Annotated in this window: 92 protein-coding genes, 1 tRNA gene and 1 other annotated feature (2 of these 94 running past the window's edge); of the genes, 74 read left to right on the top strand and 19 right to left on the bottom strand. The window is 45.6% G+C overall.

What is annotated here, in order from left to right; translation table 11 throughout:
• From ACQQ6X_RS16230 to ACQQ6X_RS16200, 7 genes are all read left to right on the top strand, one after another.
• A protein-coding gene (locus tag ACQQ6X_RS16230; protein WP_305166191.1) for a transporter substrate-binding domain-containing protein crosses the window boundary here: on the top strand, window positions 1-820 show its 3' portion. It extends 32 nt beyond the left edge of the window; the window shows 820 of its 852 coding nt (coding positions 33-852); its start codon lies beyond the left edge, outside the window; its stop codon occupies window positions 818-820.
• A 76-nt stretch (window positions 821-896) separates the two neighbouring features.
• On the top strand, window positions 897-1,676 hold the full coding sequence (locus ACQQ6X_RS16225; protein WP_305166190.1) for an amino acid ABC transporter permease: 780 nt from the start codon (window positions 897-899) through the stop codon (window positions 1,674-1,676).
• Entirely contained in the window at window positions 1,673-2,383 is a 711-nt protein-coding gene (locus ACQQ6X_RS16220; protein WP_305166189.1) for an amino acid ABC transporter permease, read from the top strand. The genes ACQQ6X_RS16225 and ACQQ6X_RS16220 overlap by 4 nt, the downstream gene beginning before the upstream one ends.
• Window positions 2,380-3,132, top strand: a complete 753-nt coding sequence (locus ACQQ6X_RS16215) for an amino acid ABC transporter ATP-binding protein (protein ID WP_025364725.1) — start codon at window positions 2,380-2,382, stop codon at window positions 3,130-3,132. The genes ACQQ6X_RS16220 and ACQQ6X_RS16215 overlap by 4 nt, the downstream gene beginning before the upstream one ends.
• Before the next feature lie 15 nt (window positions 3,133-3,147).
• A complete protein-coding gene (locus ACQQ6X_RS16210) occupies window positions 3,148-4,164 on the top strand; it encodes an LLM class flavin-dependent oxidoreductase (RefSeq protein ID WP_305166187.1) in 1,017 nt (338 codons plus the stop codon).
• Between the two features lie 59 nt (window positions 4,165-4,223).
• Window positions 4,224-5,381 (top strand): amidohydrolase, encoded by a 1,158-nt coding sequence (locus ACQQ6X_RS16205; RefSeq protein ID WP_305166186.1) that lies wholly within the window; start codon window positions 4,224-4,226, stop codon window positions 5,379-5,381.
• A gap of 191 nt (window positions 5,382-5,572) precedes the next feature.
• Window positions 5,573-6,508, top strand: coding sequence for a dockerin (locus ACQQ6X_RS16200; RefSeq protein WP_305166185.1), 936 nt, complete (start codon window positions 5,573-5,575; stop codon window positions 6,506-6,508).
• A gap of 103 nt (window positions 6,509-6,611) precedes the next feature.
• On the opposite strand, the gene ACQQ6X_RS16195 is transcribed toward ACQQ6X_RS16200, so the two are convergent.
• The 3 genes from ACQQ6X_RS16195 to ACQQ6X_RS16185 all read right to left on the bottom strand — a co-directional run bounded on the left by ACQQ6X_RS16195 (window position 6,612) and on the right by ACQQ6X_RS16185 (window position 9,510).
• Window positions 6,612-7,946, bottom strand: coding sequence for an ISL3 family transposase (locus tag ACQQ6X_RS16195; protein WP_305166184.1), 1,335 nt, complete (start codon window positions 7,944-7,946; stop codon window positions 6,612-6,614).
• A gap of 19 nt (window positions 7,947-7,965) precedes the next feature.
• A complete protein-coding gene (locus tag ACQQ6X_RS16190) occupies window positions 7,966-9,147 on the bottom strand; it encodes an MFS transporter (RefSeq protein WP_305166183.1) in 1,182 nt (393 codons plus the stop codon).
• 72 nt (window positions 9,148-9,219) lie between these two features.
• Complete coding sequence (locus ACQQ6X_RS16185) at window positions 9,220-9,510, bottom strand: ArsR/SmtB family transcription factor (RefSeq protein ID WP_058710457.1); 291 nt, start codon at window positions 9,508-9,510, stop codon at window positions 9,220-9,222.
• A gap of 219 nt (window positions 9,511-9,729) precedes the next feature.
• On the opposite strand from ACQQ6X_RS16185, the gene ACQQ6X_RS16180 reads away from it, so the two are divergent.
• The 9 genes from ACQQ6X_RS16180 to ACQQ6X_RS16140 all read left to right on the top strand — a co-directional run bounded on the left by ACQQ6X_RS16180 (window position 9,730) and on the right by ACQQ6X_RS16140 (window position 19,635).
• Window positions 9,730-10,665: an ArsR family transcriptional regulator gene (locus ACQQ6X_RS16180; RefSeq protein ID WP_305166182.1), complete on the top strand. Its 936-nt coding sequence runs from the start codon at window positions 9,730-9,732 to the stop codon at window positions 10,663-10,665.
• Window positions 10,666-10,769: 104 nt separating this feature from the next.
• On the top strand, window positions 10,770-11,684 hold the full coding sequence (locus ACQQ6X_RS16175; RefSeq protein WP_305166181.1) for a class I SAM-dependent methyltransferase: 915 nt from the start codon (window positions 10,770-10,772) through the stop codon (window positions 11,682-11,684).
• A gap of 221 nt (window positions 11,685-11,905) precedes the next feature.
• Window positions 11,906-13,630, top strand: a complete 1,725-nt coding sequence (locus ACQQ6X_RS16170) for an ABC transporter substrate-binding protein (RefSeq protein WP_305166180.1) — start codon at window positions 11,906-11,908, stop codon at window positions 13,628-13,630.
• Window positions 13,631-13,737: 107 nt separating this feature from the next.
• The gene (locus ACQQ6X_RS16165; RefSeq protein WP_305166179.1) at window positions 13,738-14,691 is read left to right on the top strand and encodes an ABC transporter permease; all 954 of its coding nucleotides are present in this window, start codon (window positions 13,738-13,740) and stop codon (window positions 14,689-14,691) included.
• Window positions 14,692-14,706: 15 nt separating this feature from the next.
• Window positions 14,707-15,633 carry an oligopeptide ABC transporter permease gene (opp4C, locus tag ACQQ6X_RS16160; protein WP_305166178.1) on the top strand — a complete coding sequence of 309 codons (927 nt, stop codon included), beginning with the start codon at window positions 14,707-14,709 and terminating at the stop codon, window positions 15,631-15,633.
• A 13-nt stretch (window positions 15,634-15,646) separates the two neighbouring features.
• The gene (locus ACQQ6X_RS16155; protein ID WP_305166177.1) at window positions 15,647-16,630 is read left to right on the top strand and encodes an ABC transporter ATP-binding protein; all 984 of its coding nucleotides are present in this window, start codon (window positions 15,647-15,649) and stop codon (window positions 16,628-16,630) included.
• A complete protein-coding gene (locus ACQQ6X_RS16150) occupies window positions 16,623-17,591 on the top strand; it encodes an ABC transporter ATP-binding protein (protein WP_305166176.1) in 969 nt (322 codons plus the stop codon). Before ACQQ6X_RS16155 ends, ACQQ6X_RS16150 begins: the two co-directional genes overlap by 8 nt.
• Window positions 17,592-17,824: 233 nt before the next feature.
• Complete coding sequence (locus ACQQ6X_RS16145) at window positions 17,825-18,262, top strand: hypothetical protein (protein ID WP_305166175.1); 438 nt, start codon at window positions 17,825-17,827, stop codon at window positions 18,260-18,262.
• Window positions 18,229-19,635 (top strand): 4Fe-4S binding protein, encoded by a 1,407-nt coding sequence (locus ACQQ6X_RS16140; protein ID WP_305166174.1) that lies wholly within the window; start codon window positions 18,229-18,231, stop codon window positions 19,633-19,635. Before ACQQ6X_RS16145 ends, ACQQ6X_RS16140 begins: the two co-directional genes overlap by 34 nt.
• A gap of 81 nt (window positions 19,636-19,716) precedes the next feature.
• On the opposite strand, the gene ACQQ6X_RS16135 is transcribed toward ACQQ6X_RS16140, so the two are convergent.
• The gene (locus ACQQ6X_RS16135; protein WP_305166173.1) at window positions 19,717-20,190 is read right to left on the bottom strand and encodes a hypothetical protein; all 474 of its coding nucleotides are present in this window, start codon (window positions 20,188-20,190) and stop codon (window positions 19,717-19,719) included.
• Between the two features lie 114 nt (window positions 20,191-20,304).
• Here ACQQ6X_RS16135 and ACQQ6X_RS16130 point away from each other — a divergent pair, with 114 nt between their 5' ends.
• Window positions 20,305-21,675 (top strand): HAMP domain-containing sensor histidine kinase, encoded by a 1,371-nt coding sequence (locus ACQQ6X_RS16130; RefSeq protein ID WP_305166172.1) that lies wholly within the window; start codon window positions 20,305-20,307, stop codon window positions 21,673-21,675.
• A gap of 101 nt (window positions 21,676-21,776) precedes the next feature.
• Here ACQQ6X_RS16130 and ACQQ6X_RS16125 read toward each other — a convergent pair whose 3' ends face one another.
• Window positions 21,777-23,357: a multicopper oxidase family protein gene (locus ACQQ6X_RS16125; RefSeq protein WP_305166171.1), complete on the bottom strand. Its 1,581-nt coding sequence runs from the start codon at window positions 23,355-23,357 to the stop codon at window positions 21,777-21,779.
• A gap of 155 nt (window positions 23,358-23,512) precedes the next feature.
• Here ACQQ6X_RS16125 and ACQQ6X_RS16120 point away from each other — a divergent pair, with 155 nt between their 5' ends.
• The 10 genes from ACQQ6X_RS16120 (at window position 23,513) to ACQQ6X_RS16075 (ending at window position 35,004) form a co-directional block, all read left to right on the top strand.
• Complete coding sequence (locus ACQQ6X_RS16120) at window positions 23,513-23,719, top strand: DUF2933 domain-containing protein (protein WP_305166170.1); 207 nt, start codon at window positions 23,513-23,515, stop codon at window positions 23,717-23,719.
• Between the two features lie 48 nt (window positions 23,720-23,767).
• Window positions 23,768-24,106 carry a hypothetical protein gene (locus ACQQ6X_RS16115; protein ID WP_305166169.1) on the top strand — a complete coding sequence of 113 codons (339 nt, stop codon included), beginning with the start codon at window positions 23,768-23,770 and terminating at the stop codon, window positions 24,104-24,106.
• A 76-nt stretch (window positions 24,107-24,182) separates the two neighbouring features.
• Window positions 24,183-24,884 (top strand): response regulator transcription factor, encoded by a 702-nt coding sequence (locus tag ACQQ6X_RS16110; protein ID WP_305166168.1) that lies wholly within the window; start codon window positions 24,183-24,185, stop codon window positions 24,882-24,884.
• Window positions 24,885-25,302: 418 nt separating this feature from the next.
• Window positions 25,303-26,295, top strand: a complete 993-nt coding sequence (locus tag ACQQ6X_RS16105) for a cation diffusion facilitator family transporter (protein ID WP_305166167.1) — start codon at window positions 25,303-25,305, stop codon at window positions 26,293-26,295.
• Between the two features lie 199 nt (window positions 26,296-26,494).
• Complete coding sequence (locus tag ACQQ6X_RS16100) at window positions 26,495-28,435, top strand: heparinase II/III family protein (RefSeq protein WP_305166166.1); 1,941 nt, start codon at window positions 26,495-26,497, stop codon at window positions 28,433-28,435.
• A complete protein-coding gene (locus ACQQ6X_RS16095; RefSeq protein ID WP_305166165.1) occupies window positions 28,428-30,338 on the top strand; it encodes a glycosyl hydrolase in 1,911 nt (636 codons plus the stop codon). Before ACQQ6X_RS16100 ends, ACQQ6X_RS16095 begins: the two co-directional genes overlap by 8 nt.
• A gap of 55 nt (window positions 30,339-30,393) precedes the next feature.
• The gene (locus ACQQ6X_RS16090) at window positions 30,394-31,530 is read left to right on the top strand and encodes a glycoside hydrolase family 88 protein (protein ID WP_305166164.1); all 1,137 of its coding nucleotides are present in this window, start codon (window positions 30,394-30,396) and stop codon (window positions 31,528-31,530) included.
• Between the two features lie 395 nt (window positions 31,531-31,925).
• Window positions 31,926-32,438, top strand: a complete 513-nt coding sequence (locus ACQQ6X_RS16085; RefSeq protein WP_305166163.1) for an RDD family protein — start codon at window positions 31,926-31,928, stop codon at window positions 32,436-32,438.
• A 305-nt stretch (window positions 32,439-32,743) separates the two neighbouring features.
• A complete protein-coding gene (locus ACQQ6X_RS16080) occupies window positions 32,744-34,711 on the top strand; it encodes an ATP-dependent DNA helicase (protein WP_305166162.1) in 1,968 nt (655 codons plus the stop codon).
• A complete protein-coding gene (locus ACQQ6X_RS16075; protein ID WP_305166161.1) occupies window positions 34,705-35,004 on the top strand; it encodes a DUF6509 family protein in 300 nt (99 codons plus the stop codon). The genes ACQQ6X_RS16080 and ACQQ6X_RS16075 overlap by 7 nt, the downstream gene beginning before the upstream one ends.
• Window positions 35,005-35,118: 114 nt before the next feature.
• On the opposite strand, the gene ACQQ6X_RS16070 is transcribed toward ACQQ6X_RS16075, so the two are convergent.
• Window positions 35,119-35,481, bottom strand: coding sequence for a hypothetical protein (locus ACQQ6X_RS16070; RefSeq protein WP_305166160.1), 363 nt, complete (start codon window positions 35,479-35,481; stop codon window positions 35,119-35,121).
• Window positions 35,482-35,735: 254 nt separating this feature from the next.
• On the opposite strand from ACQQ6X_RS16070, the gene ACQQ6X_RS16065 reads away from it, so the two are divergent.
• The 3 genes from ACQQ6X_RS16065 to ACQQ6X_RS16055 all read left to right on the top strand — a co-directional run bounded on the left by ACQQ6X_RS16065 (window position 35,736) and on the right by ACQQ6X_RS16055 (window position 40,744).
• On the top strand, window positions 35,736-36,659 hold the full coding sequence (locus ACQQ6X_RS16065) for a PLP-dependent cysteine synthase family protein (RefSeq protein ID WP_305166159.1): 924 nt from the start codon (window positions 35,736-35,738) through the stop codon (window positions 36,657-36,659).
• 2 nt (window positions 36,660-36,661) lie between these two features.
• A complete protein-coding gene (locus ACQQ6X_RS16060; RefSeq protein WP_064797905.1) occupies window positions 36,662-37,792 on the top strand; it encodes a bifunctional cystathionine gamma-lyase/homocysteine desulfhydrase in 1,131 nt (376 codons plus the stop codon).
• 195 nt (window positions 37,793-37,987) lie between these two features.
• Window positions 37,988-40,744, top strand: coding sequence for a PHB depolymerase family esterase (locus tag ACQQ6X_RS16055; protein ID WP_305166158.1), 2,757 nt, complete (start codon window positions 37,988-37,990; stop codon window positions 40,742-40,744).
• A 140-nt stretch (window positions 40,745-40,884) separates the two neighbouring features.
• Here ACQQ6X_RS16055 and ACQQ6X_RS16050 read toward each other — a convergent pair whose 3' ends face one another.
• Together ACQQ6X_RS16050 and ACQQ6X_RS16045 are read right to left on the bottom strand one after the other, a co-directional pair.
• The gene (locus ACQQ6X_RS16050) at window positions 40,885-41,802 is read right to left on the bottom strand and encodes a hypothetical protein (protein ID WP_305166157.1); all 918 of its coding nucleotides are present in this window, start codon (window positions 41,800-41,802) and stop codon (window positions 40,885-40,887) included.
• Entirely contained in the window at window positions 41,795-41,947 is a 153-nt protein-coding gene (locus tag ACQQ6X_RS16045; RefSeq protein WP_165147246.1) for a hypothetical protein, read from the bottom strand. The genes ACQQ6X_RS16050 and ACQQ6X_RS16045 overlap by 8 nt, the downstream gene beginning before the upstream one ends.
• A gap of 301 nt (window positions 41,948-42,248) precedes the next feature.
• Here ACQQ6X_RS16045 and ACQQ6X_RS16040 point away from each other — a divergent pair, with 301 nt between their 5' ends.
• From ACQQ6X_RS16040 to ACQQ6X_RS15960, 17 genes are all read left to right on the top strand, one after another.
• Window positions 42,249-44,051 carry a vWA domain-containing protein gene (locus ACQQ6X_RS16040; RefSeq protein ID WP_305166156.1) on the top strand — a complete coding sequence of 601 codons (1,803 nt, stop codon included), beginning with the start codon at window positions 42,249-42,251 and terminating at the stop codon, window positions 44,049-44,051.
• A 24-nt stretch (window positions 44,052-44,075) separates the two neighbouring features.
• Complete coding sequence (locus ACQQ6X_RS16035; RefSeq protein WP_305166155.1) at window positions 44,076-47,465, top strand: tubulin-like doman-containing protein; 3,390 nt, start codon at window positions 44,076-44,078, stop codon at window positions 47,463-47,465.
• Between the two features lie 3 nt (window positions 47,466-47,468).
• A complete protein-coding gene (locus tag ACQQ6X_RS16030; RefSeq protein WP_305166154.1) occupies window positions 47,469-49,835 on the top strand; it encodes a transcription initiation factor TFIID in 2,367 nt (788 codons plus the stop codon).
• A gap of 48 nt (window positions 49,836-49,883) precedes the next feature.
• Complete coding sequence (locus ACQQ6X_RS16025) at window positions 49,884-51,173, top strand: vWA domain-containing protein (protein WP_305166153.1); 1,290 nt, start codon at window positions 49,884-49,886, stop codon at window positions 51,171-51,173.
• 18 nt (window positions 51,174-51,191) lie between these two features.
• The gene (locus ACQQ6X_RS16020; protein WP_305166152.1) at window positions 51,192-51,833 is read left to right on the top strand and encodes a beta-mannanase; all 642 of its coding nucleotides are present in this window, start codon (window positions 51,192-51,194) and stop codon (window positions 51,831-51,833) included.
• 16 nt (window positions 51,834-51,849) lie between these two features.
• Entirely contained in the window at window positions 51,850-53,115 is a 1,266-nt protein-coding gene (locus ACQQ6X_RS16015; protein WP_305166151.1) for a TRAFAC clade GTPase domain-containing protein, read from the top strand.
• Window positions 53,112-56,060, top strand: a complete 2,949-nt coding sequence (locus tag ACQQ6X_RS16010; RefSeq protein WP_305166150.1) for a hypothetical protein — start codon at window positions 53,112-53,114, stop codon at window positions 56,058-56,060. The genes ACQQ6X_RS16015 and ACQQ6X_RS16010 overlap by 4 nt, the downstream gene beginning before the upstream one ends.
• 211 nt (window positions 56,061-56,271) lie before the next feature.
• Complete coding sequence (locus ACQQ6X_RS16005; protein WP_305166149.1) at window positions 56,272-56,751, top strand: MarR family winged helix-turn-helix transcriptional regulator; 480 nt, start codon at window positions 56,272-56,274, stop codon at window positions 56,749-56,751.
• A 79-nt stretch (window positions 56,752-56,830) separates the two neighbouring features.
• Window positions 56,831-58,207 carry an MFS transporter gene (locus ACQQ6X_RS16000; protein ID WP_305166148.1) on the top strand — a complete coding sequence of 459 codons (1,377 nt, stop codon included), beginning with the start codon at window positions 56,831-56,833 and terminating at the stop codon, window positions 58,205-58,207.
• Window positions 58,208-58,292: 85 nt separating this feature from the next.
• Complete coding sequence (locus ACQQ6X_RS15995; protein WP_305166147.1) at window positions 58,293-58,862, top strand: hypothetical protein; 570 nt, start codon at window positions 58,293-58,295, stop codon at window positions 58,860-58,862.
• Window positions 58,863-58,930: 68 nt separating this feature from the next.
• Window positions 58,931-59,080 (top strand): 50S ribosomal protein L33, encoded by a 150-nt coding sequence (rpmG, locus tag ACQQ6X_RS15990; RefSeq protein WP_007430271.1) that lies wholly within the window; start codon window positions 58,931-58,933, stop codon window positions 59,078-59,080.
• Window positions 59,081-59,286: 206 nt separating this feature from the next.
• The gene (locus ACQQ6X_RS15985; RefSeq protein ID WP_326401812.1) at window positions 59,287-59,574 is read left to right on the top strand and encodes a hypothetical protein; all 288 of its coding nucleotides are present in this window, start codon (window positions 59,287-59,289) and stop codon (window positions 59,572-59,574) included.
• 17 nt (window positions 59,575-59,591) lie between these two features.
• On the top strand, window positions 59,592-59,837 hold the full coding sequence (locus tag ACQQ6X_RS15980) for a type B 50S ribosomal protein L31 (RefSeq protein WP_063212697.1): 246 nt from the start codon (window positions 59,592-59,594) through the stop codon (window positions 59,835-59,837).
• 648 nt (window positions 59,838-60,485) lie between these two features.
• On the top strand, window positions 60,486-63,956 hold the full coding sequence (locus ACQQ6X_RS15975) for an Ig-like domain-containing protein (RefSeq protein WP_305166145.1): 3,471 nt from the start codon (window positions 60,486-60,488) through the stop codon (window positions 63,954-63,956).
• A 26-nt stretch (window positions 63,957-63,982) separates the two neighbouring features.
• Window positions 63,983-68,560 (top strand): S-layer homology domain-containing protein, encoded by a 4,578-nt coding sequence (locus tag ACQQ6X_RS15970; RefSeq protein ID WP_305166144.1) that lies wholly within the window; start codon window positions 63,983-63,985, stop codon window positions 68,558-68,560.
• A 618-nt stretch (window positions 68,561-69,178) separates the two neighbouring features.
• Window positions 69,179-70,102: a sequence feature (23S ribosomal RNA rRNA prediction is too short), on the top strand.
• A 54-nt stretch (window positions 70,103-70,156) separates the two neighbouring features.
• A complete protein-coding gene (locus tag ACQQ6X_RS15965; protein WP_430493468.1) occupies window positions 70,157-76,498 on the top strand; it encodes a condensation domain-containing protein in 6,342 nt (2,113 codons plus the stop codon).
• A 38-nt stretch (window positions 76,499-76,536) separates the two neighbouring features.
• Window positions 76,537-77,888, top strand: a protein-coding gene (locus ACQQ6X_RS15960; RefSeq protein ID WP_305168279.1) for an IS3 family transposase whose coding sequence is annotated in 2 segments (ribosomal slippage) — window positions 76,537-76,993 and window positions 76,993-77,888 — 1,353 coding nt in all. Because the reading frame shifts where the segments join, the coding sequence is not laid out codon by codon here.
• 388 nt (window positions 77,889-78,276) lie between these two features.
• Here ACQQ6X_RS15960 and ACQQ6X_RS15955 read toward each other — a convergent pair.
• Window positions 78,277-79,365 (bottom strand): HD-GYP domain-containing protein, encoded by a 1,089-nt coding sequence (locus ACQQ6X_RS15955; protein ID WP_305166143.1) that lies wholly within the window; start codon window positions 79,363-79,365, stop codon window positions 78,277-78,279.
• Window positions 79,366-79,572: 207 nt separating this feature from the next.
• A complete protein-coding gene (gene gyrA, locus ACQQ6X_RS15950) occupies window positions 79,573-82,137 on the bottom strand; it encodes a DNA gyrase subunit A (RefSeq protein ID WP_305166124.1) in 2,565 nt (854 codons plus the stop codon).
• Window positions 82,138-82,605: 468 nt separating this feature from the next.
• Here gyrA and ACQQ6X_RS15945 point away from each other — a divergent pair, with 468 nt between their 5' ends.
• A complete protein-coding gene (locus tag ACQQ6X_RS15945) occupies window positions 82,606-83,433 on the top strand; it encodes a YheC/YheD family protein (protein WP_305166123.1) in 828 nt (275 codons plus the stop codon).
• Window positions 83,434-83,542: 109 nt separating this feature from the next.
• Here ACQQ6X_RS15945 and gyrB read toward each other — a convergent pair whose 3' ends face one another.
• The 6 genes from gyrB to dnaA form a co-directional block, all read right to left on the bottom strand.
• Window positions 83,543-85,453 carry a DNA topoisomerase (ATP-hydrolyzing) subunit B gene (gyrB, locus tag ACQQ6X_RS15940; RefSeq protein WP_063211657.1) on the bottom strand — a complete coding sequence of 637 codons (1,911 nt, stop codon included), beginning with the start codon at window positions 85,451-85,453 and terminating at the stop codon, window positions 83,543-83,545.
• A gap of 31 nt (window positions 85,454-85,484) precedes the next feature.
• A complete protein-coding gene (gene remB, locus ACQQ6X_RS15935; RefSeq protein ID WP_063211658.1) occupies window positions 85,485-85,736 on the bottom strand; it encodes an extracellular matrix regulator RemB in 252 nt (83 codons plus the stop codon).
• Window positions 85,737-85,752: 16 nt separating this feature from the next.
• Window positions 85,753-86,868, bottom strand: a complete 1,116-nt coding sequence (gene recF, locus ACQQ6X_RS15930) for a DNA replication/repair protein RecF (protein ID WP_063211660.1) — start codon at window positions 86,866-86,868, stop codon at window positions 85,753-85,755.
• Window positions 86,869-86,922: 54 nt separating this feature from the next.
• Window positions 86,923-87,141 (bottom strand): S4 domain-containing protein YaaA, encoded by a 219-nt coding sequence (gene yaaA / locus ACQQ6X_RS15925; RefSeq protein WP_016822440.1) that lies wholly within the window; start codon window positions 87,139-87,141, stop codon window positions 86,923-86,925.
• A 39-nt stretch (window positions 87,142-87,180) separates the two neighbouring features.
• Entirely contained in the window at window positions 87,181-88,323 is a 1,143-nt protein-coding gene (dnaN, locus tag ACQQ6X_RS15920; RefSeq protein WP_063211662.1) for a DNA polymerase III subunit beta, read from the bottom strand.
• A 186-nt stretch (window positions 88,324-88,509) separates the two neighbouring features.
• A complete protein-coding gene (gene dnaA / locus ACQQ6X_RS15915) occupies window positions 88,510-89,856 on the bottom strand; it encodes a chromosomal replication initiator protein DnaA (RefSeq protein ID WP_019689098.1) in 1,347 nt (448 codons plus the stop codon).
• A 1,087-nt stretch (window positions 89,857-90,943) separates the two neighbouring features.
• Between dnaA and rpmH the strand changes: the two genes are divergently transcribed.
• The 11 genes from rpmH to ACQQ6X_RS15860 all read left to right on the top strand — a co-directional run bounded on the left by rpmH (window position 90,944) and on the right by ACQQ6X_RS15860 (window position 101,315).
• Window positions 90,944-91,078, top strand: coding sequence for a 50S ribosomal protein L34 (gene rpmH / locus ACQQ6X_RS15910; protein ID WP_007433250.1), 135 nt, complete (start codon window positions 90,944-90,946; stop codon window positions 91,076-91,078).
• Window positions 91,079-91,339: 261 nt separating this feature from the next.
• On the top strand, window positions 91,340-91,690 hold the full coding sequence (rnpA, locus tag ACQQ6X_RS15905) for a ribonuclease P protein component (RefSeq protein WP_305166122.1): 351 nt from the start codon (window positions 91,340-91,342) through the stop codon (window positions 91,688-91,690).
• 71 nt (window positions 91,691-91,761) lie between these two features.
• Window positions 91,762-92,628 carry a YidC/Oxa1 family membrane protein insertase gene (locus ACQQ6X_RS15900; RefSeq protein ID WP_305166121.1) on the top strand — a complete coding sequence of 289 codons (867 nt, stop codon included), beginning with the start codon at window positions 91,762-91,764 and terminating at the stop codon, window positions 92,626-92,628.
• Window positions 92,625-93,383 (top strand): RNA-binding cell elongation regulator Jag/EloR, encoded by a 759-nt coding sequence (gene jag, locus ACQQ6X_RS15895; RefSeq protein WP_305166119.1) that lies wholly within the window; start codon window positions 92,625-92,627, stop codon window positions 93,381-93,383. Before ACQQ6X_RS15900 ends, jag begins: the two co-directional genes overlap by 4 nt.
• Window positions 93,384-93,510: 127 nt before the next feature.
• Complete coding sequence (mnmE, locus tag ACQQ6X_RS15890; protein ID WP_305166118.1) at window positions 93,511-94,887, top strand: tRNA uridine-5-carboxymethylaminomethyl(34) synthesis GTPase MnmE; 1,377 nt, start codon at window positions 93,511-93,513, stop codon at window positions 94,885-94,887.
• Between the two features lie 105 nt (window positions 94,888-94,992).
• Window positions 94,993-96,882, top strand: coding sequence for a tRNA uridine-5-carboxymethylaminomethyl(34) synthesis enzyme MnmG (gene mnmG / locus ACQQ6X_RS15885; RefSeq protein ID WP_149034904.1), 1,890 nt, complete (start codon window positions 94,993-94,995; stop codon window positions 96,880-96,882).
• The gene (gene rsmG / locus ACQQ6X_RS15880; protein ID WP_305166117.1) at window positions 96,882-97,604 is read left to right on the top strand and encodes a 16S rRNA (guanine(527)-N(7))-methyltransferase RsmG; all 723 of its coding nucleotides are present in this window, start codon (window positions 96,882-96,884) and stop codon (window positions 97,602-97,604) included. Before mnmG ends, rsmG begins: the two co-directional genes overlap by 1 nt.
• Before the next feature lie 385 nt (window positions 97,605-97,989).
• Window positions 97,990-98,808: a nucleoid occlusion protein gene (noc, locus tag ACQQ6X_RS15875; RefSeq protein WP_013373916.1), complete on the top strand. Its 819-nt coding sequence runs from the start codon at window positions 97,990-97,992 to the stop codon at window positions 98,806-98,808.
• Window positions 98,809-98,992: 184 nt separating this feature from the next.
• Window positions 98,993-99,754: a ParA family protein gene (locus tag ACQQ6X_RS15870; RefSeq protein WP_023991152.1), complete on the top strand. Its 762-nt coding sequence runs from the start codon at window positions 98,993-98,995 to the stop codon at window positions 99,752-99,754.
• The gene (locus tag ACQQ6X_RS15865; RefSeq protein WP_305166116.1) at window positions 99,747-100,589 is read left to right on the top strand and encodes a ParB/RepB/Spo0J family partition protein; all 843 of its coding nucleotides are present in this window, start codon (window positions 99,747-99,749) and stop codon (window positions 100,587-100,589) included. The genes ACQQ6X_RS15870 and ACQQ6X_RS15865 overlap by 8 nt, the downstream gene beginning before the upstream one ends.
• Before the next feature lie 204 nt (window positions 100,590-100,793).
• Window positions 100,794-101,315 carry a DUF4446 family protein gene (locus ACQQ6X_RS15860; RefSeq protein WP_064797499.1) on the top strand — a complete coding sequence of 174 codons (522 nt, stop codon included), beginning with the start codon at window positions 100,794-100,796 and terminating at the stop codon, window positions 101,313-101,315.
• Here ACQQ6X_RS15860 and yyaC read toward each other — a convergent pair.
• Complete coding sequence (yyaC, locus tag ACQQ6X_RS15855; RefSeq protein ID WP_305166115.1) at window positions 101,269-101,874, bottom strand: spore protease YyaC; 606 nt, start codon at window positions 101,872-101,874, stop codon at window positions 101,269-101,271. The two genes, ACQQ6X_RS15860 and yyaC, sit on opposite strands and share 47 nt — an antisense overlap.
• Window positions 101,875-102,126: 252 nt before the next feature.
• Here yyaC and ACQQ6X_RS15850 point away from each other — a divergent pair, with 252 nt between their 5' ends.
• From ACQQ6X_RS15850 to ACQQ6X_RS15840, 3 genes are all read left to right on the top strand, one after another.
• Window positions 102,127-103,077: a mechanosensitive ion channel family protein gene (locus ACQQ6X_RS15850; RefSeq protein WP_305166114.1), complete on the top strand. Its 951-nt coding sequence runs from the start codon at window positions 102,127-102,129 to the stop codon at window positions 103,075-103,077.
• Window positions 103,067-103,291, top strand: a complete 225-nt coding sequence (locus ACQQ6X_RS15845; RefSeq protein WP_064797501.1) for a DUF951 domain-containing protein — start codon at window positions 103,067-103,069, stop codon at window positions 103,289-103,291. The genes ACQQ6X_RS15850 and ACQQ6X_RS15845 overlap by 11 nt, the downstream gene beginning before the upstream one ends.
• Before the next feature lie 76 nt (window positions 103,292-103,367).
• A tRNA-Ser gene (locus tag ACQQ6X_RS15840) sits at window positions 103,368-103,458 on the top strand.
• A 222-nt stretch (window positions 103,459-103,680) separates the two neighbouring features.
• On the opposite strand, the gene ACQQ6X_RS15835 is transcribed toward ACQQ6X_RS15840, so the two are convergent.
• Window positions 103,681-103,998 carry a hypothetical protein gene (locus ACQQ6X_RS15835; RefSeq protein WP_029518959.1) on the bottom strand — a complete coding sequence of 106 codons (318 nt, stop codon included), beginning with the start codon at window positions 103,996-103,998 and terminating at the stop codon, window positions 103,681-103,683.
• A gap of 366 nt (window positions 103,999-104,364) precedes the next feature.
• Complete coding sequence (locus ACQQ6X_RS15830; RefSeq protein ID WP_305166113.1) at window positions 104,365-104,559, bottom strand: YjzC family protein; 195 nt, start codon at window positions 104,557-104,559, stop codon at window positions 104,365-104,367.
• 318 nt (window positions 104,560-104,877) lie between these two features.
• Here ACQQ6X_RS15830 and rpsF point away from each other — a divergent pair, with 318 nt between their 5' ends.
• From rpsF to ACQQ6X_RS15770, 12 genes are all read left to right on the top strand, one after another.
• Window positions 104,878-105,162, top strand: a complete 285-nt coding sequence (rpsF, locus tag ACQQ6X_RS15825) for a 30S ribosomal protein S6 (protein WP_063211685.1) — start codon at window positions 104,878-104,880, stop codon at window positions 105,160-105,162.
• Window positions 105,163-105,211: 49 nt separating this feature from the next.
• A complete protein-coding gene (gene ssb, locus ACQQ6X_RS15820; protein ID WP_305166112.1) occupies window positions 105,212-105,703 on the top strand; it encodes a single-stranded DNA-binding protein in 492 nt (163 codons plus the stop codon).
• 21 nt (window positions 105,704-105,724) lie between these two features.
• Window positions 105,725-105,997, top strand: coding sequence for a 30S ribosomal protein S18 (gene rpsR, locus ACQQ6X_RS15815; protein WP_007433228.1), 273 nt, complete (start codon window positions 105,725-105,727; stop codon window positions 105,995-105,997).
• A gap of 527 nt (window positions 105,998-106,524) precedes the next feature.
• Window positions 106,525-108,264: an ABC transporter substrate-binding protein gene (locus tag ACQQ6X_RS15810; RefSeq protein ID WP_305166111.1), complete on the top strand. Its 1,740-nt coding sequence runs from the start codon at window positions 106,525-106,527 to the stop codon at window positions 108,262-108,264.
• A 68-nt stretch (window positions 108,265-108,332) separates the two neighbouring features.
• Window positions 108,333-109,295 carry an ABC transporter permease gene (locus ACQQ6X_RS15805; protein WP_064797504.1) on the top strand — a complete coding sequence of 321 codons (963 nt, stop codon included), beginning with the start codon at window positions 108,333-108,335 and terminating at the stop codon, window positions 109,293-109,295.
• Between the two features lie 11 nt (window positions 109,296-109,306).
• Entirely contained in the window at window positions 109,307-110,230 is a 924-nt protein-coding gene (gene opp4C, locus ACQQ6X_RS15800) for an oligopeptide ABC transporter permease (RefSeq protein ID WP_305166110.1), read from the top strand.
• Between the two features lie 13 nt (window positions 110,231-110,243).
• Window positions 110,244-111,227: an ABC transporter ATP-binding protein gene (locus ACQQ6X_RS15795; protein WP_040102459.1), complete on the top strand. Its 984-nt coding sequence runs from the start codon at window positions 110,244-110,246 to the stop codon at window positions 111,225-111,227.
• Window positions 111,224-112,189 carry an ABC transporter ATP-binding protein gene (locus ACQQ6X_RS15790; RefSeq protein ID WP_305166109.1) on the top strand — a complete coding sequence of 322 codons (966 nt, stop codon included), beginning with the start codon at window positions 111,224-111,226 and terminating at the stop codon, window positions 112,187-112,189. Before ACQQ6X_RS15795 ends, ACQQ6X_RS15790 begins: the two co-directional genes overlap by 4 nt.
• Window positions 112,190-112,348: 159 nt before the next feature.
• Window positions 112,349-113,290 carry a D-alanyl-D-alanine carboxypeptidase family protein gene (locus tag ACQQ6X_RS15785; protein ID WP_149034874.1) on the top strand — a complete coding sequence of 314 codons (942 nt, stop codon included), beginning with the start codon at window positions 112,349-112,351 and terminating at the stop codon, window positions 113,288-113,290.
• A 234-nt stretch (window positions 113,291-113,524) separates the two neighbouring features.
• Window positions 113,525-114,586 carry an LCP family protein gene (locus tag ACQQ6X_RS15780; RefSeq protein ID WP_305166108.1) on the top strand — a complete coding sequence of 354 codons (1,062 nt, stop codon included), beginning with the start codon at window positions 113,525-113,527 and terminating at the stop codon, window positions 114,584-114,586.
• Between the two features lie 45 nt (window positions 114,587-114,631).
• Complete coding sequence (locus ACQQ6X_RS15775) at window positions 114,632-115,060, top strand: CBS domain-containing protein (RefSeq protein ID WP_013373897.1); 429 nt, start codon at window positions 114,632-114,634, stop codon at window positions 115,058-115,060.
• 231 nt (window positions 115,061-115,291) lie between these two features.
• A protein-coding gene (locus ACQQ6X_RS15770) for a MazG-like family protein (protein ID WP_013373896.1) crosses the window boundary here: on the top strand, window positions 115,292-115,343 show its start. Its footprint extends 251 nt past the window's final position; 52 of the gene's 303 nt are visible here — the first part of the coding sequence; the start codon lies at window positions 115,292-115,294; its stop codon lies beyond the right edge, outside the window.

Here is a 115,343-nt window from a genome sequence, read left to right as displayed (position 1 = left end):
GGCAATCATTCTGGTGTTGGCAGGCTGCGGTTCCTCAGATGACACGTCTAGTGCGTCAGGTTCAAGCAGAGATGTGAAGAAAATTATTGTAGGCACAGGCACTCAATTTAAAAATGTATGCTTTATTGACGAAAACGGAAATTTAACAGGCTTTGATGTGGAGCTGATTAAGGAGCTGGACAAGCGCCTACCTCAATATGAGTTTGAATTCAAAACGATGGATTTTGGAAATTTGCTGCTCAGTCTCGATGCCGGCAAGATTGATATGGTATCGCATCAAATGGAAAAAAACCCGGAACGCGAAGCCAAGTATCTGTTCAACAAAAATCCATACAGTATTTTTCTGAACAGAGTGGCTGTAGCGAAGGATAATAATAGCATTCATTCCATTGATGATTTGAAAGGGAAAAAGGTACTCACCAGTCCAACCAGTAACGCGGCGTATGTGCTGAAAGAGTATAACAAAACCCACGGAAATGCTCTGAATATCGTATACACGAGTGGTGCAGCCAATGATACGGTGCAACAAATTACGAGCGGCCGTATAGATGCGACTATTACAACAGACTTTGCGAACCGTTTTAACACCGATGAAAAAGGAGAAGTAGCTCTGAAAACCGTGGGTGATCCTTTGACTCAATCGGATGTACTGTATGTACTGAACAAAAATGAGCAAGGATTGGCGGATGATCTGGACAAAGCCATTCAGGAAGTGAAGGACGACGGTACACTGTCAAAACTGAGCATCAAATGGCTTGGAGAGGATTTCACAAAGTCCCTGGAGGATGTGAAAAAAGAGGGCTCCAGCAGTAAGAAGTAAGGATAGACTTGGACATTTCAGCGGTCAGGGTACTTCATGTATTCTGACCGCTGATGTATAGAAAGGAGGCAGGCATATGAGCAGAGAGTTCAATATTGACTATGTTTTTAGCTTTATCCCGAAAATGCTGTCCTATTTGCACATCACTTTGTTTATTGTGGCAAGCTCGCTTGTGTTGGGACTGATCATTGGTCTGTTGGTTGCGCTGCCTCGCATGTATAACATTCCATTTCTCAAACGTGTTTCTCAGGTGTATGTCTCCTTTTTCCGTGGAACCCCTATTTTAATTCAATTGTTTCTGGTGTATTACGGCCTGCCAGAGCTACTAAAGCTGGTAAATATCAATTCCTCCAGATGGGATGTGCTGTGGTTTGCTATAGCGACCTATGCGCTCAATAGTGGAGCCTTTATTTCTGAAATCATTAGGTCTGGCGTAGGAGCTGTAGATCGGGGGCAAATCGAGGCTGCACAGTCCGTCGGCATGTCAGGCTATCAGACTTTTACACGTATCATCTTGCCGCAAGGGTTGGCTGTGGTGGTTCCGGTATTTTCCAACCTGGTCATTGGCAATCTGAAGGATACTTCGCTGGCGTTTACAATCGGTGCGATGGAGATGACAGGAAAATCGCAAACTTTAGGTTCGGCTACCCAGCATTTTGTGGAAACGTATATCGCGTTGTCTTTTATCTACCTGGTGATCAGTCTGATTGTACAAAGATTATTCAAGGTGCTGGAAAATGCACTTCTCCGGCATGAGCATAGAGATTCAGTACAGAAGGAACCCGCAAAACGAAAAGGTTTTGTGGTGCGTTACCTGAGAAGCCCTCGTCTGAGCAAAGGAGGTAAAGGCATATGAGTCTGGACTTTGGATTTGTATACACCGCCTTTTTAGGATTATTCTCTGCGTTGCCCAACACTTTAATCATTACTGTGGTTTCCGTACTGGCAGGGCTGGTCATCGGGGTTATAACGGCGTTGGCACGAATATACAACGTTCCTGTGTTGGCGCAGATTTCTCACGGTTACGTTACGTTCATCCGAGGTACACCGATGCTGATGCATCTGCTGCTTATTTATTTCAGCTTGCCTTTGTTGATTGATGCAGGAGCAAAGCATTTCGGCTGGTCGCTGCATTCCAAAGATATACCTTACATGGTATTTGCACTCATTTCATTTTCTATTACCAGTGGCGCGTATATGTCTGAGGTGGTTCGTTCCGGAATTCTGTCGGTCAATAAGGGGCAGATTGAGGCGGCTTATGCGGTTGGTATGACGACATGGCAAGTATTGAGACGCATCGTATTTCCGCAGGCATTCGTGGTGTGTTTGCCGAACCTGACCAATTCTGTTATTGGGATGCTGCATGGTTCCACCTTGGCCTTCACAGTTTCGGTCACAGAAATCCAGGCACAGGCTGAAATTCTAGCATCCACTAACTGGAAATATTTAGAGGTCTATATTGCAGCAGCACTGTTGTTTTGGGGCTTGACGGTATTGATTGAGCGAATATCCGGCTTGGTGGAGAAAAAAATCAATGTGTTTAATGGAGGTCGAGCATCATGATCCGTCTGCAAAATATTACAAAGTCGTTTGGTAAACATGAAGTGCTCAAAGGCATTGATTTGACCGTAAACAAAGGCGAGGTCGTCGTTATTTTAGGGCCAAGCGGTTCAGGAAAAACGACTTTGCTACGCTGCATTAATTATCTGGAAAAGCCAAATGACGGAGAAGTCAGCATCGGAGATTTTACAGTGAACTGCAAGCGGCCTGCGAAAAAGGATGTTTTGGCCTTGCGTAAAAAGACGGCGATGGTGTTCCAGCAATATCATTTGTTCAAGCATAAAACCGCGCTGGAAAATGTCATGGAGGGGCTTGTCGTTGTCCGCAAGGTTAAGCAGGAGGAAGCCAAAAAAATCAGTATTGAAGTACTGGAAAAGGTTGGCCTCGGCGAAAAACTGAATCATTATCCGAGCCAGCTATCCGGTGGGCAGCAGCAGCGTGTCGGGATCGCGCGCGCTTTGGCACTGAACCCGGAGGTCATTTTATTCGATGAGCCGACTTCGGCACTGGACCCTGAACTGGTGGGTGAGGTGCTGTCGGTGATCCGCAAGATAGCGAAGGAAGGCATAACTATGATTGTCGTGACACATGAGATGGGCTTTGCGCGCGATGTTTCTAATCATGTGGTATTCATGGATGGCGGTCATATTATCGAGGAAGGCACACCGGACGCCATTTTTAACCACCCCAAAGAAGAGCGTACCCAGCAATTCCTGAAACGAATTACACCAGAATATAACTATTCAATTTAGATGGGAGAGGGAGACATGAGCATTAAAATCGGAGTATTGGATCAAAGCCCTATACACGAGGGTGAAACGGCGGCACAGGCCCTTCGCAACACGATTAAGCTGGCGCAGCGTGTAGAAGAACTGGGATTCACACGTTTTTGGGTATCAGAGCATCATGATTCCGAGCAGGTTGCAGGCTCCTCGCCAGAGGTGCTCATTTCCCATCTATTGGCACGCACCGAGCGAATTACTATCGGGTCTGGCGGGGTTATGCTTCAGCATTACAGCCCGTATAAAGTGGCTGAAAACTTCAATGTGCTAGCTTCTCTTGCACCAGGTCGTGTAGATTTGGGCATCGGACGTGCGCCGGGCGGGTTGCCGAAATCCACACAGGCGTTACAACGCAACGTGCATGATGCGCCTTCTCTTGAAGAGAAAATTGATGAAGTAAGCCGCTATATTCATAATATCCCACCTGAAGAAGGGCCGCTCGCCGGATTACAGGCGAATCCGATTCCAGAAACACCAGCCGAGATTTATGTTTTGGGTACAAGTATTGACAGTGCTGGGATTGCCGCACGTTTGGGTTTACCCTACGTTTTCTCGCAATTTATAAATAGTAGTGAGCAGGTTGCCCTGGATTCATTCCGTACGTATCGGGAGTCTTTTGATTACAGTTATGGACGTGAGCCGAAGGCATTTTTTGCACTATCGGTCATTGTGGCAGACACTTCCGAGGAAGCAGCGGAGTTGGCAGGTGAGCAGAAGCTATACAAGATTCACCTGGCCAGTGGCAAAACGGCTACGGTGGGCACGCTGGAAAGTGCAGAGGAATTCGGTAAGCAATCGGGTGAAGAATATACAATTGAAGTTACACAAGCACAAATCAACAAAGGGAATAAAGATGAAATCTATGCTGCGCTAACGGAAATTCAAACGAAGTATCAGGCAGATGAGCTGATCGTAACGACAGGGATACGGGATATTGGAAAGCGCGTGCGTTCGTTCGAATTGTTGCACGAAGCTTTTGCCGAGTTGCCTGTGCAGTCCTAGATACTATGGATATAAGAGAAAGTTGTAACCAAAATGGGGTTCGCGAAGGAGGAATAGGGATGAGTGGATCAACCGGGACGAAGGAACAGGTTTTGGAGCAGAAGTTGGTGGAGATTCGCCGTCATCTGCACCGTTATCCCGAGCTGTCTAACGAGGAGGTTGAAACGACCGCCTATATTCGTCGCCTGCTCGAAGAACAGAATATAACGATTTTGGATGTGCCGCTGCGTACTGGATTAGTAGCGGAAATCGGCGGACAGCAGGAAGGTCCGACTATCGCGCTTCGTGCAGACATTGATGCACTTCCCATCCAGGAGGAAACGGGACTCCCTTATGCCTCGGTACATCCTGGCAAGATGCATGCCTGTGGGCATGATTTTCATACAGCATCCCTGCTAGGTGCAGCTGTATTGCTGAAGCAGCGGGAGCAGAAGCTGAAGGGGACGGTTCGGCTGGTGTTCCAGCCAGCCGAGGAGAAAGCCAAGGGCGCTGCTCAAGTACTGGACAGCGGTGCATTGGCAGGGGTGCAGGCCATTTTCGGCCTGCACAACAAGCCAGACCTGCCCGTAGGCACAGTCGGTATCAAAGAAGGTCCGCTAATGGCAGCGGCAGACGGATTTTATATCGAGGTGGAGGGCCTGAGCACGCATGCGGCCGTTCCGCATGCAGGGATTGACCCCATCGTGGTATCGTCACATATCATTACAGCGCTGCAAACGATTGTGAGTCGGAGCGTTAACCCGCTCGATAGTGCAGTCATCAGTGTCACGAAGCTGCACAGCGGCAATGCCTGGAACATCATTCCAGATCGCGCTCATTTGGACGGAACCATTCGTACCTTTGACGGGAACGTCCGAGCCCAGGTGGCAGAACGCTTCGAGCAAGTCGTCAAGGGCGTAGCTGATGCTTTCGGCACGAAAGCGAATATTCGCTGGATCGAGGGTCCGCCACCTGTGCTAAACGATGGTAAGCTGGCTGCCGTCGCGGAGCAGGCGGCCGAAGCGGTCGGTCTGGAGGTCGTTCGCCCTATACCTTCCTCGGCAAGCGAAGACTTTGGGTTTTATCAGAAGAACATCCCCGGTGTGTTTATCTTTGTCGGTACTGCGGGAAGCCAGGAATGGCATCATCCTGCCTTTGATCTGGACGAACGCGCACTGCCGGGAACAGCGAAGCTGCTGGCTACACTGGCCGAATCGGCATTGGAATCCATAGAGTAGGAATGGTGTTCCTACTCTATGATGCTGATCCTCTCTTGATCAAGAGGGGATCTTTTTGTTTGACGGTATATTATTCCAATGATAATATAAAATTGTTATTTAATTCAAAAATGAAAGTAGGTGTAGGTGAGGGGATAAACGTTGTCATTTTAAATGTGCTCTTAAAAATAACAGGTATGGAGGTTGAAAAAATGCCGAAGAAAAAAAGAATGCTGATGGCTTCTTTTTCATTGATAGTGGCTACTTCTTTATGGGTTGGCGGGGCTAATGTCAGTTTGGCAGCTTCGGATTTGGAAAGCAATTCGAATATAGAATCAGCGAGTAATAGCTTGGCTGCTGCTGAGATACCTGCCAAATTTAAGCCTTCGATAGAATGGGTTTGGAAGAATAGGATGGTCAAAGAAGGCTCAACCAACCGTAAAAATTTGATTTTTGATCAAATTTTTGCGGGCAAAGGAACGATCAATTATGTTGTGCGTTGGCAATCCTCTAAAAATATCACGCTTCAGCAGCGTAAAGATATGGCTTCTATGCTGAGTCGCCAAATGAATAACTGGAATAAGCAGTTAAAAGGGTATGACGGCTGGCCATATGATTATATTACCGTAAAAATAGTAGGCTGGGCCGTTGCAAACCCGTCGCAAATTCTTAACAAACAATCTAATGAAATCGTTTACACGGATACAATTATTGATGACTTAAGTAAAACAGACCCGAATATTCCAGCTAAGCTTCCAGTTGCTCCTAATGCATTGTCGAGATTTGAACATTTTATGGACCCTAACTATACTTATCCGGGCGGACTGGACAAGCGGTTTGATATGTACTTATGGGGAACGTCTAATTTTCAAGGGGGAGCCGGTGGTGACTGGGGACAACGTATGCCTGATGATTATATCCTGAGCACCTTGAATTCGGATGAAGTTCAGATAATAGAGCATGAGATGGGACATGGATTTGGTTTGCCTGATTTCTATGAAGAGTACGAGCGTCCACCTGGCGGGTTCCCTGTGCCTACGATTATGTGGGCCGGAAATTCTCCTAAGATAACAGAGTGGGATACCTGGATGTTGCGTTATACCTGGAGCCAGGTCAAGAAGGACAGCTCTCGTTTTCCTACCCGATGAAAGAGACGTAGAATAGAAATATATGTATTCAAAGGTTGTTTCCTGCGATTTTGGTGGGTAATAACCTTTTTTAGGATATTCGGATTTTATAATGGAGAAGGGCTTATAGCTGATCCTTCTCCAATTTCTCGATTAAGGAGTCAAGATCGATTCCCAGCAAGATTATTTCTTCTGGCTGACGAACAAATCCAACAGGTGGCATGTTAAACATCGGGAAGTTTTTCTCCCGTAGATCGTAGCTATCAAACTGCCTCTGGTACTTAGGCATACACTGCTTTTTAAGTCCCTCTGTAAAGAGTATCTTGGCTCGTAGGGCTTCAAAAGAGTATCCCCTGCCTAAACGGTTAATGACTCGAACAAGGCTGTTTAGAGATTCCGTATAAGCGTTTGTAATGCGATGGTCGAAGTAGGCGAATATTTCCTCTTCCCAGTTCTTCATAGCCTTTGTAAGTTCTTCAAAAGCGGATTGCAGTTCAGTTGGTATTTTAACTTTCCATTCGTTGTATTTAAGGAGTGCCGTTTGTCTGCTATCACATTCCCAAATATCGAAATATGATTCCTTTAAGTCATAAGCAGTACGGAGAGAAGAATGATTCTTTGTCCAAAGGTCAAGCGTAATTTTATCCATCTCTGTAAGCTCTATACGGCGTTTTAGGAAGATATCACGGTCATGCACCAGCCCGCGGCGTTCTTTTGGCGATAATCCTTCTCGGAGCTGCTTACGAATGGTTTCTAACGCTTGGTTTGCCATACGGAGAACATGAAACTTATCGACGATGATAAGAGCTTTTGGCAAGATAGCCCTCACGGCGTCCTTATATGGTTGCCACATATCCATTGTGACGTATCGTATTTGTCCTCTATTTGGAAGACGTGAGAGGTAGTCTATAACGGTTTCCTTGTTACGATTGGGCAAAACGTCTACCAAAGTATGTTCCTCAATATTGGTTAAAACGCATCTTGGCTTAATAATGTGTATTTCGTCAATCCCAAGCCAATTCGGAGTTTCAAAACGAAGCGTTTCTTTAAGACGATTGAGGTAATCACGAAAGATGTTACGTATCGTTTTTTCATGCAATCCAACATCCTCGGATATGCTGACAAACGTGCGTTTAAGGCTTTGCTTCTCTATATAAGACAATAATCGTTTGGTACAGTTTCGCTTTTCGTCTATGGTGTGATCTAAGTGTTCCCAAAAGGTTCGATTGCAATCTCTACAGCGATACCTCTGACGCTTTATAAGAAGGCCTGCACGCTTGCCATGAATGGGCAAGTCCATATAAACTTGTTCCCTGCTGTCGTGTTTGTAAAGATTGGCTATGCATCCGCAATGAGGGCAAACCAAAGGTGGAGAGTTCGTCACCACTTGTATTAGAAAATCAAATTCATTTTCACTAATACTTAATATGTTGAAGTTTGGAAGATTTAAAATATCCATATGAATTTCTTCTATGCATTTATGATGCAAGTTCCTTTTTTGTTTTTGCGTGACTGGTCAAAATACCGCTGAATATAAAAGATAACAACGAACCGGCAAAGCATATTGCCGCAAACATGCCTACGGCGGAAAAACCGTTAAAAGTCGCGTAAATCAGGCCTGCGATCCAAGAACCGAGCGTTGTCGCAGCGTACATGATTGAATTGGCCAAGCTGGAGATCGTGCCGCGGATGGTTGGATTTAGTGAATTCAGCATTCCCAATATTAGGGGAAAAGCGATCCCCATGTTAACGAATATGAAAAAGTAAACACTTTCGAAGGCCGCAACCGACGTCAAGAGAGGCAACACAATAAAACATATGATAGAGACAAGAAAACCAACCACCAGCGTATTGAAACGGTTTAACGTTTTAATCACATAGGCACCGCCAAAGCTCCCGACTATATTCCCAAGACCTAGAAAAAACATTACGTATCCCGCTTGATCAATTGAAAGGTGAAAGCGATCCGTCACCCATTTTCCAATGAAAGAAAAGGCAGCAAAGAATCCACATTGAAATAAGAAATGAGCGAGGAAAGCCCTTCTTGCCATTCGGCTATTCAATAGTGGGATGTATCTACTGAAAATCGGAGTCTTGGTTTTTTGACCTTGATTTGGTTTCATTTCGGGCAAAGCATAGAAGATGAATACCGCTACTAATAATGCACATGCACCGATTGTAAAAAAAGGATAATACCAATGGGTTGAGGCAAGCAGACTTCCAATAGGGATGCCGAACGCTTGGGAAGCAGCCAAGCCTGCCATGACGATTCCGGATACTTTGGCAATTTTTGACGTTGGAAAAAGAGCAGGGATCGAGGCCCAGACTTGAGGCGCCGTAAATGCTGCGCTGACCCCGGCTAAAAAACGGAATAAGAACATCGACCAAAAACCTGTGGCAAAGCCGCATAGCATGGTTGAAACCGAGAAGCAGACCATGCCGGTAAGCATTACTTTTTTGCGATCCCATCCATCGGAAAGCGGTCCAGCAATCAATGCAAAAATGGCATAACCTAAAGCATAAGACCCCACCATCCAACCGGAATATTCAGTCGGGATATGAAACAAGCTCTGAAGAGTGGGGATGAGCGGAGATATCAAAAACGTATCCGTACCGATAACAAACATGATGAGGAAAAATAAAGCAGTTAATTTGATCATTCTATTCACCCTTTTTAGTTAGTTCTATAGTTCAAAGATTATTGAACTAGTGAATAAAAAAAGAATTTCTTTCTACAACGTATCCAGAAATCCAGGTAAGTAAGTTTGAAATGTCTCCAAATCGATGCTCATATACTTCGTTTGAGCTTCTTTTCGTACCTTGATCAATTTCGCCTCCTTTAAAGCACGCAAGTGATACGAAGTATTCGATTTCGTAGTATCGCGAATGTGTCCTACTTCTCCACAATTCATTTCCTTCTTGCTGGCGTATAGAGCTCGTATGATGTCCAATCTTGTTTCATCGGCTAACGCCTTAAATATTTTGACTCTGAGCTCGTCATTTATTATTTTTTGAGTAGTCATAAAACCATTGTACTAAGATATCGTTACAAATCAAGTCTTTAGAAAAATACCACCATATTTTCCGATTTTCAAGGCAAATGTTTTGATGATGAGATCCTGCTTTGGCTTGGCATCAGTATTGTACGTTCATTTTCGCATGAATGAATCACCAAGAATGAACGGATGTACGATAGTATGTATAATGGACATCAGATATGAAGGAAAAGAGGACAGAAAGCGATGAGCCACGACGTGAATGCTCCTTATGATGTACATGTTGCATATGGACCGGTGTTTGAACTGCTCAGCAGCTTACACACTTTTATTTGCCGCAAGGCTTACAAAAAAACTGATTTATCATCCGGGTGGGCGAACCAAGTGCGTGGAACACTATCTCCGAGCCTGTCTTCGTTACTGGAGTCCATGGAAATCAATGCAGACTGGAAGGTTATTTATGGACTTGTCTGTATGCTTTCTGATCAGGGGGGCGTTGAAGAGGTTGCAGACTGCTTGGAAAGCCAGAATTTACAGGAATTAAAACAACAGGCATCAGCCTATGGGATTCCGCTACCTGACGACATGGAGAACCTCCGTAAACTTGCTTTGCGATTGCTATCCGGCTGGAACGAGGAGTATTTTCGTCACGTGGATACAAGGATTCTCAGCGGCCTGAAACTGGAAGCTGAACGCAGAAAACGGGAAAAGAACGTATATAGCTCCATGGAGTGGGTGGATCGTATAACTAATGGCTTCCGATTCGAGCCTTCCGCTGGACTAACGCAGGTGTTGCTGGTACCGCAATATCATTTTCAGCCGATAAATATTATTTATCGATTTGGGTCACTTCTGTTATGTCATTATTCCGCAGGTGTATATGTTCAGGAGGACGATTTTTTATCACCACAGGAATACCGAATGATTCGAAGCTTGGGGGAGAAGAGCAGGCTCAAGATATTAAAATATTTGTACCAAAGCCAGTCTCCGCGAACTTTTATTGAGATTGTCCGCCATCTCAAATTATCTAAAGGAATCACGCATGATCATATATTTAAGCTCCGTGCCGCTGGCTTCATTCATGCACATTTTGATGGCGAAACATTGCTTGGCTATAGTGCACGGCTTGCGGCTGTGGATGAGATGCATGGGAGTATCCTTGGCTATATGGAGCGAAGGTAAATCATAAAATCAAACATTGACAAAATTATTTATTTGTGCTATAATTTACATTTAATGTCCTGGCCAGGGGAATCTTATTTTTGTTTTTATAGGAGGATAAATGTATGAAGCCAAATGAGTCCAGTTTAACTTCCTTAGTAGCTGCTTTTGGCCGAGCATATCATAGTCAACATGACACACCCAAAATTTTTGATGATTTTATGGTTAAAGAGTTAATTTCCCAAAAAGAATTTTCAGATATTAGAAAGAATATGATTGAAGGGATAACGTTTTTCAATGCAGAGATTGCGCAAAGGTTCAGAGATGATCCAGATGAAATTTTAAAATGGATCACGCAAGTTCAACTTTCTCCAACACCCCTAGCACGTGCTGCGTATTGTGAAAAAGTATTACTTAATGAACTTAGGTTAGGATTACAGCAGTATGTCATACTTGGAGCCGGGTTAGATACTTTTTGTTTTCGACATCCAGAATTAAAAAACAGCTTAGAAATATTTGAAATAGATCATCCAGCAACACAGGAATCTAAGAAGAAAAGGTTAGCTCATGCAAATTTAAAAATACCGAGCCATCTTCATCTGGTTTCTATGGACTTTACCCATCCGTTTTCGTATTCCAATCTATTGGATGAAGGGTTTGCTCACAAAAAGACATTCTTTAGCCTTCTGGGTGTTTCTTATTATTTAACTAAAGAGGAAATTTCAACATTAATGAATCATTTGTTTACCAAGGTCCCATCGGGGAGTTCGATCGTTTTTGATTTTGCAGATGAAAATCTTTTTAAAGAGAAAGGCATGTTTAATAGAGTTGAAAATATGGTAAAAATGGCTTCAGTAAGTGGAGAACCCATGAAATCATGTTTTGCTTATGATGAAATCGAGGAAATGTTAGAAGCTTCAGATTTACTAATTTATGAACATCTATCCCCGGATACAATAAATAGTCTTTTCTTTGATGAGAGAACAGATTATTTGTCTGCGTTCGAAACGATTCATTATATCCATGCTGTAAAAAAATAGTATAGCAAATGAGTAAGAGACAGCCACTTAATCTACTACTAGGGATTAAGTGGCTTTATTTATATTTGTACAAAAATTCGGATAGTTGTTGATAAGCAGAGCTTACACATAAAATAATGCAGTTCTCCCTTTACAGAACCCCAATAAATTCCTATAATGAGGTTTATCATCTTAATCACAACTTGTTCTATCGGAATTTAATCATTTAATTCGGGGGGATTATGTTGAAAAAGAGTATTATTTTACTTAGCAGTCTACTTCTGGCGAGTTCTACCTTGCTAGCGGCTTGCTCCACTGGATCGGATAGCACGAACAATTCTGCTGCTCAAAGCAATGGAGACACACAGACGGCCACTACAGCGCAGCCATTAACAAGTCTGGTGAAGGCTTCTGATATATCCAAATTGCCGGAAGTATCCAAAAAAAGAAACGACACCATTATTGTTGGTCTGACTGACCCGGCCGGGGTATTCACCCCGTATTTTAACCAAAGCGGCTATGACGGGAACGTCATTTCTCAGTTATGGACTCCGCTGGTTACGGTAGACGAGAAAGGGCTTCCGCTGCCCAATCTGGCGAAGAGCTGGGATATTTCCAAGGATAATCTGACGTATACGTTTCACCTGGTTCCCGGTACCCAATTCAGCGATGGCTCGCCTTTGACAGCAGAGGACGTCGCTTTTACCTGGACGTTGATCTATGACAAAGCCTATCCTGGCGACAGCCAAATTCGGAAGCTGAACATTAAAGGTGGCAAAGCTTATACGGAAGGCAAGGCAAAGCAAATTGATGGAATTAAGGTAATTGATCCACAGACGATTTCTGTGACATTGGAAAAACCAAATGCGCTGGCTCTGACCATTCTAGGTGAATATGTGCTGTCCAAAGCTTACTACGGCAAGGATTATAAGTTCGGACAGCTGGATTATTTTAAAAATCTGCATGGTAGCCCATTGGGGAATGGGGCGTATAAGCTGGAAAAATTCATTCCGGGGCAAGAAGTTCGTCTGGAGGCGAATGATCACTTTTTTAAAGGCAAGCCGAAAACGAAACACTTCATTTATAAGACAGCGGAAGGCGATGCATGGCAGTTCATTGAAACAGGTGATACCGATTTTGCTTCCTTTACTGCAACGCAGGAAAATATCGATAAGCTGAAAGGGCTTGGCTTTTTGAATATTCTGCCATATACCCCGAGCACCTACGGATATTTACAAGTCAATCTGGAAAATGAAAAGCTGAAGGATAAAAAGGTACGTCAAGCATTGACCTATGGATTGGATCGCAAAAGCATTTATGTTGACGCAGCCCAGGGAGCAGGGGCGGTCGCCAATATTCCGGCTTCTCCTATATTCTGGTCATACACGACCGATGGGATCAATCCATACAACTACGACCCCGAGCAAGCGAAAAAGCTGCTGGGTGAAGCAGGCTGGATAGAAGGCAGTGACGGCATCCGTGAGAAAAACGGTCAAAAGCTGACCATTCACTTGCTGACCTCCAAACGTCCGGAAACAGATACCTTTATTGCGCTTGCGGCTGAGAACTATAAAGCGATTGGTGTTGACCTGCAACCGGAAATCTTTGCAGATTTTAATGCAATGGTCGCTAAAGTAGAAGGGAAAGATTATGATCTTGCCGCCTTCTCGACCGCCATGCTGACAGACCCATCGGATGGAATTGAGCCATTTGTCAATGGTGAAATCAAGGGATATAACAATCCGAAGCTTAAAGAGCTCTATGAAAAAGGTTTGGCTACGACGAATATGGAAGAACGCAAGAAAATATATAAGGAATTATATGTACTGCTAAATGATGAACTCCCCGTTATTTTCACCAACTACAAGAAGACAGTATATGCTTACAATGGTCGAATGGAACATGTAAAGGTCAGCCCATTCATTGGCTTGTCTGGTAATCTGTTTGAATGGTCCCTTATTAAATAAGCTGCCTTTGCAGGCCCCTTGTGAAGAACGTCAGGTTCGGATCAAGGGGTCTGCCAAATGGAGGATGCGTCATGAGTAGCCCGACCATGAATTGAAAGGAGTCTGTCATGAGCTCGTTTTTAACGAAAAGACTGTCGTATATGATTATTATTTTGTTGGCGGCTTCGATGATGATTTTTTTCCTGTATGCCATGACACCGGGAGATTTCATTAGCGGTAATCTGAAACTGTCGCCAGAGAGAAAGGCAGAGCTGAGGGAAATTTACGGGTTGAATAAGCCTATTCTTGAACGCTACGGAAACTGGCTAGGCAATGCGCTGCATGGTAATTTCGGCTACTCGCTCGCCCAACAGAAACCGGTGCTGACCTTATTTAATGAATATATCTGGAACTCGTTCTTGTTGGCTATTGTCTCCACCTTTCTGACCTGGCTGATTGCAGTCATTATTGGTGTGATTGCTGCATACAAGCAGTACTCATGGTTCGATACGCTGGTCATGGTGGTGATTTTTGCCGCGATGTCTGTACCCTCTTTTTTTATCGGGCTGTATCTGATCAAAATTGCGGCGGTCGATCTGAAGTGGCTGCCACCGGGCGGTATGCTCAATACGGGCAGTAACGCTACAGGCATAGAGTATGTGAGGGAGGTTCTCCAGCACATGACTTTGCCGGTAATCGTAATGACACTGCTGGGATTGGGTTCGCTGACCCGTTACTTCCGCAGCAATATGATCGATGTGATCCAGCAGGATTATATTCGCACAGCCCGTGCAAAGGGCTTAAAGGAAAGAAAGGTGCTTTTTACACATGCATTGAGAAATGCACTATTGCCTGCCATTACGCTTGTTGGCTTTGAATTGCCTGCGCTGTTTGGCGGATCTCTGATTATTGAAAAGATTTTTAACTGGCCCGGGATCGGTCAATTGTACATGCAGTCCTTTTCGCTTCGGGATTATCCGCTGTTGATGGGCTTCACGATGCTGATTGCCATATTGAGCGTGATCGGGACGCTGTTATCCGATATTTTATATCGCATTGCTGACCCGCGTGTGAAAGTGTAAGAAGGGGGCTAAGGAATGTCATCCGTGAGCAGTAATTTGAGCAAGAGCAACGGCAGACTGCGAATAAGTACCAAATCTTCAATGTGGAAGCAAGCGCTCCGGCAGCTGTTCAGAAATAAGCTTGCTATGACTGGACTGCTTGTTGTGGTATTTATGTTTTTGCTCTGTTTTATCGGCCCGTTATTTTCTCCTTATTCCGATAACAAAACGAACATATTATTAATGAACAAGGCGCCGAATATCCATCACTGGCTAGGAACAGACAAGCTGGGACGGGATGTGCTGACACGTGTGATGCAGGCTGGTCAAATATCTCTTACGGTGGGTTTGGCTTCTATGGTGTTGTCTGTCGTTTTAGGTGCGACGCTGGGAGTTATATCCGCTTATTTTCGTGGAATTGTGGATCAAATCATTATGCGCATTGCCGATTTGTTGCTGACGATACCCAGTTTGCCGTTGCTATTTATTATGGGGGCGCTGCTGTCTGACTGGAAGGTTCCGCCTGATCAACGGATGTATATCGTCATGTTGATGCTGAGTCTGGTCAACTGGCCGGGGATTGCCCGGATGGTGAGAGGTCAGATGCTTAGTTTGCGGGAACGGGAATTTATGCAAGCTGCGATGGTGTTGGGACTATCGAATCGCCGCAAGCTTTTTAAGCACCTGCTGCCGAATATTTTGCCGTTGCTGATCGTTATCGCTACATTGAACATTGGCGGGGCCATCCTGAGTGAATCTGTACTTAGCTTCTTTGGTCTTGGCGTGCTGCCCACGACACCGACTTGGGGCAATATGATTGATGCTGCCAACAATGTATTGGATTTTCAGCAACGACCTTGGTTGTGGATACCGCCAGGCCTGTCTATTTTTGCTACAGTCATCGCTATTAATATTTTGGGTGACGGGCTGCGGGATGTACTCGACCCGAAACATAAGAGGTAGGTGATCATGCACCATGGACAATTTACTTTCCATTGAACATTTAAGTACTCATTTTTATACAGAAGAAGGAACGGTCAAAGCGGTGGATGATATCAGCTTTCGTGTGAAGCCAGGGGAGACGGTATGCATTGTCGGTGAATCGGGCTGTGGCAAAAGTATTACTGCCATGTCGATCATGGGGCTGATTCAGAGTCCCGGTGGTAAAGTGGCAGGTGGAAGTATTCGTTTTGAGGAAACCGATCTGCTGGAGCTAACTAGAAACGAGATGCGCACCATTCGCGGGCATGAAATATCCATGATTTTTCAGGAGCCGATGTCTTCATTGAATCCGGTGATGACCATTGGAGAACAACTGTCGGAGCCGCTGCTGGAGCACTTAAAGATGAGCCGAAAGGAAGCACGTAAGCGGGCGCTGGAGCTGATCGAGCAGGTCGGTATATCCCGACCGGAGCAGATTTTAAAAAGCTATCCGCATGAGCTGAGCGGGGGGATGCTGCAGCGCATTATGATTGCCATTGCCGTTTCTTGCGGTCCTAAGCTGCTCATTGCGGATGAGCCGACCACGGCGCTGGATGTTACGATCCAGGCACAGATTCTCGACATGTTGCGTGAATTTAAAGCCCAATCCAATATGTCGCTCATGCTCATCACACATGATTTAGGCGTGGTCGCAGAGATGGCTGATTACGTCATTGTGATGTATGCGGGCAAGATCGTCGAGGAAGGCGAAGTGGTGCAGCTATTTAATCACCCCAAGCATCCCTATACTCAGGGGTTGCTCAAGTCCAAACCGGTGCTTAATCAGCGTCAACAGGAGCTGTATTCCATCCCTGGGCAGGTGCCTAATCCGCTAGAGCTGACGACGTCCTGTTATTTTCATGACCGCTGCGGGCATTGCATGGACATTTGTCGTATACAGGAGCCTACATTAAAAGAAGTTGCAGCTCAGCAGAAAGCATCCTGCTGGTTGTATGAGGAGGCGGTTGTTCATGGCTGAGCCGTTGCTGGAAATAGACCGTTTAAAAACGTACTTCCCGGTGAAGTCCGGTTTTATGAATCGTACTACAGGAAACGTGCGCGCAGTAGACGATATTAGCTTTACGATCCGTCAGGGTGAAACCTTCGGCCTGGTGGGAGAATCGGGGAGCGGTAAAAGCACGGTGGGCCGCACGATTGTGAGATTGACGGATAAAACGGAGGGTACCGTAAAATACAAAGGGGTGGATCTCCACAGCTTGTCAGCCAAAGGGATACAGGAACTTCGTCCCAAAATTCAGCTCATCTTTCAAGACCCGTACAGCTCGCTGAATCCGCGTGTGCGGATCGGAGATGCCATTGGTGAGGCGCTGCTCGACCACGGTATAGCTACCAAAGAGGAGATCCGGCAAATCGTGCTGGATGTGCTCAAGCTGTGCGGATTGTCGGAATATCATATCGACCGTTTCCCCCATGAATTTTCAGGAGGCCAACGTCAGCGGATTGGCATTGCCCGCGCGCTAGCGCTTCAACCGGATCTGATCATCGCCGATGAGCCGGTGTCAGCGCTGGATGTGTCCATACAGGCGCAGATTATTAACCTCTTTGCCAAATTGCAGGCCGAGCGAGGTCTGACATATTTGTTCATCTCCCACGATTTGAGTGTAGTGGAGCATTTATGTTCCCGTATTGGCGTCATGTACCTAGGCTCTATGGTCGAAACAGCTTCGCGTGACGAACTATTTGGGGATCCGTTGCATCCGTATACGAAGGCGTTGCTGTCGGCTGTGCCTATTCCGGTGCCGAAGCTGAAAAGGGAACGCATTTTGCTAAAGGGGGATATTCCAAGTCCGGTTAATCCGCCTTCGGGCTGCAAGTTTCATACTCGCTGCCCTTTTGCAATCGAGCGCTGTTCCCAAGAGATCCCGCTTTATCGTGAAGCTCGTCCAGATCACTGGGTGGCTTGCCATTTGGCTGAATGAACAGAGTTAAGTCAGTCAGTTTTGCAGCCGTTGACACGGCAGACCGTTCACCGCAATGAAACGGTTCTGCTAGATCAACGGCTTTTTGATGTGCTAGAGAAATTTGAATATGTCTTGAAATATCATCTTTTTTTGGGTTTTCGTGTAATTCGCGCAATTTCTACATAGTTTCTACACACTTTCTTTTTACAATAACTCAGATTAAAGCACTCATATAAGGAAGGAAGAGATGAATGAAAAGATGTGGAATCATCGTTGTGCTTATTGGACTCCTTTCGTTTGTCAGCACAGCGTTGGCAGATGAGGTTACAAAACACGATGAGCATGGACGAGCAGGGCACGAGACGGTACAAGAGCTACAGAACCCGGCAAAAGAAGAAATGACTTCTGATATGCAGATGGATGGGACTAATTCCCACATTATGACTATGGAGGAACACCAAAACATGAACATGGATATGGACATGGGCACCAGTAAAGATTCAGTTGGCCCTAATACATCTGCGGAAAGTGGTGGACACGGCGGGCATGGCGGACACGGTGAGGAAATAGTAGTAGAAACACCTCCAAATATTCCGGTGTTAAGCACATTTGCAGGCATTATGTTGGCATTTATCCTCTATGGAGCCTGTCGTAAATGGTTACTGAAGAAGGGGCGTGCTCAAGCATGATCAACCCGGCCAATAAAACGCAGCAGGTGAGCATCCCTCCTGAAAAAAAGAAATATAATTTGTTGGATATTCCGTTTGTAAAAGCCTTTATTAAGAGCCGATGGTATCCCGGAATATTCCAGTGGGCGGCTATGATCGTATTTTCTGTTATTGTATATGAACTGGTTGCCGGAACGGTCAATCCCAGTCGAAATTTTGGAACTTCATTGACGTGGGTGCTGTGGTGGCCAGCCATTCCTATTATTTTTCTGGTATTGGGTCGTTTCTGGTGCGCAGTCTGTCCTTTTGGTAAAATCAGTGACATTGTTCGCAAGCTGGTCGGGAGCGAAAGGCCGATGCCGAAGTTTTTAAAGAAATATGGAATATGGATGATTGATATTTTTTTCATCATGATTACATGGTCCGATCACATTTGGGGGATCATTGAATCGCCGCGCGGTTCCGGATATCTGCTTCTTGTTCTGACGACGATGGTTGTCGGTACTTCCGTATTTTTCGAAAGAAGAACCTTTTGTAAAACACTTTGCTTTCTCGGAGGATTAGCGGGCAACTATTCCCGTTCAGGTATGCTGGAGCTTCGGGGAACACCTGACGTTTGCAAAACCTGCAAGACACAATCCTGTTTTAAAGGTGACGGCAAGACAGAAGGATGTCCCATGTTTCAATTTGTCCGTACAATGGATGACAGTGCGGATTGCAACCTTTGCGGAAACTGCGTGAAGTCATGCCCCAACAATTCCATCCGTATTACCCCGAGAACGCCGACTGCAGAACTGTGGGGAATCAAAAAACCAAAAGCCGAGCATGCATTTTTGGCAGCGGTTATTATGGGAATCGTTTTTGTACAAAATCTTACGATGTTAGGAATTTGGCAAGATATTTTAGAAGTCATTAGCAAGATCACGCAAACTACCTACTACCCGGTGAATTTTACGGTTGCTTTTGTGGTTTCCATGATGATTCCAATCGCCATGCTGTGGGGGACAGCGAAATTAACTGCCAGCAAAGGAACATCTGAGAAAGTAAAAGAGAATTTCGTGCGTTTTGGTTACGCCGTTATTCCGCTTGACTTGGCTGGTCACTTGGCGCATAATCTTTTCCACATGTTCACGGAAGGAAAAGCCATTTGGTTCAATACGGGTAATTTGTTTGGCTATACATTAACCGGAGACCTGGCATTGGCTTCTGTGGGTACTGTACAGCTTATGCAGTATCTTGTTATTCTGTTGGGTCTTGTCGGTTCAGCCTATACCGTGTATCGCATAGGGAATAGGGCTTCCTGGAAAAAGTTGCTGCCTTATTATGCGCTAATGATTTTGCTCGCAGTAATCAATATATATCTGTTCTCTTTACCGATGGACCACCGGGTATAGCTCCTGATAACACAACAGCCAGCCTTCCTCGTACTACGGGTCGGCTGGCTGCTTTGTTTGCCAAAGCATAATTGCCTGGAGTTACAGCTCTTGACGAAACATTTCATCCAATGCTGGCTGGACACTTGTTGGATCTTGGAGCGATAATGTCGCTGCAACGGATTGAAAAAGAGAATCTGGCAGGATGTTTCTTGCACTGTTCAAGTTAGGGTAAACGATCAAGTCTATCCTTTTAATCATGGCCTGTTCCTGAATAATCTGACCGTCTTTAAATTGAACCTGGTTATTAACTGATTTTTGTACCAGGATGTTTGTTTTGGGTGTCATAAAGATTTCGAAAAGAATAGAGGGGTAGACAACTCCGTTAAAATTCGGATTGATCACATAATCGTAAGGATCGTTCTTCGCTTCGTAGTTTGCGAGCCGTTTGACAAACAATTTCTTTACCTCTTGGTTATTAGGAAATTCAAAAACGATTTCTGTGTAGCCATGCGAATCCAGCACCGATCTGTTAACATTGCCTTGTAAGGCCTGATTCATTATTTCTTGGGTCACACTTTTACCTCCCTAAAACAGTATGTTGAAGCTTGTTATTAAAGTAACGAAAAATTATAGAGAATCCATGTGTTTTTTGTGGTCAATTTGTGAATGCAGGATAAGGAGGATCGCATGAAATGGAATAAGGTTTATTTAAAACTCAGTCTCACCATGTTTAGTTTGTTTCTTGTGATTTTGGTCTTGCTTAGTGTGGTTATCAACCAGCTATTCAGTAACTTTTATACGAAAAAAGCACATGAGGAAGCAAATGAGCTGGCTTTGCACTTATCCGTTATGCTTCGTGATCGAATCTATGCTGTGGAAACGATGGCCGAGTTCTCCGAAGCTAACATTTATCTAGTGAATGGGCAGGGTCAATTTCTTGACATGTCTTCTACAAAGCAGAAAAAGATTCAGGAATGGCCGAATGTGTGGGAAAATACACGATTGCTTCAGGGGAAGCAAATTGAAAAAGAGTTTACTGCAGGTGATCAGTTGTATTTATTGCATGGTATCCCGGTTAACCGTTCGGAAAATCCTGCTATCAAGGGGATTTATGTCGTGAGTTCATTAGAACATATGATAGAATCGATCCGCTCTGTTCGTTACCTTATTGGCTTTGCAGGTTTTGGTACACTGCTGCTGGCGCTCGGCTGTATTTTTATCCTTGCCAAAAAGCTGTCTGCTCCCTTAGTAGAGATGGAAGCGGCTACTCGTAACATAGCAAAAGGAGAATTGGAAGTACGTCTTCCCGTCCGTTCCCATGACGAAGTAGGCTCATTGTCAGGCGCGATTAATGACTTGGCTATGGAACTCAAACGATATCGTGACTCGCGCTCAGAATTTTTTGCGAATGTCTCTCACGAGCTTCGAACTCCTGTCACTTATATCAAGGGGTATGCGAATGTCCTGGCCAATGGACTCGTGGATCATGAAGAAGAAAAACAACAATATTTACACATTATAGCTGATGAAGCTCATCGATTAACGGTGATCATTAACGATTTGTTTGAGCTTGCCAAAATGGAGGAAGGGAAAATTACATTCCATTTGGAATCCGTTGATGTAAGGCGAGCTATTGAAAAGTCGGTAGATAAGGTAAGAATAAAAGCGGAGCAAAAGGGATTACAATTGGTATCCGCTCTGGAAATGATACCACGATGTCTTGTCGACCCTGTCCGCTTGGAACAGGTGTTTTTAAACTTGCTTGATAATGCCATACGTTATACCAGAGAGGGGACGATCAAACTTACTTTACAGCAAGAGAATGGATTCGGGGTTATTATGATCTCCGATTCAGGGTCAGGAATTCCTCCAGATGAGCTTCCTTACATTTTTGAACGGTTCTACAGGGTGGAAAAGTCCCGTTCGCGGGAGCTTGGAGGTACGGGACTTGGCCTTGCCATTGTCCAAAAATTAGTGCAGTTGCAAGGAGGGACGATTGAGGTAGAGAGTGCAATGGGACAAGGGACCGTCTTTCGTTTGTCCTTTCCTTTGGCATAAACAGGAATGATATAGAAAAAAGCTGCTTGAATGTAAAGCCAGATTTCCTGGATAAGGAAGTCTGGCTTTTGTACTGGGCAAAAATTTGCTTTATTCAGGAACTATTCAGGAGTGTTGTTCAAGTTCGGATCAGGTTGGAACGTTTTTTGAAAATCATTATATTTCAGGTCCGTTACCATACCAGCAGAGGCATGATGTAAGTCGTGACAGTGAAACATCCAATCACCGGGATTATTGGCTGTAAACGCTACGATATATTCTTCTCCAGGTTTAACATTTAAAGTGTCCTTATATACGGGGGAACCTTTAAGCGGAATTCCGTTTTTGCTTAGGATTTGAAACGTGTGACCGTGCAGATGCATAGGATGGTCATCGTTGGCAGATGTATTTACAAAACGGACTTTCACCTTATTTCCAGTTTGTACAGAAAGCGGCTCCGTGTCAGGATACACCTTGTTATTGATCGTATATTCCTGTTTTCCCTGCTGTTCACGGGTTCCCAGATTCATGGTGTAGCTTACATCATACACATCATTCAACGAAAACCGTCCTGCTTGCGATTTTCCGTAGCTTGTCAGATCTACTGCAGGCAGTTTCGTTAATGGATCGGGTTGATCATTTGTTCCCTGCTCATTGGTGTATTGAATACGCTGCTTCATGTTCGAAATCCTTGGGCTGGAACCGTGCTCCTCCAGGTACCACGTTCCCGGGTTATCGGCCTGAAATTCAATATCCACCCGTTCACCGGGGGCAATCGAAAGAAGCTTGTCCTTTACCCACTTCGGATCAGAGACAGGATTGCCATCGGTAGCAATGATACGGTAACGATGTCCATGCAAATGAAGCGAATGACTCAAATATCCGGCGTTAATCAAGCGCAGACGAACGGTGTCTCCTTGGGTGACTTGCAGCGGCTGCAAGCTATTATAAGTTTGGCCGTTTATCGTATAGAGATCATACATGCTCATATCATGTCCCGGCTGAGTAGAGGTAGGTTGTTCATTTTGGCCGCTTGAGTCGGTTTTGGTTGAGGAATGATCCATGCCGTGCATGCTCATGTCCATATTTTTCATGCCTTCATGATCACCCTCCGAGCTTGAACTCATCCATTCATCCAACATTAACGTATAATCCCGATCCGCTTTCACCAGTTCATCTTCCACAACAAAGGAACCATAAAGTCCCTTATCGACCTGATTGACGCTGTCCTGATGGGAATGATACCAGTACGTGCCGGGAACCGTTGCTTTAAAGGTATAAGTAAAGCTCTTGCCTGGAGCAATCGCATTCTGCGTGATCCCCGGAACACCATCCATTTTAAAAGGTACAGGATATCCATGGATATGCAAGGAGATGGGCACTGTTAACTGATTTTTCACGGTAATGTTTACGGTTTTTCCTTTTTTAATTCGGATTTGGGGGCCTGGCACTGAGTTATTGAACGTCCAAACCGGAAGGGACGTTCCTTTTTCTACTTCCAGGTTACTGGCCTCAGCCGTTAAGGTTGCCTGTTCACCATTTAATTCAGTGGGCTTAATCGTTTGTTTTAATGATACTGCTGTGGACGCGGTTTCTTTAGATACTGATGTAGATTTAGCGTCTTTAGCTGTTGAACAACCAGCCAAGATGCTACTGAGCACAAATATACCCAGGATTGTCTTTCCAAGTAAAGCTTTATTCATGACGTATTTCCTCCTTCTATTATTAATAAGACGCATTATAGGTCACAATCTTGTGGAAAGTATGAAGTTGCCACAAATTTTAATTATAAGAATTTCCTCATAAAAACCACACAATTAAGGGCTATACTCAAGACGCCCAGAGAGGAGGGATTAGCATGGATTGGAGTTGGCTGCTTGTGCTTGCATGCCCTATCATGATGATTTTTATGATGTTTGGCATGAAAGGACATCATGGTCATGGTAATGGTAAAAGAAAGGAAGAACAAGATGCGGTAAGCCGATCAGAGTATGAGGCTCTTGTTAAGGAAAACCAGGCAATACAGAAGCAATTAAATCAGATACATGAGAAGGTTCATGGATGATAGCTTTTAGATAAATGAAAAAATGAGACGAAACGGAGCGAATAACTGATGAAAAAGAAATACTGGTTGCTTGCGGCAATGATCGTATTGCCAATAATTGGATTTAATCTGGTGAGTCAATGGAACATCGGTCAAGCTAAAGGTAGTGAACAGTCGCTTAAGTCTGATCAAGCAGCCGACCATGCGCATATGTCAAACGTTACGATGAGTATGATGAATGAAAATGGAGGTATGCACGTATCTATGAGTAAAGATATGGACATGGAGGGGATGATGGATCATCAGAAGAATATGCAAAAAATGATGGTAGGTAAGGAAGGCTCGGAAATGTTGAAGCAGTGTCAAGAAGCTTTAAAGTCATCTAAAAATGCAAAATCAGGAATATAACCTCAAATGGATACTTGTTCTCATGTTTGTTATGCTGATGTAGGGACAACGACTTCATTAAGGTAGGGGAATAGGCGTGAGTCAGTTAAGAGTGCTTGTGATCGATGACGAATGGAATATGCGAAATCTTCTTCGCATTTATTTAAGTAACGAAGGGTTTCACGTAACCGAATCATCTAACGGAAGTGAAGGTTTGAAGGCTTTTAGGAGCCAAACGCATGACGTTGTATTATTAGACGTTATGATGCCGGATATGGACGGATGGCAGGTTTGCAAGAAAATGCGAGAAATTGCGCCTGTTCCAATACTCATGTTAACCGCTCGAGGTGAGGTTAAGGACAAGGTACTGGGACTTGGCATAGGGGCGGATGATTATGTCGTGAAGCCTGTCGACCCGGAAGAACTTATTGCCCGAATTTATGCATTGTTGCGACGCTCCAGCCATCAAGCCCATGCTGTGGTCAGGGAGCAGAAGCTTACCTTCCTAGATTTAACCATCTATCCGGAACGGCGGCAGGTAGTGGTGCTGAACGAAAATATCGACTTAACACAAAAGGAGTATGATATTTTAGAATTATTAGCCCAGCATCCACAACGAACGTTCGAACGGGACGCTATCGTTGAACGCTTATGGGGAAACGATTTTTTGGGAGAAAATCGAGTGATTGATACTCATATCAAAAACATTCGAGAAAAATTGCAGTTTGCTGAACTGTCTTATAACCCTATAAAAACGGTTTGGGGAATAGGCTACAAATGGGATGATTCGTCTTATTAGCTCGCTTTAAAACATAGAGGTGAATGATGAATAAATCGGATTGGACAATTGCTGTCTCCATAATCTTCGTCGGCTTGTCTTGCATGATCATGTCAGCAACCGCGTATGCACCAAATCCGATGTTATCCTACTTTGGAATCATACTGAAATTATCAGTGGTCGCCGGTATATTGACATCTTTGTTTTGGCTCACATACTTATGGTTGAATAATAGAAAAAAATAATACTAGAGAAAAAAAGCATGCTCCAGATTCTAAGGAGCATGTTTTTAGCTTTTTTTTATGGGATGCATATCATTGTTTATGTTGCTTCTCTTCTAATGGTTAGGTAAAATATGGACGGGTTAAAAATAATACATAACAAGCGATTACATCATGTGAATATGTCAGATTATGTATACCTCAGGAGGAGCTGCAAGATGGAAGTGAAACAGAGAGAGGACTCCTTTTGGAGTATGGTCAAAAAAGGAAATAAATCTTCGGGCTCGGCAGCGTTGGGTAATACCGGCATTGCCCTGATTAAGGGGATTGCTTTTGCCTTGACAGGTAGCGGCTCTATGTTTGCTACGATGATGCATTCTATTGCGGATGCAGTGAACCAAATGTTTGTATTTGCGGGTAGTGTATTGGCAGAGAAAAAACCTACGAAACGTTTTCCTACCGGCTTCGGACGGGTAATTAATCTTTTTTGTATGGTTGCTGTTATTGTCGTAACGATTATGGCCTATGAAACTGTATTGGAAGGAATTCATTTATTGCAGCATCCGGCCGAATCCGCGCAAGGATTTTGGATTAATGTAGTGGTCTTGGTTTTGTCATTGGCGGTTGACGGATTTGTATGGAGCAAAGCGATGAAAGAAGTGCTCCATGAATCCAGAGTGGAAGCCAAGGGACTCGGTATTTTTACGTCTGCGTTCCGTCATGTGGGACGCGCTGCGCCGCCAACTCGTCTGGTGTTTTATGAGGATTTGGTAGCAACGACAGGCGGGGTGCTTGCCTTGCTAGCTGTAGTGGTCACATCGCTGACAGATTTTAAACTGCTGGACGGGATTTCAAGTATTCTCATCGGTTGTCTAATGGTTGGTGTTGCTTTTCGGGTCGGTTATGACAATATGGTGGGCTTGATTGGTGTATCGGCACCTCCTGATATCGAAGAACGTGTGGCTTCCATTATTCTGGCAGATACACATGTGACTGATATATCTCAAATGCGTATTTTGCAGGAGGGACGTTACTATCACGTTGAAGGGGTGATCGAGCTTACTCCGGGCATGACGTTGGCAGATGCTGATGATATTAAATTTAGAGTCGAGGATGCTCTGTTACGTGATCCTAATATTTCAGATGCCGCATTGGGGATTCTGGAGGATGACGGGATTAGAAACTGGAAACAAGAGAAACCTAAAGCTTAGAATAACGGATCAAGCGAACCTGTATAGAACGCAAGAACATAAAATAAGAACCTTCATGACCCCATAACGTGGTCATGAAGGTTTTTTTATATTTTTCAAATGTATTCCTACCCCTTTGAATTTAGGCTGATTGTTAGATACAATGAAAGCGTTAACAAAAAAAGACGGAACGAATGCTTCTCACGGGGAGGAAATGCGAATGAGTCTTCTGAAGGAGACTTGGCCTGCTTCGCGGCTCGTCAACGCGCTGGCTGGCAAAGTGCAAGATTCAGCAAGACAACGGTTAAGGAGCAATTGGACCCAAAGGCTGCGGGCAACGGTCGAGGAACCAGCATACGCCGAGCTTTGGAAGGACATTGGACGTATCTGTAATGATGCTCGGGAAGCACCATGGCCTGAACTATCATTGTCTCTGTTCCGACAATTTGCTAATACAGGAGAGCGCAAGCCGTATGAGGATGTGTACTTTGAACGGCGCGGACGTCTGGTTGCTATCGTGCTGGCAGCTGTTGCTGATCCAGTGCCTCGAAATATGAAAGAGGTGGAAAACGGATTGCTGGACATATGCAGCGAGTACACTTGGGCGCTTCCTGCACATGTCAATGAAGAGGACACTGCAACACCGCCTGGGCAGCAGGTGGATTTATTTGCTTCCGAAACAGCGCAAATGCTGGTGGAAATTTTATTGCTGCTCGGGGAAAGACTGGCTGACCGCGTAGTCGTTCAGGTACACAAAGAGGTCGAGCGCCGTGTACTGGAACCAGTTTTTTGGCAGCCTCGTCATTTTGGCTGGGAAACGGCAGAGCATAACTGGTCGGCAGTATGTGCCTCCGGTTGCGGGATTGCTGCATTGCTGCTGGAAAAAGACGACCTTTCCAAAGCGGTAGCCATCGAGCACATGCTGGGCGCGCTGGATTGTTTTTTGGCAGGCTACAGTGAGGACGGCGGATGTCCTGAAGGCGTAGGTTACTGGGTGTATGGCTTTGGTTATTTTATGTATTTTGCCGATGTGCTGCGTGAGTTTACCGAGGGGGCAGTAGATATTATGAACTTGGAAAAGGTAAGGCAAATCGCAGCCTTCGCAGAACGGGTCCACCTGTCAGACGGTATTTTCGCTAATTATTCAGACAGTAGTGAAACGGAACGATTGCCTTCCGGACTCATCTCCCAGGTGAATTTTTTGCGAGGGAGCCCATCTACACTCCCTTTCCGCGTCCCTGGCCTGTTGGAAGATCCGTGTCGCCGCTGGGCTCATGTATTGCGCAACCTGGTCTGGACGAATCCTGTGGCTTATGGATACGGTGAAGGCGTAGTCGATTATTTGCCGCAGCTCGGGTGGTTGATGTGCCGCAGCCGGAGATCCAGTCATGGTGGACCTGGGAGACAGCAGGATGAATCAGGTGCCGTACTAGCATTTTCAGCCAAGGCTGGGCATAACAATGAGCCACACAATCATAATGATCTTGGGCATTTCATCCTTCATGGCGGTGGCGAAAATGTACTCTGTGATCTGGGAGCAGGCTTGTACACGAAAGCTTATTTTTCACCGGGACGGGAGTCGATTATCAATATTTCCTCCAGCGGTCATTCCGTGCCCATCATCAATGGCACCACGCAGCAATCTGGAGCAAAGGCAAGGGCGGTTGTGTTGGATGCTGATATGGATGAGCATGAGGGAGCACAGACAGTTACAAGGTTTAAGCTTGATTTGACATCTGCGTATCCTGTAGATGAATTGGCTACTTTCACCCGCTCCTTTGCCTGGAGTGTACCGGAGGGAAACGAGGGAGCAAGGCTTACTGTTACAGATCATTTTGGGTTTGAGAAGTCTGGCATGAACGTAAGGCCGTGGGATGTGGAAGAGCTTTTGATCAGCCGTATTCAGCCTAGCGCAGGAGCAGGCTTCGTGGAATGGAGGGGAACAAATGCCGTGGTTAGGCTAGATTATGATGCTGGCGTACTGAGGCAGAGGTTGGAGGCTGTAAAGCATATAGATCATGACGGGGTCCCCTTTGTGTTTTATAAAACGTCGCTGCAACTGGACTCCAATCGCTGGGATGGTTCAGCAAGTATCGATTGCAATCTGTTTTTTACCATACATCAATCTTCATGTTTAATGGGAGGCATACAGAATGAATAAGCTTCATACAGGCAGCGTATACCCTTGGCAGACGGAACTGGAGAGATTTATAGAACAGGTGGAAAGCGCACCAAATCGAGAAAATGACGAATGGACACACGAACGTAAGCTGGCTGTGCTGGAAAAGCTGGTTCGTGCATATGCCTCGTATCAAGATGACAACGGAGCTATCATTGACCCTCATTCTGAAAGTGAACGGTATTACTCCACTCCCTCCTATGCGTTGGCTGCGGCTGTGCTGGTCAAAAAAGGCCGGCATGATTTACTCGAATCTGCTGCTGCAGCCTTGACGCATAGCATAGTCTGTGTAGTGGAGGAAAAAGCACCGGATCATCACCCGGACTTTTTTCCAATTATGGTGATGGGTGCGTATCGTATCCTTAAAAATCTACTGCCAGAGCAAGCCATGGCTTGGAAGCAGCAATTGAGCAGAATTCAGCCTGAACAAGCTTACATTTTTACGATGAACAAAATGAAGAATCCGAACCGGATGATCAACTGGAACGCAATCATGATTTCCGGCGAGTTTTTGCGTGCCGAAGAAGGGATTGCAGCTGATTCTGAGTGGATGGAGACGTATATCCGCAACTACCATTTGCCTCGCTTTACTGGTTTGGGACTGTACCAAGATGGTCCACTGGATCGGCCTAATAGCCCATTTGCTTACGATATTGTCACACGATTTCATCTGGGCGTGATGCTGGAGAGCGGATATAATGGCGGCTGTGCTTCTGAAGTGCGTGACTACCTTCGCAGGGGCGCACTCAGCTCATTGCTGACTTTATCCCCGCATGGGGAAATTCCTCCGCGTGGAAGAAGCGCACAGCACCAATGGAATGAAGCTGCTGCAGCCTTTGTTTTTACAACACATGCGCAGCAGGCGTATACATCAGGCGAGTATGGCCTTGCAGGTGCATTTCGGCGGGCAGCAGATCTTTGCTGGCAATCCATTGACCGTTGGCAGAACGATGATGGCAAGCTGCATATCGTCCGCAACTATTATTCGTCAGAGGCACGGCATGGATTTGAGGTGTACTCGAATCATACCTGCTACAGTCTGTGGACGGCAGCTGCACTGGCCTATACCCTTCTACACGGGAAGGAGATTGATCGTATTCCGCCAACTTTTATCCCGGCAGAGATTGGCAGTCGGGTATTGGCAACGGACGGCTGGTTTCAGACCGTCATTGCAGCTGTAGATGGACAGCAAATGCTTGTACAAACCTCAATCAACGATCCATACAATATTCCGGGGATCGTACGTATCCAACGTTCTGCACTGCCGTCTCTGATCGGCCCGTCCTCGGCAGGACACGCAGATCGCGGCTTTACGGGATTCGCAGAGGGAGATATTTTCCCGCTGAGCTATACACCAGCCTGGCAAACCGAGGATGGAAAGTGGCACAGCTTGTCAGAAGGAATCCCCGGTACATTGGAGTTTGACCGGGATGGAGGAATTGATCCGCAGGATGGCGGAGGAAACGTACAGTTGGAGCACAGCTCAGCGTCTGCTGGAGAGACAGATTTTACTCTGCTGTGGGAAGGTCCATTCCCGGGAGTGAGGGAAATCCGAACGCATTACCGTCAGGTGCCTGGCAAAATTGAAGTGTCGTATGAGCTTCAAGGCAATATTCAGCATGTGGGGGCCCTTATTCCATTAATGGCGTATGACGGTCAGGAACGAAGCGTGATTCATCATGTAATGGCAGCTGGGGAGGAAACTGAAAGCATTCGAGTAGAATATGCGGGTGCAAGCCTTGAAGTTATCCCCACGACGGAAGGAACAAATGTCGTATGGCCTGAAGAATTAACCTCCGTAGCCTGCCGAAATGGATTGCTTAAGGGAGCGCGTTTGGAGTGTGGCGGCAGTAGCATTTCCTTTATCATTCGGTTAGCTGACTAGTTTAGGTCGGGAGTTGTAGTTATCTTCAAACATGTGGAAGTGGAGGGAAAAAAGAATGATAAAATCAGAAGCATGGCTGGAGCAATCATGGGAGCTGGCATTGGATAAAACGCATGCCTTGGCGGCAAGACTGGGGGATGCCTTTCCACATGTTGCCAAGGGTGGACGTTATGATAATTGTGAGGAAGCGTGGTGGACAGCAGGCTTTTATCCGGGACTGCTATGGCTGGTCCATCGGACACGTCCTGACTGGGAGACCGCCAAAATTGCACAACGCTGCGAGGCCCGATTGGAAAAAATACTCTACAATAGCGAAGCAGTAGATCATGATCTTGGGTTTATTTGGCTGCTCAGCGGTGTGGCCGCCCATCGGTTGACTGGAGATTCAGAGTCCAGAAGACGGGGATTGTTGGCTGCTAATTTGCTGGCGGCCCGTTTTAACGTGAATGGCCGCTTTATTCGCGCATGGAACTTCCATTCGAAGGACATGGATACACGAGGTGTTGCGATTATAGACAGTATGATGAATTTACCCTTGCTCTATTGGGCTTCGGAGGAAAGCAGAGATCCACGCTTTGCTGCTCTTGCTGTTCAGCATGCAGATACCGTGGCACGTGAGTTCATTCGTTCAGACGGCTCCATCGCGCATGTGATTGAGTTCGATCCGGCGATTGGAAAAAAGGTCGCTGAGCATGGCGGGCAGGGATTTGCTCCCGGTTCCGCCTGGGCACGCGGCACGTCTTGGGCCCTGTACGGTTTTGCGCTGTCATACGGGTACACGCGCGATTCGCGTTATTTAAAGGTGGCCGAGAACACGGCTGACTTTTTCCTATCCCAGTTGGGCGACGCTTGCCTGCCTGTGTGGGATTTTAGAGCCGAGGAAGGGCACCGCGAAGCATGGGATTCGTCAGCTGCGGCCATTGCCGCCAGTGGTTTGCTGGAACTGGCAAAATATTCGGCACGTGCAGAGAAATTTACAAAAGCTGCAGAATCCATCCTCAAGGGCTTGCATCATACCTGTACGGCATGGGGCGAAGAACATGAGGGATTGCTGATGAACGGAACCGTACATTATCCTGAGCAAAGACACATCAATGTGCCCATTATCTACGGCGATTACTTCTTTGTCGAAGCATTGGCAAAGCTGCGTGGTGAGGAAGGTTTGTTTAGTGTTGAAAAGCGAGAAGCATAGTGAGTCAGATGGGCAGGAACAACCCCATTTCCAATCGGGCTGTTACTTGTCAAATGCACAGAATGAATAGTAAGCAGCGTATGTGTAATCTCGTTTACGCATACGCTGTGTTTTTTTAGCGTGTGAAAAAGACTGAATTTAATTCGATGCCAAAGTACTACATATAGGTAGATAAGAGCCCAGCGGTATTAATTTCTTGTCCAAACAGATGAATAGCATAGTATATGAGCTCTTTATTCCTATTAAAATTTTCATTTTGATGCATGAAAATAGGTCCTTCTACTTGTTTATGAGTGTTTATTCGTAAATTGACAATTTAGGGAAGTGAGCCTATGATATCTCCTTGGGTAAAGGAATAAAATGGATTTTAACGAATGTAAAGGAGTTACATCATTATGACTGCAACAAGTGATAGCGTAAGAAAGATTTACGGAGGATTTTGGGTAAGAACGGCAGCGTTTATCATTGATCTGATTATTGTCTTTGCGATAGTTCTTTTGATTGGGGGGACATTTTCCATAATTCCAGTTCTTCTGGATATAGAGGAGACGGGTTTCATACTAGAATTTTTAATATGGATGCCGCTGGCTCTTTGGCTTGTGCTACCATGGCTATATTGTAGTTTCTTGGAATCATCGAAAGTACAGGCTACCCCGGGGAAACTTGTGTTTTCTCTAGTTGTAGTCAACAGCAAAGGAAACCGCCTAGGATTCTTACACGCGTCCGGACGGTACTGGATTAAAGTCATTTCTTTTATTCTTATTCATATTATTTACATTGTGGTCGCTTTTACGGCGAAAAAACAGGGAGTGCACGATCTATGTGCCAATACATTGGTTGTAAATAAAAAAGAGTTGCGACGATATGAGCAAGAATCGCCCTTGCCTTCAGTAGCTTCTAATCAGTAGCTTCTAATATGATAAATTAAAGAAATTGCCTGTTACAGAAGAGGGAATATTATTTAATATAAAGTGAATAATAAAAGACGATTGCTGGAACAAATTCCAGATTTGATGCAGCAAAAGTGAAAAAGAAGCCAGCCAGTGCTGAAAGCATTCGCTGGTTTCTTTGTTTTCTCATTATGTCATGAAAAAATTCCATTGTGACAAAATAAAAAATGTAAGTTATTCTTACAGTTTACATGTTCTTTTTAGCTTGTTTTGCGTTATAATGAAAGGATGCACATTATGAACGAATTGGAGGCACAGCCCGATTGACTACTTATCCTTTTGCCTTTGATCCGTCCAAGCCGTTTATTGAGCAGGCAAGTGACTGGATTGCAGATGTTTTTTATGAAGTTTTGCCTGAAGTCGGCTTCGAGGTTCGGGATGAACAAATTTATATGGCATTCCAGCTGGAACGTGCCTATAAGGAAAAAAAGACTATTTTTGCGGAAGCGGGTGTAGGTACTGGAAAAACGCTGGTATACCTGCTGTACGCTATTGCATATGCCCGATACACAAGAAAACCGGCGATTATCGCCTGTGCGGATGAATCATTGATTGAACAGCTGGTGAAGCCAGAAGGAGATATTGCCAAGCTGGCACAGCACTTAAGCTTGACGATTGATGCCCGATTGGGGAAGTCGCCGGATCAATATATTTGCCTGAACAAGCTGGATGAGGTGCGAAGCGGGTTGGACGAGGACGCGGATGTTTTCCGCGATATTTACCAGGGTCTGCCTGATTTTGTTCATTTTCCAGATACGCTACAGTCTTTCACTCCATATGGGAACCGGAAAGAGTATCCCGAGCTAACCGATGGACAGTGGAGCAGGCTTGGATGGGATGTATTCCAAGACTGTCTCGTTTGTCATCAGCGGCATCGTTGTGGACAAACATTGTCTCGCGATCATTACCGCAAAGCGGCAGATTTGGTCATCTGCTCTCATGACTTTTATATGGAGCATGTATGGACCTACGAAGCGAGAAAGCGCGAGGGTCAGCTGCCGTTGCTACCGGAGCACAGCTCTGTTGTGTTTGATGAAGGGCATTTGCTGGAGACAGCGGCACAAAATGCGCTTACTTACAAGCTTAAGCACACTCAATTTGAGTCTATTATTACCCGGCTGTTGGAGGGGGAAGTGCGGGAATCGCTGGCGATGACGATCGAAGATGCAATCTCCCAAAGCGAGGTTTTGTTTGCTGCGCTCGATAAGAACAGTCAGCCAGTACAGGGGTCTAATCGCAAGGAATTTATCCTGAATGAGTCGTTGATTCGGGAGGTGAACCGTTTTGGTGAACTGATCGGCACGATCGAGGAAGAGCTTGTGTTTGAAAGTGGGTTATTCTCGCTGGATGAGTATCAAGTCAAAATTGTAGAAGAGCATTTGGAAATGATTCAAACTGCTTTGGCCTTGTTTAAGCGTCCTGAACTTCTTATTTCATGGGTGACGGAGGATCAGGATGGATTAACGCTTGTGGTTATGCCGAAGATGGTAAAAGAGATTCTCAAAGAACGAGTATTTGCGCAGCGTATGCCAATCGTATTCTCTTCGGCAACACTTTCCGTGGAGGGCTCATTTGACTATATGGCGCAAAGCCTGGGCGTTGAAAACCCGCTCACGTTTTCCGTTGCTTCACCTTATGACTACAGCGATCAGATGCAAGTGGCACTGTACCCGCTGCAAGCAGGATATACTCCAATCCCGAGAGTGCTGACACTGCTGGAGAAATCACAGGGAAGAGCACTCATTCTGTTTCCTTCTCAGGAGGAACTGACAGCATTCCAAACGGGTCTCGCTGCTTACCCTGAGGCATCCGCCTATCGTTTTCTGTATGAAGGCTCGGCTGAAATCAGCCATTTGATCTCAGCTTTTCTGAATGATGAGGAAAGTGTATTGTGTGCTGTGACATTATGGGAAGGATTAGACATTCCAGGACCGTCCCTGTCGCATGTCATCATCTGGTCGCTGCCATTTCCTCCAAATGATCCAGTTTTTACAGCTCTGCGCAAGGATGCAGCAGATCCATTTGCTGAGATAGACATGCCCCACATGGCACTTAGGCTCAGACAGGGCATAGGGCGTCTAATCCGCTCGCGTAGTGATAAGGGCTGGATCTCGATCATGGGTCAGGACTTGACTCGTCCAGAGGTACGCACACAAGTTGAACAACTACTGCCTACAGGCGTAGAATGCACCGTAATTGAAGGGAATCCGGAGGGAATAAAGACATGTTGAATTTTACAGCCTATACAGTAGATCAAATTAAAGATGCTTTTGGTATTTTGAGTGGACAGCGTTATGAATTTATCATTGAGGTTGAGGTAGAGGAAGACGACGAGCTATACACTGAGAACGGGATATATATCCGCGCTCTTTATTTAGTTGACGAAGAAAGGACAGGACTGCTGAAGTATGAATTGTTAGAAAAAGTATCGGATCGTTACATCGAGCTTGAACTTGAAGATGATGAGCTGCAAGCAGTTGAAAACTTCTGTAAAGAACATGTACAGGATGAAGCAGTAAGTTAACAATAACGACACTTAACTAGTACACTAGATATTGTAACCTATAATGAGGATATCAAGGAGCCTTGGCATGATCGGGCTCCTTTTTTCTATGTCCAGTGAAGAATGTTAGCTGCTCTAGCGCAGTCTGTCCCATACATTCACCATAAATAGCATAACACCCGTCGCTAGTAATACCCACCCTATATCGACCCACATTCCAGCCTCTGCAATCGCGTAATTTTTACCTATAATCGCCAATATTAACATTGGCAGACTGATATTATGTATCCAAAAGTGGATACGTGCCAGAATCGTAACTGAAAGTGCGGGAAAGGCCACATAGATTAGACCTATGAGACCAAGAGTCGTCCAACCCAGCAAATGGATATGGGACTGAATAGGAGACAGGCTAGAATCACCCGACACGCCAATGATTACACTAAGCAGCACACCGAGGGCAAAATATACGGTAGCTATCTTTAAACATTGCTTACCCATAGATGACATCCTCCTATGTTAGAAATGGGCATTTTAAGAGATTATTCTCCATCATATCGAGGCAGGATATCTAGGGTGTGGGTGTTGTGGCGGGTCCATTTGACAAAAGCTTCAAATACACATAAAATCTTATTGCATCAATACTTACCGCATTACTATGTTTTTTGGAGAAGACAGCGAATTTCTCCGACAATGGGCGCTAATTTTTGACCGTTGGTTTATTTTGGATTCGCCATTAAAAGGAGCTTGAAATTATGAATGTATATCGCAATACCCTTGAACTCATCGGGCGTACGCCATTAGTGGAGCTGAATAGCTATTCTCTACCCAGAGGAATTCGCTTGTTCGCCAAGCTGGAGTTTATGAACCCCGGCGGTAGTGTAAAGGACCGCGTGGGAAAGGCACTCATTGAAAAAGCGTTAAAGACAGGTCAGTTGAAGCCGGGCGGGACTTTGATAGAAGCAACAGCAGGCAATGCAGGTATTGGTCTAGCGATGGCCGCGCTTCATTATAATATCTCGGTTATTTTTGCTGTGCCTGAGAAGTTCAGCCAAGAGAAACAGGATTTAATGAAGGCATTGGGAGCACGTATCGTTCATACCCCGACAAGTGAGGGGATGAAGGGAGCCATTGAAAAAACAAAGCAGTTGGCTGCTGAAATCAAAGATGCATACTTGCCGCAGCAATTTAGCAATCCTGATAATCCAGAGGCTTATTATACGACAATGGGACCTGAAATTTGGAACGATCTGGACGGTAAAGTCGACGTATTCGTGGCAGGAGCAGGCTCGGGAGGCACATTTATGGGCACCTCGCGTTATCTTAAGGAGCAAAATGCTGCCATTAAAACGGTCATCGTAGAGCCTGAAGGGTCCATTTTGAATGGTGGCGAGTCAGGTCCACATAAAACAGAAGGAATTGGCATGGAATTGATCCCTGAGTTTGTGGATAAAGGGTATTTTAATGCCATTCATACCATCAGCGATGTGGACGCATTCAATCGCGTCAAGGAATTGGCCGAACGTGAGGGAATTCTCGTGGGCAGTTCCTCCGGTTCAGCTCTGCATGCTGCTTTACTGGAAGTAGAGAGCGCACCGGATGGTGCCCATATTGTTACTATTTTCCCAGATAGCAGTGAACGTTATTTGAGCAAAAAAATATATGAAGGCGGGATATAAAAATGAAACGCAAAACAAAACTGATTCACGGTGGACTCCCTACCGATCCTCATACTGGCGCGGTTAACGTTCCTATTTATCAGGTAAGCACTTATGAGCAAGAGGAAATCGGGGTTCATAAAGGATACGAATATTCGCGTACAGGCAATCCGACCCGGTTTGCGCTGGAGGAGCTGATCAAGGAACTGGAGGAGGGCAAACGTGGTTTTGCTTTCGGTTCGGGGATGGCAGCAATTCATGCGGTATTTTCCTTGTTTAAAGCAGGGGATCATATTCTGCTGACTGACGATGTGTACGGTGGTACTTATCGTATTGTAAGCAAAGTGCTTAGTCGGATCGGGATTGAGTCCACATTTGTGGATACGACGGATTTGGAGGCTATCTCCAAAGCCATTCGTCCAAATACGAAGGCGTTGTATGTTGAAACACCAACGAACCCGCTGTTGAAAGTTACTGATATCCGTGCAGTTTCAGAGCTGGTGAAAAAGCATGAGCTTTTGTTGATTGTGGACAATACATTTGCGACTCCTTACTGGCAGACACCAATAACACTCGGGGCTGATATCGTCGTTCACTCTGCTACCAAATATCTGGGTGGACACAGTGATGTTGTAGCCGGTCTGGCTGTAGTCAACAGTGAAGAGCTGGGCGAGCAGCTTCATTTTCTGCAAAACGCCATTGGCGGTATTCTCGGTCCGCAGGATTCATGGTTATTGATCCGCGGTATCAAAACGTTAGGCCTGCGTATGGAAGCGATCGAGAAAAATGCAAACGAAATTGCAGCCTTTTTGGAAAAGCATCCGAAGGTTAGTAAGGTGTACTACCCTGGTTTGGAGAGCCATGCACAGCACGAGCTGTCCAAAACTCAAGCTGAAGGCTTTGGCGGCATCATCTCGTTTGATGTAGGTAGCGATGCCAACGCAGTTGCACTTCTAAAAAAAGTGAAGTATTTTACACTGGCTGAGAGCCTGGGAGCAGTTGAAAGTCTGATTAGCGTTCCGGCACGTATGACGCACGCCTCCATTCCGGCAGAACGTCGTGCAGAGCTTGGAATTACCGAAGGCTTGGTACGGATTTCAGTTGGAATTGAAGATCTGGAAGATTTGATCGAAGACTTGCAGTCAGCATTGTAAGAAAATAAGCATAATGATCAAGAGAGGTGGCAGAAGCTACCTCTTTTTTTGTTGTGTGAATTAGCTTCTTTTTTGGAAAGCACAGAGGAGTACGCTGAGGCAGTAACGAATAGTTTTATATAGTTCAATTGAATGTTAAACGGAATATAACGCAGCTACGTCTCTGAGGAAACAAAAACCTGGAGGGGGAATGTTATGAGGTTCACACATCTGGAAAAAGCAACTACTGTGCTGGCGGATCATCCGGTACGTCTGGCGTCTGCTTATGCAGTCGGTCCAGTCGAGCTTCCGGAAAATTGTGGTGTGGGCAGAGATTGGTCGAGTCATTTTACGCATGAGGAATGGAATTTGGAAAAGGCTTGTGGTGAAGATGGAATCGAGCTTTCAGCAGGAGGAAGGGCAGCGTGTCGATTATTGACCGAACTTGATCCTCGAACCTCCGAACTGAATCTAGGCGTTTTTCCGCCTTTGGCTGAACAAGAGAGACTTTTACTGGTTTCAAATCTACGTTGTATGACAGCACAGGAAGTGATTTTCAGACCGTTTGAAGGAACTGGGCAAATTTGGATAGATGGCATACTGGTATATGCAGAATCCGGTCCGTTTCGCTTGTATCTGGAGGAAGGTGATCACACAGTAGTTGTCATTGCTGCGTTTATTCCTGATGAGGCCCGCTCTATTCGTATCAGTGGAAATCAGGTATGCGATGAACCAGATTTGGTAGAACTGCATCGTGAATTTGTAGAGCGTAATATACGTAATCATATGTTTTGGTTAGAGGTTGAGAAAAGTGCTGGCAGAAAAGGGGAAGACAGCCCGATTTTATTTTATTTGCTGCGTAAGGATCGGATCCTTCTTCCCTCAGATCAAACGTTGTGGGTCGAAGTAACGAATGATGAGGGCATGAGGCTGGATCAGTTTCCAGCCAGTTGGGAGCAGGAACAAAGCTACGCTTGGGATGAGGAGAAGATCGGGAATACGGGAATGTTGCATTTCACCGTTACCTATCGGGATCATGAGGCCGTAGAGCATCATTTTGTGTATTCGGTACTTGTGCGGCCTTTGGCAGTCGTCGTGGAGGACTTGCAGGAAGAGTATGACCAATACATTCAAGCCTGCGCAAAAGATGTCCTTCATTCTGCGCAGAAAATACAAATAGAGGGTCTGCTTGAGGAATTAAACAGGTTAACGGATTTGCCGGAAGATCCTTTTGAAATCTGGGATTCCCGGGGTGTGCGTGAATATATCAAGCTATTAAAACAAATTTTTATACATGGACAGACCAAACATTCACAGCACCCCTCGTTACTTCAGAAAGAACACATTTTTTTGACGGCTGACGGCATTGGCGAAGGATTTTTTGTCTCCCGTTTGGACAATAGTTTACAACGGTATACAATCCAGCTTCCCAGCAACTACACGGCTGAGCGACGGTATCCTCTGATCGTTCTGATGCCTGGCAAGCGATATGAGCTGGGGCTGCCGGATTTTCAGAATAGAGGTTTTGGGCGCGGCTGGGAAGAGGAAGCTATATTTGTTACTTTTTCGTGTCGTGGCGTTACGTTGGGCAGTTATATTGGAGAAGCTGCTTTTTTAGAGGGGCTAGATGTCATACTGCAGGCGTATCAAGTGGATGAAGAACGCATCTATCTGACGGGTTACTCGAACGGTGCATATGCTGCCTGGGCGATGGCACAGGCTTATCCTTCTCGGTTTGCTGCTATTGCGGTTATCTCAGGGGCGCCACATCCCAAGCATCTGATAAATCTGTTGAATATGCCGATAATGGATGTGTGTGGGGATCAGGATTACTTGTTTGCCCAAGCTTACACAGCTCCTGTAACCGAGCTTTCATCGAACCATTTTAAAGGTGTGGTGGAGCGGCAGTCTAATCATTGGGATACGCATGAGTTAAGACTTTTGGACGGCATACTGGGTTGGCTCATGCAATGGAAAAGAGTTGCCGTACCTCAGCGTATTGCTTACCGGACAGAACGGGCCAGACATAATCGAGCTTACTGGCTGGAATTGATGCGAATAGATGAAAACGAGGAATATGCGGAATTGCACGGCGAAATGAGTTCCACAGGTGAATTGGATATCGAAGCTGTACACGCCGAAGAATTTGTGGTTCATCTCTCACAAGAGGACATGTCTCAAGAACTGGCCCAAGTTCGTATCGGAGCTCGCATTTTCATGTTGGATTTACGAGAATACAACCGCTTTCGCTTTGTTAAAACACAATCGCACAAACGCCCTTCACCTGAATACCGTTTGATCGCTGAACGGAAGGGAGAGAGCAACGAGAGCGCTACCAAAGAAGCGAATGCAGCTAAGGAAATTGGCGGTTTACAAAGCACAGGAAGAAATGATGTAAATCATGGTATGGGTGTGCTTGGTGTGTATATGGATCGACTTCATATCGTTCTGCCATCCAGCTATGCTACACCAGAGGAAGAACAGGCGATGAAACGAACGGCGAACGCCTTGGCTAGCCCGCGGACAGCGACCTGGAACCCGTACATCGGTGTTCATTATCCGGTAGTGTCTTCTAATGATATTTCGGAGAAAGCACTTGCTGATAGCAACGTGATTTGTATTACTTCAGGCTTGTCCAGACATGAGCTGCTTCAGAAGTATCAAGCTCATCTTCAAATTACATGTACCGAGGACGGGTATGCATGGGGTGATGATTTTACGGCAGGCGAGTACTGTTTGTCATATATTCAGTCTAGCCCATGGTCTGCAAACCAGCAAATGCTTGTGGTAGCGACCAATTCACCACGTATGCTGGGCAAAAATCTTTTTATGCGCAGACTGATTATGCCCGGATATTTTAATGGTCTGCATCCTTATCTGAATAAAGAGATTATTGTGTATGATAGCAAGGGAGTGCGTGCTTTTAACTTTACTTCCATTAGACATGCGCAGCAAAAACTGCAAGGTCAATGAAAGATGCAAGGGGTGTTATCATAATCCATATTAAAAAACCGTCCGGAGGCACATTGGCTGATCCTGACGGTTTTTTTGCTGGTTCATTGCAGTGATTTATTGACTGGCATACGTCATATATAAAAGGGCATTGTGACGGCTCAGCTTTTATACTGCTCCATCAGGTACATGATCTTCACTTCATCGGCCAAATCTCCAAAGGGTTCTAACGGATTCTCCTGGATGATATGATATAAACGTTGGATTCGTTCCTTTGGCAGCTTTCGAACATATCTGGAAATGAAAGCGGCATGGGTGATTACGTAGCGTTTTTTACGTACGGCGGCACTGGCTACGCGAACGAGAATATCTTCGCCCCCTGCCATCTCCAAAATACGGCGCTCATAAAAAACCACATATCGGAATGTCCGGTCCTTGATCAGCTCTCGATTGAGTCGGGCAACCTCTCCAATATATCTGACCATAAGAGGTTCAAAGCTTTTGATCAGAAGAGGATCGAGCGTTAATTCCATGTCCTTGCGGAGAACAAAAGATTGCAGCAAAGCGACCTGCTGCAGCCTTATCCGATCATTGTGAATGAGTACAGCAATCTCGCGTAGCATTTCATAACAGACACGCTCACTAAGCTGCCGCAGGGCAACCGCGTTTTTAAGATTTACGTTTAATCCCTCCTGGATCTGTTCGATACGGCCTCTGAATAGGCGGATAAGCTGCCTACGCTGTTCATAAGGAACAATGCGCTGTTGTAGAAGGATCAAGGGCAGTAGGAGAAGCGCACCGACGACACCGCACAGGAGCATTTGCTGTGGCGAGTGACCGAAAAAGACAGAAGTAGCCAGCAACGCGATGCCGACGGTAAGGTCTTTATGAAAATAACGTTTGGTTCTGAGTCTGGCATATTGCTCAACAGGAACCAGTGTATCCCGACCACATGATGTACATTTCTCTTCCCAAAGGGCGGTGAATTGTCCGCAGCGCTTGCAGACTCTCAGCTTTTGAAAGGCATGTTCTGTACGGGTAAAGGGGCGAAATTGCACAGCCTGCTTGGAACTATTCATTGTGCTCACTTCTCCGGTTCAGCAGTGCGAGAAGCTCGGTGTCGATTTGTGTAATCGACGGGGCGCGTTTTTTATGTATATAGTAAATTAGTGATTTAATGGCGACAAAAAGAAACATAATCGCCAGACATCCGTATGAGATCATAGCGTACTTCCTCTTTCTGTTTAGATTTTTTATGTTACTGATTTACATGAGCGGGTTTCGCTAGGGTTATTTTTGTCGTATAAAGGAGAAGGCTGGTGCCCGATTGCCCTTGTTGGGGTATAATTATATCATTACTGCAGGATATTGGTAAAATCTCGCGGTATGATAGGCTTTTTAGTCGCATTTAGGCCGCTCGGGCAGGATTTTCAGCTGGCGCTCATGTAAAACTCATTATAATTTAATAGTAGTGGAGTACAACTGTAATTTAGAATGAGAATTAATCGGCAAAGGGGTACAAGCGATGTTTAGTAGAGACAGAAAATGGTTTTTGGTCATCGGAATCATATGTACAATGATCATGGCCTCGATTTCGGCCTGGCAGCCACAGACGGCGAATGCCGCTTCACCCTCTGCTTCTAAAGTGGATGCGGTGCTGGTAGTCGATGTAAGTAATTCGATGAATACCAGTGATCCTGGGAAAATTGGCAACGAAGCCATGAAAATGTTTATTGATATGTTGTCAACGCAAAATGACAAGGTGGGGATTGTAGCCTATACGGATGTCGTACAGCGCGAGAAAGCCTTGCTTAATATTTCATCCGAAGCGGATAAGCAGGAACTGAAGACATTTATTGACGGGCTGAACCGGGGGGCGTATACTGACACCTCCGTAGGTGTTAAGGAAGCGATCCGCATTTTGCAGGATGGCAAAACAGCCGGACATGCGCCTATGATCGTTATGTTAGCTGACGGCAACAACGATTTTAACAAGACGACAGGCCGAACTGAAAGCCAATCCGCTCAGGATATGGCTCAGGCTGTAGCCGAGGCTAAAAAAAGCGGAGTGCCGATCTATACCATCGGTTTGAATGCAGATGGAAAGCTGAACAAAAATAAACTCGCCGACATCGCACAGCAAACGGGCGGCAAGTCCTTTATTACGAGCTCGGCGGACGACCTGCCGAACATTTTGAGTGAAATTTTCGCCAGCAATCTAAAATTGAAAGTGGTACCTTTGCAATCCATTACGGCTAACGGCGACTATCAGGACGTTACAGTAACCGTACCAAACGATAGCGTGCTGGAAGCTAACATTTCGATCATGTCCTCGAAACCGGTGGACGCGAGACTAATAGACCCATCGGGCAACACGAAGTCGATTCCTTCAAGCGATGTACTGCTGTCCAAGTCCAAAAGCTACTCGCTGATTAAATTGCTCAAGCCTGTGGCTGGCGACTGGAAGCTTCAAGTCAAGGGAGTGCAGCAGGATAAGATTGATATTAATCTGGTATTTAACTATGATTTGGAATTGAAGCTGGACGCCCTGCCTGCTCAATCATATAAAAAAGGTGACACGGTTCAAATTCGTTCCTATCTGACGAGCAATAACCAGCCGTATCAGGACCAGGAACTGTATGCGAATATGAATGCGGTTCTGAAGGTCAAGGACCTTGATACCGGTGCAACGAATGAAGTGCCCTTAGCTAACGCAGGCGATGCTTTTACCGGCTCCTATAAGGTTCCGGATGAGCATGACTATGAACTAACCGTCAGAGCGGAGGAGAAAAGCTTTTACCGTGAAACGCAGCCTGTAACCATCAGTGCCAAAGCGGGGGCGACGAGCGGTACGAATACTGGGACAACTCAGCCTACGACATCTGCTGAGAAGTCTAAGCTGCTGCCACTCATTCTTTTAGGGGTGGGACTGCTCGTTTTGCTGGTGGCGGCATATTTCATCTGGAAGGCTGTCAAAAAAGCCAATCGTGGCTTTGTCGGCCAGATCGTACTGGAAATCCGGGATGAAAATACCGGCGAAAAGACATACCCGCAGTATAAGAGGTTGAACACCTTCCGGGGCAAATTCAATTTACACCAGTTGCTGCAACTGGCGCCAGAATTTGCTGGAACCGATAAGGTCGTGTTCACGCCAGCGAATCAGGATCGTATTGTGGTGCGCAGTACCCCAGAGATTACGATTGAAAAATCCGGACGTGCTGTAGACACAGGCAACGGTCTTGAACTGAAAAATGGTGATCGTCTCACGATCCCGCTGGCAAGTGTGGACAAAACCATTTTACTGGAATTTATTTCAGTAAACAGCTAAACGAACCCTTAGGAGGTCATATCTATGAAACCAGTAGTTAGAGAGCATATCCAACAATTAGACGTATCACTCGGCGGAGGGATCGTAAGCGATAAGATCAGAGTAGACACCATCGATAATCCTATTTTAATTATCGGACTTGGAGGAACGGGGATTGATGCCCTTCTCCGCTTGAAATATCAAATCAATCGCAGATTTAAGCTGCCTGCAGATCCGATTTCCAAGAAAAAAAGCGAGAAGCCGGATAATGTGGAATTTCTCGCTTTTGAAACGAATGAACAAGACCGCAACAAAAAATACAAAGGGATTGGCTTGGACCCCATCAATGAGTTTGTGTTGCTGTCCAACGCGGAAATCGGTGGATTGCTGCAAAACCGCAGCATTTTAGAGCCGTATATCACTGACTGGTTGTCTCCCGAACTAAGCATTACCGATGGTATGAACGGGGCGGCAGGGGTACGTCAGGCAGGACGTTTGCTATTATTCACCAAAATCAATCAGGTCGTACAAAGTATTGACAAAAAAATCAAAACTCTATCTGAAGGCACCAACAAGAAGCTCATGGTGTTTTTGCTGTCTGGTTTGTCCGGCGGTACAGGAAGCGGTACTTTCCTCGATATCTCCTATATCGTCCGAGGTATTATAGAGCGCGACTACGGTTCCGCAGGTGTAGACCGTGTAAATACACTGGGCTATCTGTTTACGCCGGATATTAATCTGGCGAATAAAAGCCTGAGCGAGCATACGCGTGAATATATTAAAAAGAATGGCTATGCTGCACTGAAAGAGCTCGACTACTGGATGAATGTGGACAGTCGTGGTGAACGCTTTAAGCAACAGTACGGCAACATTTTGACTGTTAACTCGCCGTTGCCGCCGTTTAATCTGTGTCACCTTATTTCGGCTACGAATACGGAAGGCAAGTTGCTGGAAAATGCTTATGATTACTGCATGAATGTCACCGCCGAGAACATCACCAACTTTATGGCGAGTGAGGAAAAACAGTCGGGCGAAGAGTTCGCCATTCACGACTATATCAGCAACATTCGTACCAATATCGCGCAAATGAATAAGGCGTATCCAGCAAACTACGATTACAATATTATCGGAGCTTCCTCGGCAGTGCTGCCGATGGAGGAAATGACGACATATCTGGCATACCGGATGTTTGGTAAAATGTCCAAAATGTTTGAGCAAGCGCCAAATCAGGAGGATGTAGAGAAGTTTGCCCGCAAGCTGGGCGTGGATCTGGATAGCATGATCAAAAACTTTGAATCCCGTGTACCTGAGCCGCTTCCGGGCTTTGAAAACAGTGAACGATTAAGTTATAACAATGTGGTTAAGATGCAAGTAGTCAATATGGATACCGAACTGGAGCAAACATTCCTGACCCGTGCCCGTGAAGAGTATATTAAAGCGAAGAAACAGCTTCCTGGCGAAATTGTAGGACAGTTTACGGATCAAATCCGCCGTATGTTCCTGCATCCTGAGCAAGGGCCGTTTTATGTATCCCGCATGATTTATACTGAAAAAGGGTTTAGCTTGCTGAAAATGCTGCTTTCCTATGTTGAAACGCTGCGAGAATCACTGCACCGTATTCCAACAGATATTGAATGGGCGCGTGAGCAGGCGAACGAGAAGCTGGGTGATGCCAAGAGCGCATTTGTATCCAAGGATAAAAAGAAAAATGCTTATATTGAAGCGAAAATCAACGAATATTGGCTGCGAGCTGATGTGGAACGTACAGAGCAGCTTATTGAATTTTATGAAGACCTGTATGACCTGCTAAACAAAGAAAATAACCGCATTTATAATGTATTTACTGAAATTTTGAATGCATTGAGTGCCATTTTTGAGAAGAATGGTGATCTGCTGATTAACGGCGAGGAACAGTCCGATCACAAAGGCAACAAAACGTATTATTGGAATTTGGTAAGTGTTCCGGATATTTCAGAAGTTGTAACCAAGCTGCTGGATAACCGCAATGGTGACGATTTGATTCGTGATTTTGCCCAAGAATTGCTGGAAAATTCAGATCAATGGGTAAAAGATCAGGATATGGACATCATCAGCTCGATCTCCAATTTCTTGACTGAAAAATTCGGGGATCTCATTACCCGTTCCATGGAGGATTTCCTGGTCATGAAGTACGGGCAGGACGAAGCGATCGAAAAATTTGTGGAGCGCTACATTGCAAGCAAGCTGGATGAGGAGGCTGTACCTGTCTTCCATCTGAGTAACAGTTCTGGAAATTTGTACTTCCCTTCATGGGGATTCGTATCGGTACCTGTACAGTCGCCTAATATCCTGAAAGGTGTTCGCAATTATCAAAATAATGCCATTGGCAAATCGCACTTTACTATTAAAGAAAGTGAAGTCCGTAACCGGATTTTCTGGCTCAATACGCGTAATGGTGTTCCTCTGTTTGTATATACGCCGCTCAAAGTGTATGAAGAGAGCTATGAGAAAACCATTCTTGACCGTGAAGGTATTGGCCGACATCTGGTGCAGACAGGTCAGAACAACTGGACGAATCTGCCGTCGCCGATTCCTGAAAAGTCATGGGGAGAAACTTACGTCAATTCGCGTGTGCAAGCCCACAATGCACGTATCCGTAAGGATTTCGACCAGGCCAAGGCACTCGGCGTGATCCGGGAGAAGGATGTCGATCAGAATACAAGCAGCCGCTTTACAGTTATTCGCTCACAAGCACTAGATTTGAATGCGCTGCTGGCAGGCTACGATATGCGCCTGCAGGAATCCAAGCCAAATTTAGGTGAGGTGAAAAGAGCATGGTCTGAGCTGAAGCGTCTACTGGCTGAAGGGCTGGAGCAGACCGGAAGCAAGGACATCTTTGGCAGCATTAATGAAGAGATGGCGAAGGAAAACCTGATCCGTTCACCGGAGTTAACGCAGGTGGTTCGTGATGAACTGGCGAAATATATACAAATCGAAGCCAAAGCCGCTGAACTGGAAGCATTGCTGAGCAAATATCAGGATGAAGAAAAATGGTTGGATCAGTTCATTCAGGCTCTTTATACAGACACAATTACGAAAAAAGGTGCTTTATACGTCTATGATCGTGACGAAGAGGAAGAGGCTTGGGAGCCGTTTGCCAACGTCATGAAGAGCCGCAATTATGTGGAGTTTGAAGTATTCACAAACTTCCGTGGTTTGGAAGAAAAGAAATTTGCAGCTCTAATGCGCAAAGCGGATCGCCGTGATGCTGTATTGACTTCATCTGAGGACATTACACCACTGCTGGCAAAGTTGGATGAACTGGCTGCCACTTACACAGAGGCCCGTAATCAATTGGAATATGAAAAGGTGGAGCTGGCTAATGGAGCGGAGCTTTATGCATTTTACGCTCAAATGGCTGGAAAATTAAACGACATCCGCAGAAAGTTGAAGTAAAGTATGAGAGAGCAGCTGTTACGTTATGCGGCTGACTATGCAGCCGCAGAGGACCAATTAATCGGAAGCGGGGATGGACGCAGCAGCATCCATTTCCCGTCCGTGTTTCTTTTTATCGGCGATCACATGAGCCCGGTGATGAACACAATTGCAGATATCAACCGGACGAAGTGGGATAACAGCACGGGAGTAACCTATATTCAGATTTGCTCGCAGGAAGAGCATGCGGCTGTAGACCGTTCGGTAGATGCCATTGTTCATACGGTAGCTGTACCGGAAGAAAGTAGCCACCAAACGTTGCGCCGTGACCTGCATCAGGCTTTTTATACACATGAATCGAAGCTAATTGAACTTAACACCGCGTTGCGCCGGGCTAGTGGGCATCTAGCGGATTACGGACGGTTGTATTCCTCGTTTGAGCGTGTACATTTGTCGATCTTGACAACAGCGGATGATCCCATGAACGTATTAATTCCTGAAATTACGCTGCTGGCAGAGTATATTTTTGCCCAATCTTTTAAATCAGTACAAATGGATCTGTATGTGTTGATGAGCGAAAGCGATCAGGCTGCCCAATTCGGCTACCGGAGTGCAACGTCTGTTGCTTTTATGCGGGAGTTGGACTATATCCAAAGCCCATCCTATACGTTTACAGCACCGCTTCATATGACCGAGGACAAATTGACCATCCCGGTATCTCATGCTCCATCTCCGTTATTTGATCTTGTCTATGTGCTGTCCGACAAGAATGAGCGAGGCGTAACGGTGCCGAATAGTCTGCGCGAGAGTTGTGATATTATTTGTCACATTCAACTTCTTAAAAATCGTTATCAAGCAGGGGATTCCTATCGGTCACAGGATGGGGGCTACAATAATACATCGTTTAAGAACAACATCATGACGGAATCCGGGCGGCAGGGTTATGTGTCGGCCGGATTTTCCCGGGTTAACCGCCCTAATCAGTCGATTGCGCTTACGGTGTTGTATCACTTTTATGTGAAGCTGCTAGAGCGTATGAGAACAGAGCAGGATTGGGACATACGCGATAAGCTGAATTATTTTGGTTTAGATGCTGCTGAACGCGGCCGTACGCGAAATGATCTAGTACCTAGCAATGAAGCGATCATGGACATGAGCGCACTAATGACGAGCGGAGCCAGCTACGGCTCGGTGAAACGAATGTCATTACGTGAGGCAGAGGAAGCCTTGTTTGGTCAGGGGTGCGAAGCCTTTTTCCGCGATAACTGTGAACGGATCGTACATAAGCGCTTGGGAGATTTTCAGGCGGATTTGCGTTTGCAGATGGCTGTGAACGCAGCTGCTAAGGAACATCCTCATATCGGCTTTTTCGAGCTGACAGATTGGACGGATGAAAATCAAACAGGGAATGTGCTTACGGCGGTTCGGGGAATGATTCGTGATACGTCCAATGATTTGCAGATCAGTGCGGCCGAACTGGATACGCTGTATAGCGGGCGAGTAGAGGATCAGCCTTTTCAACGACTGCCACTCATGGATAAGCATAATGTGCGCAGCTTGATCCGTTACCTGACTGAGACAGTCTACGGGCATAAAATGCACATGCTGCGGATTCAAGTGGACTTGGAGCTACTTCGCCGTTATGAAAGGGCACTGGAAAAATGGCATGCACAGGCGAAGCATATTACAGTACAGCTTGCCAACCTGGAGCGTGAATTGCATCAAGCTGCAACGGACAGTATTCGGCAGGCTGACAGTTACACAGGTCAAAACTTGTTTGAGTATTATGAGCGTGTGACGGAGGATGTCATGCGTGAGTTGGAAAGCAAGCGGGGAAAATCTATATTCTTTGACGATCGGCATATGGGACCTGTATCTGGGTTGCTGGATGGAGGTCTGTCCGTGCTAGTAGATAGACTTACACAGACCTGTCGTACCCTGATTCTCAGCTCACAGCCATTTAATCAGACATTCGAAGAAGAATTATTACGTCGTGCGAATGTAGCTGCTGCATATGAAAATCGACTGGTTGTTCCCAAGGAAGAGCTGTTTAAAAAACTGTATCAAACGTTAGAAGAGCATGGCGGAATTAATGTACGTTTGCTCGACTATACCCATGAGCATCGGTATGAAGAAAAGTATTTCTTTGGTGACTACGAAGGCGAATTTCTTCCTTATGCGATGGACGTGGACATTACTTCGCGAATTTACAAGCTGGGTTTTGTACATGAGCGTCGCAGCAGCGGGGTGGAAAAACTGCATTTGATGGGCGGCTTCCATCTGGAGGATCTGATGGTTTACCGCAACGGCAAAACGTATTATGAGACATATACTGCGAACGGTTTCGTGTTTCATGGAATCGACGTGGAACGGTTGCCGGAATTGCGGTAGCCACGTATTTATATCCTACTTTAATGATGGAAGGAAGCAACGAATCTTATGAAGCAACGTAAATTTAACGTTCTCCTATTGGTGTTCGGCTTGCTGGGCGCTGTAGTAGGCTTCATCTTGGGAGAACTTATTCTTCACAAATTGATAGGCCACTGGCCGCATATCATCGTGGTCGGGCTGTATTTTGGTATCATGGCGCTGTGCATAGGTCTAGGCTGCCTTATTGGCGAATTGATTTCGCCACAGCTAAATGGACATTCATGGCGACAACGATACTCCGGATTGTCCTGGAAATTACTAGTGCCTGCTACACTCGTCATGTTGTTCGTGGCAGGTCTGCTATTGGAACTGGGTTATCAAGTTAACCCTGAAGGGCGCAAGAGTGTACAGGACCTCGTGCTTGTGATTGATAATTCCGGGAGTATGCAGCAAACAGATCCTGATAATGAACGCCTAACGGCTGCCAAGAGTCTAATCGGACAAATGGATGGAGACAAGCGCGTAGCCATAGTTTCATTTGAATCTACTGCGCAGTTGGTGCAGCCATTTACTCCCGTTGGCACAGATGCAGAGAAACAAGCGGTTTATTCGAAAATCGATAGTATGCAGACTATAATGTCAGCCGGTACAGACATTGGGCTTGCTTTGGACGAGACGATCAAGGAGATTGAAACCCAAGGCAATGCGGAAAAAGGTTCGCTCGTTATTATGCTCTCTGACGGTTTTAGCGAACTCGATACGCAGACCGCATTGGCTCCGTACATTGCCCGCCAGATTCCGATCAATACAATCGGGCTGAAACTGGCAGAATCGGATGGTATAGCCTTATTACAAAATATTGCGAACCTAACGGGCGGAACTTATTCTAATGTAGCCAATGCCCAAGGACTTACGCAGGCGTTTGGTAAAATATATGACAAAATCGGGGATCGCACGCTGGTAACAGAGCGAACAGGTGAGTATGCCGACAGTCTGTATTTTGCCATTTATCGAGTAACGGCTTTGGTTATTATCGGAGTTCTATTGGGATTGGCACTTGGGCTGATGTTCGATAATCGTTTTCTCGCGCGGAATTTCGCAATTGGTGGAGTTCCAGCCGGCCTGCTTGCTGGTTTGATTTTGGAAAAGGGGTTGTCAGGCTCCCCTATAGGTGACTTGATGATTCGTTTGTTAGCAGCGCTCGTACTGGCAGCTCTTATTGCTGTCTTTTCACTTGTTCTGCCGATTGCGGAAAATACTCGCCGATCTTCAGGTGGTGGGTGCCAAGGTGGGCCATCAGGCCAACGGAGAGGAGCACCGGAAGGACCGACGCGCAATCGACGAAGCAGTGGATTTTAGAACGGGAGGCTGGAAATTATGCAGTATAGGGATGCACAGCCCGGTGATCCTGTTATTTCGGAGCTGAGCTACAAAATTGACGACAACCGGGTTGTGTTACGCTGGCAGTGGCCTGAAGGCGTAGCCGTGGTGTATATTGCCAAACAATCAGCCGATGCAGGCGTGAACGAGCATAGTGAAGCGTCGATTTCTGACCTAAAGCTTTTTACACGCGAGGAATACAAGGCTGCTGGTAGCTATCGTGACCGGATTGAAGGTATTGGACGTGTGCGGTATACCGTGTATCCGGCTGTTCGGGAGGATGGTGACACCTTTGTAATCCGTCAGCAAGACGGAGCCAACCAGCTGGAGTTAAGTACGGGGAGGGCTAAAATCAAATATGCGGTTCACCATAAAAAGAGCTGGTTTCGCAGCCGCAAAACAGTCCAGATTCAGGTGACAGCCGAAGTCCCTGTTCCGCAGGAGGCGCTCTGCTACGTGAAGAAGCGAGGTGGCTATCCGGTAGACCGAGACGATGGAACCTTGTATCCGTTCACCGCACCCTTTGCCGCAGGACGGAATGTTTTACCCGCTATTGAAGTGGGGGGAGATGAATATGTGCGGCTGTTTTTTACGGACGGTCAGAAGTATGGCACGATTTATGAATTAGTCCCTGAATGAAAGGAGGCCACAACCGATGAGTTTTCTTAGCAATTTATTTAGAAGAAAGCCACAGGGCGAACCACGGCCCTTATTCTACGATATTGTATGCCCTTATTGCTTTAGTAAATTTTCCCCGGAGGAAGTGGTATTCCGTGCTTCTCATCACCGTGAAGATGATGAGGATTACGCTTTGGGTGAAGATGAGCTGTTGAACAAATATCGGGAGCGTTTTGGCTTGGACAGTGTACATGATATGGAGGCAATTCTTCATCCCCATGATGTACCTGAGGAACATCGTTTGTATTCAGATCACGTGCTGACAGGTCTGACGGACCGTTATGGTGAGCTGACACGTCACCGACTGTGTCCACACTGCCATAACGAGCTGCCTGTGACTGCTGGCAAGGTACCGAGCAATATCATTTCGATTATTGGAGCTTCGCAAGCAGGGAAATCTGTCTATATGACCTCGCTGATTCACACGCTTCAGCATGTGACGGCCGATCATTTTGACGCAGCTTGCATGCCGCTCAATGCAGAGATCAGCCGCAAGTTCCGCACTATGTATGAGGAACCACTTTTTGAACGAGGCGATCTGCTTACATCGACGCAAAAAGAAAAGATGCAGGAGCCTTTTATTTTCCAGTTTGTATTTAAGGATGAGGAAAAGCCACCGTTGACACTGGTATTTTTTGATGTGGCCGGTGAGGGGATGGTCGATCAGGACTATCTGGGACTGCACGGGCAGCATATTAAGAATTCTGCGGGTATTCTGTTCATGGTCGATCCCCTGCAAATTCGTTCTATCCGGGAACGGATCAAGATTAATCTTGGCGATAAGCCTGGTGAATTTGTCTCGCAATATGATGAACCGCGTGATGTCGTACTTACGATGTTCGGTGACTTTATTGCATACCAGGAGAAAGGCAAGACGGACATTCCAACCGCTGTGGTCCTGACCAAAAGCGATATGCTTACAGCGTTGGCAGATGAAGAAGGCACATATATCAAGACAAACAGCAATATTTTTAATCCAATGGAACATCGCAAATACATGGATTTGGATGAGTTCGCCAACATCGATGGCGAAGTTCGGCGCTTTATCGAGAAGGTGGATAAGCCGTTCAAGGGCACGATGGATGTATATTTTACAGATACGGCCTATTTCGCGGTTTCCGCTTTGGGCAGCAATCCGGTGGACCAAAAGCTGCAAGGGTTGGTGAGTCCGATTCGTGTAGATGAGCCATTCATCTGGCTACTCTATAAGTTGAAGTACATTGAGGGGAGAGAATCACAGTGAGTTTATCTACCTCTCATATGATACAGCAGCAGATGTACACACGGGAACGGCGCGGTATTTTTCGTTCTACGGAAGGCTTCGATACAGTAGCTAATTCCAAAGGACTGGATGCATCGTTTATTAAAAAGGTGCTGCATCCTTTATGTGTGTATGATGCGCCTGCTGCTCTGACGGCACGTGGCGAGAAGCAGGAGAGTGTCTATCCGGAAGCTTTACATCTGGTACGGACGGAGTCCGGGGATGTAGTGCTTGGGCGCAGTATTTATAAAGCAGCGGATTTCACTGGATTGCGGAGTGCCTTTTTTACGCACAACTATGTGATTCCGGCCGGACATGGTGAGTCTCCATCTGATTATAAGCAGTGGTTGAACACCTCGTTTGTCGATACCTACGATATTGAGCAGGGAACCGAATTACCGGAATTAGAGCGTCTACCAGGTGGAAGTGTATTTCCAGCTGTTGATCCGTCTGCAGTGCTGGCTCAATTGCAGTTGAGCGAAGACGTATTCAAGCAGCTTTTATACGCAGTCATGATGTCAGCCACGGGGCGCAAAAAGGTATATGTAGCGCTGAATGTTCCAGCAGAAGCGGTAGGATCGTCAGCCAAGCAGCTGCTGGGTGTGTTGTATGCGGCACTGCCTTATGCATTTCGCAACAGGCTCGGATTTCTTACATATGCGCAGGAACCGAACAGCAGAAAAGGTATTCACTTAATGTTCGTGGAGCCTTTCAGTCTACGTCCCGGTGATCGGAATGTGGAAAAGGACTTTGTATTTGACCTGTCTAATCATAGTCGAATACTTAATGTGGATGCAGAGCAGGTGAAACAGCCGTATTTTGACTGGATTGTTCATACACTGCTGAATGGCGGGTCACCGGACGATTTTCTTAAATTTGCCGAGCAAATGCTGACAGGCATGGAGGCAGGGCGTGAACTCATGCCTTCCAGCTATCATGAACTCATTACGCTGTATAGAATTGAGCAGGGAGAGCGCTCATTATACAACGAGCAACGGATCGCTGTGTTACGAAGCTTGACTGATTATTTATCACCATCCGATGCGCTGCCACGAAAAATGCGGCTCAATGATCTGTTCCTGTCCTTTTTTGACCATGAGTTTGATCGGGTGAAGGATGGACACATTCCAGAGGTAGGACTGGTTGATTGCTTCAAAGACTATTACAAAGTTCATGCACGCAGCAGCGAAAATCGGTTAGTGGAGTATTTAATCCGTTCACTAAACAACGCTTATTCCGCCAGGAATACGGAAGCAGTCACGTATATTTATCATACGATTGAAGAGAATCCGTCATTAGGTAAGGCCTATTTTACGAAAGTACTGGGCAATCCGGCACTTACCAAAATGCTGTTCATTCCCTATATGGACAGTCAGATGAAAAGAACGACTGATGTCAAGGGCTTGCTGGCCGTGGTGCATGAATGGGGCAGTCGGTATATCGAAGTGTCGTCGAATGCCGATTTTCAGCTTTTAGCCGAATCTGCGCTGATGGGCAAGCTGCGTGCTGAGAGAAAGCCGGTAGAGGCTGTAGCTGCCATTCACCAGCGCATGCGTCAATGGGACAGTAGTTCTGTCGTAGGCACATTGTCTCCGCTAGAGCAATCCGGATTGACAGAGCGCTTGAAGGAAGCATCGGATCGGTATTTGCTCACAGAAGTAGAGCTAAAAGAAATATCACCCGATCAGGTCGTACAGATTCCGTTTTTTACACGGTCCGATTTGGTACAGTGGGTTGGGAAGTTGCCTGCTCCTCTCAAGGGACAAGCAGTGCGGTTGATTGCGGCTTATGATTGGTTTAACACAGAAGACCCGGAACCATCGGTGCTGGACGGTCTGGAGCCAGGCGAAGTCGAAAAAGTACAGGATTGGGCTTACAGTTGGCTGCCCCAGCAGCTTGCAGAAGGCCATTTTGCCCGTCTGTTGCCAGCTTTCTATCGTTTTGATGAATCAGGAGAAGGAATAATGGATTTTGCCCGCCTGGTCAGTTCGATTCGCAAATGGGCGAAGGATAACGATACGATGTACCGCTTTATCCGCTGGTCGGAGGAGCACCCTGAGTTTTCTACTCCACGTGGCGGTTTTGAACCAGCCTATCGGCGTGCGTTGCTCTTATTCTTCCAAAAGGAAGGGCGAGAGGGGCTGCATAAAAAAACGCTGTGGCGCCAATATTTTGAACCAGCTAAGCCTGTTTTTAAAAATTTCTATCAGGCAGTAAAGCGTGAGACAGACACGCCATTGGTCAAAACGCTTCGTCGTTTTCGCAAGGGCGGGGTCATTTCTGGAATTGTACTGATTGTTATTGCAGGTACGCTAGGCGGCCTGAAAGCTACTGGGGTCATTGGATCTGTTGACACGCCTACGCCTGCCGCTGCTCCAAAACCTGTGCAACAGCCTGTAGCGCCTACAGTGCCCGTAAAAGAGGAGCCTACGGCGATCGTGACCCATATACCTAACACCAAGTCTACTACAAAAATGGTCAAGCTGTTGTTTGCGTTTCAAACACCGGCAGAGCAGGCAGAATTTAAACCCAAAAAACTCGTCATTATCGGCGCGGATCAACAGGAGCACTCATACGAAAATTTTACGCTTGCTGAGCAGAACGATAAGGAAGCAGCAAGTAAAGCTAACAATGGTTCGTCCGGTAACGTTAACACTGAGGGCGCTACCACCAAAAGCAAGACAGCAGACAAAGAGTCCACAGACGGTGGTTCCACAACTCAGAGTATTACAGCCAGTGGAAAAAGCACGGATCAGACTGGGGCGGTGACGGACAATACGGATCAAGGCACAACGGAATATGACCTCGACAAGTATCCTTATCGTACGCTGTTGACCATTTGGCAACGGCTGGAGCTGAATGATGCTAGCACGGTTACTGTAGATGGAAAAGATTATCCGCTGGTTCAAGTCAAGGCTGCGAACTAAGCAACTATAAAACGGCAAAAGACGAGTTCCTTCCCGGGCTCGTCTTTTGTTATATATTCATTTCTATATAGAATGTATTTGTAAATTTAAAATTCACTGGACATCAGTAGATGATCATTTTATGAAAGTATTGACACCAAATAGACAACTGATTAAAATTAGTTGGAATTCAAACTATTAAAATTCGGTAGAAATGGAGGTTAGCAGTGAAATGGGAAGTGAAGTGTATCCCGTTTGTCTTCCTTGGGAGGAAGAAAGCACGATGTATTTAATTAAATGGATTTTTACCACCGTCCGGCGTGAGATTGAAACCGCACTCCGTCCTTTGGGGCTTACCTCCCCGCAATCGCAGACGCTCTACATACTGGCGATGTCGCCCGGAATCACCAATACGGATTTGGAAAAGCTGTTGCTCATTGATAAATCAAGCGTTACCAGCCTAATTAACGGGATTGTCAAGAAAAACTGGGCAGTACGCCAATGTCACCCGGAAGACGCGCGAATGAAGCAAATCTATTTGACCAAGGAAGGCTTGGAGATTCACAAGGTAGCTGAACGTACCATTGAGCAAATCAAAAGCTCTGTAGGTAAAACATTAACTGCCCAAGAATCAGAAGCTCTGCGCGGTTTGCTCAAAAAAATTCTTCATGATTACCATGCTGCAAATGCTTACGTTGAAGCAGATAAATAGAAAAATTTTGTTCGGATAGGGGTATCCATAGACTATAAAATGTCACCTAGATAAGATATGTAGGAGAGGGAGAAACCATATGATAAAAGAACAAACTTATCCCAATGCGGATAAGCTTATGCGTGTGTTGGCTTTCACACTTGTTTTTTCAGTGATGAATGCTTTTATGTTTAATGTAGTGATGCCTGTGATTCGCGAGGAATTTCATATCAGTGCCTCCGATGTAAGCTGGCTGCTGACCGGCTATATGATTGTGTATGCAGTGGGCTCTGTAACCTACGGCAAGCTGGCAGATAAGTATCGTCTCAAGGATTTGCTGACATTTGGGATTATCTTTTTTGCACTTGGTTCGCTTATTGGGCTGTTAGCCAATCAATTTTGGATGTTAATTGTAGCTCGTTTGCTTCAGGCCACAGGGGCTGCTGTTATTCCGGCAACCGCTATGATCGTTCCTGTTCGCTATTTTTCGGCTGAAAAAAGAGGGAGAGCTCTGGGCGTCACCGCAATCGGCTTGGCATTAGGCACTGCACTGGCTCCCATTATTTCCGGTTTGATTACAGGCTTTGCGAGCTGGCGTTTTTTGTTTGTCATTTCCATGCTGCCATTGATCGCTTTGCCATTCTTTCGTAAATACTTGGATGATCAGCGGGGAGAGGATCAGAAGTTCGATTTTCTTGGTGGACTATTGCTGGGTGGAACAGTGGCCTGCTTGCTACTTTCCATTTCACAAGCCAATATGATGTTTTTTCTGATCGGCATAGTGTTATTTGCACTGTTTATTTGGCGCATTCATACTGCCCACGATCCGTTCATCCAGCCGAAGCTGTTCCGTAACAAGCAATATTCATACGGGCTTCTCATCGCTTTTTTAGGGACGGGGATTAGCTTTGGATTGCCGTACTTGGCACCACAGTTTCTAAACAGTCTCAACCAGCTTACACCGGCAACGATTGGACTGATTATGTTTCCCGCTGCTATCGCATCAGCACTATTAGGAAAAAAAGGGGGGCGTTTGGCCGATAGCAAAGGAAATTCGGTGCTGGTATATACAGCCGTATCGCTATTATTTATCTGCTTTATCAGCTTGTCTACGTTTGTAGGCGCGTCTCCGTATCTGATTTTGTTTTTACTTGTTTTCGGAAATGTAGGTCAGACCTTTATGCAAATTGCCATGTCCAACACGATTTCTCGGACGTTGTCGAAAGACCAGATTGGTGTTGGAATGGGGCTGTTATCCCTGTTGAATTTTATTGCCGGGGCGATGACAACTAGTATTTTGGGCAAAACGTTGGATAGCTCTTCATCTTTTCATTTGAATCCTGTCGTATCTAATGTCGAGGTATTCAACTTTAGTAATATATTTACGGTGCTTGCGCTGATTGCACTTGTGACGATGGGGCTTTACGCGTTGCAGTTCCGGCGGGGGGCACGAGGTAATACATCTGCTGTCGAATAAGATAAACATTTTATGTAAGCTCATGCCATAACAAGGGTATAATAATAGAAGGAAAAGTTTATCTTGGAAGGACGGAGTGCCTAGTATGACAAGAAACCTTCAATATGTACCCTATGGTTATGAGCCGCCGATCGAGACGCATAAAGGGACTATCATTTACTATGATACATTTGAGCAGATTACAACCAGTGAGCTGGAGCTTTTTGCTGAAACGGGAGCTGCACTATCTTTTACAAAGCTAGTACTGTATCCATTACATGAAGAAACGGTCAGAAGAATGTGGAAGCAGCCGGTACGCTCGTATTATAAGCGAGTCGACGAACTGGGAGAGTGGCAACGAGAACAGGCTTTGAGCGCTGTAGTGATTGAGAACTGGGAAGGTAAGCGAAAAAAATATACACCGATTGAAGCAGCCATTCGTTTTTTGGCAGAAAAGTATGCAGCTCCGCTTTTTTTGTACATGCGTCCTGAAACTGCAAATTTGTGTGCTTCCTATGCATCCTTTGGAGAATGGATTAGAACCGTCAGGTTGGTGCTTTCGAGTGAACCATTGGAGCTTCACCCGAAGCTTGCACAGTACCGTAATCGCTGGAACACGGTAGAAGAAGCAACAAACCGAGCCTCTAAGGTTGACAAAGCGGAACATGAATTATAGAATAGAACTAATCGTAAAAATTACTATTGTAATTGTATACCATGTATTCCAATTAAGGAGGAAGAATAATGCGCGTTATTGTTACCTTGGCATGCACCGAATCCGGTGATCGCAACTATACAACAACCAAGAACAAAAGAAACCATCCAGAGCGTCTTGAAATGAAAAAATACTCTCCGCGTTTGAAAAAGTACACGATTCATCGTGAAACTAGATAATTTATGATTTGCTGCATAGCAACCTGAATGATTCTGCTTCCTGAGCCGAGCCTGTTAAGTTTGCAAAAAGCCTGCGTTATGGAACCGGCGAAAACTTGAATTAGTCCAGTGGACAGAGCGTCCAAAGTTAAAGCTAGCACCTAAGAGATCGGCTTCTTTTCATGGTTGTAGTGATAGATGCTGAGCTGCATGGCACGCTTTGCCTTTTGAATCGAAAGCACGTGGTAGCCGAGTTCTCCCAAGCTGAGGTCAGCATTCGGGACGAGCTGGAGGACCATTCACTATATGCTTATATAACGATGAAGGCTGACGAAAGATACGGAGCGTTCGTGCAATGGGCGATGCGATATAACGGCATCGTTTGCTTGTCGTTTACGAGACTTGAGCACAACCGTTGGGATCTGTCGTCTTTTTTTCTGAGACATAACCGTTCCTTTTGCCAACTGATGGAGCATTGCGCCAGTACGTTTGAATTAGAAACTAAAACTATATGAAAGATTAGGTGAGACAAGTGAAAAAAGATATTCATCCAACATTGAATAAAGTTATCTTTTTGGACCCTAGCTGTGGATTCTCTTTCCTGAGTGCTTCTACTAAACATTCGCAAGAAACAATGGAATGGGAAGATGGCAACACATACCCGGTTATCCGTGTAGATACTAGTTCCGCTTCTCATCCGTTCTTCACTGGTAAACAAAGAAACGTGGATATTGGTGGACGTGTGGATCGCTTCAACAAAAAATATAACCTTAAGTAAGACTCGTCATGAGCTAGGTTTACGGATTATGCCCATAATTCGTGAACCTAGCTTTTTTATTATCTACGGATTGTTAAGTCCTAAACTAACGCGATAACAATTGTATTTTCTGACTCTGGCAAGTGCCAAAGTGTAATCAGAACATGAAAGCAGTAGCTTTTCCGGAACGATCCGTGAAGCTGCTGCTTTTTTATGCTAAATGAAGCTGTACAATAGTCGACGATGTTAATCTTGGCAAACTAATCATTTTAAAACGTCATTCCACACCTCACACAGGCTGTCCTAATTTAAAAATAATCGCAGGAATCTAGCCTGTGATTATTTTTTTTATAGAACAAGGGTCACGGTTAAGGAAAGATTCTGATAAATCACTTGCGGAAATAAGTTATTTGAAGAATATAGGCGAGGACTTAATACAACTAGGCATTATTACATATAAGCTTTGTTCAGAATTGGTTCAGTGGTCTCGTGTATATTGATTTAAAACGACATAAATCACTTATTTTCGACAAATATATGAATAAAAGATTAATATAAACACATTTTATTCGACAAATATAGTGACCTAGTTCTCTTAGATTATGCAAAAATATTTCGAAGATCGAATAGGGACGTTTTACTCAAAAAGTAAATTAGGAGGTAAATCGATTGAAGGTTTATTCATTTAAATGGGCAGCTGCGCTTGTTGCTCTTCAGGCGACGTTCGGTACTTCTGCTTACGCTGCAACACCTGCCAATAATTTATTTTCAGATATATCCTATGTGACAAGTGATAAAATGGCGGCCATCCAAGAAGCTGTAAGCCAGGGGCTTTTGTCGGGAGACCCTCAAGGAACTTTTCGCCCTGCAGCAACATTAACTCGTCAGGAACTCGCAGTATTATTAGTCAGAGCTTTAAAATTGGACCCTATTTCGAGTTCTTCTACTTTTAAAGATGTGCAAAGTAGACAATTTGCTGCCCCATATATAGAAGCCGCACAAAAAGCTGGGTTTCTGTCCGGGGATGGATTAGGAAACTTCCGTCCGAACGATCCTATTACACGTGAAGAACTGGCAGCTGTGTTTGTTCGTGCAGTCGGAGGGGTTAATGCAGAGGGCGGATCAAGCATTTTGCCTAAAGATCAGTCCTCGGTAAGCCAATGGGCGGCTGGATCGGTAGATACGGCACTTCGTCTGGGGTTAATTGATATTCATGACAGCAAGCTCAATCCCAGAGGTGAAGTAAAAAGGGAGGATATTGCTCCTTTCCTGCTGGATATTTTCAAAACTCAAGAGCAAACAGCTACGATCAATAACATTGATGGAGACATTGTAACGATTGATAATGTTCCCTATTTAATAGAAGGAAAGTTGAAAGATTTAATCGGAAACTCCAATAAAGATGCGTTAAAAGGAGCTACATTAAAGTTTAATTCGCGCAATCGTAATGTGGACGGGCTGCAACAATTGGAAATCGTACAAAAAGATGTTGTCTTAAACACCAATGGGCTACCGGAAAGCAGCCTGCTTCGAGTTTCAGGTGATGGTGTTCAGATTAAAGGGGATATCAAAGGAATAATCGAGCTTAATAACGGTGTTTCTAATATCCAGCTGAATGGCAATGTAAACCATCTTACTCTGAATTCTGGTAATGGTATTTCTATTAAAGGAACCGGAACAATTGGGGAGCTTCAAGTTGCCAACGCGAACGCTAAAGTGACATTGAACCCGAATTTTAAAGTTGAAACGATTAAGCTGCCTAAAGATGCATCCGTTTCACAAGTTATTCAAAATTACAACGAATTACAAAAGCAGATTGGACAAATTCAGTCCGCTGACGGAACGGTTCAAGAATCGAATACAGTTACGTCGAGCAGCGTGACATTTTCCTCTGGAGGTGGAAGTTCAACAAAATCAGTGACTAACCATGCGCCAAGCGTTACTGCCGGGTTTGCTGATATTACGTTAAATACAGCAAATGAGCCTAAAAAGATTAATCTGGCAAATAGTTTTACTGATGCTGATGGAGACACTCTGACCTACACAGCAGAAACTTCAGCCACGAACGTAGCGACGGTATCAGTGAATGGAAGTCAGCTGACCCTCGCACCGGTGAGTGCAGGAACAACCAAGATCACAGTTACGGCGAACGACGGCAAGGGCGGGACCATAAACAGCCAGTTCAGCGTAACAATCACGCCGGTGATCCCCGAAGCCGTGAACCATGCACCGACGGTGGAAACGTCGATCAGTAATGTAACGACGGGAGCTGCGGACGGAGTTAAGACGGTGAGCCTTGCAGGTGTGTTTGCAGATGAAGACAGCGACGCCCTGGCGTACACGGCAACCTCAACGGATGCGGACGTGGCAACAGTATCGGTAACCGGAAGCGACCTGAAAATAACGCCAGTGAATGCGGGCACCGCCACGATTACCGTAACAGCAAACGACGGCAACGGTGGCACGGTGGATACGCAGTTCAGCGTAACGATCACGCCGGTGATCCCGGAAGCTGTGAACCATGCACCGACGGTGAACACGTCGATCAGCAATTTCACGACGGGAGCTGCGGACGGAGTTAAGACGGTGAGCCTTGCAGGTGTGTTTACAGATGAAGACAGTGACGCCCTGACATACACCGTAACCTCGACGGATGCGGGCGTAGCGACAGTATCGGTAACCGGAAGTGACCTGAAAATTACGCCAGTGAATGCGGGCGCCGCCACGATTACCGTAACAGCAAACGACGGCAACGGTGGCACGGTGGATACACAATTCAACGTGACAATCACGCCGGTGATCCCGGAAGCTGTGAACCATGCACCGACGGTGAACACGTCGATCAGCAATTTCACGACGGGAGCTGCGGACGGAGTTAAGACGGTGAGCCTTGCAGGTGTGTTTGCAGATGAAGACAGCGACGCACTGACATACACGGCAACCTCGACGGATGCGGGCGTGGCGACAGTATCGGTAACCGGAAGCGACCTGAAAATTACCCCAGTGAATGCGGGCACCGCCATGATTACCGTAACAACAAACGACGGCAACGGTGGCACGGTGGATACGCAGTTCAACGTAACGATCACGCCGGTGATCCCAGAAGCTGTGAACCATGCACCGACGGTGGAAACGTCGATCAGTAATGTGACGACAGGAGCTGCGGACGGAGTTAAGACGATGAGCCTTGCAGGTGTGTTTACAGATGAAGACAGTGACGCCCTGACATACACCGCAACCTCGACGGATGCGGGCGTAGCGACAGTATCGGTAACCGGAAGTGACCTGAAAATTACGCCAGTGAATGCGGGCGCCGCCACGATTACCGTAACAGCAAACGACGGCAACGGTGGCACGGTGGATACGAATTTTACTATAACGGTGACTCCTTTGCCTGCGGTTAATCACGCTCCTGTTGTTCAAAGCACGATTAATGATATTTCTACAGAAGCGGGTGCTATGGACACAACGATTGGACTTGCTTCAACTTTTGCAGATGAAGATTTGGATTCCCTAGCGTATTCCGCTGGTTCATCGGACCCTGGCGTAGCAACGGTTTCCGTCACAGGTGACCAACTGAGTATTACCCCGCTTGCAGTGGGAAGTGCTACAGTTACAGTCACCGCAGATGATGGGGAGGGTGGAACCGTTCAAACGACCTTCCAAGTCATTGTTGGAGAAAAGAAGGGACTTTTCTTCTCCGAGTTGGCATGGGGGGAGAGCGACCCTATGATGCAGATTATTGAGCTTTATAATGCGGGTTCTGAGGAGTTAGATGCTTCAAAAATTAGAATTGAACGTAGTAGCGGTGGAGATTCGATCGTAATAAGTCAAGAGGCTGGTGCCATTATTCCAAGTAAAGCTACTTTTGTGATAGGAGAAACTATGTATTTTGGTGATGCGCATGTAGATTATTTCATGGATATGGGATTTTACAACGATGATTCAGCACCTGTCACTTTATCGCTCTATTACGATAATCAGTTGGTTGATACTGCAGTGTTTCAGCCTCATACTACTTTAGCTAGACAATCCGGTATTACTCATGGAAATGCAGGCCACTACGAGGCAAGTGAATGGATTGATGAAGGAATCGATTATACGGATAATATCGGTACCTTTAGCAGTGAGGCACCGTAATGAATAAAAAGAATAGAGGGAACATCATGAGTTCTAAACCCAATAAATGGCTGATTACATTAGCCTTGGCTGCACTTGTTGCTCCAACTGCTTTGCAGACAATTGCATCTGCGGCCAGTGATGCGTCAAACGGAGTAGCTCTGGCTAGCCTGCCTTTTAAAGACATCAATAATATTACTTCAGAGCAAAAGACAAGCATCCTGCAAGCCATTGAAGCTGGACTTCTGCATGGCGACCCATCCGGATTTTATCGGCCAACGGATTTGTTGACTCGTCAAGAAATGGCGGTTCTATTGACTCAAGCTCTGCAACTCTCTATTTCTAAAGTTCCAAGCAGCAGCTTCTCGGATGTAGACGCGAAAAGTTGGTCGAGTCCTTATATTGAGGCTGTACACCGTGCAGGACTCATGAATGGAGACGATGGCTCCGAATTCAGACCTAAAGCGGTAGTAACCAGGGAGGAGGCTGCGGTTCTGCTTATGCGGGCCGCCGGGCTTCCTATTACAGCTGACGCCACGGAGTCTGCTAAACTTACTGATTGGAATCGGGTCAGCCCATGGGCACGGCCATACGTTAATACGGCTTTACAGTCGGGCTCCATGAAGTCGGTGCAGTCCGGTTTCAAACCTAAATCGTCTGTTCAGCGTCAAGACATAGCCCAGTATATGATGTCTACCTTTTTCCCTAAGGACCATGTAGTCCAACTCCAAAAAGTAGAGGACGGAAAGGCCTGGATTAACGGGATTGAATATAAACTCTCGGATTCAGTTAAAGGAATCCTGCAAACCTCTAACCAGGAAATTCTCAAAGGAGCCGATATTCAATTTGTAGCATCACAGCGGACTATTGAATCGATCACTAAACTGGTCATCCATGCGAGCGGACAAGCCCCGATCGGGCAAGCTTCCGAATTCAGCGGCAATCTTGTATTAGATGGTCATAACTCCTCGATTGACGGAGATCTATCTATTGACGGCGATTACATTTCGGTTACGAATTTGAATGTCAAAAATAGTTTTACAGTAAAATCAAGCCTTGAACATGATTTCTATGCCTCTAAATTTACGGTAAAGGGAAAAACATATATTCAGGGTGGTGACCAAAACACCGTATTGTTTGACGCATCTGAGCTGCAGGATATCGAGGTCTCCAAACAGGATGTCCACGTTGTCATTCAAGGAAATTCGACGGTGGATCAAATGACGTTGACTTCCAATGCAACGCTCGAAAATGATGCATCCACATCGATACAGCAGTTGAATGTTCTTACTGGTGCCAAGCAAGTAAACTTGCAGGGTACTATTCAGCAATTGTCAGTCAACAGTGATCAGCCCGTAGCTCTGACAGGCCAGGCCTCCATTAATACATTGGTTGTGAACAATTCCTCTCCGGTCAGTCTGGAGGTAGCCGGAACCATTTCAAATTTACAAGTAAATAACTCTGGAGCAAATATTAGTGTAAGCTCCTCCAGCCAAGTCGCGAATACTTCATTTGCAGCAGGGGTGTCCTCTTCAACAGTATCAGGAGTGACTGCAACTTCTTCCGGCAGCTCTTCCAGTAGCTCGCGTTCTGCGGTTGTGACCAATACAGCACCGAAGTTAGTGACCAAATATGACGATCAAGCCGTAACGGTGGGCGATTCTGAACTTCAAATTGACTTGCTTGGGCATTTTACGGATGAGGAGCAGTCTGAGCTCAAATATACGGCTGTGTCGTCTAGTACAAAAATCAGTACAGTCCGAGTAGAGGGAACCAACCTGTTTATCAAGGCCGTTGGCAAAGGGACTGCGACTATTACGATCGCCGCAGATGACCAGGCCGGGAAAAAAGCGGGAACGAGTTTCAAGGTCCGTGTTAATGAGTCTCCTGTTTCATTGGGTATCCCTGACCAAAGCGAACAGCTGGGAAGCGGCGACGTAACCTTATCTTTAGGATCGTATTTTACGGATTCTGAAAATGATCCCCTGACCTATGAGGTTGCGATCGATGATCCTTCCATTGCCACCTTTACCCTGACGGGTGATCAATTGGTATTAACTCCGGCAGCTGTAGGACATGCCCAAGTTACTATCAAGGCATCTGATGGTCGGGGAGGCAGTGCAAGCCAGTCGTTTCAATTAGCGGTAACTGCTGGACCTAATCAAAATCCGGTTGTAAATCAGAAGCCAGGCAACCAAACGCTCACTGTGGGCGACGCGGACTATATCCTGGATTTATCCCCGGTATTCCTTGAACCGGACAGCAAACCACTGACCATTTCGGCAGAATCCTCGGATCCTTCCATTGCGACGGTCTCCGTTAACGGAAATCAGGCCATGGTTCATGCGGTTTCCTCAGGGATAGCAAACATCCAGCTAAAAGCGGCAAATGGCCGTGGAGGCGAGGTTAAAACTAATTTTGATATTACCGTTAATGAAGCTCCGGCATCCTTACGAATTCCGGATCAGACGAAACAAATCAATTCAGGCGACATACAATTATCTTTAAAAGACTTCTTTACTGACCGTGAGCAGAATTCGTTGTCATACAGCATTGATAATATTGCTGATTCTTCCATTGCGACTGCAGTGTTAAACGGGGACATGCTCACTATTACACCATTAAAAATTGGCAAAACATCAGTGTCTGTTAAGGCATCTGATGGCCATGGGGGCAGCACAATCCAGTCGTTTCAAATGGAAGTAACCGCTGTACCTAACCAAAATCCAGTTATAGACCAGAAGCCGGGTCATCAGACACTTATTTTAGGCAAAGCAGACTTTATCGTGGATTTATCCTCAGTATTCCACGATCCTGATGGCGACCCTGTGGACGTTTTGGCAGAATCTTCAGATTTGTCAGTTGCTGCTGTATCCGTTAACGGAAACATAGCCACGGTCCATGCTGCTTCCTCAGGAACGGCAACGATTCAGCTTACAGCAAAAGATGGCCGCGGGGGCGAGGTTATTACTGATTTTGATGTTACTGTTAATGAATCCCCGATTTCCACAAGGATTCCGGATCAGATAAAAGAAATAAATACAGGTGATATTCAATTGTCCTTAAATAATTTCTTCTCCAGTCCTGATAACGATGTTTTAACCTACGATGTTCATAGCGTTTCTGAGCCGACTGTTGTGACTGCTGCCGTTTATGGGGATGTGCTCACTCTTACACCATTAACGATTGGTAGCACATTAGTATCGATCAAAGCAACAGATGGCCGGGGAGGGGAAGTAAACGAAACTTTCAAAACCACCGTCACGGCTGGACCTCCACAGAATCAAAATCCAGTAGAAACTAAACCTGCCGACCAGTCGCTTACTGTAGGTGATGCGGCTTACTCACTCGATTTAGGTACTGTTTTTACAGATCCTGATGGAGATACGTTGACCTTTAAGGCAACCTCTTCTGTTCCGTCTGTTGCTTCGGCGGAAATCACTGGAGATCAATTGAAAATTCAGGCACTAAGTGCAGGGACGACAAGCATAGAAATCAAGGCTACGGATGGTCGCGGGGGGGAAACTTCAACTACCTTCCAGGTCAATGTCCAGTCATCCGGTTCGTCTAACCCATCTTTAAATCAGCGCCCTCAAGTAGAAGCTGCCATTTATGAACAAGTGTTGACTGCAGGAGTTACCAATGCAAGAAGCTACGACCTATCTCAATTGTTCAGTGATGCTGACGGGGATGCCCTGACGTTTACTTCTACTGTTGAATCGAGCGGTATGGCAAATGCAGAGGTTAACGGATCAATGCTGACTCTTACTCCGGGTAATCAGGCAGGAAGCACCAAGGTAACGATTACTGCGGATGACGGGCATGGCGGAACAGCCACCTATAATTTTCAGGTAACAAATGCTCCTCTTGCGACGAACGGAATGGTTCAAATCCGAACCAAACAAGGGGTCAAAGATCCGATTACTTATGACATGTCAACAGTGTTCCCGGGTGAAACTTCATTTAAAGTCTATTCGGGTACGCCAGATTCTACCTTTACTGGTCCAATCCCTCTTAATGGGACGGTTTGGACATGGAACGGGGATATTTCTCAATACTACTGGGTGATCGGGGCGAGCGGATCTGCCGCTGTATTCCAAGTGATAGCAAATCCTCAAGGGCCAGAGGATCTATATTTTTCCCAGTATCTATCCTTGGATAAAACCCGTACTGCTATTGAGTTGTTTTACAATCCAGTAGGGGATACTTCTAAACCTATAGAAAATGCAGGATACTCACTTGAGATTCATCAGTACAATCTAGCTACAAATACTCCCAAGGTGTGGAGCCAGCCTATTAATTCGTTTTGGAAAGGCATGCCTTATATATTTATCGATTCCATCTTTTATGACTATTTCGATATCATTTCTGCGGCCTACTATAATGATGAAATGATGTTATCAGAATCAGATAAAAATGTAACGACAGGCTATGTCCTGAAAAAGAACGGTGTAACGATCGACGTGTTAGGTGATCCTGACGGCAAAACACAATTTATGCCGAATAATGGGACTATTATCCGAAAATCGGGGATTAAGTCTGGTTCCTCCTCTTATAACCTTCCGGGAGAGTGGAACTCTTATCCAACAGGAACGCTTCAATATTTTAGCCATCATACTCCATAACATAATATTTTGTTGATCAACAGGAAGCCGGCGATAAACTCGCTGGCTTTTCCTTATATTTTTCAGATTGAAGTCCTCTTGATTTGTGGTTCCTTAAAAGGCAGCTGTAGTGTACGATCATCGGTTTTTGGGTTTGTTTTAATTTTAAATTAATCCCAAATTATTTTAGAAAAAATGCTTGCTAAATGATTTGGATATGTGGTATAATCTTATTCCGGCCCATTAAATAATATGTTTCGCCGGTCAGCCAATTAGCAGAACAAATTTAGAAGGAAAAAGCTCCTCGAAAAAAGTTATTGCGAAATCGGTTGGAATGTGATATTATATAAGAGTTGCTGTTGAGAGTGAGAATGGCAACGAAATAAAAAAAAGTTTGATCTTTGAAAACTGAACAACGAGTGAGTAGGGATTTTGTTTACAAAATCCAACGCTGAAATTTTGGTACATGCTATCTGGCTGTATGAAATGGAAGCAAATCATGAGATATTTTATCTCGTCAGTTTCAAATGAGCTAATCGCTCTTTCGATAAACCAGCTTCGGTTGGTCTTTAATGGAGAGTTTGATCCTGGCTCAGGACGAACGCTGGCGGCGTGCCTAATACATGCAAGTCGAGCGGGGTTACTTAGAAGCTTGCTTCTAAATAACCTAGCGGCGGACGGGTGAGTACGTGGACGTAGACCCGAAACCGGGTGATCTACCCCTGTCCAGGGTGAAGGTGCGGTAACACGCACTGGAGGCCCGAACCCACGCATGTTGAAAAATGCGGGGATGAGGTGGGGGTAGCGGAGAAATTCCAATCGAACCCGGAGATAGCTGGTTCTCCCCGAAATAGCTTTAGGGCTAGCCTCGGAAAAAAGAATCGTGGAGGTAGAGCACTGATTGGGTGCGGGGCCCGCAAGGGTTACCAAGCTCAGTCAAACTCCGAATGCCATAGATTTAGTTCCGGGAGTCAGACAGTGAGTGCTAAGATCCATTGTCGAAAGGGAAACAGCCCAGACCATCAGCTAAGGTCCCCAAGTGTGTGTTAAGTGGGAAAGGATGTGGAGTTGCACAGACAACCAGGATGTTGGCTTAGAAGCAGCCACCATTGAAAGAGTGCGTAATAGCTCACTGGTCGAGTGACTCTGCGCCGAAAATGTAACGGGGCTAAACACACCACCGAAGCTATGGCTTGATGCTTTGCATCAGGGGTAGGGGAGCGTTGAATGCGGGTTGAAGGTGTACCGGAAGGAGCGCTGGACTGCATTCAAGTGAGAATGCCGGTATGAGTAACGAAAAGATCTGTGAGAATCAGATCCGCCGAAAGCCTAAGGGTTCCTGAGGAAGGTTCGTCCGCTCAGGGTAAGTCGGGACCTAAGGCGAGGCCGATAGGCGTAGTCGACGAGCGTGGGCACAAGTATTTGTGCGGATACCTCACGGGAGCAACCGAGCTGCGGATTGAGGAAGTACAGGCCGCACTGGAAGCCGGACTGCCCGCGCACATGGTGCCTGCACGTCTGATGCGTCTGGAGACGATCCCGCTGACCAGCAACGGCAAAATCGACCGTAAGGCCTTGCCGGAGCCAGAAGGCAGCATCCATACGGGAGCAGCCTATATGGCCCCGCGTACGAAGGTGGAGCAGGTACTGGCTGCGGTATGGGCCGGAGTACTGGGCGTGGAAGCCGTAGGCACGCAGGATAACTTCTTTGAGCTGGGCGGCGATTCGATCAAAGCGCTGCAAGTCTCGTCCCGCTTGCTGCAAGCCGGCTATCGACTGGAGATGAAAGACCTGTTCAGCCACCCAACAGTGTCTACATTGGCGCTGAAAGTCCAATCCGTTACCCGATTGGCGGATCAGAGCGAAGTGGTGGGCGCGGTGAAACTGACACCTGTTCAACATTGGTTCTTTGAGCAGAACCTGACGGATGCGCATCATCATAACCAGTCGATTATGCTGCATAGCCAGGACGGTTTTGATGAAGTGGCACTGCGCACAGCGATGGACCACATCGTTAGCCATCACGATGCGCTGCGAATCGTTTTCCGCCCTACCGAGCACGGATATGAAGCTTGGAACCGCGCCATTGGCGAGGGTGAGCTGTATACCCTGGAACGTGTAGATTTCAGCCATGAGCCAGAGGTGTCCGCGGCGATCGAGGCCAAAGCGAATGAAATTCAGGCAGGCATTCATTTAAGCGAAGGACCGCTGGTGAAACTGGGGCTGTTCCATTGCTCCGATGGAGACCATTTGCTGATGGCTATTCATCACTTAGTGGTGGATACCGTATCCTGGCGCATTTTGTTCGAGGACCTTACGACAGCCTATGAACAGGCATTGAATGGAGAAACGGCTCGTCTTCCGCACAAAACGGATTCGTTCCGCACCTGGGCAGAGGGCCAGTCTCACTATGCGAACGGTCCAGACATGGCAGCAGAACTTGCATTCTGGCAAGAAGTGGAACAGGGAATGTATGAGCCGCTTCCAAAAGACGAATCACCTTCTCATTCCTTAAATAAAGACAGCGAGCTCATGACGGTCACGTGGACAGCTCAGGAAACGGAGCAGTTATTAAAACAGGCACATCGTGCCTACAACACGGATATGAATGATTTGCTGCTGACTGCACTTGGCCTAGCTATTCATCGCTGGGCGGGTATCGAACGCGTGCTCGTCAACCTGGAAGGCCATGGCCGGGAATCCATTTTGCCAGAGCTGGATATTACACGCACGGTGGGCTGGTTTACGACTCAATTCCCGGTTGTGCTGGATATGAGCGCAGGGCAAGATCTTTCACAGCGCATCAAACAGGTGAAAGAAGGGCTGCGCCGGATTCCGCAAAAGGGTATTGGCTACGGGATGCTGAGATACTTGTCCGCAGCATGTGAGCAGGAGCATTTTGGAACCGAACCTGAAATTAGCTTTAACTACTTGGGACAATTTGACCAGGATATGCAAAATCAATCCATTGGCGTGTCTCCTTACGCTAGCGGTGCAGACCTGAGCGAACATGCAGCTAGATCGCACACACTGGATCTGAACGGACTGATTTCAGAAGGCCAATTGCAATTGACGATCAGCTACAGCCATCAGGAATATCGCAGGGAAACGATGGAGCAGCTAGCGGAAGCGCTCAGAGCAAGCTTGCTGGAAATCATTACGCATTGCGCAGGCCGCAAACAGCAAGAGCTGACGCCAAGCGATGTCATGCTTAAACATGTAACCCTGGCTGAGCTGGATCAGTTGGTAGAGCGGACTCGTGACATCGGGGAAGTGGAAAATGTATATGCACTGACCCCGATGCAAAAAGGCATGTTGTTCCATAGTCTGATGGATGCAGAGTCCGGGGCTTATTTTGAACAAACGACCTTTGATCTACATGGACGCTTTCAAGCGGATATTTTCCAAGATAGCTTAAATCAATTGGCACAGCGGCATGAGATCTTTAGAGCCAATTTCATCAGCGGCTGGCAGGATGAGCCCGTGCAGGTGATTTTCCGCCGCAAGGAAGTTGGTTTCAGATATGAAGATGTGCGTCATTTGGACGATCAGGAACGTGACGCGTATGTGCAGGAATTTATTCGCCAGGACAAGGCAGCCGGATTCGATTTGTCCCGGGATGCATTGATGCGCGTGGCGATTTTACGGACCGGTGATGAGGATTATTATTTTGTATGGAGCTCTCACCACATTTTGATGGATGGCTGGTGTGTGGCGCTGGTAACAGATGAGGTGTTTGAGGCTTATTTTGCAGCCGTGGAGCATCGAGCACCAAAGCTCGCGCCCGTGACTCCATACAGTCAGTATATTGCGTGGCTGGAAGCCCAGGATGTAGAAGAAGCAGCCTCATACTGGAAGGAATATTTGCTCGGCTATGATCAGCAAACGTCAATTCCAACCGGAAAAGCAGGTGCGAAAGCAGACGGTGAACAATTTGAGCATGTACTATGCGATCTGGGCAAAGACTTGACGGGACGTATGGAAATGGTGGCCAAGCAGTACCACGTGACCGCCAATACGTTACTGCAAACCGCCTGGGGCCTACTACTTCAAAAGTACAACGGTAGTGACGATGCCGTCTTTGGCGGTGTCGTATCGGGTCGCCCGGCTGAGATTTCGGGGATCGAAAATATGGTGGGCTTGTTCATTAACACCATCCCAATTCGTATCCGCAGCCAGGCTGAGGACACCTTTGCCGACCTGATTAGAGCGAATCAGCAGCAGGCGCTGGCTTCTCAGGATTATGAAACGTATCCGCTGTATGAAATTCAAGCCTTGACCGAGCAGAAGCAAGACCTCATTAACCACATTATCGTGTTTGAAAACTATCCGGTGGAAGAGCAGGTCGAGCAGCTTGGTGAAGGTGCAGCGTCGGATTTTGTAATCAGCAATGCAGGCATGATCGAACAAACGAACTATGATTTCAATCTGGTCGTGATGCCGCAGGAAGCGATGAAAATCCGATTCGAATACAATGCGAAGTTATATGATCGGGAAGCGGTGGAACGGACTCAGGGCCATTTGATACAGCTGCTGGAGCAAGTAGTAGCGAATCCGAACATTCGAGTGCAGGAGCTGGATGTACTAAGCGAGCAGGAACGCGAGCAAATTCTCAGTATATGGGGAGATACAGCTGCCGAGTATCCAAGCGAGCAAACGATCCATGGCTTATTCGAAGCACAAGCAGTGCAGACACCGGAACAGCCAGCGTTGTACTTTGAAGGAGAGCGGCTGACTTATCGCGAGCTGAATGAACGTGCGAATCGTCTGGCTCGTACCTTGCGCAGTCAAGGCGTGATGAAGGATCGGCTGGTAGGTCTGATGACCGAGCGTTCGGTAGATATGATTGTGGGGATGTTAGGCATTTTGAAAGCCGGAGGTGCATATGTCCCCATCGATCCGACGTATCCGGAGGAGCGTATCCGCTACATGCTGGACGACTCGGGAGCAGAGCTGTTGTTAACGCAAAGCCACCTAGTGGACAAAGTCGCTTTTGATGGTCACGAGCAGCTACTCAAACAAGCTCATCGCGCGTACAACACGGAAATGAATGACCTGTTGCTGGCTGCGCTCGGAAAAGCCGTCTATGACTGGTCTGGTTCCGAACGGGTGCTGATCAACCTGGAGGGCCATGGACGGGAAGCCATTGTACCGGATGTGGATATTACGCGCACAGTCGGCTGGTTTACGAGCCAGTTCCCGGTTGTACTGGATGGAAGTCTGGGAGAAGGGGGACATACCGCTCGCCTGATCAAGCGGACCAAGGAAGGGCTGCGTCATATTCCGCAAAAAGGCATCGGCTATGGGATTTTACGCTATCTGTCCGATATGAATGTACTGGAGAAAGCAGGCGTGCAGTTACAGGCTCAGCCTGAGATCAGTTTTAACTATTTGGGCCAATTCGATCAGGATTATAAAGGCAATGATCTACAGCCTTCCGCCTATTCCATTGGTGTGCCTGTCAGCACGAACGCGGCTATGGATTTTGCACTGGATATCAATGGAGTCATTGAGGATGGCGAGTTGATGTTCACGATTCGCTATGGCACAACGCAATTCCGTCATGAAACGGTTGCACGGCTTGGAGAACTGCTGGCATCCGGCTTGCGAGAAATCATTCATCATTGTGTCACCCAAGAGAGAACGGTGCTGACCCCAAGTGATGTCCTGTTAAACCATGTCACGCTGGACGAGCTGGAGCAATTGGTGGAAGATACGCGCGATCTGGGCGAGCTGGAAAATGTGTATGCTTTGACGCCGATGCAAAAGGGGATGCTCTTCTATAGTTTGCTGGATGAGAATTCGGCGGCTTATTTTGAGCAGGCTACCTTTGAGTTGCACGGGCGTTTTGATGTGGTTACGTTCGGCAAGAGCTTGGATCTGCTCGTACAGCGTCATGAGGCATTGCGGACGAACGTTATCAACACCTGGAAGGATGAGCCTGTGCAGGTCGTTTTCCGTCATCGTAGCGGAGAGTTGTACTATGAAGACCTGCGCGGACTAGAAAAAGAGGAACGACAAGCTCGGGTGGAAGCTTTTGTCCTCGAGGATAAAGCGAAAGGATTCCGCCTCGCAGAGGATGCGCTCATTCGTGTCTCGATTTTGCAAACCGGGGATGAAACATACCACTTTGTTTGGAGCTTCCATCACATTTTGATGGATGGCTGGTGCCTGTCCTTTATGACCCAGGAGGTATTCGGCAGCTATCTGGCATTGCGCGCGGGCCATGAGCCAGCACTGGAGCCTGTCACGCCGTTCAGTCGCTTTATCGAATGGCTGGAACGTCAGGACCGTGAGGCGGCCCTGCAATACTGGCGTGGGTATCTGGCGGACTACGAGCAGCAAATTACACTTCCGCAGCAAAAAGCCCTGCCGAAATCGATGCAAGTCGGGGAATATGTCGCTGAAGATCTGGAACGTGACTTCCAGCCAGAGCTGGTGGCTCAGATCGAACGGGTGGCGAAGCAAAACCAGGTGACGATCAATACGCTGATTCAGACCGTATGGGGCGTTTTATTGCAGAAGTATAACAACAGTTCGGATGTCGTGTTCGGCAGCGTTGTGTCCGGTCGTCCAGGGGATATTCCAGGTGTGGAGTACATGATCGGGCTATTCATTAATACGATTCCAGTGCGTGTGCAGTCTGAACAAGGTGAGACCTTTGCCGAGCTGATGAAACGGACACAGCGGCAGGCCCTGGCTTCCAATGCCTATGATGCGTTCCCGCTGTATGAAATCCAGGCACTGACCGAGCAGAAGCAGGATTTAATCAACCATATTATGATATTTGAAAATTACCCGGTGGAGCAGCAGGTAGAGCAGTTGGGCAGCGAGGGACAGGATAAATTTACGATTTCGAATGTGGTGGCTACAGAAGAAACCAACTATGATCTGAATGTCGTCGTTATGCCAGGTGAAGGCATCAAGATTCGTTTTATGTATAATACGCTCAGCTTTGATCAAGCAGGTATTGAGCGTCTGTATGGACATTTTGCGCGTCTCTTGGAGCAAATTTCGCTCAACCCGCATGTTCGGGTTGAAGAGCTGGAACTACTCACAGGAGCCGAAAAACAACAGATCACAGCCGGATTTAATGACACGGCTATTGCATTTCCGTCTCATCAGACGATCCATCAGCTGTTCGAGGCTCAGGTGGAGTGTACACCAGATCAGGTGGCATTGGTGTTTGGACATCAGAGTCTGACTTATCAGGAGCTAAATGAACGGGCGAATTCGCTGGCACGAGTGCTTCAAGCACAGGGAGTAGGACCTGACAAACTGGTCGGTCTGCTGGTGGAGCGCTCCGTGGAAATGATCGTAGGTCTGCTAGCCGTTTTAAAAGCAGGTGGTGCTTATGTGCCGATTGATCCCGAATTTCCGTCCTCCCGTATTGCATACATGCTGGAAGACAGCGAGGCGGCAGTGCTTCTGACCCGTCGTGATTTGGCAGAAGAACACCAATGCCATGCCAATATCCTATTTCTTGAGGATGCAGCATTGTATCAGGGAGAGAGTGGCAACCTGGAGGCGATTACCCGCCCAGAGCATTTGGCTTACGTCATCTATACCTCTGGCTCGACGGGTAATCCGAAAGGAGTTATGCTTCAGCATCGCTCGGTCCTCAACTTTATTACAGGGATGCGCGAAGTCATTGATTTTAATGCGAGCCAAACCATTTTGTCACTGACGACCATTTCATTCGATATTTTTGTCTTGGAGACCATCCTGCCCCTGCTGGGTGGAATGACGGTGGTGCTTGGCGATAGCCAGCATCAGGTGAATCCACAGGCGCTGGGTGAATTGATTGCTCATCATCATATTGAAATGCTGCAAATGACACCATCCCGTTTGCAAATGCTGCTGGGTCATGAAGCAGGCTCCCGCGCGTTGCAAGACGTGAAGGCCATTATGGTCGGGGGTGAAGCCCTTCCGTCCAGGCTGCTAATCTTAGACACATGATATAATCCTCTAAGAAGAAAGGGTGCGGATTTTACTTTATGGTCAAATACAGCGAAGAAATACGAATAAAAGTTGCTATAGATGTACTTGAGGGAGGGCTGTCCGAGAACGAAGCAGCTCGTAAGTATGGAATGAACCATGTAACGGTTAATGAATGGGTAGCTGCATACTCCAAGCATGGAGCTGCGGGGTTGATCAATAAGGGAACACACAGGACTTTTACTGGAGAACAAAAGCAGTACATATTAGAAGATATGCATGAGAACCATTTGAGTTATAAAGCTGCTGCGAAGAAGCATGACGTACAAGATAGATCCATTCGGACTTGGGAACGCATTTATCGAAATGAAGGCCCTGAAGGACTCTATATGGAGCGACGAGGACGGACAGCTAATAAAGAGCCACAGAAAGAACTGGAGGCAAATGAAAGTGTTATAGATGAGCTGATTAAGGAAAACCAACGCCTTCGTATGGAGGTAACGTACTTAAAAAAATTGAATGCCTTAGTTCAAGAAAAAAACTCATTACAAACGACGACAAAGCTCTTGTGATTTACGAGCTAAGGCATGAATTTAACGTCAAAGAGCTTGTCAACATTGCAGGCATTCCTCGAAGCACTTACTATTATCACGTGAAAAAGTGGAACAAGCCTGATAAGTACGCCGATGTGAAAACAGAAATGCAGCGTGTATTTAATGATGAATTAAAGTGTCGAGCAGGATACCGAACCATGACCAGGGAGATTCGCAAAATGACTCCAATCAATCATAAGACAGTTCAGCGCTTAATGAAGGAGTTAGGGCTTCATTGTATGGTTCGTAGGAAGAAATACCGTTCATACAAAGGAGCCGAAGGAAAAATAGCTCCAAATGTCTTGAAGAGAGATTTTAATGCGATGGTACCTAATGAGAAATGGGTTACTGATGTGACGGAATTCCACTTGTTTGGACAAAAGATATATCTGTCTCCAATTATGGATCTATATAACCGTGAAATCATCAGCTATACCATTTTTAGAAGACCGACTCTCTCTATGGTCACAGAGATGCTCGAAAAGGCCTTAGAGAAGCTACCAGAGCAACACAATCTCATCCTGCACTCTGATCAAGGGTGGCAATATCAACAAAAGCGCTACCAGTATATGCTCTCTGAGAGAGGAGTCACACAAAGTATGTCACGCCGAGGGAACTGCCTGGATAACTCCGTGGTAGAGAATTTCTTTGGAATCTTAAAGACGGAACTTCTGTATATTCAAGAATTTGAATCCATTGAACATTTCATTCAAGAACTACATCAATATATTCACTACTACAACTATCGAAGAACCAAACAAAAGCTCAGAGGACTGTCGCCGGTAGAATACCGCATTCAGTCCTCTGTAGCAGCCTAAGTCTGTCTGTGTCTAACTTTTTGGGGTCAATTCAGCGTTCGTCCTGAGCCAGGATCAAACTCTCCATTAAAGACCAACCGAAGCTGGTTTATCGAAAGAGCGATTAGCTCATTTTGAAACTGACGAGATAAAATATCTCATGTTTGATTTTGCGAACAAAATCAGTTTACTCACTCGTTGTTCAGTTTTCAAAGATCAAACATTTTTGCTTGCTTCGGAGTTTTCATTGTTCCCCTCAGCAACTTTTATAGTTTATCATGTTTTCTAGTTCTGTGTCAACACTTTTTTTCGAAAGTGTTTTTCGCTCTCTTTTTTACAACTTGAAGCGACAAGAAATAATATATCATATATTCACTATATTGTGCAACTGTTTTTTAAAAAAACTTAGTTAAGTAACAATACACTCGATATAAAGCTCTCTTTGAAGCATCAAGTTAATGATCTCCCCATCTACTTGAATCAACGGACGAGTCGGGTGATCCCGATCAGCGAATATAATTTCCCCTGTTCGGTTATCACTAAGACGTACCTTGGTCCCATTATTGAACTGGGTTAACTTTTGAATGAAGACTTGCACGACACTTGGGTCCAGCTTTCCAAATGATTCTGATTTGATTTGCTCTAAAACCAAATATGGTGATTGGGCAGGTCGATATGTTTTCTCCAAAGTCATGGCATGAAATACATCAGCCACCCCGACAATTTTAGCGTATATGTGGATTTGCTCCCCTTTAAGACGCAATGGGTATCCAGTACCGTCCACTTTCTCATGATGCTGAAGAGCTGCCAAACGCACACCTTCGTTAATAGCCTTCACATTTCTAAGCATTTGGTATCCTAGTGATGTATGAAGACGTATCTCTTCTTGCTCTTCCCGCGTTAGTTGGGAGGGCTTGTACAGAATGGACGGGTCCATCTTAGCGTTCCCTATATCATGCAGCAATCCAGCAAAAGCTACCTGCATCCAATCCTTTTGAGGCAACCCAATCCATTGTGCAATGGAGTAAGAGGTAAGGGAGGTTAGCACAGCATTATGAAAAATATAGTCCACTTCGATCATAGCTGGCGGAGTATAGGTCATTACATTATAACGTTGAATATGGGACAGCAAGGACTCCAGTTGTCCCCGCAACTCATATATAGATAAATTAGAGACGAGCACTGACTGAAACGCACTTTTAACGAGCATCACCATTTTGTCATACTCAACCTGGAATTGTTCAGATCCATCTCGCCCATCCAAGGAAGCTTCCTGCGATTCATCTGTTTCAGATCGACCAGCGGTAGGCTCGCTATTGGACTTTACGAGATCGTCAACCCCTACCTCTACTTGTTGAATCAGGAACGCCTCTAAAATCTCCAAGTCACGTGGTAGCAGGATGCGCCCCTTCGGTAGCAGCAAGCTGCCCATTTCAGTAAATACGTCGCTTTGTAATTTAAGTCCTGCTTTTAGTTCCGATACGGGTACAGTTGTCATGGTCAACCTCTCTGTTCTCACAACAGCTGCTCCAGCTGCCAGTTATGATGTCATTATATTACTTGGGAATGATCCTGTACATTCATTTTATGCCATTTAAATTTGAATTCGTCAGCCTGAACAAGAAAAAAGACTCTCTTGACCAAATAGTCAGAGAGTCCCTTCCCCTAAATTTTAAACCAACAATGTCGTTTCCATATTCAAGGCTTATTCGTCCTCAGAAGATGCTGGATCGTAACCTTCCGTATCTTCTGTATTACCTCCAAGAGTTGGTTCAGCAGATGACAGAGTTGGCTCTTCACCAGCTCCTCCGTCCTCTAATAAATCCTCAAGCAGTTCATCTTGCTCCTCATTCTTGTTCGCCCGACAAACCGTTGCAACCGCATCATCATCACGAATATTAATCAGCCTTACCCCTTGTGTATTCCGTCCCATCGTGGAGATTTCCCCCATGCTAGTCCGGATCAAGGTGCCGCTAGCTGTAATAATCATCAGATCCTCTTCGGCTTTTACAACCTTGAGCCCAACAACCGGACCGTTTTTGTCGGTAACGTTAATCGTCTTGATCCCTTTGCCTCCACGGCTCTGGATACGATAATCCACAGCAGGGGTACGCTTGCCGTAACCCTTGGCTGTTACAATCAAAATATCCAGGTTGGTATCAACGATATCCATGCCGATTACAGCATCACTTTCATCAAGGCTAATCCCTTTAACTCCTGTAGCGCTACGCCCCATAGATCGTACATCACTTTCAGGGAAACGGATAGACATGCCTTGTGCTGTACCAATGATCATTTCCTGCTGTCCGTCAGTCAGCTTCACTTCGATCAGGGCGTCATCTTCACGCAAGTTAATGGCAATCAAGCCACCCTTGCGGATATTCGCATAGTCATCAAGAGGTGTCTTTTTAATAATCCCTTGTCGGGTCGCAAAGAACAGATAACTGTCCTCCACAAATTCCTCAATTGGAATTACTGCATTGATCGACTCACCCTGTTCAATCTGAATCAGGTTAATAATCGGTGTCCCCCGAGCTGTCCGGCTTAAATCCGGAATCTCGTAGGCTTTAATCCGGTACACCTTACCTTTATCAGTAAAGAATAACAAATGGTGATGTGAATTCGTAATGAACAGATGCTCTACGAAGTCCTCATCTTTGGTATCCATGCCTACTACACCACGACCACCGCGTTTTTGACTGCGGTACGTAGTAACAGGTAGGCGTTTGATATATCCAGTATGGGTTACAGTAATAATAACGTCTTCACGTGGAATGAGATCCTCATCCAGAATACTTTCTTCACCCACTGTAATTTCAGTGCGACGTTCATCGGCAAAGCGTCCTTTCAGCTCATTCAGCTCTTCGCTGATGATATTGAGCACCAAATGCTCATTCGCCAAAATTTCGCGATATTCCATAATCTTTTGAATTAGCTCGTTGTATTCATTCTCGATCTTCTCACGTTCCAAACCGGTTAAGCGTTGCAGACGCATATCGAGAATAGCCTGAGCCTGCTCAAGAGTCAGCGAGAAACGCTCAATCAGTCCTTCACGGGCTGCTTCTGCAGTTTGGGAAGAACGAATCAAAGAAATAACTTCGTCCAGATGGTCAAGAGCAATACGCAAGCCTTCCAGGATGTGTGCTCTAGCTTCGGCTTTTTTCAGATCGAATTCTGTCCGGCGACGAATAACCTCAACCTGGTGCTTGAGATAATAATACAAGACATCTTTCAGGTTCAAAATCTTCGGTTCATTGTTTACAATGGCAAGCATATTGATCCCGAAATTGGACTGCATGGCCGTATGTTTAAACAAATTGTTCAGAACGACGTTCGGGTTCACATCTCTACGCAGCTCGATAACGATACGCATACCCGTACGGTCGGATTCGTCTCGAAGATCTGTAATGCCTTCTATACGCTTGTCACGTACTAATTCAGCGATTTTCTCGACTAGACGTGCCTTATTCACTTGGTAAGGCAACTCATGCACGATAATCCGTGCTTTATTGCCAATCTCCTCTATGGTGGTCTTCGCACGCATGGTCACAGATCCGCGGCCAGTCTGGTACGCTTGACGAATGCCAGAGCGACCTAAGATATAACCTGCTGTCGGAAAGTCGGGACCTTGAATGTAATCCATAAGTTCCATCGGCGTAATGTCAGGGTTTTCGATCAGAGCTTGTACACCATCGATAACTTCTCCCAAGTTATGCGGAGGAATATTGGTTGCCATACCAACTGCAATCCCGCCGACACCGTTAACCAGCAAGTTAGGATAACGTGCAGGCAATACGACAGGCTCGCTCTCTTCACCATCGTAGTTCGGCATAAAATCAACGGTCTCTTTGTTCAAATCACGGAGCATCTCCATGGCAATCTTGGACAGCCGTGCTTCAGTGTAACGCATGGCTGCTGCCATATCTCCATCCACGGAGCCAAAGTTACCGTGTCCATCCACCAACATATAACGCAAGGAGAAATCCTGCGCCATCCGTACCATCGTGTCATATACAGCCGTATCACCATGAGGGTGATACTTACCGATTACTTCACCGACGATTCTTGCCGATTTTTTATAAGGCTTATCTGGCGACATGCCTAGCTCGGACATCGCGTACAGAATACGACGGTGTACCGGCTTCAGTCCGTCCCGCACATCAGGCAAGGCACGGCTAACAATAATACTCATGGCATAATCCATAAAGGATTCGCGCATTTCCACTCCGATATCCCTATTGATGATTTGCGAGTTATTTTGATCCGCCATGCTGGTCCTCCTTCTCATCCTTCAATACAGCGCTCTCTATGTGAAAATCCCAACAAGACACTGCCTATATACTCCGCTCCTTGCGCAGGATTTTGGCTGAAATCCTCATCTGTATAATTATATTACTTTCACAAAAAGAGCACAATTAAACGCATTTGCCCTCTTTACAGCGTAAAACCCTCGTCATTCCCCTTCTGCCTTATAGGCAGATTGCTATTTTCTTGTAGATCTTACAAGCCCTGATTATAACAAATTCCCCTGAACTGGGGGTTAGCCCCCACCCAAAGGGCCTTTTCCACATACAATACGTATACGGTCAGGGCTCTACTTAGCAAAATTCCGAAAAACGCCGTATTTCTCTATTATATCATTGTTTTACGCGCTTGTCCTTTAGTTTCCCTTGTTTTGTTAAAGGATGTGAATTCCAGCTACATGACTCATATTTCGAAAAGAAAGGGATGAGAATACTTGTCTATTCAGCGAGTATCCAGTAAGTGGGCCAAAACAAATGCCATTCTCCCCAATCCGACATTGGCCGCATATATACCGGAAACACGGTTGTACACATTTGATCACTTGAACGAAATGTTGGCCGTGTATGGTACTGTCTATATAAAGCCGGATAAAGGTACTTATGGAAAAGGGGTTATGCGGGCAGAGAGGCTGACAGAGCCGCTTCCACCGACAGAAGAAGGAATCATCGAAGAGAGAACTTGGTATGTGCTTCGCTATGAAGTAGATACCTTCACCTCCGAAAGTCTAGAAGATCTGCATAGAGTAGTTTCTTCCCGCATACGAAAACGTCCATATCTGATTCAGCGTGGAATTCCACTTCTTCAGCATGAAGCACTCCCCTTCGATCTGAGGGTATTAACCCAGATGAATTTGAGACACCAATGGGAAACAACGCTTATTATAGGACGCGTAGCTGCTCCTGACAAAGTCGTCACCAATCACCACAGTGGTGGTACAGTACGCTTTTTCAATGAACTTGTAGCACCCTATCTAGACGTAAAGGAAGCAGTACACCTAGAGCAAAAACTATCAAAATTAGGCGAGCGAGTAGCCTGGCAGCTGCAAAAAAAATACCCTCGGCTAAAGGAAATTGGATTGGATGTGGGATTGGATCAGCAGATCTATCCGTGGATTCTGGAGGTCAACACTAGACCAGCCATCAAAGTGTTCGCTTCCCTCCCAAACAAAAGCCTCTATCACAAAATATTCAGATATGCAGTAGGCTACGGCCGGTATACGGCATCTACAGGTAAGGCTGTACGCTCTAAGAAAAAGGCCTGAAACCTTTGAATTTAAATATTATTCAAATCCATCCAGCCTGGTTAATGACAAGAAAAGGGACGCCCATTAGGCGCCCCTTGTGAACTCTTACTTCACGGAATGGCATATATTAGAAATCTAGGTTTTTCACGTACTTTGCATGTTCCTGGATAAAATCACGACGAGGTTCTACGTTGTCACCCATTAAGGTATTGAACAGCGTATCTGCCAGCATCGCATCGCTGACCGTTACCTGTAGCATTGTACGGCTTTCAGGGTCCATCGTGGTTTCCCAAAGTTGGGTCGCATTCATCTCACCCAAACCTTTATAGCGCTGTACATTGTATTTGGCATTTTCTCCAAATTCCTTGATGATCTCGTCACGTTCCGCCTCAGAGTTCGCATAACGCACAACTTTGTTACGCTCAATTTTAAATAGTGGCGGCTGAGCAATGTATATATAGCCCGCATCAATGATTTTACGCATGTAACGATAGAAGAACGTCAGCAACAATGTACGAATATGGGCACCATCGACATCAGCATCGGTCATGATAATGACCTTGTGATAACGAGCTTTGGCGATGTCAAAATCATCCCCGATCCCTGTCCCCATTGCTGTAACCATCGAGCGTATTTCATCACTGGATAGAATACGGTCCAAGCGTGCTTTTTCAACATTCAAAATCTTACCGCGAATTGGCAAAATCGCTTGAAAGTGACGATCACGCCCTTGCTTGGCCGATCCACCTGCCGAGTCACCTTCGACGATGTACAATTCACTGATCGAAGCGTCCTTGGAGGAACAATCCGCCAGCTTACCTGGGAGCGAACTGATTTCCAGCGCACTTTTACGACGTGTAAGCTCACGTGCTTTGCGCGCTGCTTCCCGGGCACGGGCTGCTTGTAATGATTTATCGACTACACGGCGGGAGACAGCCGGATTTTCCTCTAGGAATTCCTGAAGTTTCTCTGCAAACAGAGACTCGACAATTCCTCGCACTTCACTGTTGCCGAGCTTTGTTTTCGTCTGACCCTCAAACTGTGGTTCTGGGATCTTGACGGAAATAATCGCTGTCAAACCTTCGCGTACATCATCACCGGTTAAATTGGCGTTGTTATCCTTAATCAAGCCATTTTTGCGTGCATAATCGTTAATAATCCGGGTTAATGCACTCTTGAAACCTGATTCGTGCGTTCCGCCCTCATGGGTGTTGATATTGTTGGCGAAAGAATAAATATTTTCGGTATAGCTGTCGTTATATTGCAAAGCAACTTCAACCTGAATCATATCACGTGAACCTTCGACATAAATCGGTTGTTCATGCAGGGCTTCCCTTTTTTGATTCAGAAACTGCACATATTCACTGATTCCGCCCTCATAGTGGAATGAATCGCTGGCGCCTGTCCGTTCATCAGTCAAGCTGATTGCAATGCCTTTGTTCAGGAAGGCTAGCTCACGAATCCGCGTCTGAAGCGTATCATAGTCATATACGGTCGTTTCGGTAAAAATCTGTTCATCCGGATAGAAGGTCGTTTGGGTACCTGTCTCTTCTGTGTCACCGATGACTCTGACATCATATTGTGGAACACCACGATGATATTCCTGCTCATATACATGTCCATCCCGTTTAACACGGACGATCATTTTGCTGGAGAGAGCGTTCACCACGGATACACCAACCCCGTGCAGACCACCGGATACCTTGTACCCTCCGCCTCCAAATTTACCACCTGCGTGAAGCACGGTCATTACGACTTCCAGCGCCGATTTTTTCATTTTGGCGTGTTCACTTACCGGAATACCGCGGCCGTTATCTGTAACGGTAATGCTGTTATCTTCGTGAACGACAACTTGAATGCTGTTACAATAACCCGCCAGCGCTTCGTCAATGCTGTTGTCCACAACTTCCCAGACCAGATGATGGAGCCCCTTGACACTCGTGGAGCCAATATACATACCAGGACGTTTCCGAACCGCCTCCAGGCCTTCAAGGACCTGAATCTCGCCCGCATCATAAGACGGTTGATTCATAGACATGCCTTTCACCTACTTCTATAGATTTCTATGGTTAAGCATTGGCAAAAAACTGGTTTGCCCGCTTTTTGAGTGTTGTTGAGGAGATGGGGGAATAATACACCGTATTCTGAGTTACTACGATGGACTTGGCTTCCTCTTCGCCAATCATCTCGACATGCTTTTGCTGTTGGGCGTGGTTCACGTATTGTTTGGAGATTTTAGAGGATTTTTCAATCGAGATATCGAAAATAGCCACAAGCTCTGACGAGCGGATGATCTTTTCTCCACCCAGATGAATATACATAGCGGTCGCTCACTCCTTAGTGTTCCACATGCCCGTCGTGGACGTGATAAATATGGGCACCCTTAAGTCGTTCTGCGTTCAACGTCTCAATCCCGGTTGCCGTGATAAAGGTCTGTACCTTGCTTTGGAAAGTCTCAATCAGCTGAGTCTGACGATAGGGGTCCAGCTCGGACAACACATCATCCAGCAGCAGGATAGGATACTCCCCAATTTCCTCATGAATTAATTCGATTTCGGCCAGCTTCAAAGACAGGGCCGTCGTCCGCTGCTGCCCTTGAGAACCATACGTATGCACTTCTCTGCCGTTAATGGCAAAGGCTAAATCATCACGATGGGGTCCCGCCAAAGTCATGCCACGGCGGATTTCCTGTTCCCTCATTTGGGATAACTTTATCATAAATCGCTCCAATAAGACAGCTTCATCTTCTTCCTCTGACTCACCGAAGGAGGGAACATAGGTTAATTTTAACTCTTCTGTCCCACCTGCAATCCCTTCATGAATAGCCTGAGCCCACTTTTGTAGCTTTGTTATAAATTGTTTCCGCTTTTTTACAATTTTAACACCATGCTCAACAAGTTGCTCATTCCATACCTCCAGCATCAGCTGCACCGACGTCATATCTTTACCCCAAGCTTGCTTGAGCAGGTTGTTTCGCTGAACCAGCACTTTCTGATACTGCTGCAAATGATACAAATATCCTGGCGCAACCTGTCCGATTTCCATGTCAAGAAACCGGCGGCGAACCCCCGGTGTTCCTTTGACGATTTCCAGATCCTCGGGCGCAAACATAACCACGTTTAACGAACCGATAAAATCGCTCAGCTTTCGCTGCTCTAGCCCGTTGATCTTTGCTTTTTTGCCTTGTGTGGATAACGAGAGATCCAATCTGATTTTTCCGTATTTTTTATCCACATCGGCGGCTAGATGAGTGGACGTCGCCCCGAAAGAAATTAATTCCTTATCGCGAGACGTTCGGTGACTTTTCGTTAAAGCCAATACAAAAATTGCCTCAACCAAATTCGTTTTGCCTTGCGCATTTTGTCCGATCAGCAAATTAACGGGTCCGAAATCATTCAGCTCCAACTGTTCATAGTTCCGATACTGCTGCAAAACAATGTTGTTCACAAACACATAGGGTCCCCCTCATTATTCCGCACCTAAAAGGAGTCCTTGCCGTTCAGGCGATCATGCTCCTGCCGTAACCTCGAAGCGTCCAATGTCCTCTACTTCTACGGTATCACCTGGGTACAATTTTCTTCCACGGCGTTCTTCCGGTTCACCATTAACACGGACTTGTCCTTCCTGCAGCAGCGCTTTAGCCATGCCTCCTGTGGATACACAATCGGCTAGTTTCAAAAATTGATCGAGCTTGATGTATTCAGTCTGTATAGATATCGGTTTCAAGGCCTGTTCATCCTTTCGCTTGTTCTCGGTTAGGTAACACTAGTTGGTTGTGCGATACGGCAGGATGATGTACAGCGCATTGCTGGAGTCTGCCGGTTTTAAAATAATGGGGCTCATTATGCCGGTAAAAGCAATCGTCAGCTGCTCGCTGTCAATTACCTTCAGCACGTCGAGCATATATTTGGAGTTGAACGAAATTTTGAGCGGCTCTCCCTCAAATTTAGACACATTTACTTCCTCACGCACCTTGCCAAGCTCAGATGAGCTGGAGGAAATCTCGAGATCGCCATTTTCCAACGATTGCATTTTTACAATATTCGTTTTTTCCTCACGGGACAGCAAATAAGCGCGGTCAATAGACTCGCTCAAACTTTTTGTGTCCACAACCAGTTCTGTTTTGTAGGAGGTCGGAATAATTCTAGAAGTATCAGGATATGTGCCATCCAAAATACGGGAATAAAATAATACGCGATCCACCTTAAATAATACCTGGTTGTCCGCTACGACGATATCCACAAGCATATTTTGATCTGGAATAATTCTGCTCAGCTCATTGAGCGTTTTGCCTGCAATTACAACGTTGCTAAAACGCAAGCCTTCAGTTCCCTCCAAATGAGCGCTGCGGGTGGCAAGACGGTGGCGGTCCGTTGCGACAAATTTCAATTCACCCTCAGCCAGATTCCACAATACACCAGTCAAAATCGGTGTCGTTTCATGGGTAGAGATGGAGAATACCGTTTGTTTAATCATATTTTTAAGCAAATCACCTGGAACAGAGATCACTTGGTTTTCTTCAATGTTGGGAAGCACCGGGAATTCCTCAGGGTCCAAGCCAACGATCTGAATTTCAGTAGCACCTGATGAGATAAAGGTTTGGAATTGGTCCTTGACCTCCATACGGATCTCCTGCGATGGCAACTTTTTGATAATTTCGACAAAGAATTTAGCTGGCAGCACTACACTACCGGGTTGTTCGACCTGAACGACCGTTTGGTCACCATCCTCCATGGGAATAAAGGATTGAATGGAGATGTCTGTATCGCTGGCGGTCAATGTGACGCCCTGATGATTCACATCCAGCTTAATGCCACTCAGAATTGGAATGGTAGTCCGACTGGATATCGCTTTGGATACATGTTGTATAGCCTCGTTCAAAACGTTTTTCAGAATGCTAATCTTCATAAGTTCCTCCTACGGGTTTTAATCCTTCAAGCACGCGTTGACGCGGGCCTTATATAGGTGATGTATATCTTTAAAATATATTAGTAATAGTAATAGGCGCACTGAATATGTGGATAACTATCTGTAACTCTAATAAAATCAAGCCTATCCACATGTGTATAAATTGTGTATAGGCTCTGAACTTGTTCAGGTTGGATTTTTGATTTTCTCTATGAGGTTGTTGATAACTTTAAATAGATCCTGATCCACTTGAATGGATTTGGAGATTTTTTCATGCGCATGAATAACAGTCGTATGGTCACGTCCACCGAAAGCTTCACCGATTTTCGGCAAAGAATAGTCGGTTAACTCACGGGAAAGATACATGGCAATCTGCCTTGGGAAAGCCACAGCCTTCGTTCGTTTACGCGCCTTGAAATCTTCCAGCCGTAGATTATAAAATTCCCCGACTTGATGCTGTATATCCTGAATCGTGATCATTTTTGGACGACTGGACGGGATAATATCCTTTAATGCCTCAGCCGCGAGATGGCTTGATACATCCTGATTCGTTAAGGAAGAATAAGCAACAACACGAATCAGTGCCCCTTCGAGCTCACGGATGTTTGTATCAATTTGATTCGCGATATACATCATAGCTTCATTAGGAATATCCAGGTTTTCTGCCCGCGCCTTTTTTCGAAGAATAGCAATTCTCGTCTCCAAATCCGGCGGTTGAATATCTGTAATAAGTCCCCACTCGAAGCGAGAGCGCAGCCGTTCTTCTAGCGTTGGGATTTCTTTAGGTGGCCGATCGCTTGAGATTATAATCTGCTTGCGCTCCTCATGCAGCGCGTTGAACGTATGGAAAAATTCCTCTTGCGTCGATTCCTTGCCCGCGATGAATTGAATATCATCAATGAGCAAAATATCAATATTGCGATATTTATTCCGGAAACTCTCCCCACGATTGTCCCGGATGGCATTAATGAATTCGTTCGTGAACTTCTCTGATGATAAATAAACGACCTTGCTGGTCGGATTGTGCTCCAAAATATAGTGTCCGATAGCATGCATTAGATGCGTTTTACCCAGACCTACACCACCGTAAAGGAACAGCGGATTGTAAGCCTTGGCCGGCGCCTCGGCGACGGCCAGCGATGCCGCATGGGCAAAACGGTTCCCCGATCCAATGACAAATGTATCGAATGTATATTTGGGATTCAGCATATGAGACACAGCTTCTTCTTGAACGATCGGCTGCTGCTGAGGTTGTTGCTGAAGATCGACCTCGGCCGGCTTGTTCTCTTCAATAACGAACTTGACCTCTAAATGTTTGCCCAGAATCTCGTAAACCGTTGCCCCGACTAGCTTGGTATAGCGGCTTTCAAGCCATTCCACGGCAAAAGTTGTCGGTGCAGAAATCACAATGGAGTGGTCATTTAGTTTCGCTGCCTTGGTAGCCTTAAACCAAGTGTCGTAACTCGGCTTACTCAGCTTGGTTTGTATAATCGATAGAATTTGCTGCCATAGTTCAGAGGTATGGCTGTCCACAGACGTCACTCCTTTTAAATCCTGACATTTTGCCGAATTAAGCTGCAGAGAGCTGCTCTCGGCGCTTCGGCAAAACGCCTAAAATCCCCAAAATATTGTTGAAGGCCATAAAAAGACATACCGCCGCCTAAATCACGCGGCAGTGTAGTGAGAGAACGCAGCACAAAATGCCCTGAAAAATAATAATGGAAATTCCACTGCTGATCAGCAGAAGAAAGGCGATATCTCTCAGGAGGGAATGTGCGGCACGATCCGTTCTCTTGGTCCCGCAGGCCAAAACGAGACTGCAATATGTCGAAATCAAATGAAAAATGTAGAATATATCCCCAGAATCCCGAATCCGCACAAAAATAAAAAGATGGATAAATTGAACTTGTTCACAACTTTATCCACAGGGTGTTGATAATATGGAGGGTAAAACAACATATTCACATTCAAAAGTAATATCATCATAGCAAAAGAAGCCTTGTATTTCAATGACTCGTGGTTATTTATCCACAAATTCAATCTGTTGTGTACAATTTTTATTCACAACACAAGATATTGTTTATAATTTGTTCAGTTTTCGACAATAACTCTTTTTCACTCTAAAATGTTATGCACAGGTTATGACCATTTAAATCACAATTCCATTCTTTTTGTGGATCTGTGTATAACACCTGTTGCCTTTTGGTCACAGCGCCTTGTTTTTGTGTTGAAAATTTCCGGTAACGTTTCCGACATTATTTTTGGCCAATCGGATGGTGGGGGATCTGAAACGACGTAGATTTAAATACAGAAATAAATAATGAAAAAAGAGCAGTTAAAAGAGCGGTTATATGTGAGGAACGAAAGCTACAGTAAATGTTGATGAGTATTGTTCATGGAGGAGAGGCAAAAAAACGGGAATAAAGGGGGAGAAAAAAGTGGAGTGAGTGATGGGGGAAGACGGCGAAGCTTTTTGAAGGTGAAAAAGAGGGAGAGGATTCAGAAGTACATTGACTTTGACCGCTATTTGTGGTTAAATGTACAAAGGTGTTTTTTGTGGAGATTGCTATGTTAGGTATATTCCATATAAAACGTATTCCTTGTAAGGAGGTGCAGCACAATGAGACCGACTTTCAGACCGAATGTCAGCAAACGTAAAAAAGTTCACGGCTTCCGTAAAAGAATGAGCACGAAGAATGGCCGTAAAGTTTTGGCAGCTCGTCGCCAAAAAGGTAGAAAAGTATTGAGTGCGTAATGCGTGCATAAAGACCACTACGGTGGTCTTTTTTTTCATAATTAAAGTATTTATGGATCGGTTTGCTTCCTTTAATTGTAGAAATGCAGTGTGAAAAGAGGGAGAAGCCCTGCATCCTGTTCTATATTAGATGAAGTTTTTGAAAACGGATATAAAATAAGCGAGATTACCATGTTGGAATGTTGTCCATACTTCTTACTATATAAGAGGTAAGGGGGGCCTTACCGATATGTGTAAAAGAGATGAGCAAGGAGAAGCGCCGTGCAAAAAAAATTGCGTCTACGAAACCGGGCGGACTTTGGGCGCGTATACCGCCATGGCAAATCTTTTGCCAACCATCAGTTTGTGGTGTACTGGTTCCGCCGCAGAGAGGTAGAGCAGTTCCGCGTCGGAATTTCGGCTAGCAAGAAGATCGGCAACGCAGTTGTCCGCAATCGGATGCGCAGGATCGTTAAGGAAATCGTGCGCCATCATGAGCAGGAATTGGTGGAGCAGATTGACCTTATTTTTATCGTTCGTAAGGGTGCGGTTACCCTGTCGTATCAAGAGCTGGAGAAAAGCGTGCTGCACGTTTTGCGCAAAGCCTCGCTGCTCAAGTCTACGCGCCGATAATCAGTATCTTTGTCCTACGGGATATGGTATGATTTACGTTGGAATGGATTGGTTAAGAAAGGGGTTATGAAGTGTCGCGTTTGAAGACTCAACGGGGAAAATGGTTCCTCCTGATTGCCTTATTGGCACTTGTTGCTGTGCTGTCCGGATGTGCCCAGACGGCTCACAATTCTTACACGACGGCAGACTTGGCCAATGGATCTTGGTGGCAAAGATATGTCGTTTACTGGTTTTCGTATGCGCTGGATACATTTGCCCAATGGTTCTCTGGAGAATATGGCCTGGCCGTACTGATTCTGGTGATCATCGTGCGTACCATTATTTTGCCGCTTACACTCAAGCAAGTACGCAGTTCCAGAGCAATGCAGGCTATTCAGCCACAATTAAAAGAAATTCAAGCGAAATACAAGGATACACCTGAGCGAGTTCAGCAAGAAACAATGAAATTGTTTCAAGAAAACAAGGTTAACCCGATGGCAGGTTGTCTGCCTTTGCTTGTGCAGATGCCTATTTTTATCGCGCTTTATAATGCCATTTATTATAACTCGGCATTGCGGGATCATGACTTTTTGTGGCTCCAGTTAGGCAAACCGGATCACTTCTTTATTCTGCCGATTTTAGCAGCGATTACGACCTTTGTCCAAACCTGGATGATGATGAAACTGAATCCGACGCCTCAGCAGGGACCTATGCAATTTTTGCTGTATGTCTATCCGGTGTTGATTCTATTTATGTCGTATAACTTCCCATCTGCATTGCCGTTATATTGGTTCTTCAGTAATATTTACACGATTGTTCAAAACTATTTTCTTTATCGGAATAATGATAAGGAAGCAGCATTGGCCAATGTAAAAACAGCCAGTCTCACGAAAACAGGTTCCTCCAATAGTAAGAAAAAAGGTGGCAAAAACTCGAAGGGGGCTAAAAAGTCGAGATGACCAAAGTCGTGACATCAGGAAAAACCATTGAAGATGCTGTAAGACAAGGACTCTCCCAGCTGGGAGTAAGCCGTGAACGGGTAACCGTAAACGTGTTGGAACAGCCGTCAAAAGGATTCCTGGGGTGGCTAGGGGTCAAAAAGGCGAAGGTGGAGCTTACGCTGCTTTCTGAGCCGTCTCCCGAAACCACACACACGGCTGAACCTCATGTATCGGCTCAAGCACCTTCTGGCATGGGACAGGCTGTATCAGAGGCTGGACCTCCTGCACAGGAAGCACAGATGAACACGGAAGCACTCGGGAGGCATGTAGATCCTTATGAAGAGGCGGTGCGTTTCATCCGTGAAACAGCTGCGGGAATGGGGCTGAACGTTGAAGTCGATGTCCGTCATCGCAAGGATGAAAGTACACTCGATATCTCCGGTCCATCGCTCGGTATGCTGATTGGCCGCAGAGGACAGACATTAGATGCGTTGCAGTACCTGACGAATATTGTTGCCAACCGTCATTCTGATAAGTTTATTCGAATCGTACTGGATGCCGAGCAATTTCGTGCACGTCGGCGGAAAACGCTGGAGGATTTGGCGGAACGATTAGCGAACCAGGCTGTTCGTTATGGCAAGGAAGTGGTACTGGAGCCAATGCCGTCCCAGGAGCGAAAGCTGATTCACGCCAAGCTCCAGCAGCATGCGCTGGTTAGAACATACAGCAAAGGGGACGAGCCTAATCGGCGCGTTGTCATTGCCAAGAAATAATCCGACGCAATGGCTCTCTGCAAGCTGCAGAAGCCATTGCTTTTTTTCTTATATTTCACATTGAAACGGTGCCGTCCTTGATGAAGGACGGCAATGCCGTTTGTACTTGATAGGAGGTTGAAACGAAATGCTGAGCGATACCATAGCTGCCATTGCAACGGCTGTCGGCGAGGGCGGCATCGCCGTTGTGCGGGTCAGCGGTCCAGAAGCAGTCACGGAAGTGGAGGCTTTGTTCCGTAGCAAAACGCCCTTAAGTAAGGCTCTAACGCACACGGTACACTATGGACATATTATAGATCCTCAAAGCCAAGAGAAGGTGGAGGAAGTTTTAGTTACAGTGATGCGGGCACCACGCTCTTTTACAACAGAAGATGTGGTAGAGATCAGCACTCATGGCGGGGTGGTAGCCGTTAAACGGGTGATGGATTTGTTACTGCAGCAAAAAATCCGTCTGGCCGAGCCAGGTGAATTTACAAAACGCGCTTTTTTGAATGGGCGTATTGACCTGAGTCAGGCGGAGGGCGTTATTGACTTAATTCGTTCCAAATCGGATAAGGCTTTTTCAATGGCTCTGAAACAGGTCGATGGGCAGCTGTCCCAGAATATTCGTCGTTTGCGTCAGATTTTGGTGGAGACACTTGCACACATTGAAGTAAATATTGATTACCCTGAGCATGATGTTGAATCCTTTACGTCTGAGTTAATCAAGAATAAAAGTAGTCAGGTCATGGCGGAAATTGATCGGCTGCTGCATACAGCGGAGCAGGGGAAAATTTTGCGTGAAGGGCTGACTACAGCGATTGTCGGAAGGCCGAATGTAGGCAAATCGTCACTGTTAAATACATTGGCTCAGGGCGAACGGGCGATTGTGACCGATATTCCGGGGACGACCCGTGACGTTATTGAGGAGTATGTGACGATTAATAATATTCCGCTTAAGTTGCTGGACACAGCCGGAATTCGCGAAACGATGGATGTCGTGGAAAGAATCGGGGTAGAGCGCTCAAGGACGGCAGTGAGTGAAGCAGATCTACTGCTCATCGTCATTAATGCTAACGAACCACTGCACGAGGATGAAATGGCATTAATGGAACAAATCCGCGGTAGACAAGCGATTGTCATTATGAATAAAATGGACTTACCGGCCCAAATAGACCGGGATTTGTTGCTGCGCTATGTTCCTGAAGAGCTTATTGTGCCGATGTCTGTGAAGGAAAATGAGGGTGCAGATCGGTTGGAGCAGGCTATATCCAATTTATTCTTTAGCGGCAAGCTGGAATCAGCGGATATGACGTATGTCAGCAATGTCCGGCATATTGCTCTGCTAAAGAAAGCGCGCCAATCGCTGGTAGATGCTTATGAAGCGGCTGATCAATTTGTTCCGATTGATATGATCCAGATTGATGTAAGGCTAGCATGGGAGCATTTGGGCGAAATTGTAGGCGATACTGCGCATGATGCCTTAATAGATCAAATATTTTCACAGTTCTGTCTGGGCAAGTAGCAAGTAGAATATTCAAGCATGGCTGGTTAAAGCCCTGCTATCGTTATAGATTACACAAGAGCAATTCGGGGTGAAGACTCGAATGTATAAGGAGGTAAGAGAGGTATGGGATATCATGGAGGCGACTATGATGTGATTGTCGTCGGTGCGGGCCATGCGGGCGTGGAATCTGCCTTGGCAGCAGCGCGGATGGGCTGTCGTACATTGATGATCACAATTAACCTGGATATGATTGCATTCATGCCCTGCAACCCGTCTATTGGCGGTCCTGCAAAGGGCCATGTAGTACGGGAAATTGATGCATTGGGCGGCGAAATGGGTCGGAATATCGACAAGACATTTATCCAAATGAGAATGTTAAATACGGGTAAAGGTCCTGCCGTGCATGCCTTGCGTGCACAAGCTGACAAGTTCTCTTATCAGCATGCGATGAAGGAAACGATGGAAAAGGAACCGAATCTGACCTTACGTCAAGGTATGGTTGAAGAGCTGATTATAGAAGACGGTCAATGCGTGGGTGTGATTACGAAGACAGGCACAGAGTATCGCAGTAAAGCAGTTGTCTTGACTACCGGCACCTATCTGCGTGGGAAAATCATCATGGGTGAGCTGATGTATGAGAGTGGTCCGAATAATCAGCAGCCTTCGTTGAGACTTTCTGAACATTTGAGAGAGCTAGGTTTTGACCTGGTTCGGTTTAAAACAGGAACGCCACCACGTGTGCATAAGGATACGATTGATTTTAGCAAAACAGAAATACAGCCAGGTGACGATCAGCCGAAGTTCTTCTCCTATGAAACGAAGTCCTCGGATAATGAACAGCTGCCTTGCTGGTTGACGTATACGTCAGTGGAAACACATCAGATCATTAATGATAATTTACATCGTGCACCGATGTTCTCTGGTCTGATCGAAGGAACGGGACCACGTTATTGTCCTTCTATTGAAGATAAGGTGGTGCGTTTCAGTGATAAGCCGAAGCATCAAATCTTTTTGGAGCCTGAGGGTAAAAACACATCCGAATACTATGTTCAAGGCTTGTCGACAAGCCTGCCAGAGGATGTGCAATTAGCAGTACTACGCACCATTCCAGGGATGGAAAAGGTAGAAATGATGCGTAATGGTTACGCTATTGAATATGACGCCATGGTTCCTACTCAGTTGTGGCCTACTTTGGAAACGAAAAAAGTACCTGGCTTGTTCACAGCGGGTCAGATTAACGGGACATCTGGTTATGAAGAAGCTGCGGGTCAAGGAATTATGGCGGGTATTAATGCAGCTCGCAAGGTGCAGGGAAAAGAACCCGTCGTACTGGATCGTTCCCAGGGTTATATTGGGGTTCTGATCGACGATCTGGTGACGAAGGGGACAAATGAGCCATATCGCTTGCTGACATCCCGTGCAGAATACCGTCTATTGTTGCGGCATGATAACGCGGATCTGCGATTGACTCCGATTGGACATGAAATTGGTCTGATTACAGATGAACGATACGAACGCTTTTTGGATAAAAAACAGAAGGTAGAGCAAGAGATTGAGCGTTTGCGTTTAGCTAAGGTTCGTCCGGTTGATGTAAATGAGATGCTGGAGCAAGGTGGATCTGCACCGATACAGGACGGCAGTAATCTGTTAACAGTGCTGCGTCGACCTGAGATCAGCTATGCACAAGTGGCACAAATTTCACCTTCACCTGTAGCCCTTACTGAGGAAGAGCAAGAACAGGTGGAAATCCAAATTAAGTATGCGGGCTATATTGAAAAGCAACTGATGCATGTAGAACGTCTGCAAAAGATGGAGAAGAAGAAGCTACCTGAGGATATTGCATACAATGAAGTTCAAGGCTTGGCCATTGAAGCCAAGCAGAAGCTTGAAAAGATCCGTCCGATGTCTATTGGTCAGGCATCTCGTATCTCCGGTGTAACTCCTGCGGACATTTCCATTTTGCTCGTTTATCTGGAGCACTATAACCGTGTGACGGCAGCGAGGGGATCATAATGGACGCGATACAACAGCAGTTCAAGCAGCGGCTCGCAGAGCATAGTGTTGTGATTAATGATAGTCAATTGGAGCAGTTTGAAACGTATTACCGTGTGCTGGTTGAATGGAATGAAAAAATGAATCTGACGGGTATTACTGAGCGAGACGCAGTGTACACCAAGCATTTTTACGATTCTCTTTCACTTGCCTTTTATGTTCCGTTAAATGATGTGGGGAGCCTGGCTGACATTGGGTCAGGTGCAGGTTTTCCTGGTATCCCCTTGAAAATATGCTTTCCACATATTCAATTGACCATTGTAGACTCGTTGAACAAACGCATCCAATTCCTAGCACATGTTGTAGAGCAGTTAGGACTGGAAAATGTCGAACTGATTCACAGCAGGGCAGAGGAATTGGGACGTAAAGCAGGATATCGCGATAGCTATGATCTGGTCACAGCCCGAGCCGTTGCACGTCTCGCGGTATTGAATGAGTTTTGCCTGCCTTTTGTCCGTGAGGGGGGCCACTTTGCAGCGATGAAGGGTAGCGATCCAACGGAAGAAATCAGGGAAGCATCCTACAGCTTGAAAGAGCTGAAGGGGAAAATCAAGCATGTTCAGGCCTTCCAGCTACCTGTTGAGGATGCAGCCAGACATATGATTATTATTGAAAAAAGAGCAGCTACACCAAGGAAATACCCGCGTAAGCCAGGTACTCCTTTGAAGGCACCGCTAGTGTAAATGTTTGAAAGAAAGTGAATGTTTCACGTGAAACATTCACTTTTTTATGGTTTATGGTCTCTTTGCTTAAGAAGATACTTGCCGAATACCCTCCACATAATTTATTCTTTTATCGTTCTGAAAAGCTCATAGAGAAGATAGGATTATGACTGGAAAAGTGATAGAATAGAGATAATCGTTTTAGTGTAAGTTGGCTGCTTCCCGTACCCATGATTTCAGATATACATATAGGGAAGTGGGACAACAAATGTCAGGGGAGTACGTGGAGTGTACCCGCTTATGGCGCTATTTTATATAGAAGTGTCTACAATCCCCCGTAAGGAACTGTTTTTCACGAGGCGCTGTTTGTATGGTGCTATTATGAAATTAGGTGGTATTATACGGAATGAAAGAACAATTTTCCAAGCTATTTGGTTTGACGGAGCGATCAAATGGGGACGAAATAAAACAAATTCCGGTTCGGGATATTGTCAGCAGTCCTTATCAGCCCCGTACCATATTTGACGACGAGAAGATTGATGAGCTATGCCAGACTATTAAGACGCATGGTGTAATTCAACCGATTGTCGTTCGTTTCCGTAATGGACAATATGAAATTATAGCAGGGGAACGTCGTTGGAGGGCTGTCACCAAGCTGGGTATGGAGACGATTCCAGCCATTGTTCGTGAGTTTAATGATTCACAAGCTGCATCCATCGCGTTGATTGAGAACCTCCAGCGGGAGGGACTAACAGCGATTGAAGAGGCTGTAGCTTATCAAAAACTGATTGACCTGCATCAACTTACTCAGGAAAGTCTCGCTCAGCGACTTGGCAAAAGCCAATCCACTATTGCTAATAAAATACGGCTGCTTCATTTGCCGGAGAGAGTGAAAGAGGCTCTAATGGAACGAAAGGTGTCTGAACGTCATGCTCGTGCATTATTGTCGTTAGAGACCGAAGAACTACAGTACAAGGTTTTAGATGAAGTGATTGCTAAGGAACTTAATGTAAAGCAGACAGAGGCACGAGTTGCCTTTTATAAACAAGTATCCACGATTAAGAAATCAAAGCGGATTTCCTTTACCAAGGATGTCCGGCTTGCGCTGAATACGATTCGTCAATCCATTGATATGGTGTCTGGCTCAGGGTTGGATATCAAAACAAAGGAATCTGATCATGAGGATCACTATGAGATTGTCATTCAAATCCCCAAACGTAAGTAAGGGATGAAGCGTACAGGCGGCAGCAATTGCCGCTTTTTCTGTCTAACGCCAACATAAAACCGCAGCATACTCGTATTCTATTTGAATTGCCCTAATCCCTAAGTTAAGGACTAGTAACGTCTTCATAGAGCTTTTGCAATCATGGAACGTAGCAGGATTCCGATTAAATTATGAGGTGAATGAAGTGTCAAAAATAATAGCCGTGGCCAATCAAAAGGGCGGGGTAGGCAAAACGACTACCTCCGTGAATTTGGGCGCCGGACTTGCTTCCCTCGGCAAAAGGGTATTGCTCGTGGATATCGACCCGCAAGGTAATACAACCAGTGGTGTCGGTATCAATAAGGCGGATGTGGCAAATTGCATTTATGATGTACTCATTAATGAGGTTGATCCTAGCGAAGCGATTGTCAGTACACAGGTCGAGGGATTGGATATTATCCCGGCAACCATTCAATTAGCAGGTGCTGAAATCGAGCTGGTACCAACTATATCTCGCGAATTGAGATTAAAAAGATCGCTTCAACTCGTTAAGCATAACTACGATTATATATTAATAGATTGCCCTCCATCGCTGGGTATTTTGACGCTCAATTCCTTGACGGCTTCCGATTCGGTTATTATTCCAATTCAATGTGAATATTACGCACTGGAAGGATTAAGTCAGTTGTTGAATACCGTGCGATTGGTACAAAAACATCTAAACACCTCATTGCAAATTGAAGGTGTGTTGCTAACTATGTTTGACGCCCGCACGAACTTGGGTATTCAGGTCATTGAAGAAGTGAAAAAGTACTTTCAAAGCAAAGTTTATCAGACGATTATTCCACGCAACGTGAGACTCAGCGAAGCACCATCACATGGCCAGTCCATTATTACGTATGATCCCCGATCCCGTGGGGCAGAGGTATATATTGAGTTGGCAAAGGAAGTGGTATCTTATGAGTAAACGGTTGGGAAAGGGATTGGATGCACTTATTCCCTCCCTTACAGTCAGTGAAGAGGATAAGGTTGTTGACATTCCGCTCAGCCAGTTGCGGGCGAACCCATATCAACCTCGAAAAACGTTTGATGAGGAGTCCATTAAGGAACTAGCGGAATCTATTCGTCAGCACGGTGTGATCCAACCTATTATTGCGCGTAGTGTCTTAAGAGGATATGAGATTATAGCCGGGGAAAGGCGGTTTCGGGCATCTCAATTTTGCGGGAATCCGACCATACCTGTGGTTGTTCGCAATTTTACAGATCAGCAGGTAATGGAGATTGCCCTGATTGAGAATTTGCAGCGTGAAAACTTAAATGCAATGGAAGTGGCTGTAGCTTATCAGGGGTTAATGGATCAATTTTCATTAACTCAGGAAGAGTTGTCCATGAAGGTGGGAAAATCCCGTTCGCATATTGCCAATTTCCTTCGCTTGCTTGCATTGCCTGAGGAAGTTAAAGAGCATGTTTCACGTGGAACATTGTCTATGGGACACGCTAGAGCAATTGTTGGACTCAAAGACCCGGACATGGTGAAACAGCTGGCCATGCAATGCATTGAGCAACAGTGGAGTGTTCGCGAACTTGAGGAAGCCGTACAGCAATTGGATCATAAGCCTGGAGAAGCAAAAGCTAAAACGAAGGTGCGAAAAAAGGACCCCTATATTGACCATATGGAAGAGTCCTTGCGTGAGCGGTTTAAAACAACGGTGAAGATCAAGCACAATAAAGATAAAGGCAAAATCGAATTGAATTATTACAGCCAGCAGGATTTGGAAAGATTATTGGAGCTATTACAGTAGTCTGTAAAAATATGGGCATGTCTCCTTGGGTAAAATAGAAAGTGAGATATGTCTTTGCTCTGTCTGGAATTGCAGGAATTAGAATGGTTTTGATGGATAAACTAATAGCCTTGTGTTATTTGTCTCGCTGTTCTCAAACGTTTAAAATAAAAGGTAAGCAAAGCAGTAACATGATTTTTGAGGTAGAGGGGTAGAAACAAACATATGGCTGAATTGAATGGACTAATCATGGAGCAGCTTGCTGGAATTGTTGCAGGGATCGTGCTTATTTTACTCATCCTGTTAATCGTTATTATTGTACAGGGCTCAAAGCTGAAGAAGATGCGGCGAAAGTATGATACCATGATGGCGGGCAGCGGAGTCGAGAATTTGGAAACGCTGCTGATTGATTTAAAGGTTCAAATGGATACGATTGAAGATGAGCAGGAAGCTCACCGTGCAAGTATGAAATCACTACGCAGCAAACTGACTGGCCTGAAGGGACATATAGGCATCAAACGCTATAATGCCTTTGGTGAAAGAGGGAGCGATTTAAGCTTCTCTCTGGCTATTGTAGACGATAATCAGGACGGAATAGTATTGACCGGCATTTATAACCGGGATGGCTCTTATGTGTATGCCAAGCCTCTGGAAGCGGGACAATCCTCTTATTCCTTATCACCTGAAGAGAAAGAAGCTATTACTCTTGCGCAGCAAGCAGGACAGAACGGTAATGCCACTCCCTGATTGCCGAGTATAAGCTACTAGCTATGATATCTGATAATTTCATGACCAAATTTAGCCTCGTATTTTGCAACACAAAGTATTCCATGAAGCCGCCGACGTTAACGATACCAGTCAAATGGATATCGCCGACCGGCGGTAATTCTTTATTTACACCTGCTCCAGGCTTGAGGGGACCCTCTGCAACCTGAATGCATCCAACACTTGAAGTTTGTCCAAGACATGCGTCTATACCAATGATATAGGGCTGTTCGTACCGGTTATAGATGCCGTTCAGCGTCGTTTGCAGGTTCATAGCATGTACAGGCTCATCTAATGTTCCATACAGGTTGAACAGAGGGCTTTTGTAGCGTGACAATTGGGTACCGACGAGTGGACCAAGGCAATCTCCAGTAGAACGATCGGTGCCGATGCAAATGATGACGATATTTTGCAGACTCCGTGCTTGATGCAGATGGAACAACAAACGATGGATGATGGCTGATTGGATCCCGGGGTCAGTGTGTGATATTTTTAAGCTTAGGGGTTCTTGCCCTGGAATGAAGTCAGATGGATGAGTCATGGAATCTTCCTTTCGTTCTGTAATGGAGAGTGTGCAGGTTGTGCTCGCCTACCTTAGGAATACACTTGGCCTGCGGGTAACAATTATTCTCAAGATAGTAGCTAGTATATGGATAAACTTGTGCTTTTATACTCGGGAAAGGTAGATTGTTCATAGCCGTATGTTTAAAGTCGGGAGATAAGCTTATATAGATAGGAAATAGAATGTGGGAAACAAAAAAGAGTAGTTCCCTGGTTTAAGGAGGAGTACAGCATGACCTTTATACATTGGTTGACCGATAAATTAGACACGGATGACGTAGTACAAGGTGCGATTCATTGGAAGGATGCTGTATGGAAATGGCTTACGGATAGTGCGATGTGGTCGGCTTTTTTGTTTGTGATTTTGAAAATCGTAATTATTTTCATCATTACACGTATCTTTATTCGAGTTATTAATAAAATTATAGATAAGTCGATGGAGCAAAAGGGAGATAACGGCAGATTCCGATTGAATACCAGACGGTTAACGACTGTGGGGGAACTGCTAAAAAATGTAACAAATATTGTATTTAATTTTATTTTGATTATGCTGGTGTTATCGCAAATGGGTATAAATTTGGGCCCTCTGATTGCTGGAGCTGGAGTGCTTGGATTAGCTGTAGGTTTTGGGGCACAGAGCTTGGTTAAAGATGTAATCACCGGGTTTTTTATTATATTTGAGGATCAATTTGCCGTAGGAGACGTCATTCAGACGGGAACTTTCAAGGGGACGGTAGAAATGATTGGGCTGCGTACAACCAGGCTGGTGAGCTGGAAAGGCGAGGTGTATATTTTACCGAACGGCTCCATAACAACGGTAACGAACTTCTCCATGTCCAATGCGTTGGCGGTGGTAGATGTGCCGATGAAGGTGGAACGTAGTCTGGAGGAAGCTGTCAGCTTGGTCAAACAGGCGATCCAAGGCATTGAGGAATCCAATGCACAGATACTTAATATGCCGGATGTGTTAGGCGTTCAGTCCATGACTACATCAGAGTATATCGTACGTGTTGTGGCGGAGTGTATGCCGAATACCGGGGCTATCGTAGAGCGTGATATTCAGAATAATATCAAGAAGGCTCTGGAGAACGAGGAACATCGTCAGGCCGCACTGGAGACGGCGATCACCTTTGAAAAGGACGAAGAGCAAGGAAGAAAAGGGGGAGAGAAGGGTGGAGCGTAAGTCGTTTGAACTAGGGGATATTGTGCAGATGAAGAAGCCTCATCCATGTGGAACGAACGAGATGGAAATTATCCGGATGGGGATGGATATTCGAATCAAATGTGTCGGATGCCAGCATAGTGTGCTGATTCCGCGTGCCAAGTTCGAAAAGAACATGAAGAAGGTGCTACGCTCAAAGTCTGGTGCTGACGAGCGAAATTCGGAAACCCTTTGAGCGGAGAAGGTGAGTCATGATGGACAAGAATGAGCTTGCGTCATGATAGCGATGATGATATAATTATCCTTGCTGCGGAAAGGTACCCAAGAGGTCCAAGGGGGCTGACTCGAAATCAGTTAGGCGTCGCAAGGCGTGCGTGGGTTCGAATCCCACTCTTTCCGCCACTAACTCATAAAATAATCGATCTCTTACATCTTCTGATGTAGGGGATTTTTTGGTTTATGGAAATAAACAATCATAACACTCCGAAGAATGAATTGGGCGATATTGAATTTAAATGATGATGAGCCTAATGATGTGCCTATTGAGGGATGGAAAAGTCGTTAGAGCAAAAGAATGCTCCTGACAGCAAGAAATCATTCACCGTCAGGAGCATTCTTTATTTGTTATAGCTGGTTAGGTGGATAATGATAGCGTTTTGTTTTCTTTGAGCCAGAGATCATCAAAAGGATGGCTGCAATCAAATGGAGAGCCCAGCCAACAAAAGGGATCCAGGCTAGCAAGGAGGTAAGTACTCCCCAGACTGAACCGTAGATCGCTTCCTGATTGCGTAACGACAGGATCAGTGTTACTGCATGCAGGATAAGCATAAACCCCAGAGCTGAGTAGCCAGTCCCCATGACAATAGCTCCTCCCACAATCGGTACAGCAAGCACCAATTCGAATATACCTGATATCCACTTCAAAATTCGAGAATAGCTCATGTTTAAACCTCCATAAATAGTAGGTCTTTTGTACTTGGATATATTCTAGCAGAAGGAGCTGAATTAATCTGCATTTTACCAGTATATGCAAAAAGTCCGATAATGCAACAAAGGAGGACCACAAAGGTCCTCCATCGTAGGCGATACTTTTTTAACAGGATACGATCTGTCCAATCACATCTGAAACTCGGTGTACTGACCAGCAATACCGTGTTGAAAAGACAGTGTCCTTCTACACAAACCTAACGCTTCTAATGCCCGGAATGGATCTCCTAACAGTTTGTCCGGCTACGTTGTCCAACGGAACCACACCTCTCTGTTGTATCGCCTAATCATAATATGGCCAGAATTCCGAGGAAATATACATTAGTGGACGCGAGCTTTCGTTTTTTTCTTCCACTTGCGATTATGATTGGTGGTTTCCGGAAAAGAATCGCCTCTTTCCAGCGTTATTTGCTGCGGGTTTTGGATTTCAGTATGAAAGCTTTTTTCTCCAACCTCCATATATACGCCATCGTTTGGGACCTTATCCCCGGGTACAAACTCAGTCTTTTCACCCATACGTTTGTGCCTCCTTAGATCATGAATTTGGACTGCAACGGTTATTGTGCGCTGTCTTCAGCAGAAAGATGCGAAAACAGGCACGCAGATAGTAGTTAATCAAAAATGATTTCCTTTATATGCGGTAAATTTTGGGTGTAATGTAAAAATGTTTAAAAACAATGGTATCAAGTGTGTGAAACAGTTTTTAGCTTTGTGTTCGAAATTGCAGGTTGCATTCAGTTGCTCAATTTGGTAAACTGTTTTAGTGCGAGTTTAGGCTCGTTCCTTGCTCTCAACTGAGATTGAGGGCCTTATGTCCATAAGGAGGTGTAAAGAATGCGCAAATATGAAGTGATGTACATTATTCGTCCTGACATTGAACAAGAAGCTGTTCAAGCAACAGTCGACAAATTCCAAGGTATCATCTCTAACGGCGGTGGCGAAATTACGAATCACGATGTAACTAAACGCCGTCTTGCGTATGAGATCAAGAAATTCCGTGATGGTTCTTTCGTTCTGGTAAACTTCACAGCAGAACCTGCTGTTGTTGCTGAGCTTGAGCGTATCATGAAAATTTCTGACGAAGTAATTCGTTATCTCATTACGAACGACGTAGCTTAATTATTGTACGTGATTATGTAATGAACAACGCTCAAAGGAGGGGATTGGATTGTTGAACCGTGTCATTCTGATCGGTCGTTTGACCAAAGATCCGGAGCTGCGCTATACACCGTCTGGTGTAGCAGTAACCCAGTTCACCCTGGCTGTAGACCGTCCGTTTACAAGTCAAGGCGGCGAACGGGAAGCGGATTTCTTGCCGATCGTAACCTGGCGTCAGCTTGCTGAAACATGCGCTAACTATCTTCGCAAAGGTCGTTTGACGGCTGTTGAAGGCCGTGTACAGGTCCGTAATTATGAGAACAATGAAGGTAAACGTGTATACGTGACTGAAATTGTTGCTGATAATGTACGTTTCTTGGAATCTAACCGCGATAGCGGCAACGGTGGCGGCAATAGCGGTGGAGGTATGCGTGAGGAGTCTCCTTTCGGAGGCGGTAACAGCAATAGTGGACACGGGAATAATAACTCGCGAAACAATCAGGATCCTTTTTCCGATGACGGAAAACCGATCGATATTTCGGATGATGATCTACCATTTTAATTGGGAAAGGACTGACAAAGAATGGGCTTCAGACAAAGAGAAGGCGGAGACGATAACAAAAGACCAGCTCGTCGTGGTGGTCGCAACAAACGTCGTAAAGTATGTTTCTTCACTGTGAACAAAATTACTCACATTGACTATAAAGATACAGACCTGCTTAAAAAATTCATCAGCGAACGTGGAAAAATTCTTCCTCGTCGTGTGACTGGAACAAGCGCGAAATATCAACGTATGTTGACAATCGCTATTAAACGTTCCCGTCAAATCGCATTGCTTCCTTATACTACTGAATAGTAGTGAGTGGAAAGAAAAGATGCTCCCAATCCTGGGGGCATCTTTTTTTATGATATTATATATTGACAACAAGTACCATCTATTGTAACTTACTAATAATACAATCCATGTATACCCATTAAGTATACTTCACCATTTAGTGGCATAGAAATTCCTAGCTCCCCGACTCGCCAGAGTAAACATTTCTGCATGCAGGAATGTTATTTTATATCACATGAAATCCAGTTTTATGTCATTTCCTACAAGAAAAATTCATAAAGTTTACATATATAGATATTTTGCATTTTTACATTACACAAAAAAAGATATTGACGTGATATTATTTTACACTTAAGATAAATCTTAATAAAAATGCAATGGTTGTCGGTGCACAAAATTTGACCAAGGGTCTAAAACATGTGTTTACGCTATCATTCGAAACAGTAAGGAGGATGTGTCCACTTCATTTTCAAACCTCAAGCTTTAACGAATTACCGCAGGAATGAGACAGGCTGTTAAATAAAGACCGACTAAGGGGGAGTAACAGGATGGTGCAAACGAAGAAATGGTTTTCTTTGCTTATGGTGCTTACGATCGTTGGTGTTCTGTTTGCAGGATGTAGTGGAGGTGCTAATGAGGCACAGCCGCAGCAAGGCAACGCGGATAATAAAACAGAGGGAAATGAAGGCAGCGCACCAGTTACAGAGGGGGTTATTAAAGCGACGGATATGTCGCAAAATCCTCCAGGAGCAACAAATCGGAAAGATAACATTGTAGTAGGTATGACGTCACCTAAAGGGGTATTTAACCCATTTTTCTGGCAAACAACTTATGATTTATATGTGGTCAGATCAGTATTTGATTCCTTTTTACAGGTGAAGGCAGATGGTACATATGAAAATAGTTTGGCTGAGAAGGTTGACGTATCGCCGGATGGTTTGAAGTACACATTCCATCTGAAACCAGGTGTGAAGTATAGTGACGGCACCCCAGTAACCGTAAAAGATTATGCTTTTGTTCTCAAAGTATTGCATGATCCGAATTATGACGGAGAAAGCGATATATTATCTTTTAAGATTAAAGGTGGTAAGGAATATCACGATGGCAAAGCGAATGATATCTCGGGGATCAAGGTCATTGATGATAACACAGTAGAGGTAACCGTTACAGAAGCAACTGCTTATACGAAGGACTATCTGGGTGAGCTATACTTCATGCCAGAAGCTTATTACGGAAAAGGATACAAAAAAGGTAGCCTGGACAGTATCAAGGCGCTTAATAATAAACCAATCGGCTCCGGGCAGTATGTGCTGAAGAGCTTCTCTCCAGGCCAGCAAGTCGTTCTTGAAGCAAATCCAAACTACTTCAAGGGCGCACCAAAAGTGAAATCAGTTATTTTTAAAACAACAACAGAAGAAACGAACCTGTCTATGTTGCAAACAGGCGAGACGGATATGGATAACATCACAGTTACGGAAGACAATGTAGAGGAATTAAAGGCTTTGGGCTTCTTGAACGTGAATATTATGCCAACGAACGGCTATGGATATATTGCGTTTAATCACAAGGAAAAGAAATTTCAGGACCCTAAAGTACGTCAGGCTTTAACTATTGGCTTAAACCGCAAGGAGATTGTACAGGGTGTGTATGGTCCATATGCGAATGTTATTAACATTCCACAATCTACAGAATCGTGGTCTTATACAGATGAAGGCATCAACAAATATGAATTTGATACAGCGAAGGCGAAGGCCTTGTTGGATGAAGCAGGCTGGAAGGTTGGTGCTGACGGAATTCGTGAAAAAGATGGAGAAAAGCTGACCATTAACTTCTCTGCGACTGCCGATAATCCAGTAGTAGAGGCCTTGCTACCGATCATGTCCAATAACTATAAGGAGCTAGGCATCAAGCTGAGTTCTGAAACTTTAGACTTCAATGCCATCATGGATAAAAAGAATACAGGCAAATTTGATATGTTCTTTGCAGCTTGGGGCTTAACTCCAGACCCTGATACAACGACTTTTATTACGAATGGTGCACAAAATGATATCGGCTACTCCAATAAAAAGGTCGATGAGTTAACGCTTGCTGGTAAGCATGAACTGGATCAAGAGAAACGCAAACTGATTTACAAACAGCTCTATCAAGAGCTGAACAAAGATTTGCCGACGATCTTTTTATACCAACGCAGAGATATGTGGCCAGTTAATGGACGTATATCTGGCTTAGAAATCACGCCATACAAAGATTTTGAGTTCACTCTGCATAACGCTCAAATCGCTCAATAAGGGTTGCCAATCGTATGCTCAGCTCTCACGAGCTGGGCATATCACTTTATTCGTCTGGAGGAATGAATATGAAGCAGTACATTATTCGAAGACTGCTGCAACTCATCCCCACACTTATTGGCATATCCATTATCGTTTTTGCGATTTCAGCCATGGTGCCGGGTGATTATATTACAGCCAAGCAGAACCCGAATATGACCGCCGAGAAGGCGCAGCAGCTACGACATATCTACGGGCTGGATAAGCCGGAATACCAGCGTTATTTTATATGGGCCGGTAATATGTTAAAGGGAAATATGGGGGATTCATTACAGCATAAGCAGCCGGTAACGAAGGTCATCAGCAATTATGTATGGAACTCTTTTATTATCGCTTTCTTTAGTCTTATTTTTAGCTGGCTCATTGCCATCGTTGCAGGGGTATTTTCAGCTAAGTTCCAATATTCCTTATTCGATAAGTTTGTTACGTTATTTATTTTCTTATGTATGTCGCTGCCTTCATTTTTTATTGGTCTATTGGTCATCAAAATATTTGCTCTTGAATGGGGAATTCTTCCCGTCGGTGGCATGACCACAGCAGGGGAGGAAGCAGGCTCGTGGGCTTACATGGTCGATGTGCTCAAACATATGTTCTTGCCGACTCTCGTACTTACGATGCTGAGTACAGGAAGCCTGACTCGTTATTTCCGTACAGGCATGTTGGAGGTCATCCGTCAGGATTATATCCGTACCGCACGCGCCAAGGGCTTGAAGGAGCGGACGGTTATTTTCAAGCATGCACTGCGCAACGCTCTGATTCCAGCAATCACACTGCTCGGATTTGAGCTTCCAGCCTTATTTGGTGGGGCAATGATTCTGGAAAAGGTATTTGTATGGCCGGGTGTGGGGCAGGTTTATCTGGAGTCTATTAGTATGCGGGATTATCCGTTTATGCTGGGCTTCACGATTTTTCTGGCCATTCTTACGCTCCTCGGTAATTTACTTTCTGATGTATTGTATGGCATGGCCGATCCAAGAATTCGCTTAAAATAGGAGGGATACTATTGTCCGCGGAAACAGTCACGATTGAAACGAATCAAAAGGCGGCGATCCGTCCTGAAGCGTCTCCATGGAGAATCGCCGTTCGCCGTTTTAGCCAAAATCGTCTTGCTTTAGCAGGTCTCGTTATATTAATTCTGATGGTCATCATTTGTGCATTTGGACCTGTGATTTCACCTTATCATTTAGATGATTACAAGCTATCTGACAAAAACTTATCCCCTAATGCGAAGTACTGGCTTGGTACGGATAAGTTTGGTAGAGATATTTTACTGCGTACGATGCTGGCTGGTCGTATTTCTTTGACAGTCGGGCTGGTCGCTACCTTTATTTCGGTCATGATCGGGGCGACATTGGGTGCACTGGCAGGGTTTTATCGAAAAGGCGTGGATACGGTCATTATGCGGATCGCCGATATTTTTATGGCGCTGCCTACATTGCCGTTGCTTATTATTTTAGGTGCTGTTCTGTCGGATTTGAAAGTTGATCCATCGAACCGTATCTATTTTCTAATGCTAATTATCGGAGTCCTGAGTTGGACGAGCTTGTCCCGTTTGGTCAGGGGGCAGATTCTTACGCTGCGTGAACAGGAGTTCATGCAGGCGACAGAAGCGCTGGGCTTGAGAGACCGCCGCAAAATATTCCGACATCTGCTGCCAAACACGATTCCTACTATTATTGTAACGGCTACGCTTGGAGTGGCTGGTGCGATTATTACAGAGTCTGCGCTCAGTTACTTGGGGATTGGCGTTGTACCGCCCACACCTTCGTGGGGGAATATGATATCAGCTGCGAATAACCTGATTGACTTCCGCAAACGGCCCTGGATATGGGTACCACCGGGAATGTGTATTCTGATTACCGTTGTAGCGATCAATCTGATTGGCGACGGTTTGCGTGACGCGCTGGACCCTAAAATGAAGAAGTAGGAGACGAACGTTTATGGAAAATGCTTTGATTGAATTTCGTAACCTGAAAACCCACTTTCATACCTCTAACGGAACTGTCAAAGCGGTCAATGACGTCAGTTTTAAAATTCGTGAGGGTGAAACGCTCTGTGTGGTAGGAGAATCTGGTTGTGGTAAGAGTGTAACTGCGATGACGATGATGCGGTTGATTGATTCTCCCCACACCTCAGACGGACAAATCTGGTTTGAGGGCAAAGACCTCTTGAAACTTAATAAAGGTCAAATGCAGCAAATTCGCGGCAATGACATTTCAATTATTTTCCAGGAGCCGATGTCCTCATTGAATCCAGTGCTTACGATCGGGGAACAGATTACGGAGCCATTGCTGATGCATACATTAATGAGTAAAAAAGAAGCACGCGCCCGGGCAATTGAACTGATTAATTTGGTGGGCATTTCGCGATCGGAGGAAATATTCCATTCCTATCCTCATGAGCTGAGTGGCGGTATGCGCCAACGGATTATGATTGCTATTGCCTTAAGTTGTAATCCGAAGCTGTTGATTGCGGATGAACCGACAACGGCTCTGGATGTGACAATTCAGGCACAGATTCTCGATTTGATGCGGGATTTAAAGGATAAGCTTAAAACGTCCATTATGCTGATTACACACGATCTCGGTGTCGTGGCAGAAATGGCGGATTATGTGGTCGTTATGTATGCGGGGAACGTCATTGAAGAGGCACCTGTCATTGAGCTGTTCAAAAATCCGCAGCATCCGTATACTCAGGGGCTATTAAAAGCTAAGCCTGTTATTAATCAGAAAATGGATCGGCTGTATTCCATTCCAGGACAGGTGCCCAACCCCATTGAGCTGGGTGAAAATTGCCATTTTCATGACCGGTGCGCACATTGTATGCAAATATGCAAGGATCAGGCTCCTCCCTTGAATGAAAAGGAGAATGGTCATAAGGTTGCCTGCTGGCTATATGAGAAAGAAGGAGGGCAACGGATATGAGTGAGCCTTTGATTCAAGTGGAAGGGCTGAAAAAGTATTTCCCAATCACAGGCGGGGTTTTTCAGCGTACGGTTGGACATGTAAAGGCAGTTGATGATGTATCCTTTCATATTCATAAAGGTGAGTCCTTTGGTCTGGTAGGAGAATCGGGCTGCGGTAAAAGTACGATTGGACGCACGATTCTCAGATTGATGGATAAGACAGAGGGATCGGTACGATACAAGGGCGAAGATTTGCATGCTTTAAACAAGGAGCAGATTCGTGCGCTTCGTCCGAAGCTGCAAATCGTCTTTCAGGACCCCTTTAGCTCACTAAACCCGAGAATTAAGGTGGGTGAAGCGATCGGAGAGGCCTTGCTGGACCACGGATTGATTGAACGTAGTGAGCTGCGGCAGAAGGTCAACGAGACGCTGAACATTTGCGGGCTGTCCTCGTATCATTATGATCGTTATCCGCATGAGTTCTCTGGCGGTCAGCGGCAGCGGATCGGGATTGCGCGGGCTTTGATTTTGAATCCTGATTTTATTGTAGCTGATGAGCCGGTATCTGCGCTGGATGTGTCGATTCAGGCTCAGATCATTAACCTGTTAAGCGATTTGCAGCAGGAACGCCAACTAACATATCTGTTCATCTCGCATGATCTGAGTGTAGTCGAGCATCTGTGTAGCCGGATTGGTGTGATGTATCTAGGCTCAATGGTAGAGTTGGCCTCCAAGGAAGAGCTGTTCAGCAATCCGCTTCACCCATACACCAAGGCATTGCTATCCGCAGTGCCCATTCCAGATCCGACAATCAAAAGACAGCGGATTGTGTTAAAAGGGGACATCCCATCTCCAGCTAATCCGCCATCAGGCTGCAAGTTTCATACACGCTGTCCTATGGCGGAAGCGCGCTGTAAAACAGAGGCTCCGTTATATCGGGATGCGGGCGATCAGCATTTTGTAGCCTGTCATTTTGCCTAATACAGCATACTTAAGAAGCAAAATATCCGTCATCCGGTACAGGGTTTGGCGGATATTTTGTCGTGAAATAAAAAAAGGTAAAAAAATTGTATCTTTTTTTCGAAAAGTTGCAGACAAAATGGATTTTTCATCGTCTAATAAGATATGGAGGTTATTACGATGATGAAAAAACATTGGTTACGTTGGGCTATTGTCGTCCCGGTACTTATCATATTGATTTTTATTACACTTGGGCCTCGCTTGTTGAATGGAAAGCCGAATGTCGATGCAGAGGCTGCAGTGCTAATGGACATGCACACCGGAGAGTTACTGATGGATGTGAATGGCGATAAGCCCATGCCCTCCGCAAATATGTCCAAGCTTATGACCGAGCTATTGGTACTGGAAGATATCCGGGCCGGACGGTTAGGCTGGAATGATGAGGTACGAATTAGTCGTTATGCCAGTACGGTGGGTGGCGTTAATCTGTCCCTCCGGTATGGCGAAAGAATGACTGTATCTGAACTGTTCCAAAGTATGGTTGTGTATTCGGCGAATGACGCCGCTGTGGCGCTGGCAGAGCGTTCATCAGGGAGTGAATCTGCTTTTGTGAAGCGTATGAATGAAAAAGCTGCTCAAATTGGATTATCACCTGATAGTCGCTTTAGTAATGCCTCTGGGGCAGGTCAGAGTGAGCTGGGACCGAACCATCCCAAGGATATTCGTGGAGAAACGAAAATGACGGCAAGCGACACTGCAAAGCTGGCTTCTTACTTGATTACGTCACATCCTGAGATTCTCAGAACGTCCAGCCGTACGCAGATGGAATTGAAGGATAAGGGAATTTACATCAGTAATACGAACTGGATGCTGCCTTCCTTGGCTGGACCCTACTCTTATGCGGGAACGGATGGATTGAAAGCAGGGTATACAAGCGATGCTGGGTACTGTTTCACTGGTACAGCTGAGCAGCATGGTAAACGATTAGTTGCTGTAGTGCTGGGTGCACCGAGCAAGGAAGAGCGTTTTGCACAGACGCGGAAGCTATTCGATTATGGTTTTTCTCTGTCTACCTCTTTCCCGATGCGATTGCAAAATTTGGTGAAACTGGCTTCACATTAAACTAAAAATAACTTTGAAAGAAAGCTACATAGAATACTTATATATATTAATGAAGGCTTTGACCGTAAGGGCGAGGCCTTTTTTGTTATGAATTTGGGGAACTGACGACGCCATGGCACTTTTGACAACAAGGTAGCAGACCTTTTATGCTTTGAGAGGAAGTTTCCGCTTCATGAGGGACCATTCCGGTTTAATGAAGAGATGGGATTTGTGGAGGAAAGAAGGAAGGAAGCTATGATGGAGAGAAGACATAAGAGAAGGACCCGTGGAAAGCCCCAAAAGAAAAAAAGGTTTACCGCTCTATATATTTCATGTATTGTTTTGTTTTTGGTTGCAATGGGGGGCTATCTATTCCGCAAACAGCTGACGCTCGTGGCTTTCGACTGGTTTGTTTCACCGACGCTGGAAAGCAAGCTGGAAAAATCCTACCAGCCTCGTCAATCCATGGAACAACAGCCACAAGAGACCGTGGCTTACCAGAAGGAGCCTTTTTCAGTGTTGTTACTGGGAACGGATCAAAGGCCAAATGAAAAGGCACGTGGTCGGTCCGATACGGTGATATATGCTGCTGTACGGCCGGCAGAATCGCGTGTACTTTTGGTGTCCATTCCAAGGGATACGTATGTACAGATTGCCGGACATGATTCCAATCGAGATGGCGAGGATGATTTTGATAAGTTGGGGCATGCTTATGCGTTCGGAGGAGAAGAAATGTCCATGGCTACCGTAGAGAAGCTGATGCAGCATAAGGTCGATTATTATGCTACGGTCAATTTCCAGGGTATTCAGGATGCCGTGAATGCAGTGGGCGGAGTCGTACTTCCTATCGATCAGCCCATCGAAAATAAAAACCCGCTGCATATCAAGTTCCGTATTGAGCCGGGCAAGCCGCTTTATAATGGTGAAGAAGCCATGTATTATGTTAGGTATCGGGAAGATAGCGACTTCAACCGTACAAAACGTCAGCAATTTTTTTTGAACGCTATGGCGGATAGGCTGCTGAATATCGACGGAATCACCAAGATTCCAGAGCTGCTCGATATTATGGGGGCCAATTTTACAACGGATATGGAACCTGCCTTTATTACTGGGCTTGGCAAGCAAGCTATTTCACAAGGGAATCCACAAATTTCAAGTTTTACGATTACGGGGGAAGGGTTCAAGAAGAAGGGCCTGTACTATGACCGGGCTAATGAACAGGAACTTGAATATGCCAGACTTATGATTGCAAACTGGCTGGACTCTGATACAACCCCGCAGACGCTGAGGTTACCCGACAAGCAGGACATTCAGTGAATAATCAATGGGTATATATTTGATTTTGAGGGGGATTCGTTTCTCATGAACATCGCTTTTTTCTTGCTTCCCAAACAGGAGGTTGCTTGTGTAACGGCAGATGCTACCTTACGGCAAACCTTGGAACGAATGGAGTATCATCGTTTTACTGCGGTTCCTATTTTAGATAAAGAAGGTAGATATACGGGTACAGTTACAGAGGGCGACCTCTTATGGCATATGAAGGAGTCTGAGGGGAAAATCACCTTTGAAAACGCTTCTAAGTTTATGCTCAAGGACGTTCCACTGCGGGTTTCGATGAAACCCGTATCCATTGATGCAAATATGGAGGATCTGATTAATTTGGCGAAGGTGCAAAACTTTGTGCCTGTTGTGGATGATATGGAACGGTTTATCGGTATTGTGCGTCGCAGCCAAATCATTGAGTATTGTGAAAAGTTTGTGTCCAAGGAATCGCTTAATACTTCATCTTAAGATCGGCGTATGGCTGCGAATAGCGTGGCTTGCAGGAGCAGAATGCAGCAGCGAAGCTGCACTGAAGCCTGCTGTTATTCTATGGGGTAACGATGTCGGTAGAGGCTTATAATAAGCAGCAGAGCAGCTCTGAAAATAACTATTTACCCTATGGGGTAACAGTTATTTTCAGAATAGGATATGCTATAATGGAGAATAAAGCTTTTTCAGAGGGGTGTGACTCTTCATCATATGCCTAAAGAAATGGATGTAGTTAAACGAGCCAAGGTTATTGAATGGCTTA

The organism is Paenibacillus ottowii, from assembly GCF_050516475.1.
Taxonomy (GTDB): Bacteria; Bacillota; Bacilli; order Paenibacillales; family Paenibacillaceae; genus Paenibacillus; species Paenibacillus ottowii.
The sequence above is the reverse complement of the archived record's forward strand: the minus strand, read 5'-3'. Positions and strand labels throughout refer to the sequence as shown.

Bases quoted from the DNA above. Each gene is read 5' to 3' on its own strand.
- ACQQ6X_RS15780 (WP_305166108.1), top strand. From the start codon at position 113,525: ATGATGGAGAGAAGACATAAGAGAAGGACCCGTGGAAAGCCCCAAAAG.
- ACQQ6X_RS16005 (WP_305166149.1), top strand. From the start codon at position 56,272: ATGGGAAGTGAAGTGTATCCCGTTTGTCTTCCTTGGGAGGAAGAAAGC.
- ACQQ6X_RS16190 (WP_305166183.1), bottom strand. From the start codon at position 9,147: ATGATCAAATTAACTGCTTTATTTTTCCTCATCATGTTTGTTATCGGT.
- ACQQ6X_RS16150 (WP_305166176.1), top strand. From the start codon at position 16,623: ATGGCTGAGCCGTTGCTGGAAATAGACCGTTTAAAAACGTACTTCCCG.
- ACQQ6X_RS16205 (WP_305166186.1), top strand. From the start codon at position 4,224: ATGAGTGGATCAACCGGGACGAAGGAACAGGTTTTGGAGCAGAAGTTG.
- ACQQ6X_RS15850 (WP_305166114.1), top strand. From the start codon at position 102,127: ATGACCTTTATACATTGGTTGACCGATAAATTAGACACGGATGACGTA.
- ACQQ6X_RS16170 (WP_305166180.1), top strand. From the start codon at position 11,906: ATGTTGAAAAAGAGTATTATTTTACTTAGCAGTCTACTTCTGGCGAGT.
- ACQQ6X_RS15865 (WP_305166116.1), top strand. From the start codon at position 99,747: ATGAGTAAACGGTTGGGAAAGGGATTGGATGCACTTATTCCCTCCCTT.
- ACQQ6X_RS16120 (WP_305166170.1), top strand. From the start codon at position 23,513: ATGGATTGGAGTTGGCTGCTTGTGCTTGCATGCCCTATCATGATGATT.
- rpmG (WP_007430271.1), top strand. From the start codon at position 58,931: ATGCGCGTTATTGTTACCTTGGCATGCACCGAATCCGGTGATCGCAAC.
- remB (WP_063211658.1), bottom strand. From the start codon at position 85,736: ATGTATATTCATCTGGGTGGAGAAAAGATCATCCGCTCGTCAGAGCTT.
- noc (WP_013373916.1), top strand. From the start codon at position 97,990: ATGAAAGAACAATTTTCCAAGCTATTTGGTTTGACGGAGCGATCAAAT.
- ACQQ6X_RS16180 (WP_305166182.1), top strand. From the start codon at position 9,730: ATGAGCCACGACGTGAATGCTCCTTATGATGTACATGTTGCATATGGA.
- rsmG (WP_305166117.1), top strand. From the start codon at position 96,882: ATGGACGCGATACAACAGCAGTTCAAGCAGCGGCTCGCAGAGCATAGT.
- ACQQ6X_RS15860 (WP_064797499.1), top strand. From the start codon at position 100,794: ATGGCTGAATTGAATGGACTAATCATGGAGCAGCTTGCTGGAATTGTT.
- ACQQ6X_RS16100 (WP_305166166.1), top strand. From the start codon at position 26,495: ATGAGTCTTCTGAAGGAGACTTGGCCTGCTTCGCGGCTCGTCAACGCG.
- rpsR (WP_007433228.1), top strand. From the start codon at position 105,725: ATGGGCTTCAGACAAAGAGAAGGCGGAGACGATAACAAAAGACCAGCT.
- ACQQ6X_RS16140 (WP_305166174.1), top strand. From the start codon at position 18,229: ATGGTTACTGAAGAAGGGGCGTGCTCAAGCATGATCAACCCGGCCAAT.
- ACQQ6X_RS15805 (WP_064797504.1), top strand. From the start codon at position 108,333: ATGAAGCAGTACATTATTCGAAGACTGCTGCAACTCATCCCCACACTT.
- jag (WP_305166119.1), top strand. From the start codon at position 92,625: ATGACCAAAGTCGTGACATCAGGAAAAACCATTGAAGATGCTGTAAGA.
- ACQQ6X_RS16015 (WP_305166151.1), top strand. From the start codon at position 51,850: ATGAGTTTTCTTAGCAATTTATTTAGAAGAAAGCCACAGGGCGAACCA.
- rpsF (WP_063211685.1), top strand. From the start codon at position 104,878: ATGCGCAAATATGAAGTGATGTACATTATTCGTCCTGACATTGAACAA.
- ACQQ6X_RS15785 (WP_149034874.1), top strand. From the start codon at position 112,349: ATGATGAAAAAACATTGGTTACGTTGGGCTATTGTCGTCCCGGTACTT.
- gyrB (WP_063211657.1), bottom strand. From the start codon at position 85,453: ATGTCTATGAATCAACCGTCTTATGATGCGGGCGAGATTCAGGTCCTT.
- ACQQ6X_RS16000 (WP_305166148.1), top strand. From the start codon at position 56,831: ATGATAAAAGAACAAACTTATCCCAATGCGGATAAGCTTATGCGTGTG.
- ACQQ6X_RS16175 (WP_305166181.1), top strand. From the start codon at position 10,770: ATGAAGCCAAATGAGTCCAGTTTAACTTCCTTAGTAGCTGCTTTTGGC.
- ACQQ6X_RS15955 (WP_305166143.1), bottom strand. From the start codon at position 79,365: ATGACAACTGTACCCGTATCGGAACTAAAAGCAGGACTTAAATTACAA.
- ACQQ6X_RS15775 (WP_013373897.1), top strand. From the start codon at position 114,632: ATGAACATCGCTTTTTTCTTGCTTCCCAAACAGGAGGTTGCTTGTGTA.
- ACQQ6X_RS16095 (WP_305166165.1), top strand. From the start codon at position 28,428: ATGAATAAGCTTCATACAGGCAGCGTATACCCTTGGCAGACGGAACTG.
- mnmE (WP_305166118.1), top strand. From the start codon at position 93,511: ATGCTGAGCGATACCATAGCTGCCATTGCAACGGCTGTCGGCGAGGGC.
- ACQQ6X_RS16195 (WP_305166184.1), bottom strand. From the start codon at position 7,946: ATGGATATTTTAAATCTTCCAAACTTCAACATATTAAGTATTAGTGAA.
- ACQQ6X_RS16075 (WP_305166161.1), top strand. From the start codon at position 34,705: ATGTTGAATTTTACAGCCTATACAGTAGATCAAATTAAAGATGCTTTT.
- ACQQ6X_RS15970 (WP_305166144.1), top strand. From the start codon at position 63,983: ATGAGTTCTAAACCCAATAAATGGCTGATTACATTAGCCTTGGCTGCA.
- ACQQ6X_RS15830 (WP_305166113.1), bottom strand. From the start codon at position 104,559: ATGGGTGAAAAGACTGAGTTTGTACCCGGGGATAAGGTCCCAAACGAT.
- opp4C (WP_305166178.1), top strand. From the start codon at position 14,707: ATGTCATCCGTGAGCAGTAATTTGAGCAAGAGCAACGGCAGACTGCGA.
- ACQQ6X_RS16210 (WP_305166187.1), top strand. From the start codon at position 3,148: ATGAGCATTAAAATCGGAGTATTGGATCAAAGCCCTATACACGAGGGT.
- ACQQ6X_RS15790 (WP_305166109.1), top strand. From the start codon at position 111,224: ATGAGTGAGCCTTTGATTCAAGTGGAAGGGCTGAAAAAGTATTTCCCA.
- ACQQ6X_RS16040 (WP_305166156.1), top strand. From the start codon at position 42,249: ATGTTTAGTAGAGACAGAAAATGGTTTTTGGTCATCGGAATCATATGT.
- dnaN (WP_063211662.1), bottom strand. From the start codon at position 88,323: ATGAAGATTAGCATTCTGAAAAACGTTTTGAACGAGGCTATACAACAT.
- ACQQ6X_RS16025 (WP_305166153.1), top strand. From the start codon at position 49,884: ATGAAGCAACGTAAATTTAACGTTCTCCTATTGGTGTTCGGCTTGCTG.
- ACQQ6X_RS15965 (WP_430493468.1), top strand. From the start codon at position 70,157: ATGGCCCCGCGTACGAAGGTGGAGCAGGTACTGGCTGCGGTATGGGCC.
- mnmG (WP_149034904.1), top strand. From the start codon at position 94,993: ATGGGATATCATGGAGGCGACTATGATGTGATTGTCGTCGGTGCGGGC.
- yyaC (WP_305166115.1), bottom strand. From the start codon at position 101,874: ATGACTCATCCATCTGACTTCATTCCAGGGCAAGAACCCCTAAGCTTA.
- ACQQ6X_RS15835 (WP_029518959.1), bottom strand. From the start codon at position 103,998: ATGAGCTATTCTCGAATTTTGAAGTGGATATCAGGTATATTCGAATTG.
- ACQQ6X_RS15995 (WP_305166147.1), top strand. From the start codon at position 58,293: ATGACAAGAAACCTTCAATATGTACCCTATGGTTATGAGCCGCCGATC.
- ACQQ6X_RS16200 (WP_305166185.1), top strand. From the start codon at position 5,573: ATGCCGAAGAAAAAAAGAATGCTGATGGCTTCTTTTTCATTGATAGTG.
- gyrA (WP_305166124.1), bottom strand. From the start codon at position 82,137: ATGGCGGATCAAAATAACTCGCAAATCATCAATAGGGATATCGGAGTG.
- ACQQ6X_RS16125 (WP_305166171.1), bottom strand. From the start codon at position 23,357: ATGAATAAAGCTTTACTTGGAAAGACAATCCTGGGTATATTTGTGCTC.
- ACQQ6X_RS16085 (WP_305166163.1), top strand. From the start codon at position 31,926: ATGACTGCAACAAGTGATAGCGTAAGAAAGATTTACGGAGGATTTTGG.
- rpmH (WP_007433250.1), top strand. From the start codon at position 90,944: ATGAGACCGACTTTCAGACCGAATGTCAGCAAACGTAAAAAAGTTCAC.
- ACQQ6X_RS15810 (WP_305166111.1), top strand. From the start codon at position 106,525: ATGGTGCAAACGAAGAAATGGTTTTCTTTGCTTATGGTGCTTACGATC.
- ACQQ6X_RS16185 (WP_058710457.1), bottom strand. From the start codon at position 9,510: ATGACTACTCAAAAAATAATAAATGACGAGCTCAGAGTCAAAATATTT.
- ACQQ6X_RS15795 (WP_040102459.1), top strand. From the start codon at position 110,244: ATGGAAAATGCTTTGATTGAATTTCGTAACCTGAAAACCCACTTTCAT.
- ACQQ6X_RS16145 (WP_305166175.1), top strand. From the start codon at position 17,825: ATGAAAAGATGTGGAATCATCGTTGTGCTTATTGGACTCCTTTCGTTT.
- ACQQ6X_RS16105 (WP_305166167.1), top strand. From the start codon at position 25,303: ATGGAAGTGAAACAGAGAGAGGACTCCTTTTGGAGTATGGTCAAAAAA.
- ACQQ6X_RS16050 (WP_305166157.1), bottom strand. From the start codon at position 41,802: ATGAATAGTTCCAAGCAGGCTGTGCAATTTCGCCCCTTTACCCGTACA.
- ACQQ6X_RS16225 (WP_305166190.1), top strand. From the start codon at position 897: ATGAGCAGAGAGTTCAATATTGACTATGTTTTTAGCTTTATCCCGAAA.
- ACQQ6X_RS16055 (WP_305166158.1), top strand. From the start codon at position 37,988: ATGAGGTTCACACATCTGGAAAAAGCAACTACTGTGCTGGCGGATCAT.
- ACQQ6X_RS16215 (WP_025364725.1), top strand. From the start codon at position 2,380: ATGATCCGTCTGCAAAATATTACAAAGTCGTTTGGTAAACATGAAGTG.
- ACQQ6X_RS16130 (WP_305166172.1), top strand. From the start codon at position 20,305: ATGAAATGGAATAAGGTTTATTTAAAACTCAGTCTCACCATGTTTAGT.
- ACQQ6X_RS16035 (WP_305166155.1), top strand. From the start codon at position 44,076: ATGAAACCAGTAGTTAGAGAGCATATCCAACAATTAGACGTATCACTC.
- ACQQ6X_RS16070 (WP_305166160.1), bottom strand. From the start codon at position 35,481: ATGGGTAAGCAATGTTTAAAGATAGCTACCGTATATTTTGCCCTCGGT.
- ACQQ6X_RS16020 (WP_305166152.1), top strand. From the start codon at position 51,192: ATGCAGTATAGGGATGCACAGCCCGGTGATCCTGTTATTTCGGAGCTG.
- ACQQ6X_RS16165 (WP_305166179.1), top strand. From the start codon at position 13,738: ATGAGCTCGTTTTTAACGAAAAGACTGTCGTATATGATTATTATTTTG.
- ACQQ6X_RS16115 (WP_305166169.1), top strand. From the start codon at position 23,768: ATGAAAAAGAAATACTGGTTGCTTGCGGCAATGATCGTATTGCCAATA.
- ACQQ6X_RS16220 (WP_305166189.1), top strand. From the start codon at position 1,673: ATGAGTCTGGACTTTGGATTTGTATACACCGCCTTTTTAGGATTATTC.
- ACQQ6X_RS16045 (WP_165147246.1), bottom strand. From the start codon at position 41,947: ATGATCTCATACGGATGTCTGGCGATTATGTTTCTTTTTGTCGCCATT.
- ACQQ6X_RS16065 (WP_305166159.1), top strand. From the start codon at position 35,736: ATGAATGTATATCGCAATACCCTTGAACTCATCGGGCGTACGCCATTA.
- ACQQ6X_RS16060 (WP_064797905.1), top strand. From the start codon at position 36,662: ATGAAACGCAAAACAAAACTGATTCACGGTGGACTCCCTACCGATCCT.
- ACQQ6X_RS16030 (WP_305166154.1), top strand. From the start codon at position 47,469: ATGAGAGAGCAGCTGTTACGTTATGCGGCTGACTATGCAGCCGCAGAG.
- ACQQ6X_RS16155 (WP_305166177.1), top strand. From the start codon at position 15,647: ATGGACAATTTACTTTCCATTGAACATTTAAGTACTCATTTTTATACA.
- ACQQ6X_RS16090 (WP_305166164.1), top strand. From the start codon at position 30,394: ATGATAAAATCAGAAGCATGGCTGGAGCAATCATGGGAGCTGGCATTG.